Genomic DNA, 115343 nt, shown 5'->3' with positions numbered 1-115343 from the left:
TTTAGCATATTCTAACTGCCCGAATACACCATAGTAAGTAATTACTTCTTCGTAATCTCTATCGATGCGTTGTCTGTGACTATTATTAGGGTTGAAAACCATACCCCAAGGGCTAATTCCACCGTAATCATTATCAATTGTATAAGGTTCTCCAATAAAACCATTATATTCCCATGGTCTGTTAGGATCGTTAGCAAAGTTTATAGGTCCGTCAAATAACTCAACTGCACCTCTAAAGTGAATACCGTTGTACGTTCTTACGTCAGCTCCAACGTTTAAAGTTAAGTTTTCATTTAATTTATTCTCATAGTTTGATACTAATCCAAACCAGTTGTGGTTATTAAATGACCCTCTTGCATATGATGTTCTTGGTGTTCCGTCACTTGTATAAGAAGCAAAAGCACCTCTACCTAATGAACCGTATAATACTGTAGACAATGAAGATTCATCATTAATCTTCCAGTCCCAAGATAAGTTAGCCACTGGTTTGTGGTAAATATTACGTCCTCCTGGATATAAACCAGTGTTTCCTAGTGTATTTGGACTGTTTACTCCTTCAAAGTTCCAATCATTAAATCTAATACCGTTATCTAAGAAGTCTCCAACATCTCCTCTACCCGCTGCAGCATGCCATTGTGGTGCTCCAGTAATCATAAAGTTAAATGTATTATTTTCATTTGGTTGATAACCAACTGAGAAAAAGTAAGTCTGACCTTGACCATGAGTATTATCTACATATCCATCTCCTTGCCAGTGAGCAAACATTCCCGTAAAAGACCATCCTTTTTCGCTTACTCCAGTTGAATAAGAAACTGTAGATTTAGTATATCCATTATTCCCTACCATTTGACGAATATAACCACCTTCTTTATGATCAATAGTTTTTGTTACAATATTCACAGTACCTCCTACAGAAGAAATTGCTAATTTAGATGATCCTAAACCACGCTGTACCTGAACTGCATTAGAAACATCTAATACTCCAGACCAGTTAGACCAGAACATTCTTCCATCCTCCATACTATTAATTGGTTGTCCATTTAATAAGAAAGCTGTATTTGTTTGATCAAAACCACGTAAAAACATTTGACCATCTCCAAATCCTCCACCCTTAATATTCTGAACAGAAGGTGTAGATTTTAATACTTCTGGCAAATCCCACGCTCCTGCTTTTGCTTGAATTTCAGCAGCTTTAATAGTCGATACCGCTACTGGTGTTTTTCTATCCTCAGCTAAATCAATAACTCCTGTTCCTGTAACTACAATTTCATCTAAAACATTAGAAGGTTCCAACTCAATAGTTCCTAAATTCTTGTTAGCAGCTGTATATGCTACTTCCTTATTATTGTACCCAATAAAAGATACTACAATAGTTCCTGAATTTGAATTTACATTAATTGTAAATTTTCCATCAAAATCTGAAGCAACTCCATTAGAAGTTCCTTTTACCACAACACTAGCACTTGGTAATGGTTCTCCCATTTCATCAACTACTGTTCCTGTAAGTTTAGTTTGACTTAAAACTGTAGCTGTTACAAAGAACAATGCTACTAGTAAAACATTTTTAAAATTTTTCATTGTTTAATTTAATTGTTATTAAATGCGGAAGCAAAGGTCTTGCTTTTATACTTTGCTAATATTAACTTAATGTTAAGTTTTTTAACATTGAATTAACAAGCTAAATAAAAAAAATGAGATTTATTACAAGAACTATTAATTTTTTAATAATTTTTTGGCAAGTTCTTTTCCTAATTCTACACCGAATTGATCATATGAATATATATTCCATATAATTCCTTGTGTAAAAATTTTATGTTCGTAAATAGCAATTAACTGACCTAACGATTTTGGCGTTAACTTTTTAAATAAAATTGTATTGCTTGGTCGGTTACCTTTAAACAACTTATATGGAAGCAATCTACTTATATCTTCCTTTTTATTATTTAGCTTTAATTCTAAATGTACTTCTTCTTTTGTTTTTCCAAATGTAAGGGCTTCCATTTGAGCAAAATAATTAGCCATTAGTTTCTGATGGTGATCAGTTAAACCATGTAAAGACTCTTTATATCCAATAAAATCAGATGGAATTAACTTAGTACCTTGATGTACCAATTGCATAAAAGCATGTTGCATATTCACGCCTGTACTACCCCAAATAATTGTCCCTGTTTGGTAATTTATCTCTTTACCATTTCTATCAACACCTTTTCCATTACTTTCCATAGCAGCTTGTTGTAAATAGGCTGGTAATTTTGATAAATACTCGCTATAAGGTAAAACAAGCTCAGTTTCAGAATTAAAGAAGTTGTTATACCAAATACTCAGTAAAGCTAGAATAACTGGAATGTTCTTATCAAAATCTGCTGATTTAAAATGAATATCTATTTCTTCAGCTCCATTTAATAACTCTTTAAAATTATCAAAACCTATTGACAAACTAATTGACAAACCTACTGATGACCATAAAGAGAATCGACCACCTACCCAGTTCCACATTGGGAAAATATTTTTCTTGTCAATTCCAAAATTGATGACTTTTTCTGCATTAGAAGATACTGCTACAAAGTGTTTAGACACATCAAAAACTGTTGCTGAGTTTAAAAACCAATTTCTAATCGTATTAGCATTTGTAATGGTTTCTTGAGTTGTAAATGTTTTTGATACAATTACAAATAATGTTGTTTCTGGATTCAATTTTTTTAATACCTCCGAAACATGATCTCCATCTACATTAGATACAAAATGAGTATTTAGTTTATTTTTATAAAATTGCAAAGCCTCTACAACCATATCTGGACCCAGATCTGATCCACCTACTCCTATATTAACTATATCAGTAATTGACTTTCCTGTAAACCCCTTCCATTTTCCTGAAATTACTTTGTTGCTGAAAGATTTTACTTTTCGTAAAGCTGATTGTATTTGCGGTTTTACATCTTTCCCATCTACATATACAGGATCTTCGGAAGTATTTCTTAAAGCTGTGTGTAAAACTGCTCGATCTTCAATTGCATTAATTTTATCTCCAGAAAAATATTTTTCAATGGCATCTTTTAAATCAACCTCATTCGCTAATTCAAGTAATAAATCAACTGCTTGTTGATTTATTAAGTTTTTAGAATAATCAAATACCAAACCTGAATACTCAATTGAAAAATCAGCTTTTCTATTCTTATTTTTTCTAAATAAATCTTTTAAATCAAAGTCTTTTGCTTCATTAAAATGGTTGCTAAGTTTTTTCCAAGCTGAAGTTGTAGTTGGATTGATATTTTTTAAAGGCATAATTTAATGTGTAGCTAATATTTCTTTTTCAACAAAAACAGGAATCTCCTTTTTAGGTAATTGAATGCTATCTAACTGCTCTTTAAATGACTTTATAAACTCCAAATATTTGGGTTTAATTTTTGGATCTAAAGGTTCAGCTGCAGGTAGTTTTTCTCTAAACGGATCCACTTGTCTTCCGTTTTTCCAGAAACGATAACAAACATGAGGCCCACTGGTACTTCCTGTCATTCCAACCCAACCAATAATATCACCCTGTTTTACATAATCTCCCACTCTTACGTTTCGACGTTTCATATGTAAATATTGAGTACTGTATGTACTATTATGCTTAACTTTTACATAATTTCCATTACCGCCTCTACGAGTAGATTCTACAACTGTTCCACTAGCTGTCGACATAATTTCTGTTCCATATCTTGCTGCAAAATCAGTTCCTCTATGAGCTTTTATCCTATTTCCGTAATGTTTTATTCTTCTTCGTAAATTGTATCTCGAAGAAACTCTATACTGAAATTTAATAGGCGATTTTAAAAAAGCTCTACGCAACATATTCCCTTCTTCATCATAATATTCTGGAATTCCTTTTATAGAATCTCCAACAAATTTATAAGCATGCAAATCTTTTCCTTTATGATTAAAAACTGCTGCTTTAATTTCACCATACCCTACAAAAACAGTATCGTTAATATATTTCTCTTCATAAATTAATTTAAAGTTATCTCCTTTTTGAAGCCTTAATGGGTCAAGAGTCCAGGCATAAATATCTGCAACATTTATTGCCATAGTTGGTTTCAACCCTAAACTATCCATGGTTGTGGATATATTTGAATAAATTTTACCCGCTATTTCTTTTTCAACCGTTTTAATTTTCTTCTTAACCTTGTATGCTGATATCAACGAATCTTTAAAATTGATTACAGTAGCATCAACTTTATTATGTTTATAAATAAACACTTGAGCTTTTTCTATTGAATCTTTTGATGCTAAAATGGTATAAGCTTTACCTGAACGCACACGTCTTACATCGAAAGTATCTTTAATTTTTGTTGCTATCTCATTAATTTTAGGATACATCACATGATGACGATCTAAAATAACCCCAAAGCTTTCTCCGTTTTTTATAGTATCGTTAATTACTTTGTAATCATCTAAATTATACCCAAAAACATAAACAGGCTTTGGTTTTTCTACTTTTACAATAGTTGTTACTGGATCTTTTTTTTCTTCTTTACAAGAAAAAATTATAAATGAAACGAGAAAAAGGAGGATGTATTTTTTCAAAAAAAGCTGTTTAAAATTGAGTGCGTCTGCAAAAATACAAATAAAAACTATTGCATTTAGCACTTTAACAATATGTAAACAACTAGTAAAACTACCTATTAACTATAATCTCAAATGGGTTTGCCAAACCTTTATAAGCTTCTAGTTCAGCACGTAGAGAACCTACAGATAAAGAAGCCTTCATTTTAATTGGAATTTTATTATCATCAGCAGTAATCCAAACCGTAACACTTTCTTGCGCTTTAAATACTCTTCCTGCTTGAACCATCGGTCTAAATTTCTGAGTCTTTATTTTCCCAAATTTAGTATCCAACATCTCATATCCTAAAAAACGTAATTTGAATGGGTAGCTTTTATTATCAAAAAACATATCAACATTAATTTCCTCCCCTTTCTTCATGCTTTTCGTATTATAACTTCTTAAAAAGTAAAATGTCGAAATCATATCTTGAGGTCCGTTAACAGAAATCAGTGTGTCTTTCTTTTTTCTAAAATCCTGAACATAAGCAGTATTTTTTTCTTGATCAAAAGTTATATGTTTATGCTTTTTATATCCGCCTTCATTTATCTTTCTTTTAAACAAATATGGCTTTCCTGTTTCAATATCAAAATAAGATTGATAATCATCTTTTACTTTAAAAAACCATTTAATCATTCCAGTAGTCCAACCTTTACCTGTTGCGTGTAATACCTTTTTACCGTTTAAATCTTCTTCTTTTAACGACAAAGTAGCATTACCTGCTTTTAAAAAACCACTATAACTCATTTTAAATTTGAGCCACTCTCCATCTTTAAAAGGAGTTGTTTTTTCTTGAGCAAACAAGTTAATTGTTAAAAACAAAAGTGCTGAAAGTAATATTCTTTTCTTCATAATATCCAAACTTATGAAAATAGATAGACAATTACCATTCCAAAATAAAAAAAGAGGTTATTTCTAACCTCTTTCTTATCAATATTATAAAAACTAAAATGTTCCCCAGTTTTTAAGTTCATCTTCACTCCATAAATATGGGAAGAATATTCTTCGTTGATATTTTGGATGCATATATTTTCGCCAATTACTTCCTCCAGTAGCTTCTAAATCTTTATCGCCACCTCCTAAATATTTACCTGCTGCATTGTAATGTGCCATAACCCATTTTACATTAACTGTGTAATCGTAATGACGCATTGCTTCAATCAATTCAGTGTTTTTCTGGACCTCATCTGGTAATTCTTGGAATTTCTTAGATAAATTACATTCGTTATAATCTTCCATAAAATCGATAAAATCACCCATATACTTTTTCTCAAAAAGTTTGATTAAGATTGATTTCTCTCCTGTTTTATGGTTTACACCAGCTGCTTGCCAATACAAATGATCGTATGCGTTTTTAAATGACGAACTCCTGTCAATAGTATCACGATAACGTGCATCGATTAGATTGATTAATTCAGTTGATGCAAATTCTATCTTTCTATATTGAGCAGATTGAAATCCACTTGCAGGCGCTAATGTATTACGGAATTTTAAATACTGTTCTACATCCATTCCGTCTTGCATAACAGTAAAGGAACTGCAAAGCATATCAAAATATCGACTAATACGCATTAAATGCTTAGAGAACTTCTCTGCAGTAATCGCTTCTTTTGAAAGAGAAATTTGATCAATTTCCCACAGTATCATTTTAAACAACAATTCGTTTACTTGATGATACATAATAAAGACCATCTCGTCTTTTTCAGTTGTTCTTGGAATCTGTAAACCTAATAGCGCATCTGTCTGTATATAATCCCAATAAGTTATAGGTGTGCTATGCAGTAATCCTTCTAACATCGTTTCTAAAGGAACACCTAATTTTTCGTATTTATTTTCTATTGCTTTTAAAAGCTCGTCTTTATTCATTTTTTTATTTTATATAAACATTATTAATAAATTAATCACCATTCTCATAAGTTAAAAACTTACGAAAATGGTGATTTAATGTTTCTATAATTATCCATTAGAACTATAATGTTCCTCTTTTAGCTTGCTCTCTTTCTATAGATTCAAACAATGCTTTAAAATTTCCTGCTCCGAAACCACGAGCTCCCATTCTTTGAATAATTTCAAAGAATAAAGTTGGTCTATCTTCTACAGGTTTTGTAAAAATTTGTAATAAATATCCTTCTTCATCTGCATCAATCATAATACCCAAAGCTTTAAGTTTTTCGATATCTTCTCTTAACTCGTGATCAAACTCTTCTAATCTACCTGGAACAGCTCTATAATATTCTTCTGGTGGCGTAGATAAAAACTCTACTCCATTCGCGCGTAATTGAGTTACTGTTTTTAAAATATCATCAGTTGCAACTGCAATGTGTTGAACTCCTGCTCCTTCATAAAAATCTAAATATTCTTCAATTTGAGAACGTTTTGCTGCTTTTGCTGGCTCGTTAATTGGAAACTTAATTCTACCATTTCCGTTAGACATTACCTTACTCATTAACGCCGAATATTCAGTATGAATTTGCTTATCATCAAAAGATAAGAAGTTTTCGAATCCCATTACATCTTCATACCATTTTACCCAAACATCCATTTGATTCCAACCAACATTACCAACCATATGATCGATATATTTTAACCCTGCTGCTGGTGGATTGTATTCAGATTCCCATTTTTCGAAACCTGGTAAAAATGCTCCGTTGTAATTTTTACGCTCTACAAACATATGTACAGTTTCCCCATACGTATAGATTCCTGCTCTTACAACCTCTCCGTGCTCATCTTTTTCAACAGTAGGTTCCATATACGATTTTGCTCCACGAGAAGTAGTTTCTTTATAAGCTTGTCTTGCATCTTCTACCCAAAGTGCTACAATTTTAACACCGTCTCCATGCTTTACAATATGGTCGTTAATTGGAGATTTACTACTTAATGGAGTAGTTAGCATTAACTTGATTTTATCTTGTGTTAAAACATAACTTACTGAATCTGTAGCTCCAGTTTCTAATCCACGATAAGCGTGCGATTGAAATCCGAATGCTGTTTTATAAAAATGTGCTGCTTGTTTAGCATTACCTACGTAAAATTCAACGTAATCTGTTCCTAAAAGTGGTAAGAAGTCTTGTGCTCCTTCAAATATTTTTTCTAAACCGTAGTTTACTGATTTTATCTCTTTACTCATGATGTTGTTTTGTTGATATTGTTATTCTAACCAAGATTTATAATAATCTTCGTCTGCAATTTTCATTGCTTCTTCTGTAACTTGTAATGGCTTAAAAGTATCTACCATTACTGCTAATTCTTCTGTAACTGTCTCTCCGATACTTCTTTCTGTTGCTCCTGGATGTGGTCCATGTGGAATTCCTGCTGGATGCAACGAAATATGACCCGCATCAATGTCGTTTCTACTCATAAAATCTCCATCTACATAATATAAAACCTCGTCGGAATCTATATTACTATGATTATATGGCGCAGGAATTGAGTTTGGATGATAATCATATAAACGCGGTACAAAACTGCAAATTACAAATGCATTAGTTTCAAAAGTTTGATGTACTGGTGGCGGTTGATGAATACGACCTGTTATTGGCTCAAAATCATGAATTGAAAATGCATACGGAAAATTATATCCGTCGTAACCAACTACATCGAAAGGATGTGATGCGTAGACCATTTCTATAATCTCTCCTTGCTTTTTTACTTTAATTAAAAAGTCTCCTAACTCATTATACGTTTCTAATTCTTCTGGTCTTCGTAAATCACGCTCACAAAATGGTGAATGCTCTAATAACTGACCAAACCAGTTTCTATATCGTTTTGGTGTGTAAACTGGCGAATACGATTCAACAATAAAAAGTCTGTTATTCTCATCATCGAAATCTAACTTATAGATAATTCCACGAGGAATTACTAAATAATCTCCGTATTTAAAATCAAGATTACCTAAATGTGTACGTAATTTCCCTGTTCCTTTATGGATGAAAATTACCTCGTCTGCATCAGTATTTTTATAAAAATAATCTTTGGTAGATTTTTTAGGAGCTGATAAAATTATATTACAATCTGAGTTTGTTAAAACTACTTTTCTACTTTCTAAATAATCGTTTTCTGGCGGAACTTGAAATCCTCTAAAACGATATGATTGTATATTATTAGCTTTGGCTATTTTTGGAGCAACAGAATATTGTTTACGAATTTCTTTAACCATTGTTGGTCTATGCTCGTGGTAAGAATTGGTTGACATTCCGTCAAAACCAATAGTTCCAAACAATTGTTCGTAATATAAACTTCCGTCTTCTTTACGAAATTGGGTATGTCTTTTTGGTGGTATTTTCCCTAACTTATGATAAAAAGGCATTTTGTTAATGTTTTAAGTTTAAAAATAATGTGCAATAACTAATTTTATTGCATCTCTTTTATTATTGGACATTAACCAATCTATTCAGGGTTTCTTTTATTTAAGAATTTTAATAAAATTAAAAGGTCTAAAAACATTTTAGAGCAGTTTAGTTGTGTGCTTTACAAATATACAGAAAAGTAAATGAGTTTTCTAACTCTCAGGGGCTAATTCTACCTCTAAACCATCCAGTTCGGGTGTCATTTGAATTTGACATCCTAAGCGGCTATTATCTTCTACATAAAAAGCTTCAGCTAACATAGCGTCTTCATCATCGCCCATTTCAGGTAATTCATGATCAGATTTTACGTAACATTGGCAAGATGCACACATTGCCATACCACCGCAAATACCAATAGTACCTTCAGGAGCTAACTCGTATGAACGAACAACTTCCATTAAGTTCATTGCCATGTCTGTTGGTGCTTGAATTTCGTGTGTTACTCCATCACGATCTGTGATTTTTACAGTAATGTCTTGTTCCATCTTACAAATTCATTTTTTTACGCAAAGTTTTTGCTCGTTTATCTTCTCCGTCATGTGTCCAACCAGGTGAATTGAAAATATAATTCAATTTATCACTCAACTTATCAGCACGTTTTACATCTTTCCAAATCGCAGCATATTCATGCGTTGCTACCTTTACAGGATTGTATGTTTCTATATTAACTGTTAGCCCATAAACAGGATGATCTACATCTTTTAATTCTTTAGAAAAAGTTCCAAATAGTCGATCCCAGATAATTAAAATCCCTGCATGATTGCAATCTAAATATCGAATATTAGATGCGTGATGCACTCTGTGATGCGATGGTGTGTTAAATATAAATTCAATAGGTTTTGGTAATTTATCAACCAACTCGGTATGCACAAAAAACTGATAAATTAAACTGATTCCCATCATAGTAAACATCATTAAAGGGTCGAAACCCAGTAACGGAATCCACATCCAAAAGAAAAACTTATGAATACGCTCTCCAACTCCTTGACGTAAAGCGGTTCCTAAATTCATGTGTACTGATGAATGGTGTGGTACGTGACCCGCCCAAAACAAACGCACTTCATGATTTAATCGATGAAACCAATAATAGGCAAAATCATCAGCAAACAATAATAAAACCCATGCCCACCATTGACGATTTACAATTTCTTTTAACGGACTCAATTCATACAAATAGAAAAAAGCTACAAATGCTAATATCTTTGGAATAAACTCTACAATTGCAGAAAATACCATCATTAATAAGGAAACACCTGTATCCTTACTATTATATTTTTCTTTCGAAATTTTATACTCTACTAACATAGATATAAAAAATACTGGCAAGGCAAAATACAAGAGTTTATCTTGCGATAATTGTTGTATGTAATCTAGTAAAGTCAATTATTTTATAGTTTTAGCGTATAAATTTAAGGTTTCTTTTACAAAATTGGTTTTCCCAAGAACATATGAACCTCTATCATTTTTATATTTTGAGGCTAATTCTACTTTTAATTTTTCGTACTCTTTTGCTCTGTTTGGATTCTCAATTAAATAATCTCTAAACTTTAATTGATTATACATCGTATTTTCTTTTGGGCACATGTGGATATGAAAAATTTGTTCTTTCTCCCCTTCTAAATTGTATCCTTTTCCAAAAGACATATATGCTTCTATATCTTCTCTTGCTGGCACTTCAAAGTATACATAGCCTAACTTTGTAAACTCCTCAATTAATTGCTTATTAAACAATGATTCTTTGGGAATCTCAATAAATAAATCAATGTAGTTTTTAGCCTTTATGTTTGGAATTGAAGTACTACCAAAATGTTCTATTTTATTGATAAATCTAGCATCAATATTTTTTAAAATACGCTTTTTTTCAGATTTAAAAATACTTCTCCAATCAGAATTATGATTAGATAACTCAATTGGAAATAAAGTATTCCACTCATCTTTTGTTAAATCGTATAATGTCTTTTTCATTACAGTAAACTACTCAATCTTTTTAACTACTGCTTTTGGCGCTTCTTTTTTAGTACCGTCAAACCCTGTAACTCCACCTACAGTTGTATATTTCATTACATATTTTTTATCTGGAAAAATACGTTGAAAAGCACTTTGACACATTAAAGTAGCTTCATGAAAACCACATAAAATCAACTTTAATTTTCCAGGATATGTATTTACATCTCCAATCGCATAAATACCAGGAATGTTTGTTTGATAATCTAAAGCGTTATTTACTTTAATAGCATTTTTCTCTATTTCTAATCCCCAATCGGCAATCGGACCTAACTTAGGCGACAATCCGAATAATGGAATAAAGTGATCGCAAGCTAAAGTAAACTCTTCTTTATCTTTTTGCGCAACTACAACTCCTTCAATATGATTTTCTCCAACAACTCCTTTTACTTCAGCTGGAGTTATCAAATTAATTTTTCCTTCGTTTTTTAATTTTTGAACTTGATCAACAGAATCTAAATGACCTCTAAATTCATTTCTTCTATGTATTAATGTTACAGATTTTGCAACGTCAGTCAAGAAAATAGACCAGTCTAAAGCAGAATCTCCACCACCAGCAATTACTACATCTTTATTACGATATAATTCTGGTTCACGAATCATATACTCAACTCCTTTATCTTCAAAATTAGCGATGTTAGGAATTGGCGGTTTACGAGGTTCAAAACTTCCTAATCCTCCAGCAATAGCTACTACAGGTGCTTGGTGTTTTGTTCCTTTATTAGTGGTTACAATAAAGTTTCCATCTTCTTGTTTTTCGATAGTATCAGCACGTTCACCCAAAGTAAATCCAGGTTCGAACTGTTTAATTTGTTCCATTAATTTATCGGTTAAATCACCTGCTAAAATTTCTGGATATGCCGGAATATCGAATATTGGTTTTTTAGGATATATTTCTGAGCATTGCCCACCTGGTTGTGGTAACGCATCAATTAAATGACACTTTAACTTTAATAATCCTGCTTCAAAAACGGTGAATAAACCAGTAGGTCCTGCACCGATAATGAGTATATCTGTCTTAATCATTTTAAAATACTAAAATCAAGTAAAATTAATTCTTATACCTTCTTTAAAAACTGATTTTTATCAGTTAAGCTACATTAATTACTTCTTCAATTACTGGTGCATATTTTTTAATGGTTGCTTCAACTCCGTTTTTTAACGTCATTTGATTTACAGAACAACCACTACAAGCTCCTTCTAATTGAACTTTTACTTTATTATTTTCTATAGATAATAACTTAATATTTCCTCCGTCACTCACTAAGAAAGGACGAATTTCTTCTAAAGCTTTTTCTACATTATTTTTTATTTCTGTTGCTGTCATAATCTTAGATTATTTTGTGCTACAACCACTCATTGTAGTTATACGTACTACTTCTGTTGGTGGTAAGTTTGCATTTCTTTTTAATAATTCAGAAACCATTTCTTTAGTTACATCAGTAAACGCTTTTTCTAAAGGCGTATCATTTTGTAAAGCTACAGGATGCCCTGCATCACCTGCTTCACGAATACTTTGTACTAAAGGAATTTCTCCTAAGAAACTAGTTTTAATATCTTCTGCTAAATTCTTAGCGCCTCCTTCACCAAAAATATAATATTTATTATCTGGTAATTCTGCAGGTGTAAAATACGCCATGTTTTCAACGATACCTAACACTGGTACATTAATACTTTCTTGTTGAAACATTGCCACTCCTTTTTTAGCATCTGCTAAAGCTATGTTTTGTGGTGTACTTACAACAACCGCTCCATTAATTGGTACAGCTTGTACAATTGATAAATGCACATCTCCTGTTCCTGGAGGTAAATCGATTAATAAGAAATCTAACTCTCCCCAATCAGCATCGAAAATTAACTGGTTTAATGCTTTCGAAGCCATTGGTCCACGCCAAATTACTGCTTGACTAGGATCTGTAAAAAATCCTAAAGACAATAATTTAACTCCGTAACTTTCTACCGGCTTCATTTTAGAACGTCCATTTACGTTTACCGCTAATGGTTTTTCACTTTCTACATTAAACATTAAGTGTTGAGATGGTCCATACACATCAGCATCTAAAACACCAACTTTGAATCCCATTTTTGCTAAAGACACTGCCATGTTAGAAGTAATGGTAGATTTACCTACGCCTCCTTTACCAGATGCTACCGCAATTATGTTTTGAATATTAGGAATTTCTTTCCCTCTAATTTGATTTGGATTCTCTTTTTGTTGAACCTCAACTTTTACATTCACTTTCACATCAATCTTTTGACCAACATGTTCGTGAATCGCCTTCATGATTTCTACTTCTACTTTCTTTTTTGCTTGTAAAGATGGATTCGAAATTGTTACATCAACAATAACTTCCTCACCAAAAGCAACTACATTTTTTATGTTTTCGTTTTCTACTAAACTTTTACCTTCTCCTGGTGCAGTTATTGTTTCTAACGCCTTGTATATATCTTGTTTCTTAAAACTCATTAGAGTGTTTAATTAAATTAATTCTAAATTGCAAAGATACATTTTAGCCCTCAGAAAATAAAGCGTTTAGATAGGCATTATTTATTGCAACATAAAGGCTATTTATTTTTAGTATTTTCGCAAAACTATGGACATTATTAACCAAATAAACACTTTTGCATACCCTATTGCAATCCCTTTATTTATTCTTTTAATTTTAATTGAAGTTTACCTTGGATGGAAAGACAGAAAACAAAGTCATGAATTAAAAGACTCGAGTGTAAACATAGCTTCAGGTTTGATATTTTTTGTAATTTCTTTACTTACTAAATCATTAAAATTAATCTTGTTTTTTTATGTCTATGATCATTTTAGATTATTTACCATTAGTTATGAAAATTGGACATCTTGGATAGTTCTTTTCTTTTTAGATGACTTTACTTTTTATTGGGGGCATAGAATAGCGCATACAGTTTCGTTTTACTGGGCTAGTCATGTAGTACATCATTCTTCTGAACGATTTAATTTCTCTACAGCATTACGAAAAACTTGGACATATGATGTAACTGGACATTTTTTATTTTGGATTTGGTTACCAATATTAGGGTTTCATCCACTACAGTTATTCGCAGTAAAAACACTAAATTTTATTTATCAATATTGGATACATACCGAAAAAGTAAATAAACTCCCTAAATGGTTTGAGTTTGTTTTTAATACGCCTTCGCATCACAGAGTACATCATGGTTCTGATTTAAAATATCTGGATAAAAATCATGCTGGTGTTTTAATTGTCTGGGATCGCATGTTTGGCACTTTTCAGCAAGAAGAAGAAACTCCAACTTATGGATTAACTTCCAATATTAAAACTCACAATATATTTAATGTAGAGTTTCATGAATGGAGAAATATGTTAACAAGAGTTTTTAAAAGTGGTAGCTTTATAAATGGAATTAAATATTTAGTTAAACCTCCAGGATGGAGTCATGACAAAAGTACTTTAACTACTAAGGAATTGAGAAATAAAATTGCAAATGGAGAATAAATTTAAAGCTCCTTAGAAGGATCCCAAAAAACAGTTTCTAAATCTTGTATTTGATTATCAATTACAACAATTCCCTCGCTTTCTAATAATTGTTGCATTAAATTAGTTCCATCAAAATGATGTTTGCCCGTTAAAACTCCTTTTCTATTTACTACTCGATGTGCAGGAACATCTTTAGTGCTAGAGTTATTCATTGCCCAACCAACCATTCTTGCAGAACGAGCTGCCCCTAAATATTTGGCAATAGCTCCGTAACTTGTAACCCTACCATGAGGAATTAAACGAGCCACAGCGTATGACTTTTCAAAAAAATTATCCGACTTATTTTCCATCAATTAAAAATACAGTTTTATGATGGAATAAACAGCCACAATTCCTGTAATTATTCCGATAAGTAAATTAAAGTATTTAGCATAAGTAATAATTTTATCTTCTACTTTTTTTGCTAAAAAAACATAACTGCTTAAAATAGCAAAAGTTCCCAAAACAGTTCCTATACCAAATAAAGAAGTGCATGCAAAACCAGACATTGCCCAACCATGCATTACAAATGATGAATGTGTAATTGCAAAAAAAGGAATTGCAAACATGTTTATAGATGATAATGACAAACCAAAAAGAAATCCGTTTTTAACAGGCTTTATTTCTTGCGTTTTTTGACTAGATAATCCTTTGTAAATAAAAAGTATTGAAAGAATTGAAAAAATTACAATCCCTAAATTTTGAATCCAGTGAATTAATTGAGGTTGTTTTTCTAAAAATTCTGAAATCTTTATCGCTAAAAAGACTTGAATTAATACAATTGTTGAAACTCCAATTATAAATTGTCTTGCTATTTTTTTATTGTTCTCTATGTAAATTTTACTCGCAGTAATATTTAACATACTTGGTGGAGTATAACCTATAAAGGAAGTTACAAATCCTAAAACCAAATGAGATAAAATCATTTTCGAGTACTTTAATTATTTACTCTATGTATGGCGAGAACATTACGCCACCCTTTCAAAAAAATACAGTTAATAATTTAATTTGAAACGAATATAAGTAATCGGTTTCCCAATTTCTAAATATTGTTTTTCGTAAAAAGTTTGTGTAGAAGTTACTTCTTCTGGAGCCCCTTCATTCTTATACACATTATGATTTGCGTGTAAAATTTCATGACCTTCTCCATGTAACAAACCTAAAGTATAACCGTGCATAAATTCGCTATCGGTTTTTAAGTTCATTATTCCTCCTTCTTTTAAAATAGTATGATATCTTTTTAAGAAAGTAGCGTTGGTCATTCTATGTTTTGTACGCTGGTATTTTATTTGCGGATCTGGGAAAGTAATCCAGATTTCATCCACTTCATTTTCAGCAAAAATATAATCTACCAATTCTATTTGAGTTCTAATAAAGGCTACATTTTGCATATCGTTTTCGATAGCAGTTTTAGCTCCACGCCAAAAACGGGCACCTTTAATATCTATTCCAATAAAATTTTTATTTGGATTTTTTTCTGCTAATGCAATGGTATATTCACCTTTACCACAACCCAATTCTAAAACAATAGGATTGTCGTTTTTAAAAAAGGTGTTCCATTTTCCTTTTAAAGAAAAATCACTAGTAACTTCTTCTCTAGATGGTTGAAGTACATTAGCAAACGTTTCATTCTCTTTGAAACGTTTTAATTTGTTTTTGCTTCCCAATGTGGTAGGTATTAAGCTCTATCTTCAGTTCCTTCTTTCAAGAAGATAGCACTTTGTTGCATCCAATAAGCAAATAATACTATTAAGACTAATAAGAAAATCCAGTTAACAGCATTTGAAGTCCACCATCCAGCATCTCCTTTTGCCACATCTAAACGTAACCATTTAAATGGTGTTAAAATGAATTCAAAAAAACTTCCTATTAATCTAAAAATATTTAATCCTAACATAACTTGATTATCTTTACGTTTGCAAAAATATAAAAAGAAACCATGTTAGCCAATTTTTTCGGTAAATCTAAACCAGTAAATTTTATAGTGCTATTTGCACTTTTTTTAGGCTATTTTACCTTGAGTACTTTTTCTAAAGAATTTTCGCTTGAAATTCTAAAAGAATTACTTTGGTTTATTGTTGTTTTTTCTGTTTTCAACTTCATTATTGCGAAAAACAAAATAACATTCGACAATTCATATGCCTTTTTATTTTTTGTGATACTTATTGGTTTTTTTACTGAAACAATAAATATTAACAATACATTTTACGCCAACTTAACTGTGCTTTTATTTCTTAGAAAAGTATATAGTTTACAAACCTCTAAAAACACATTACACAAAATATTTGATGGTGGGTTATGGCTTGGAATTTCTTTTTTAATTGAACCTTTAACAGCGCTTTTCGGTTTGCTTTTATTTGCTTCTATATACTTACATCAGCGTTTTACCTACCAAACACTTCTTACACCTCTAATAGGATTTTTCTCTCCTGTTTTTTTATATTTTACATATTGTTTTTGGTACGACAAAACAGAGGATTTCAACAAACTTTTTAATTGGAGTATTGATTATAATTTTGAATTATATCTAAACAACAAATATTTACTTCCAATGATTTTTATTGGATTTTTCACAATATTTGCTTTGTTTTTAAAAACACCTAAAACTTTAGCTGTTAAAAATAAATTTAGAAAAAACTGGATTTTAATTTTAATTCACTTGGTATCAGCTACTATTTTAGTAGGACTGTTTAATGAAAGAAAAATTAGTGAATTACTATTCTTATTCTTTCCTACAGCAGTTGTTTTAACCAACGGATTAGAAATGATAAAAAAGAAATTAATAGTAGATATTATCTTAATACTATTTTTGGTGCTATCTTTTACTAGCTTTTTCTTGTAGTTACATTTTAGCCCCGAATGCTAAATCGCCTGCATCACCTAAACCAGGAATAATATATCCTTTATCATTTAAATCTTTATCTATATCTGCAATCCATAAATCGGTATCTTCAGGAAAGTGTTCTTTGATATAATCTATACCCTCAGCTGAACCTATAACCGAAACTATTTGAATATTTTTAGGTGTTCCGTATTTTTTTATCGCTTCATAAACCGCTACTAACGATCTCCCTGTTGCTAACATCGGATCTACCAACAATAATGTTTTCCCATCAATTGAAGGGGAAGCAAAATACTCAACAACTATCTCAAATTCTTCATCATTATTTGGGTGATGACGGTAAGCTGATATAAAAGCATTTTCTGCATCATCAAAATAATTCAACAAACCGTTATGTAAAGGTAAACCTGCTCTAAGAATAGAACATAAAACCACATCATTTACTGGTAAGTTTGTTGGCTTAACTCCTAATGGAGTTTCTACCTCCTTGTTTTTAAAAGAAAGTTCTTTACTTAATTCATAACTTAAAACCTCTCCGATTCGCTCAATATTTCTACGAAAACGCATCGAGTCTTTTTGAATATTTACATCTCTAATTTCAGCTAAAAACTTGTTAAGGATTGAATTTTCTTTTGCTAAATGATGAATTCTCATGATAGGTTGATTTTTGGCGAAATTACAAAAAAGAAAAACTCCATCTATTCTGATGGAGTTTTGTTATTTAAAAAAGTTTGTACGAGAATTTTAGTCCTATCGCCAAATACAAATTTGTTAAACTTTTCTGATTTCCTAAATCAAAGTCTTTAGCAATTCCAAGTCCAGTATGAAAATTAAACAACCAATTACCACCTAAAGATCGTTGTAACCCCCAGTGAAATTCACTTGCTAAAACGTTATTTGCTGTAAATAAATATGGATCGTTATCAAATCTCGACGTAATATACTTTGTTTGAAACGCTAAATAATTACTAGAATTATTAGTAACATTCTTCCCTTTTTTAAAACGCTTTTTAAAATTGTAATTATATTTTACTTCTGATTTAAAATAAGCGGAAGGAGATCTATTTAAGTCCCATCTAACTTCGTAAGAGCTTCTTACATTTGCAGATGCTCCGACACCAGCACTTAAATCAATTGTCCATTCTTTTGCTATCGGTACTTCGTAAGACAAACCTAAACCTGCAAAATTAAAATCAGTCTTAAACATTGATTGTAATTCTGGTTCTTCTTGCGAAAAAGCAGAAAATGATAATGTGAAAATCGTAACAAATAATAGTAGTAATTTCTTTTTCATAGCTTAATATTTAGTTTTAAAATTTAAGCTACAGTTCAACAATTTTTATGCCATTATTACTTTACAAAAGCTCTCAATATTTTAATCGTTTCGTCTTTATCTTCTAGATAACTCATGTGTCCATTTGGTAGCTCTACTAAAGGTGTATTTGTTCTTTTAGCTTCATCAATAATTGATTCGTAATTTAATACTGGGTCCTTTTTTCCAAGAACTATTAATCTTTTTTCAATTGATTTTAATACAACTTCTTTGTTACCTCGTAAACGCATTCCTTCATTCGCAGCTATATAACCTCTAACGGATACTTTTAAAGCTTCGTTTTTTACTTGCTCTATCTCTTCAATTAATTCTAATCGTTTATTCTCTGAGAATAAATTCGTAATTGACATTTTTATTAAAGGCTCGTGATTTTTCTGAGCCATATCACAAGCTCTTTTTCTAAGTTCCTTTCGTTCTTCATTATCAGCTTGAGCGGTAGAATTTAGCAAGCATAAACCTTTTACATTTTTAAGATATTTCTCTGCAAATGCTAAAGCAACGTAGCCTCCCATAGAATGCCCAATAAAAATTGACCGACGAATCCTCAAGCTGTTTAAAACCTCTTTTACAGCTTCGGCCATATCATCCATAGAATGTACATATCCTATACATTCTGTATTTCCATGACCTAATAAATCGATACAAATCACACGATTTCTTTTAGATAGCTCAAAAACAATATCCTTCCACATTGTGGAGTTTTCTAAAAACCCATGTAGTAAAACTATAGCACTTCCCTTTCCAACATCTGAATACGCTATTTTACTATTTTTATAATTGATAAAGTTTTGCATCTTACAAAAATATGTATCTTTCGCTAGTTTTTACTCTAAATTCATGTTAACCTCTCCGTTTTCTTATCTATCTAAAAAAGCTGAAAAAAGTTTTACTTTTCTTATTCTTTTTACAACTATTGTGGTTGGTTGTTTTATGATTTATTTCGATAGTTTTCTGACAAATGACATTTGTAAAAACGGAATCATTTCTTTCGAGCTAGCAAGTGATGTTGAAGACTCGAAAGCTATCTTAAATTCTTGGGATTTAAAATCAAAAATTAGCGCTGGACTCAGTTTAGGTTTAGACTATCTATTTATGTTATTATATCCTTCTTTAATTGCGGTATTAATCCATAAATTAAATCAAAAATTATGGAGTAATCATCCTTTTTATAAAGTGGGAGTATACATCATTTTTGCACAGTTTTTCACAGCCTTATTTGATGCGATAGAAAATGTTGGATTAATACAATTACTTTTAGGTAATATCGATCAATTTTGGACATCGACAGCCTATTATTTTGCATCGATAAAATTTGTTTTAATAATTACCGGAATAGCATACATTTTTATAAATTTCTGCTATTTTCTAATTCAAAAATTCATTAAAAATGAATAAAACTAAAGATATATTCATCACAGGATTTGCTCTTTTTTCTATGTTCTTTGGGGCAGGAAATTTAATACTACCTCCATTTTTAGGTAAAAATGCTGGATATAGTTGGTCTTTAGTAACTTTAGGGTTCTTTCTTACCGCTGTAATTATACCTATTTTAGGAATATTAGCACATGCTAGATTACAAGGAACCATGTATGATTTTGGTAAAAAGGTTTCGCCAATATTTAGTACTACTTATTGCTTAATTGTTTATGTTATTTCTATAGCTTTACCAGCACCTAGAACTGCTTCGGTTACCCATGAAATGGCCATTCAACCTTATTTTGATGTTAGTTCTTTAGTAACTAGCACACTCTATTTTATGCTCGTATTTATTTTTGTAATGAACAGAACTAAAGTTTTGAGTTTATTAGGCCGCTTTTTAACTCCACTTATCATTATCATTCTATTAGCTATTATTTTTATTGGAATGTTTTCTGCTACCGAAACAATAACTCCATCAATTTTTAAAACGCCGTTTATTGACGGAATACTAGAAGGATATCAAACCTTTGATGCTATTGGAGCTGTTGTTGTTGGAGGAGTTTTAGTAATTTCAATGAACTTTAATAAATCAACCTCTTTCGAACAGAAAAAAGAACTCATAACCAAAGCCGGATTTATCGCTGGTTTAGGGTTACTTATTATTTACACAGGGTTAATCTATAACGGAGCATTATTTAGCTCTACTTTTACTGAAAAAGCAACAAGAACGGATGTTTTATCTAGCTTAAGCACACAAACTCTTGGAAATATCGGCACTGTTTTTTTAAGTATTTTAGTTGCCTTAGCCTGCTTTACTACTGCAGTAGGTATTATAACTGGAACCGCTGATTATTTTAAAGGGTTACTTAAAAACTCAAAAAATGCTTATTTAGTAACTGCTATTGTTGGTTGTGTTTTAGGTGTAGTTATGGGACAATTCGACGTGCATTATATTATTAATATTGCCTTACCTGCTCTAATGTTTATTTACCCAATAACTATTGTTTTAATATTACTAAATGTTATTCCTAAAAAATGGGCTTCTGCACTAGTTTTTAAAGCAGTTATTTTAATTACTTTTATTTTTAGTATCCCTGACTTTTTAGGGTTTATTGTTTCTAAAGAAAGTTTAACTGGAATTAAAGATTTAATCCCATTAGCTAACTATCATTTAGGATGGGTTTTGCCAGCTATTTTGAGTTTTATTATTGCTAATTTAATTCAAAAAAATAGCAGTTTAACTAAAAGCTAAACTGCTATTTTTATACCCTTAATAAAAGGTTACCCTTTATTTTTCTGCTTTCAATAATTCAGTAGCAGCTAATTTACCAAAAGCATTTGCCGCTAATGGGCTTGCTCCAGTAATTAATTTTCTATCTATATGTACAGTTGCATCAGCCTCTTCATTAATAATAGTAACTCCTAAATCGTTTAATTTTTCGCCATATTTCCAAGGCATGCTCCCAGGCATATAACCAATCATTGGAGTTTGCTCATCTACTGCATCAGGAAAAGCGGCTATTTTATATCCTTTATAAATAAAATCTTCTTTGTTTCCATCTATATTCCCAGCTAATAAAGCTGCTGGACCGTGGCAAATAGCAAGTGTATACATATCACTATTATGCGACCATTGCAACACCTTATTTACATCTTTATTATCTGGTAAACCTAACATTGCACCATGACCTCCAGGAATAAAAATTGCTGCATAATTATTAATGCTGTCATTCATTGTGGTATTCACGAAATCCTTTAAACTTCTTGGTTTTTCAAATTTATTTTTGAATTCTTTAAAAATAGCTTTTACATTTTTATCTTCTTCTGGTATTGCCCACATTTCTATTGCTGCTGATTTACCTGTTGGTGTAACAACCTCAACATCAAAACCTGCATTTTTTAAATGCAGTACTGGCAACAACATTTCTACAGGATGGTTTCCTGTTGAAAACTTCTTACCGTTTGCCATGGTCATATTTCTTTCTTCAGTACAAATCATCAATACTTTTTGGTTTCCTGTGTGTTTATTTTCATAAACAGTGTTGTCAAAATCTGTAGTTGGAGATGTTGCTAATTTTAAAGCTAACGGAGAAGGAATATATGCTCCATCTTCTACTTGAGTTGGTTTAGCCGCAAAATAAATGGCTATAAATGCAATTACTAATAATGTTACGAACCCTAATACTATTTTTTTAATCATAATTTTTTATATAAAAGTTACTAATTCTTTCATTGGTTTTCTAACTTTTACCAAGTTTACTAACCAATCTTTATCTGCATTTCTATACCCTAAAGGTAGTAATAAAGTGCTACGTAATCCTTTTTCTCGTAACCCTAAAATTTTATCTAATGCAGTTGGATCAAAACCTTCCATGGGTGTACTGTCAACTCCTTCATAAGCTGCTTGTGTAATTGCTGCCATAAAAGCAATATAGGTTTGACGAGCTGCATGTTCAAAATTCACCTCAGCATCACGTGGTGGATACCCTGCCAATAACTTTTGTCGGTAATTTTCCCAGCCTTCATTTTTAAATCCACGAATCTCGTTTGTTAAATTGAACATGTTATTTATTCGGTCTTCTGTGTAGTTATCCCAAGCTGCGAAAACCAATAAATGAGAACAATCTGTTACTTGTGGTTGATTCCAAGCAATTTCTCTAATACTTGCTTTAGTTTCATCATTAGTTACTACAAAAACCTCAAAAGGTTGCAATCCACTTGAGGTTGGTGCTAACCTTATAGCTTCTAAAATATTATCTATTTTCTTTTCTGGAACTACTTTGCCATTCATAGCCTTAGTAGCATAACGTTCATTTAATTTATCTAAAAAACTCATTTGTTTATTTTTGAAAGTACAAATTTAGTCTTCAGATTACTCTAAAAAATTGATGTATGGTAAGAAATTACTCGTTTGCTATTTCTTTTCGAATTCTACTTAAACTTTCATTTGTAATTCCCAAATAAGAGGCGATGTGATAATTTTTTACATTTTGCTCTATATTAGGATAGGTTTTTATAAAATTTAGATAACGTTGTTTCGCTGAAAATGTTAAGTTCTCTAGAATTCTTCTTTGAAAAGCTGCAAATGCAGATTCTAAATTTTTAATATGAAAGTTACTGATTTTAGGAATTTCATTACATAAGTCGTCAAAATCTTCTTTTGATATTTTATATAAAACAGATTCTTTTATACACTCTATATAAGATACTGATTTGGTTTTTTCTTTTCCAAATAGCGCAATGTAGTCACTTATCCACCATCCATTAATTGCAAATTGAAGCGTATGTTCTTTTCCTGAAGAATCTATAAAATAAGTTCGTAAACAACCCTCTTCTATAAAATGTAAATCTTTAACCTTCTCATCTGCTTTTAAAAGAAATTCTCCTTTCTTCAAAGTTTTTCTTTTTAGCTTATTTAAAATAAGCTGTTCTTCTTTTTTAGTAAATAAAGTTCCCTTAAAAACTTGAAGTAAAATTTCGCTCACTTAGTTTCGTTTAATTCTTTAAATATACTCAATTCATAAAAGTTTAAATCATTATAAATGTCTAATTGAAAAAATAATGGTTTAAGAATCTATTAACATCTAAAAATCAAAAGATTGCGTATTTTTAACGAAATCAGTCAATCATGAAAGCTTTATATTATTTAATCATTCTACTTTTTACTGTTCAATTTCAATTAGCTGCACAAGAAAAAGAGCAAGCAATTAAAGATGTTAAACAAGCAGCTTATAATTATATTGATACTTTTTATAAAGCCGACACTACTTTAGCCTACAATAGTGTTCATAAAAACGTTAGAAAAGTTGGGTGGTGGTTCGACAAAAAGAAAGGGAAATTTTCTGACAAATCTGAAATGCCTTTTGATAAATTAATTGCTTTGGCAAAACGTTGGAATGCAAAAGGAAATAGAGCCAATGAAAAATCAATTAGAGAAGTAACTGTTTTAGAAGTTTCGGATAAAATTGCTGTAGCAAAAGTTACTGCAGTATGGGGAATTGATTATTTAAATATGGTAAAAACTAAAGACGGATGGAAGTCCATCAATATTATTTGGCAATCCAAACCAAGATTCTCCCTAAAAGATTAATAAAAAAATACCCTAACAAATTTGTTAGGGTATTTATATTTTGAAATAGGAAATGAATTAAAATCTATAACCTAAGTTAATTCCTACTCTTGGTACAATGCTTCTTGAATTAGAAGAAAACATATTTCTACCTAAACCTCCGTAAACACCAACAACAAATCCACCAGATGAAACGTATTTAGAACCTATTGCGATTCCTAAAGCACCATCAGTATACTCTACATCATCTTTTTCTCCAGTGTTAATTCCTAAGAAAACTTCTCCGAAATAATTCCAAGTTCCATTATTAGTAAAGTAGTGACGGAAATAAGGAGTAATCATGCGTTCTTCATTGTATTTAAAATCAGCAGATTTTTTCTCAAAATTAAATAACGCTGAAACACCTACAGATGAACTTTCGCTAGTATAGTACTCGTAAGAAAATTCCATTGTTTTAAACGCTAATGCATCTAATAAATCAACCTTAACTTCTTGTTGCGCTTGAGTAAATGAGCTGATAAAAACTACAGCTACTAAAAGTATTTTTTTCATGTAAAATTTTTTAATCGATTATAACTTGAGTTCAATATCAATTATAGTACCACAAAACTACATTAATTGTAAAATGTGATACAAACAAAAGTAACTTTTTCTTTTAATTTTATGAGCAATTACAATCGGTATTACAGTTTGTCTTTTTTTTAGTTTTAAAAACAAATTTCTTCACTAAAAAAACAACTGCTAAAACGACTACTGTATATGTAATAACCTCTTGCATTATTTTAAAAATTGATATGCTATAAACGCCGATAAATATGCTAAAGCTCCCATACCTACCAACTGTATTACTGGCCATTTCCAGCTTTTTGTTTCACGTTTTACAATGGCTAATGTTGCCATACATTGCATTGCAAAAGCATAAAATAATAACAATGAAATACCTGTTGCAAAATTAAATCGCTTCTCTCCTGTAACTGGGTTAATTTCTGATGCCATTTTTTCTTTTATGGTTGATGTATCTTCATCATTATTTTCTACACTATAAATAGTAGCTAGTGTACCAATAAAAACTTCGCGAGCAGCAAATGATGCTATTAAACCAATTCCTATTTTCCAATCATAGCCTAAAGGTTTTACTACTGGTTCAATAGTTTTTCCTGCTATTCCAATATACGATTTTTCTAATTTAGCTGAAGCTACTTTTTGTGCCAATTCATTTTCAGATAATCCTTGGTTTGCAACATTCTCAACCACATTTCTTTCAGCATCTTTAAATGATGATGGTCCGTGTGATGCTAAAAACCATAATACAATAGAAATAGCTAATATGATTTTTCCCGCTCCAAAAACAAATGCTTTCGTTTTTTCTAAAACATCTAAAAGCACATTTTTTACTGACGGCACCTTATAGTTTGGCATCTCGATTACAAAAAACGAATTGCTTTTTATTTTTAAAGTTTTATGTAAAATATAAGCGGCTATTATAGCTGCTAAAAATCCTAAAACATATAATCCTAATAACGTTATTCCTTGTAAATTTAAGAATCCGAATACCTTAGTATCTGGAATTATCAATGCTATTAAAATTGCATATACTGGCAATCGTGCAGAACATGTAGTAAATGGAGTTACTAAAATTGTAATTAATCGTTCTTTCCAACTAGATATGGTTCTTGTCGCCATAATTGCAGGAATAGCACAAGCGGTACCTGAAATTAACGGAATTACACTTTTACCACTCATTCCGAAACGACGCATAATCTTATCCATTAAAAACACCACTCTACTCATATAACCCGTTTCTTCTAAAATGGCTATAAACAAGAATAAAATTGCAATTTGTGGAATAAAGATTACAACTCCACCAATTCCTGGAATAATTCCATCCGTTAGTAAATCGGTAAACATTCCTGCTGGAAGGTTGTTTTTTGTATACATCGAAATATCAGCAAAAAAACCATCAATAAAATCCATTGGAGTTGATGCCCAATCGAAAATTGATTGAAAAATCAATAATAATAATCCAAAGAAAATAATGTAACCAAATATTTTATGGGTAAAAACTTTATCTAATTTACTACGTAAATCCGTTGCTTTTGATTTATCAAGCTTATAAGTTTTCTTTAAAATTGAATTTATTTTCTGATATCTATATATCGTTTCTTTATGCTGATATTTCTTCTGTTGAGAAACATCGTGACCAAAAAAATGTATTGCTGTTTTTTCCTCTTCAGAAAGCAATATTGTATGCTGTTTGGTTAACAGCATCCATAATTCATACATTGAAAATTTATCACTTACCTTAGATAGTTCTTCAAAATAGCTTTTATCAATTTTTTTAGAGATTTCCTTAAAATTTGTAACGGTTTTTATTGAAGCATAATTAGAAATTTCAGCTTTTAATTCATCTATTCCTTCATTATTTCTTGCCGACATTAAAACTACTTTCGTTTGTAGTTCTTTTTCAAGTTCTTCAATATCAATCGAAATTCCTTTTCGCTGCAATTGATCAGCCATATTTAAGGCTAAAATTGTTGGTGTTTCTAAATCTTGAATCTGAGAAAACAACAATAAATTTCTCTTTAAATTCTCAATATCTGCAACAATAACAATTACATCTGGTTGCTCATCTTTTTGAGCACTCATTAATGTTTTTAAAACAATACTTTCGTCTATCGATGTTGGATTGATACTATAAGTGCCAGGTAAGTCGGTAATAATCGCAGTTTGATTATTTGATAATTTACATACCCCTTGTTTTTTATCTACGGTTACTCCAGGATAGTTACCAACCTTTTGATTTAATCCTGTTAATTGATTAAATAATGAAGTTTTTCCTGTATTCGGATTTCCAATTAAAGCAACTTTAATACGTTTACTCATCAGTTAAGTTTAGAAATTATAATTTGACAAGCGGTTTCTTTTCTAATTGCTAAATGACTACCGTTTACACAAATATACATTGGGTCTTTTAACGGAGCAACTTGTAGTAACTCTACTTCTGTTCCTGGTAAACACCCCATTTCTAACAATTTTAAAGGAATATTATCTAAGCTTTCTTCAGATATAATTCCTTTTTCTCCGACGTGTAATGTTGCAATTGTGTTCAAAAAACAAGTATGATTTAGCTTGCAAATATACTAAAATAGAATCGTTCTAAACAATATAACCCAATCATTCTCTAGTTTTCATTTATGCGTTGTTGGCTGCCTATGAAATCTTATATTTGCTGTATGACTTTCGAACAAATCATAGGGCAAGAACATATTAAAAAACACTTACAGCAATCTGCTGAAAATAACCGAATTCCTCATGCGCAACTTTTTATTGGAAAAGAGGGATGTGGTACTTTACCAATGGCGATTGCTTATGCTCAATATTTATTATGTAATTCTTCAACAAATGCTGAAGCTTGCAATATAAAATGTAATAAACTACAACACCCCGATTTACATTTTGCTTTTCCTGTTACTACGAACGATAATGTAAAAAGACATCCGGTAAGTAATTTGTTTTTAAACGATTGGAGAACTTTTATTGATGAACAGCCTTACGGAAGTTTATTTAATTGGCTACAACATATTGGTGTAGAAAATAAACAAGGGCAAATAGGTGTTGATGAAGCTGAAGATATTGTTAAAAAATTACAGTTAAAATCTTACGAAGGTGGCTTTAAAGTGATGATTATTTGGATGGCTGAAAAAATGAACATCGCAGCATCTAATAAACTATTAAAACTTATTGAAGAGCCTCCTAGTAAAACCATATTTTTATTAGTTACTGAAGATGAAGGTCAAATTATAAATACTATAAAATCTAGATGTCAAGCATTACATTTCCCTTCGTTAAGTGATAGTGATATTGCTACAACTTTAGTTAAAAACGAAAGTATTTCTGAGAATGAAGCTGTAAAAATTGCCCATCAATCTGAAGGAAACTACAACAAAGCACTTCATATTTTAAATAACAATTCTAACGATTTAATTTTCGAAGAATGGTTTATTACTTGGATTCGTGCAGCTTTTAAAGCTAAGGGTAATGCAGCTGTTATTCAAGATTTAATAGAGTGGTCTGATGCTATTGCTAAGTCGGGGCGAGAAACTCAAAAACAATTTTTACAATATTGTTTGCAGTTCTTTAGACAAGCTTTATTACTAAACTACGGAACTCCAGATTTAGTTTTCTTAGAAACTAAAACCAAAAATTTTAAATTAGAAAAATTTGCTCCTTTTGTTCATAGTGGTAACATTTTAACGATTGAAAAAGAAGTAAATGACGCTCAATATCATATTGAACGAAACGGGAATGCTAAAATTATTTTATTAGATTTATCTATTAAACTAACTCGTCTTTTACATAGTAAAGAAGAAAAAATTCAATCATAATTATGAAAACAAAACTTATACTTTTCGCCTTTATTTTCGGAATGCTTTTTGCTGCCTGTAAACAAGAAAAAAAATCGTTGAATGATTTTATGATTGGTAATTGGCAAACTGAATATATAAAAATTGAAATGCCAACAGTTAATAAAACTGACAGCACCTCTGTTTTCGAAGATGATTTTAGCAAACCTAATGTTGGTAGAGCGCAATCAACTTATAAAAACGACGGAACATTCTCTGCTTGGTTTAAACAACCAGATGGTAAAAAAGTTGGTGAGACTAGCGGAACATGGAAAACAAATGGAGATAGTTTATATGTAGATTATCCATATCTTGGTAAACAAGTACAAGCTTGGTACTCAATTAAGAAAACTGACGAAGGTTTTTCTGGAAAAGTAATTTACGACTGGGATAATGATGGTGAGTTTGACGACACATTAATAATGAAAACAAAAAGATTAGAGTAAAAGAAATTGCTAAACTTTAACAATATATCGCTACGAATTAGAATCTTTTTATCAATGATACTTTTGGTATTATTGGCATCTATTTTAATTGTAACAGTTACCATTTATCAATATGGTGAACAGACTGACGAGTATAATATTCAACGTTTTAACAGAAAAGAAAGTGCCACAAAGCACGATATAGAAATTGAGCTAAAACGTAAAACCACTTACCCTGTTACCACTAATAATTTAGCTAAAATTTTTCAAGATAGAATTTATGACATTGCTTATGTGCATAAACTTACCGTGTCTATCTATGACATGAATGGTCATCTTTTAAAATCATCTATTCCTTATAATTTTGATAAAAAAGAAGGTACCGATTTAATTCCTGAAGTAATTACTGAGCTTGCTAACAATTCTAATCATAAAATACTAAAAAGTAGAACTGAAAAAGGAATTACTTATCAATCTTCTTATACTTATATAAACGATACTCGATTTAAACGAATAGGAATATTAGAACTACAAATAGCACAAGACAACGAAGAGCAAAAACAAGAGCTTAGAGAGTTTATTTCTCGTTTACTTTTAGTATATCTTTTAATGTTTATCATCGCTATTGCTTTAGCCTACTTTTTATCAAGTTATATTACCAGATCTATCCAGACTATTTCTGAGAAAATTAAAGAAACACGCTTAAACAAGCGTAACGAAAAGATTACATTAAACTCGGCTAGTTCAGAAATAAACTCTTTGGTAGATTCATATAATAATATGATTGATCAACTTGAAGATAGTGCTGTTAGATTAGCAAAAAGTGAGCGTGAACAAGCTTGGCGAGAAATGGCAAAACAAGTAGCACATGAAATTAAGAATCCGCTAACACCAATGCGTCTTTCTGTTCAGAGTTTTGAAAGAAGGTTTGACCCTAAAGATCCAGACATCAAAGAAAAAATGTCTGAATATAGCGACACTCTTATTCAGCAAATAGATGTAATGAGTTCTATCGCTTCTGCCTTTTCTGATTTTGCTAAAATGCCTACACAACGTAGAGAAAAACTAGATGTTGTTGATGTTGTAAAACACTCTTTAGATATTTTTACTGAAGATTATATTCATTACATACCACAAGAATCAGAAATACACGCTAATTTAGACAAAACTCAATTAGTTAGAATCTTAACGAATCTTGTTAAAAATGCTACTCAAGCAATTAAAAAGGATGAAAGCAATCCTAAGATTGAAGTAAAAGTAGCCTCAGAAGGAAATAACGTTAAAATTACTGTTTCTGATAACGGAAAAGGAATTACAAATAAAAATAAAGAATTAATTTTCGAACCTAAATTCACCACTAAAACAAGTGGAATGGGATTAGGCTTACCAATGATAAAAAATATAATTGAAGCGTATGATGGTTCTATCAGCTTTACTTCTACCGAAGGAATTGGAACTGTTTTTACCGTAATTTTACCAAAAACTTAGTCAAATGAATTTTGAAAATATTTTAGTTGATATTGCTAACGGATTAGCAAAAATCACAATCAACAGACCTAAAAAACTAAATGCATTAAACTCAGCTACTATTGCTGAATTAAGTTCAGCTTTTAAAACTTTAGAGGACGATAGAAACGTGAAAGTAATTATCATCACAGGTAGTGGTGAAAAAGCTTTCGTAGCTGGTGCAGATATTTCTGAGTTTGCGAATTTCTCTGTAGAAGAGGGTGGTAAATTAGCAAGATTAGGACAAGAATCTTTATTTGATTTAGTAGAAAATTTATCAACTCCAGTTATTGCAGCTGTTAACGGTTTTGCCTTAGGTGGAGGTTTAGAACTAGCAATGGCTAGTCATTTTAGAATTGCTTCTGATAATGCAAAAATGGGCTTGCCAGAAGTTTCTTTAGGTGTAATTCCTGGTTACGGAGGTACGCAGCGACTACCTCAGTTAGTTGGCAAAGGAAAAGCTATGGAATTAATCATGACAGCTGGAATGATCTCAGCAGATGAAGCTAAAGATTGTGGCTTAGTAAATCACGTTGTTGCGCAAGAAGAACTAATGCCTTTAGCTGAGAAATTAGCTTCAAAAATTATGAGAAACTCATCTGTTGCAATTAGCGCCGCTATTAGAGCAGTAAATGATAATTTTAAAGATGGTGTAAATGGTTATGAAACAGAAATAACTGAATTTGGAGACAGTTTTGGTACCGAAGATTTTAAAGAAGGTACTACAGCTTTCTTAGAAAAAAGAAAACCAGAATTTCCAGGAACGTAATTGAAAACTCAAATTAAAATATTATTAATATTAAACTTGGTAGTTTGCTGTTCGATTTTCGGGCAAAGGAGTACTAAAGCTTCTGTTTTATTAGACTCTATTTCTAGTAAAGTTAGTTACAAAGCTAACCCACTAGAAATTATTAAGCTGTCAAAAAAACTATTAAAAGCTGGTGAAAAAGAAAGAGATACTTTTTTAATTTTACGAGCACTTCATCACTTAGGTAGAAGAAGTCAATTTGCTAACGAGAATTATAAATCTATTAAATATTTTAATAGAGAACTTTTATTTTTCACCAATAATCTACTATCACAGAAAGTAAAAAATGAGCTTAAAGGAACTGAAATAGCGCCAGTAGAAATCTATGCTCAATTAGGTAATAATTTTTCTAATTTAGGGGATAAAAAAAAAGCATTAGAATATTTTAATCTTTCAAAAAATATAGCCGAGAAAGAAGAACTACCATTTTACAAAGCTGTAATCCCGGTTTTAATAGGTGAAATTAAAGTTAGCATAAAAGAATATGATCAAGCTATTAAATACTATAAGCTTGGCTTAAAAAGGCTAGAATCATCTAAAGTTATAAATGAAAAAACCAAAAAATTTAATAGTTCAATAACCGTTAGAAATTTAGCTCATACATATCTTCTTAAAAATGAAATTGACTCGGCAAAATTTACTTTAAATTATGGTATTAACAAGGGCTATCATACAAATACAAAAAACAGTGAGTTAATTTATTCTATTGTTAAAGCTGAAATTTTAATTTTTGAAAACAAATTAAATGAAGCATTAGAGCAATATAAAACTATTGAAAACAAATCCAACATCTTAGACCCTGCCAAAGGGATATTATATTATTACAATGGATATGCTAAATGTCTAGCTAAACTTGGAAAATATAAAATGGCAATAGATCTAATGAAGAAAGGAATTCTTATTAGATTAAAAGAAGCAAAAGATTTTAGTTTATCTGAAGATTATAAACAATTAGCTAAATATTATAAAGCTGATGGTAATCTTGAAAAATCAAATACATATTTTGAAAAATATGTATTAAGTCAAACAGCTTTAGAAAGAAACAAACGCGATGTAATTAAAGAATTTCACGATAATGAATTACAGAGTTTAAACTCTCAAAAAGAACAACAACAAAAAATTACTAGTTTATTAATTATTGGAGGTACAGTAGTTATAATTCTATTGCTCTTATATTTATTCATCTTATCAAAAAGAAAAAAGAAAAACACAAAAAAATTCGAAGAATTATTACGTAAAATAGAATCTTTAGAACAACAACAAAAATTGGTAGATACTAAAGATGATGTTTTAGAAGAAAAATCTACATTAGACATTAACAAAGAAACATTTGATGAAATTTTAACTGGTTTACAAAAAATTGAAGAACAACACTATTATCTAAAACAAGAATGTAATTCTTATAACGTAGCTAAGAAAATTAAAACAAACACTTCTTATTTATCTAAAGTGATAAATGCACATCACCAAAAGAATTTTAATACATACATTAATGATTTAAGAATCAATTATGCTATTTTAAAATTAAAAGAAGATACTCGATTTAGATCATATTCAATTCAATCTATTTCTGAAGATATTGGTTATAAAAGTCCTGATTCTTTTACAAAATACTTTAAAAGAAGAACTGGTTTATTACCATCAGTTTATATTAAAAAACTGAACTTAATTACTTAGTTTTTAAATTAAAACAATCATTACAAACCCTAAATTTACGAATTTAGGGTTTCTTGTTTTTTAAATTAGACATCTTCTTCTAATTATATCTAAAACACTAAAAAACAATCAACTACATACAATTGTCGACGCCCTATTTTCCTAAAACTGGGTTTACTTCCCTTGTAATATATCTTTTTAAATTAAATATTTGTTTCAGAAATCAAAACGAACATAAATTCTTTTAACCATGAAAAAAACAACTAAAACAATATTAACAATGATTCTTTTTTTATGTCTTGGTGGGTTATTTGGATATACCGTTACTTCATCAATAAAAGGTACAGATAGATCTAAAAAAATCACAGAAGTATTAAAAGATAATTGCAATTGCAAAGAAGTAAATCAAATTATTTATGCCAAAGGAGTTCAATTTGGATCGAACGGATTAAGTACCGAAAAGGGCGAGTATCAATTAGTAGATTGTAAATTCTCTTCTGCTAAAAAAGAAGCACAAAAAATTCAAGATTTATTATTATCAAAAATAAAAGGCTTTAATAAAGTTGATTTATTAGAGCTCGAGTTTATAAACGGAGATGACTCAGAAACAATTATTATTAAAAACGGAAAAATTCAATAAAAACTAAAAACATGATATCAGTTATTATTAAAGTAATTATAGAAAGTGCAGAATTAGTAGGTAATATTATAGGAACAATACTGTAATTAAAAATCAAAAAAAGCATCTAAAATTTTAGATGCTTTTTTTATACTTAAGGGAAAAACAATTAATAAGGGGTTTATTTATTGTCAGAAAACAAATATATATTAATTTCAACAATCACCAAATATTATTGCATTTTTCTTATTAAATAAATTTAATCATTAGGTTTATTTTATCAAAACACCTATTTACTTCCATTCCATTCATTTTTAAACTGACTTAAAAAGGCTTCCATAAATTGATGTCTCTCTTCTGCAATTTCTTTTCCTGCTTTAGTATTCATTTTATCTTTTAACAGTAATAATTTTTCATAAAAGTGATTAATCGTTGGAGATGTAGACTTTTTATACTCTTCTTTTGTCATATGTAAATTGGGAGGTATTTCTGGGTTATGTAACTCACGGTTTTTAAATCCTCCATAATTAAAACAACGTGCAATACCTATAGCTCCAATCGCGTCTAATCGATCAGCATCTTGAACAGCATCTAATTCTGGGGATGAAAACTTTTGCTCAAAATTCCCTCCTTTAAAAGATATGTTTTTAATGATGTTCTCAACATGTACAATTACATCTTCAACTACATTTTCTTTTTCTAAAAATGTTCTAGCTTTTTTTGGCCCTACTGTTTCATCTCCGTTATAAAATTTACTATCGGCTATATCATGTAGTAAAGCACCTAAAGCAACTACAAAATCATCAACATTTTCATTTTTAGCTATTAACAAAGAGTTTTTGTACACTCTTTCAACATGAAAATAATCATGTCCTCCTTCTGCTCCTTTTAATGTTTCTTTTACAAACTCTATTGTGTTTTGTATAATCTGTTCTTTATTCATATTTCAAAAATAAAAATCCTGCACTAATAAGCACAGGATTTTAATATTATTATAAACTCTTATTTAAGCTACAACTGATGCTTTAACTAAATTATTTTCCACTAAATATTCAGCTATTTGAATCGTATTTGTAGCTGCTCCTTTTCGCAAATTATCAGAAACAATAAACATATTTAAAGCATTTTCTCTTGATAAATCTCTACGAATTCTACCAACAAAAACATCATCTTTTCCTTCTGAATAAAAAGGCATAGGATATTCGTTGTTTTCAGTATTATCTTGAACTGTTACTCCATCTGTTTCAGATAAAATATTGCGTACTTCATCAACAGTAAAGTGATTATCAAACTCAATATTTACAGCCTCTGAATGACCTCCTACTACAGGAATACGAACACAAGTTGCTGTAATTGCAATACTTGGATCGCTTAAAATCTTATGCGTTTCACGTACTAACTTTAATTCCTCCTTAGTATAACCAGCTTCTTCAAAAACATCACAATGCGGTAATGCATTTTTATGAATTTGATACGGGTAAGCATTCTCTCCGTCTACCCCATTAGCTTCGTTTTCTAACTGACGAACTGCTTTTACTCCTGTACCAGTAATAGATTGATACGTAGAAATAACCAAACGATTAATTTCATATTTTTTATGCAACGGAGCTAATGCCAACACCATTTGTATAGTAGAACAATTAGGATTAGCTATAATTTTATCTTCTTCCGTTAACTCAGATGCATTAATTTCTGGAACAATTAACTTTTTACTTGGATCCATTCTCCAAGCAGAAGAATTATCAATAACTGTAGTTCCAATTTCAACAAATTTAGGAGCCCATTCTAACGAGGTATTTCCTCCTGCTGAAAACAAAGCGATATCTGGCTTCATTTCAACCGCAGTTGCTAAACCAACAACAGTATAATCGGTTCCTTTAAATTCAATTTTATTTCCTACCGAACGTTCTGATGCAACAGGAATTAATTCTGTTACAGGAAAATTACGTTCTGCTAATATTTGTAACATTACATTACCTACCATACCGGTAGCGCCTACAACTGCTACTCTCATTTTTTGTTTTTTTTGTGTTGAAGTACAAAGGTTTAAAAAATTTGAATTGGTTGTATCTCTTTTCATTAAAATTTTTAGTTAAAGTTAAAAAAACATCACATTTTATCTAAAAAGTAATATTCTAAACACTAAAAATCAAAAAAATAGTACATTTGCATCGATTTTAAAAAATCGCAACATATTTTGTTTAACTAAAAAAGTATAGCATGCAACTGTACAACAAGTTAAGCGCTGAAGAACGCGCTAAATTAATAGACGAAGCGGGAAAAGACCGTTTAACAATTTCTTTCTATCAATATTTCAAGATAGAAAATCCAACTTTATTTAGAAATAAATTATTCCTTGAATGGGATGCCTTAGATGTTTTAGGAAGGACTTATGTTTCTTATGAAGGAATCAATGCTCAAATATCTGTTCCTTCTGAAAATTTCTTAGCGCTAAAAGATCAATTAGATGCTATTACTTTTTTAAAAGATATCCGATTAAATGTAGCTGTTGAGCAAGACAATAAATCTTTTTTAAAGTTAAAGGTTAAAGTTCGTAACAAAATAGTTGCTGATGGTTTAAATGACGATACGTTTGATGTAACTAATAAAGGTGTGCATTTAAACGCAAAAGAATTTAACGAGATGTTAGCGAACCCAAATACGGTTTGTGTTGATATGCGTAATCATTACGAAAGTGAAATAGGTCATTTTGATGGCGCAGTAACACCAGATGTTGATACTTTTCGTGATTCTTTAGATATTATTGAAGAAGATTTAAAAGACCATAAAGAGGATAAAAACTTATTAATGTATTGTACAGGTGGTATTCGTTGCGAAAAAGCATCTGCATATTACAAGCACAAAGGATTTAAAAACGTTTTCCAGTTAGAGGGCGGAATTATAGAATATACTCGTCAGGTTAAATCTGAAGGAATTGAAAATAAGTTCATCGGTAAAAACTTTGTTTTTGATCACCGAAGAGCTGAACGAATTACTGACGATGTAATTTCTAATTGTCACCAATGTGGAAAAGCTTGTGATGAGCATACAAATTGTGCAAATGAAGGTTGCCATTTATTATTTATCCAATGTGATGAATGTTCAGAAAAAATGGAAAATACATGTTCTACTGAATGTCAAGAAATAATTCAATTACCTTTCGAAGATCAAAAAGCATTACGTAAAGGAAAACATGCAAGTAATAAGATCTTTAAAAAAGGACGTTCTGAAAAGTTAAAATTTAAAAATTAACTATATAAATAACTATTTAAAAGCTCTCTTTCGAGAGCTTTTTTTGTTTAAAAACTGTAATTTTAGCTAAAATCAATAAAATATGTCTGGCGTAAAAAATTTACAAACGTTAATTAAAGAAATGAAACCATATTTAAATAATGGCGAATATGTTTTTACTACAGTTAGTCATTTAAAAGATATTAACCCAGAAGATATTATTGGGCAATTCAAAGAAAAAGAAGGAATAACATTGATTTTAGAGCGTAAAAAAGCAGACCAGCTAAACCTTACTTATAATTTCATTGCTTCATGGATTACCTTAGAAATTCATTCAGCATTAGATGCAGTAGGATTAACTGCTGCTTTCTCATCTTCACTTACGAAACATAATATTAGCTGTAATGTTATCGCTGGTTTTTATCATGACCACATTTTTGTTGATAAAAAAGATGAGACTAAAGCTTTACAAGTTTTAATCAACTTATCTAATAATTTTTAAAGTTAAAATGGAATTACAACCACCATATCGTAAAATTATTCATGTTGATATGGATGCATTCTATGCATCGGTTGAGCAATTAGACAATCCTGGTTTAATTGGTAAAGCTGTTGCTGTTGGTGGAAGTGAAATTAGAGGAGTTGTATCCGCAGCGAGTTATGAAGCTCGTAAATTCGGTGTAAGATCTGCTATGAGTGGTGTTCTAGCTAAAAGAAAATGTCCGCATTTAATTTTTGTTCCACCTAGATATGATCGTTACAAAGAGATTTCATCAAAAATTAGAAAAATATTTTATGATTATACCGATTTAGTTGAACCACTATCTTTAGATGAAGCTTATTTAGATGTAACGGAAAATAAGAAAGGAAATACTTCAGCTAGTATGATTGCTCAAGAAATTCGTCAACGTATTTGGGAGGAATTAAAATTAAGGGCATCAGCAGGAATATCTATTAATAAATTTATAGCTAAAGTAGCATCTGATATTAATAAGCCAAATGGACAAAAAACCATAAACCCTGAAGATGTTATTCCTTTTTTAGAAGAACTTCCTGTTAATAAATTTTATGGTGTTGGTAAAGTAACTGCTGCTAAAATGCATAACCTTGGCATCTTTACCGGATTGGATTTAAAAAAGAAATCTTTAGAAGAACTTTCGGTTTTATTTGGAAAATCAGGTGTCCATTATTTTAATATTGTTCGAGGAATTCATAATAGTAAAGTAAAACCTAATCGTGTTCGCAAATCTATTGCTGCCGAACGCACCTTTAATGAAAACTTATCATCAGAAGTTTTTATGTTAGATCGTTTAGATAAAATAGCCGAAGAGTTAGAGCGAAGAATGAAAAAATCGAATACGAAAGGTAAAACGGTTACTTTAAAAATTAAATACAGCGATTTTACACAACAAACTCGTAGTAAAACAACCAATCATTATATTCAGCTAAAAAAGGAATTCTATCCTGTTGTTAAAGAACTATTATATCAAGAAAAACTTAAAAACTCTGTACGTTTATTAGGCATTTCTTTTAGTAATTTAAATACCGAGAAAAAAGATCCTATATGGGTACAATTAAAGTTTGATTTTTAAACTATCGGTAGTTTTAAAGACACTTTTGTCCCGTTTGGCTTTCCGTTTTCATCAAACAAATCTATATACTCTAAAGAATAAGTATTTATAAATTCATTTGAAAAATTCTTCAGCCTTTCTTTGGTTAAATCAATTCCTATCGACTTTCTATTTAAAGACTTACTGCTTTTTATTTTAAAAGCAGCATCTCTACCGATACCATTATCTATAATATTAATTTCGATAAATTCTTTTGAAAATTTTTCAATGGTTAAATCTACCTTCTTTTCTCCTTTCTTTGATGACAATCCGTGCCAAATAGCGTTTTCTAGAAAAGGTTGTAATACTAATGGCGGTATTTTAATTCTCTCTAAATTTAAATCATCTCCAACCTTTTCATTATATGCTATTTCATTAGAAAACCTGATATTTTCGATACTCATGTAAAGATTCATTGTTTTCAATTCTTCAGAAAGAGCAACTTCTTTTACTGTTGTAGATTCTAGAATATTACGGATTAATTTAGAAAACTTATTTAAATAGTAAACAGCATTTTTCTGCTCATTATTTATGATATAAAGTTTGATTGAATTTAAAGCATTAAATACAAAGTGTGGATTCATTTGAATTCTTAGTGCTTCTTGTTCTAATAGTAAAATCTGTTTATCATTTTTTAATAAACGTTGTCTGTAGATTGAATATAATAAAACTCCAAATAAAGCAATAGAAACCAACGAAATAATTAAGATGTTTCTATTTCTTAATAATTTAAGTTTTGATATTTCATTCTCTCGTGCTAAACTTTTTATTTTATTATTGTTTACTTCGCTATCATATTTACTAATCAAACTATTTACATAACGAATGGTTTTAGCATTAAATGTTTTATTTTTAACTTCAATTGATTTCTTAAAAAAGTCTAAGGACTCCTTATAATTTTCTTCCTTTTCATTTAATTCAGATAAATGATCATATGATAATACTAAACTTGAGGGAATATTATTGTCTATCCCTATTTTTAGTGCTTTATCTAAATAACCTCTAGATTCTTTTAATCTATTTAATTTTAAAAGCGACCATCCTAAAGTGTTATAAACTTCAGATAAATAGTATCTATTACCTATCTCTTCTGCAGATTCAATAACTTCTGTAATATATTCGTAAGCTTCATTATACTTTTGCTGTTTAATCAAAATATCACTAATACTATTGTGGCATATTACTTTACCAAGCTTATCATTATTTAATCTGTTATATTCTAAAGATTTTTGATAATTTTCTAATGCTAAGTCTAAATCCCCAATATTCTTATGAGCATATCCAATATTTTGGTGGTTAATTGCTAAACCTCTACGGTCTTCTAGTTGTTTTTGAAGAGCAATTGATTCACTAAACTTTTCTAAGGCTCTTTCATATTGACCTAGCGTTAAATATATATTACCAATACTATTAATGGTAATACTATTACTAATCTTTATATCGTTAGTAGGATTTTCTACTTTTAAAATAATATCTAATGCTGATTGATGGTAATTTAAAGCTCCTCTTATTTTATCTTGTCTTCTACAGACTACTCCTAATTGATTTAAAGTTACAATTTCAGCTTCTATACTTTTTATCTCCTTAGATAAATTTAAAGCTTCCTTATATTTTTCAACAGATTTATTATACTCCGTTACATTTCTATGAGAACGTCCTTGAACATTTCTTGCAAAAATCTCCCCTATTACATAGTTGTTTTTTTGACTTTCTTTTAAAAGTTTTTCTATTTGATCTTCTTTAAAACGGACTCTTTTAAAATGCTTTTGAAGTTTAAAATAACTTGACTCTTTTTTTTCAATTGCTGAGACAATTAAACTATCTACATTCTTTTTCTGAGAAAAACTTAATGTTGAAATTAAAAATAATAATATGGAAGTGTAAATAAATTTCATTTTAAAACTTTTCTAAGAAATCAGATTTTCTTTGACGTGATACAGGTATTTTATGGTTGTCTTCTAAAATCACATACCCATCAGACTTTAAGAACTCTTTTATTTTATTTAAATTTATGACAAATGAATTATGGATTCTAAAAAAATGCTCATCAGGAAGTAATTCGTTTATTTCTTTCAACTTTTTAGTAACCACAATTTTTTTATTTAATGTTGTGTGAATTGAGCAATAATTACCGTCTGATTCTACAAATAAAATTTCTGATTGATCTAAGAAAATAAGTTTTCCATCAGTGTTAATAGTTATTTTTCGTCTATTAAATTTCTGAGTAAAGCTGGATAGTATTTTTTCAAATTTCTCATTACTATTATTCTTATTATTATGGTTTTTAATCCTATTAATAGTAGCTTCCAGATCGTCTGTATCAATAGGCTTTAATAAATAATCAATTGCTTCATTTTTTAAAGCTTTAATTGCGTACTCATTATATGCTGTTGTAATAACTACCGCGAAATCCCTTTTATTTAATTTCTCTAATAATTGAAAACCATCCATAGTTGGCATTTCAATATCTAAAAAAAGACAATCAATTGAACTCTCGTTAATATGTTTTATTGCTTTGTCTGCTTCTGTAAACGTGTTTATGATTTCAATATCTTTATCAAAGTTTGATAATTCCCAAGAAAGACTTTGTATAGCCTTTGGCTCATCATCAACAATAATTGCTCTTAACATTTTGTAGGGATTTTCACCAAATGTAACTGATATAAGTGTAAAATTAAAATACCATATCTGTCTTTTACCCTATAATCGAGCTCCTCTTTTACTTAAAAAAAAAGAATACCTACCATTTATACATAAAATCAAACCATTTACACAAAAACAGATTTTTAAAATATTTTTTACCCCCATATTTGCAGTATAATACACAAGGGGATCATATTGGTAAATTGGGGGATTAATCAATAATGACAAAATTTAAAAGACATCGTTATATAACGATGTCTTTTTATTTATAGTAAAGTTACTTCTACTCTTTAATTTACCATTTATACAAAAAACACTACCAACTATACATAAACATTTTTACCAAGTCTTTATTTATTACATATTTGTATCATAATACACAAGGGGATCATATTGATGAATTGGGGGATTAATCAATAATGACAAAATCAAAAAAAGCATTACATAACGTAATGCTTTTTTTATGCAACAATTTAAATTAAAAACTTTTTGATATACAAAAAGCTCAAACGTTAAACGTTTGAGCTTTTAATTTATCTAATCAATTAGTTTCTTAAGCCTCGAATGGAGTTACTGAAACGTATGATTTGTTGTCTCTTTTCTTTCTGAATTCAACTACACCATCAACTTTAGCATGTAAAGTATGATCTTTCCCCATGTAAACGTTTTCACCTGGGTTGTGAGTTGTTCCTCTTTGACGAACGATAATGTTACCTGCAATTGCAGCTTGTCCTCCAAAAATCTTTACTCCTAGTCGTTTCGATTCTGATTCTCTACCATTCTTCGAACTACCGACACCTTTTTTATGAGCCATCTCTCTAAGTTTTTAAAGTTAATTATTTGCTTAACGCTTCAATTAATTCAGCTTTCTTTAAAGAAGTGTATCCTTTAATACCAGCTTCTTTAGCTGCAGCTTTTAATTCTGCAACAGTCATTGAACTTAAATCAGTCGCTTCTGCTTTTGGTTCAGCTTTAGGAGCTTCTTTCTTAGCAGCTGCCTTTTTAGTACCTGAAACAGAAATTCCTTCAATTTGAATTTCAGTTAAATACTGTCTATGTCCATTTTTCTTTTTGTAACCTTTTCTTCTTTTCTTCTTGAAAACGATTACTTTATCACCTTTTAAGTGACCTAATACCTTTGCAGTTACTCCTGCACCTGCTATAGCTGGGGCGCCAATAGTTACATTACCTTTATCTTCAACAAGCATTACATTATCAAAAGTTACTTTTGATCCTTCTGCCTCTTGTAAACGGTGTACGTATACTTTTTGGTCTTTTGCTACTTTAAATTGCTGCCCTGCTATCTCTACGATTGCGTACATACTTTTTGTTTTGCGTTATACTTTATACACTTTCTTAGTGAAAATGCGGATGCAAATATACGAGTTTTTCAACAACAAACAACCTACAGTTCAGAAAATTACTTACTCTCTTATAAATTTTAAATATTTTTTCACTCATAAACGTAACGAAAGAGTTAATTTCACGTCAGATATATCAAAATCAGTTAAAAACTAAAAAATTTATTAATGAAAAAAAGTGTTTTATCTCTTGCTTCAGCTATGTTATTTGCATTTTCTGCAAATGCACAAAAAGTGGAGTTTGAAGAGTACGATTTAAGTAATGGAATGCATGTTATTTTGCATCAAGACAATTCAGCTCCCGTAGTTACTGTTGGGGTAATGTACCATGTTGGTTCAAAAGATGAAGTTGAAGGGAAAACAGGAATGGCTCATTTTTACGAGCATTTATTATTTACTGGAACCAAAAATATTGGTCGTGGTGAATGGAGTAAAATTGTAGCTGCTAACGGTGGTGCTGGAAATGCAAACACAACTTGGGATAGAACTTACTATTACGAAACTTTCCCTTCAAATAATTTAGAACTAGGATTATGGATGGAATCTGAGCGTTTATTACATCCTACTATCGACCAAAAAGCAGTAGACACTCAAAATGAAGTTGTAAAAGAAGAAAAACGTCAACGAATGGATAATGCTCCTTATGGGAAAATTATTTATGGTGATGTATACCGTCATATTTTTGACAAGCACAACTACAAAAATTCTTTAATAGGTTCTATGAAGGATTTAGATGGTGCTACTTTAGAGGAATTCAAAGCTTTTTACGATAAATGGTATATGCCAAACAATGCTGTTTTAGTTATTGCGGGTGATTTTGAGACAAAAAACACCAAGAAGTTAATCAAAAATTACTTTGAATCAATTCCTGCTAGAACACTTCCAAAGCGTGAAACTACTGTTGAACCAGAAAGAACTAAAGAAAAAAGAGTAAAAGAATATGATTCTAATATTCAATTACCAGCTATTTTATTAGCTCACAAAACACCTGCTATGAAAGAGCGTGATGCTAAGGTATTAGACGTAATTTCAACTATTTTAAGTAACGGAAAAAGTTCTAGATTATACAAAAAGTTAGTAGACGATAAGAAAAAAGCTTTACAGGTTTTTTCTTTTGCTAGAAACTTAGAAGATTATAGTGTTTATAATATTGGAGCAATTCCTTTAGGTAAGACATCATTAGAAGACTTAATAAAAGAAATGGATGAAGAAATTTTAAAACTTCAAACCGAATTAATTTCTGATAAAGACTTGCAGAAAGTTCGTAACAAGTTCGAAAATAATTTTGTTGCATCTAATTCTAATGTACAAGGTATCGCTAATTCTTTAGCTAGAAACTATATGTTAATAGGAAACACTAATAACATTAATAAAGAATTAGAAATCGTAAATTCTATTACTAAAGAAGAAATTAGAGCCGTAGCTAAAAAGTATTTAGCAAAAGACCGAAGAATCGTAATTGAATATTTACCAGAATCAAAAAAGAAATAATCATCTAAACTGAATTTAATGAAAACGAAAATATTATCAATCGTTACAATATTATTTCTATCATTTACTGTTTCAGCACAGATTGATAGAACAAAACAACCTAAACCAGGACCTGCTCCAAAAATAAACTTAGGAACTCCTGAAAAATTTACTTTAAAAAACGGGTTACAAGTTTTAGTTGTTGAAAATCATAAACTACCTAGAGTAACAGCTACTTTATCTATCGACAATCCACCAATGTCTTTTGGTAACAAAAAAGGAGTTGAAAATCTATTAAGCGGTATGTTAGGTACTGGTTCTAAAAATACTCCTAAAGCAAAATTTGATCAAGAAGTTGACTTCTTAGGTGCTAATATTTCTTTTTGGAATGAAGGTGCAAGAACTAGCTCATTATCAAAGTACTTTCCTAAAGTTTTAGGTTTAATGGCTGATGCTGCTTTTAATCCTGTTTTTGAGCAAGGTGAGTTTGACAAACAAATGAAACAATCTCTTGACGGAATAAAAAGCAATGCTAAAAATGTAAAAGCTATTGCTAGAAGAGTAGAAAACGCTCTTACTTATGGTAAAAATCATCCTTATGGTGAGTTTACTTCTGAAGAAACTTTAAAAAATGTAACATTACAAGACGTAAAAGACCTATATAACAAAACTTACAAGCCAAATAATGCATATTTAGTTATTATCGGTGATGTAAATTTTAAAGAGGTTAAAACTCAAGTTGAATCTTTATTTGGTAACTGGGCTAAAGGAAACTTAGTTACTCAAACATTACCAAAAGTAGAGAACCCTACAACTACAGAAATCGATTTTATTAATATGCCTAACGCTGTTCAATCTGAATTAGCAATTATAAATGCTGTTGATTTAAAAATGGGTGATAAAGATTATTACGCAGCTTTATTAGCCAACCAAATTCTTGGTGGTGGTGGTACAGGTAGACTGTATAAAAATTTACGTGAAGATAAAGGGTACACTTATGGTGCTTACTCAGGGATTGGAGCTGATAGATATGCTTCTCGATTTAAAACTTCTGCTTCAGTAAGAAACATGGTTACCGATAGTGCTATGGTTGAAGCAATGAAAGAAATCAACAAATTACGCTACAAAAAAGCAACACAAGAAGAATTAGATGTTGCAAAGGCTAAATACATTGGTTCTTTTGTAAGAAATGTTGAAAAACCAAGAACAGTAGCAAACTATGCTTTAAATATTTTAACTAATAAATTATCTAAAGATTACTACAAGAACTACCTTAAAAATATTAATGCAGTTACTTTAGAAGACGTTCAAAACGCAGCTCTTAAATATTTTAGAGGTGATAAATCTCGTATTATAATTACTGGTAAAGGAATTGATGTTTTAAAGAACTTAGAAAAAACAGCTGATTATAAAATCAACTATTTTGATGCCAATGGTAATCCAACTACGAAGCCTGAAATGAGCTTACCGATCCCTGATGGAACTACCGCATCAACAGTAGTTGACAGCTATTTTAAAGCTATTGGAGGCAAAGATAAAGTAACTGCTGTAAAATCGGTAATGATTTCTTCTGATGCTAAAGTGCAAGGAATGCAATTAAATTTAGTTCAAAAAAACGCAGCACCTAATAAATCTTTAGTATTAGTTTCTATGGCAGGAAATGTAATGCAAAAGATGGTTTTTGACGGAACTAAAGGCTACCAAGAAGCACGAGGTCAGAAAAAAGAAGTAACTGGTAAAGAATTAGAGGAAGCTAAAAAACAAGCTGCTCCTTTTACTGATTTAGCCTATAAAGAAGGTAAGCTAGAAAGAATTGAACCTGTAGATGGAAAAAATGCCTACGTAATTAAGCATGGTAAATCTGAAATCTTTTACGACTTAACTTCTGGATTAAAAATAAAAGAAGTAAAAACCGTTAAAGGGCCTCAAGGAGAAATGAAAGTCCCTACTTTATATTCTGATTATAAAGAAGTGAACGGAATTAAATTCCCACATAAAATGTCTCAAAAAATGGGACCTATGAATTTAGAGTTCATTGTAAAAGAAATAAAAGTAAACGAAGGTGTATCTGATGCTGATTTTCAGTAGATAGAATATCTTTTCAAATTACTAAAGAGTCAAAGCATATGCTTTGGCTCTTTTTATTTTGCTTTATTTACTAACCAAACTCCAAATAAAATTATCCCGCCTGCCAATAACTGTATAATACTCAGTTTTTCTCCATCAATTATTCCCCAAATAACTGCTACAATAGGTATTAAATAAGTTACAGAAGACGCAAAAATCGGTGAGGAAATATGAACTAAATCATTAAATATCACCTTCGCAATCGCAGTTCCTAAAACCGATAAAATGATTATATACAATAACGCAGGTTTGGTTTCTGAATTCAATTCAAACTCAGTAAAAAAACCTGTATAACCTAATATTATTAATACTGGAATTATTACTAATAAAAAATGACCCACAGTAATGGTAAGTCCATCTAAATCATGTAAATGTTTCTTTATAATATTTACATTAAACGCATAACCAACCGAAGATATGATTGGCAATAAAGCATACCAATAATTCTGATCTGGGTTTAAATCTGCTCCTTTTACAATTAAAACAAGTGTTCCAATCAATCCTACTAAAATTCCTGTAAACTGACTTTTCTTAAAAGTAAAACCAAATACTAAAGCTCCAATAATAAAAGTATTAAAAGGTGTTAGTGAGTTTAAGATTGATGCTATTGAGCTGTCAATTCCTTTAATCGCGTAAGCAAAGAGAAAAGCAGGAAAAAAAGTTCCTACTAAAGCACTTACGAGGACATGTTTCCAATGTCTCTTTTTTATTTTTTGTAGACTTTTATATCCAACAATAAGTATAAATATAGCAGCAAAAAAAGTTCGTAAAGCAGCTACCTGTATTGGAGATATACTTATTAGTGCCTTTTTCATTAAAATAAAAGAGCTTCCCCAAACTAGCGAAAGCACTATTAAATACAACCATTTTCGTTGTTGATTACTCATTCTCAATCTATTTAAGTACAAAAGTCGGGTATTTCTATTTATAAATTTGATTTTATTAATAACTTTGCCAAATAACCCAATAATTTTAAATGATGAAAATTCAAAAAATAATATTCGCTTTAGCTTTTGTAAGTATTTTAGCTGTTGGTTGTAAAAACGACGCTAAAAAAGAAGAAGCGACTAAAGAACAAAAAACTGAAGTTGCTGCAAATGCAAAAGAACTTTCTTTAAACATTTCTGGAATGACTTGTGAGATAGGATGTGCTAAGAAAATTGCTTCAGATTTAAATAAAAAAGAAGGTGTTTTAGAAGCTAATGTTGTTTTTAAAGATAGCATTGCAACTATAAAATACGACTCTAACATTACAAACAAAGCAGATTTAATTGCTTTTGTTGAAGGTATTGGTAGCGGAGATATGTACAAAGCTGCTGAAGGAACTAAAAAAGTTTGCGAGAAAGATTGCAAAAAAGATTGTGGGGCAAAAACAGATGCTGAAGCTAAAGCTTGTAAAACAAACTGTAAAATGGCTTGTTGCTCAGAAAAAACTGAAGACAAAAAAGCTTGTGAAGAAGATTGCAAAAAAGAATGCTGCGCAGAAACTAAAAAAGCATAATTCAAGTTTTAATATAAAAATCAAGCTCCTTAATTAAGGAGCTTTTTTTATGCGTTTATCCTATCTTTGTAAAAACTTTTCTTCTGATGAAAAAACACTTTCCTCTCATAGTAAAAATTTCTTTAATTTCTGTTTATCTTATATTTTTAGCAGGATCTGTTGTTCGCATGACAGGATCGGGAATGGGGTGTCCTGATTGGCCAAAATGCTTTGGTTATTATATCCCTCCAACATCCGAAGAGCAAATTACTTGGCAACCAAATACTGAGTATGAAGAAGGAATGATTATAGTTAAAGATGAAGCTTTATTTGTTGCTGAAAACGATTTAAAAACATCTGAAGAATTCAATTCTAATAATTGGACAAAATACACCAAACACAGCTATGCTAAATTCAATAAATTTCATACTTGGACAGAATATATCAATCGATTAAGTTCTGCTTTAGCTGGAATTCCGTTTTTGTTTTTAATTTTTGTTTCTATTAAGTTTTGGAGAGAGAAGAAACTAATAACATTCTTATCTTTTGGAGCATTCTTTTTAATGCTTTTTGAAGCTTGGCTAGGTAAAACAGTAGTTGATTCTAACTTAAAACCAACCATTATTACCATTCATATGGTAGCGGGCTTAGTTATTGTTGCCTTATTGTTATGGCTGTTATTTATAGTTTCTGATCGTAAAAAAGCAACTTATAAATTCAATTCACTGTTTAGTAAACTCGTAATTATATCGGCTGTTTTTTCGTTAATTCAAATTGCAATGGGTACTCAGGTTCGTCAATTTATTGATGAGCAAGTAAAATTATTTGGTTTCGACAACAAACAGTTTAGTTTATTAGAACCTAATTTTAAATTCTATTTTCATCGCTCATTTACTATTGCGATAGTCTTAATTAACCTTGGTATATTCTATTTAAACCAGGTTAAGAATTTAGGATACAAACTAGTAAATTGGATTGTTTTCTTAATCTTTTTAGAAACAATTACCGGTATTTTAATGTACTATGCTGAATTCCCTTTAGGAACGCAAGCTATTCATTTACTTTCGGGTGCTGTATTGTTTGGATTACAGTTTTATTTATGGTTACAGAGTAGAAAGGTTAATTAATCTTTCCATTCCAAAGTTTCCATCATTTGAATCATGTCTTTTTTAATGTATTCAACTGCTGGTAAAATAGAATCATAATTAGGTTTGGTATAAAAAAACAATGAACCTTTTAAAAAATGCTTAGCACTATCGGTAACATGAAACTGTATTTGTGAAGCTGCATTACCAGATATTTCACACATTTTTCCGTAAACTTTTCTGTCATCATTTTTAAAATCACGCCAAGAAATATGATCCGCTTTTACTGTGTGTTCTAATACGAGTTTCTCCGCTTCAATTAATAACTCACGAAGGTTATTGTTTATAGGTCGATACGTAATATCAACCGAAGCTTTTAATTTAGGGTACTGAATTTTCAACCAGTTTTTTGGTAAGCTTTTTATCGATGTGTTTTTAGCAACATCAAAACGATAGGGTCTGCTTTCATTTAACTTATTATACCCTAACTCTGGATATTCTAAACTTAAATATCCTTTTGGTTTTGGTAAGGTTTCTTCACCACAACTTATTAATAACATTGCTGATATCAGCAATAAAAACTTACGCATTTCGTGTTGCTTTTACTTGTTTTATACGTTTTTTATCTAACGCCTCAATAGTAAACGTATAATTACTAAAGTTTATTTTCTCTCCTTTTTTAGGAAACTTCCCCGATACTTCTAAAATAAAACCAGCTAAGGTTTCACTTTCTCCTTTAGCATCTTCAAATTTCTCTTCGTCGTCATCTTCTAAAACACGACAAAAATCTTTAATTGTTATTTTTCCTTCAAAAATATAATTGTTTTCATCTAGCTTAGAATAGGTTAAATCATCATCATCAAACTCATCATTTATATCGCCTACAATTTCTTCAATAACATCCTCTAAAGTTACAATTCCGCTTGTCCCACCATATTCATCAACCACAATTGCCAAATGTTTTTTCTTTTCTTGAAATTCACTTAACAAATCGTCTAACTTTTTGTTTTCAGGTACAAAAAATGGTTCTCTTAATAAATTTTGCCATTTATATGTTTTCTTACCCAAGTGCTCTAATAAATCTTTCGCATATAAAACACCGATGATATTATCGATATTTTCATGATACACTGGGTTTCTAGAATATCCGTTTTTAAGAATTGTTTTTAAAACCTCATCGTAATTTGTATCATCTGCTATCGCACAAACATCTGTTCGAGGTTTCATGATTTGCACTGTTTCGGTATTTCCGAAATTTACAATTCCTTCTAAAATTTTTTGCTCTTCTTTCGTTGTAGCATTCTCAGAAGTAAGCTCTAAAGCTTGTGATAAACGCTCTACTGATAAATTACCATTTTTGCTCCCTAATCTATTTTCAACAATACTTGTTAGCTTAATTAACGGGGTACTTAGCGGTGTTAAAATTGTATTTAAAACTTGAATTGGTTTTGCCATAAGACCAGCAAACTGAATCGGTTTTCGACTAGCATATACTTTTGGTAAAACTTCACCAAATAATAGAATTAAAAAAGTAACAACAACAACTTCAACAAAGAATTTTACTCCTCCAGATAAACCTCTAAAAAACACTTCGCCTAATGAAGCAAAGAGTAATACAATAAGAATATTAATAAAGTTATTGGTGATTAAAATAGTACCTAATAATTTCTTCGGACTTTCAAGAAGTTTAACAACTGTACTCTTACCCTTTGATGCTGATGAAAGTTCATCTAGCTTTGTTTGTGATATCGAAAAAAAAGCAACTTCGGTTCCTGAAACCAATGCAGAACATATTAATAACACAAGCAACAGTATGCAATTAGCACTTGTTATCCAATCTATACTTGATATTAAAAAAAATAATGGTTCGGGTTCTGGATCCAATTTTTAAAATTTAATTAAACTAAAATGGCAAATCATCGTCCTCTTTAGGAGCTACATTGGGTGTAGTTATATTTTGATTTTCCTGAACAGGATTTGTATTCGCTGGAGCTTGATTCAATTCTTTCTTAGTTGATAAAAACGTCATTTCTTGCACCTGTATTTCGGTAGTATAACGTTTTTGACCATCCACTTCGTATTGACGTGTTTTTATACGTCCTTCGCAATACACCTTATCTCCTTTAACCAAATACTTTTCGCAAATTTCAGCAAGCTTATTACGCACTACAATATTATGCCATTCTACATTGGTAACCTTTTCTCCTGTTTGACGATTCGTATAAGTTTCGTTTGTAGCTATAGGGAAACGTCCAACAGAGTTACCTCCTTCAAAATAATGCATTTTCACCTCATCACCTAGATGCCCTATTAAAATAACTTTATTAATTGTTCCTGCCATAGCTTATTGAATTTGTATTGAATCAAATATACAAAATTTACTTTTTCGTGTTTAAATATTGATTCAAAAAATTATCTATTAAAATAGGTACTGGATATTGTTTAACATCTTTCCAAGAAATAGTTTTTTTAGCAACTTTTGAAGTCTTTACAATCCAAAATTTCGTGTATAAATGCTGGTGAGAAAGTTTATGGACAACATCTTTTGTGTTGAATAAAGACAAGGTTGTTTCTTTAGGAAAAACACTTACAAAACCTTCTTGATTAACCAATTCTTCTTCTGATATTGATTGTTGAGTTTCAACTAACGGAAATTGATATAACCCTTGCCAAATTCCTTTACCAATTCTTTCTTCAAATATTGTTTGATTATCATCAGTAACCACTACTAAAAAATTAAAATATCTTTTTTTAATCTTTATTTTTTTCTCTTTAACCGGCAATTCTTTTATCAACTTCTTTTCTAAAGCTACACAACTACTTGAAAACGGACAAGTATCACACAACGGGTTCTGAGGTTTGCAATGTAACGCTCCAAAATCCATAATTGCTTGATTATAGGTTCCTGGTTGAGAACTATCAATTAATGTTTGTGCTAACTCTTTAAATTCTTTAATTCCTTTACTGGAATTAATAGGAGTATTAATACCAAAATAACGAGACAATACACGATAAACATTTCCGTCCACCACTGCAACTGGCTCATCAAAACAAACCGATGCAATCGCTGAAGCTGTATAATCTCCAATTCCCTTTAACTTTAATAACTCTTTATAATTATTTGGAAAAACTCCATTAAGTTCATCAGCTACATATTTAGCAGTAAAATGTAGGTTTCTAGCCCTAGAATAATAGCCTAATCCTTGCCATAATTTTAACACCAAACTTTCATCAGATTTTGCCAAATCAAATACTGTTTTATAGGCTTCAGTAAACTTGATAAAATATGGTAAACCTTGCGCTACACGTGTTTGTTGTAACATAATTTCGCTTAACCAAACCAAGTAAGGGTCTTTAGTTTTACGCCAAGGCAAATCTCTTTTGTTATTTAAATACCAGTAAATTAGTTGGTTAGCAAAAATCATTTATGTAAATTGAGCTAGCGAAAATACTGCATTTTATTTAGATATTTTTATTCTTATTATTTTCGGAATAGATTAATTATCATATATTTGCACCCTCATTTTTAAAAATAAATTCAAAATATATATAGAATGACAAAAGCAGATATCGTATCTAAGATTTCAGATAAGAGTGGAATTGAAAAAGCAGATGTTTTAGCAACAGTTGAAGCATTTATGGACGAGGTGAAAGATGCATTAGAGAGTGGAGATAATGTATATTTAAGAGGTTTTGGTAGCTTTATTATCAAAACTAGAGCAGAAAAAACTGGTAGAAATATTTCTAAAAACACTACCATTAAAATACCTGCACACAACATCCCAGCATTTAAACCATCTAAGGTTTTTACAGAAGGTGTTAAAACAAAAGTATCAGTAAAGTAATTAACGTATTAACCAAAAATCTTTTTACAAAGATTTTATAAAACATTTTAACTATGCCAAGTGGTAAGAAAAGAAAGAGAGCAAAGATCTCTACGCACAAAAGAAAGAAAAGAGCAAGAGCAAATCGTCATAAGAAAAAGTAAGCTAACGCTTACTTTTTCGTTGCTTTTATAGCTACGTTCATTGACATTAAGGTTTTAACACCTTAAGATGGTATAAAAATTATACCTGTTTACAAATTTAATCCGTCTTCGTACATTTTACGTTGGCACAAAACCATGTTCAGAATGAAAACAGAATTAATAATTCGTTCAAATTCTTCTGATATTGATTTCGCCTTACTAAGAGATGGTAGACTTACTGAATTAAACAAAGAAACAAGCGACAACAAGTTTTCGGTCGGAGATATTTTTCTAGCTAAAATAGGAAAAGTAATGACTGGCTTAAACGCCGCTTTTGTAAATGTTGGATATCCTAAAGATGGTTTTTTACACTATCATGATTTAGGACCACAAGTACAATCTTTAAATAAATTCATTAAGAAAGTAAGCACGGGTAATTATAAAGAATTCACTTTAAAAAACTTTCGTCCTGAAAATGATATTAATAAGGATGGGAAAATTAATGATGTACTAAAATCAGGTCAAAATTTATTAGTACAAATTGTAAAAGAACCTATATCTACCAAAGGTCCGCGTATTAGTTCGGAACTATCAATAGCTGGTAGATTTTTAGTTTTAGTTCCTTTTTCAAATAGAGTATCTGTATCACAAAAAATTGCGGATCCAAAAGAAAAAGAACGTTTAAAAAAATTAGCAAAAAGTATCAAACCAAAAGGGTTTGGACTTATTTTACGTACTGTTGCTCAAGGAAAAAAAGTAGCAGAACTAGATAAAGATTTACAAAACTCACTAGATCGTTGGGAAACATTATGCAACAGTATTGCAAACCAAAATACCCCAACAAAAATATTAGGTGAGTTAAACAGAGCATCTTCTATATTAAGAGATGTGATGAACGATTCTTTTACAAGTATTGTAACCAATGATGAAACCTTAATGATTGAAATTAAAGAGTATTTAGAAGAAATATCTCCAGGAAAAGAGAGTATTGTAAAACTTCACAAATCTGATACTCCTATTTTTGAGAAATATGGTATTGAACGTCAAATAAAAACATCGTTTGGTAAAACAGTTTCTATGAGCAAAGGTGCTTATTTAGTTATTGAACACACCGAAGCACTACATGTTATAGATGTTAACAGTGGTAACCGCTCTAACAAGGCTTTAAGCCAAGAAGAAACTGCGTTAGAAGTCAATTTAATTTCAGCTACAGAAATAGCTCGTCAATTACAGTTACGAGATATGGGCGGAATTATTGTTGTTGACTTTATTGATATGAAAACCTCTGAAAACAGACAGAAATTATATCAGCATTTAAAAGATGCCATGTCTTTAGACCGTACAAAACATAAAATTTTACCTCCGAGTAAATTTGGTTTAGTACAAATTACAAGACAACGTGTACGACCTGAATTAGAAATAAAAACACGTGAACCAAACCCAAATAAAAACGGAGAGGTTGAAGCTCCTATTGTTTTAGTAGAAAAAATAGAAGCAGAATTAGAACGCCTAATTAACAACGATAAAAATTATAAAGAGATTACGTTAAATGTACATCCTTTTATCGCTGCTTATTTAACAAAAGGTGTTAACTCTATTCGTTTTAAATGGTTTGTACAACACAAAAAGTGGATTAAAATATTACCTCGAGATGCTTACCAATACTTACAATATAAATTCTTTTTAAAAAAGAAGAAAACAGTTAAGTAGGGCAATCTTATTATGAAATAAAAATCCCGTATCATATTTGATACGGGATTTTTTATGCTTAAAACCAAAAACCAAGATTAAATAACCAGTATTTTTCAGAATGATCTGGCGACCAGCTATACTTTAATTCTACAGGTCCTAAAAAAGTTTCTACGCTATAACCAACTGCATATCCTGATTTGGTGTTTTTAAACAAACTTCCTTCTTCAAACACATCTTCTTCAGTGCGCGCATAATTTGCAATAATGGTTGCATAATGCTTATCAAAAACCTGATATCTAAAATTAAATTCCGATTTTAAAAAAGATTGGTCATTTAAAGCTCCTGTATCGTATCCATAAAAAGGCACAAAATTATTAATGTAATTTTGGTTGTACCCTCCTAAACGATAATCAAACATCTGTGACGCTTTTTTACCTAAAGTATATCCTGCTTCTGATGTGTATTGAAAAGTTAACTTATCGTAAAAGGTTGTTGTAAAACCTAACTTACCTCCTATTTGGGAGAATTGATGAAATTCTTCGCTTCCTTGCGCTAAATTAGATAACTCATTATTTCTATCTGACCAAACAAACCATTTAAAACCTATATCTGCGTAAAAACCTTCTGTTGGAAACATTTCTTTATTATAAGTGTCTAACTTTAAAAAAGAATAAAGATTTACATAATTACTATTATCAAAAAGTGTTTCTTGTCCATTCATTAAAATATTTTCTGAACTTACTTTTATGTATTTCTGTTCTAATCCAAAACCTAAAGCAAACTTTTTATCCATCGTTGTTTGCAAGTAAAATGCATTACTAAAATCAGCATATCTAATATTAATTAAATTACTATCAAACAAAAAGTCGCTATTAAAAACATTAAATCTTGATTTAAAACCGTAACTCGGCATCAATCCATTGTCAATAAAATACTGAAAATCGTATCTTATTTTATCTCCAATACCTATATCTAAAGACAGTTCATCATTTTGAAAAAGTACTTTCTTATGATTGTAATTTACTAACACTGCCGATTTATATAGCAAATCGTAGTGTAAACCAAAACGCAAATAAGACTTAATCTTATCTTCTTTTACAACTAATTCTATCTTTTTTCCTGTAAAAAACTTTTCGAAATGATAATCAATTCTTTTAAAGTTTTTAGACGCTGTTAATGTGTTAATTTTTTTAGAGACATCTTTATACGAAACACTATCACCTTGTCTTAATTGTAACTTACCTAGAATATAATTATCTGTATAATTTTTATTCCCTTTAATAACAATTCTATCAACTAAAAACTTATCGTTTTTTAAGTTTAAAACGGGTCTCTTTTTTTTGTTTGGTTGAAGTTTAGCAATGCTATCGAAAACTACTTTAAATGTTTTTGCTACCTTAACTCCTTCTGCTAAAATTTCATCTTTTTTATCGAAAGAAATCACACTGTATTCAACAATATCTGGTCGAACATAAATGTTTAATAATCGAATTTGTTCGTCAGATTTTTTATACATCTGAAAATTTACAATCTGCATTAATAATGATGCTACAGAAGCTAGTTCTTCTCTTCTTAATAATTGACCTTGCACACTAACGCCAATTATTAAATCCATTCCTTTTTGCTTCATTACATCTACAGGGAAATTATTTACTACTCCTCCGTCGACCATTAATTTTCCGTCAATTTCAACAGGATTTAACAACGATGGAAACGCCGCACTTGCTCTTAAAGCTAAGGGCAACGAGCCTCTTTCTAAAACTTCCTCTGCACCTGTTTCTATATTCGTAGCTACACAATAAAATGGTACAGGTAATTTAGAAAAATTGTTGATTTCATCTACAGGAGCTAACAATTCGGTTAAAAAATTTAAAACGTTCTGTCCTTTTGACAAACCTAAAGGTAATCCTATATCTCCTTCTTTAATGGGTAATGTAACTGCGTATTTTTCTCCGTGTTCTTTTTGAAAAAGTGGTTTTTCTCTTCGTGGAATTTTATCTTGCAACACCTCCATAAAATCGGTGTCCTTAATAATTTTCTCAATTTGATTTGCTGAATAACCCGCCGAATACAAACCACCAATAATAGCACCCATACTCGTACCACCAACATAATCTATTTGAACTCCTGCTTTTTCTAATTCTTTTAAAACACCAATATGTGCAAATCCTTTCGCTCCACCACCACTTAAAACCAATCCAACTTTAGGTTGATTTTGTGCCAACAGTAACACTGGAAAAAACAATAGGATTAGCAATTTTTTCATTCTTTATCTTTTTGATAATATTGATATACTTTCTGGGCTCTAGACAACCCAACAACTTCTTTTAATTCTTCTAAAGTAGCTTCTTTTATTCGTTTAGCCGATTTAAATTTACGTAATAAATTGGTTATGGTTTGTTTTCCTACATCTGGTATCTGCTCTAACTCAGATTGTATGGCGCTTTTACTTCGTTTATTTCTATGAAAGGTAATTCCGAAACGGTGAGCTTCGTTACGTAAATATTGAATAATTTTTAAACTCTCCGATTTCTTATCTAAATACAACGGAACGGAATCTCCTGGGTAATAAATTTCTTCTAATCGTTTCGCAATTCCGATGATAGCAATTTTGCCTCGCAAACCTAAAACATCTAAGCTTTTTAATGCGGATGATAACTGTCCTTTTCCTCCATCAATTACAATTAATTGTGGCAATGGTTGGTTTTCTTCTAACAATCTCTTGTAACGTCTAAAAACCACCTCTTCCATAGATGCGAAATCATCTGGACCTTCTACCGTTTTTATATTGTAGTGGCGGTATTCCTTTTTACTTGGTTTACCGTCTTTAAACACCACACAAGCAGCCACTGGATGTGTTCCTTGAATATTCGAATTATCAAAACACTCAATATGTCTTGGCTCAACACTCAATCGCAAATCTTTTTTCATTTGCCCCATGATACGCTTTACATGACGATCTGGGTCTACAATTTTAATCTGTTTAAACTGTTCCATGCGATAATATTTCGCATTCCGCTCCGATAATTCTACAATTCGTTTTTTATCTCCTAATTTAGGAACAGTCACCTTAATATTTTCTCCTAAATCAACTTTAAAAGGCGTATAAACTTCTCTAGATAAAGAATTAAATCTATTGCGAGTTTCTATTATAAAAAGCTCTAGTAATTCTTTATCAGTTTCATCTAATTTCTTTTTTATTTCAGTGGTGTATGATTGGACAATTGATCCGTTCATCACCTTAAAAAAGTTCGCATATCCGTGTGTTTCATCAGAAATAACAGAAAACACATCCACGTTATTAATCGATGGATTTACAATCGTCGATTTTGCTTGATAGTTTTGTAAAGAAGCTAATTTATCTTTGATGTTTTGCGCCTCTTCAAACTTCATTTCAGCAGCAAAATCAAGCATCATTTGTTGTAAACGCTCTAAACTCTCTTTAAAGTTACCTTTTATAATATTTCGAATAGCTCTAATGTCCTCTAAATAATTATCTTCATGTTGAAAACCTTCGCAAGGACCTTTACAGTTTCCTAAATGGTACTCTAAACAAACTTTGTATTTCCCTGCATCAATCTTTTCCTGGCTTAAATCGTAATTACAAGTACGTAGCGGATATAGTTCTTTTATTAAATCTAAAAGCGCATGTACCGTTTTCATATTAGTATATGGACCAAAATATTCTGAACCATCTTTAATCACTCTTCGTGTAGAAAATACTCGAGGAAAACGTTCTTTTTTTATACAAATCCACGGATACGATTTATCATCTTTTAATAAAATATTATAACGCGGTTTGTATTTTTTTATCAGGTTATTCTCTAATAATAAAGCATCGGTTTCTGTATCGACAACTACATGCTCTATCCGAACAATTTTTTTGACTAAAATTCGAGTTTTACCGTTCTCGTGATTCTTCGTGAAATAGGATGAAACTCGTTTTTTTAAATTCTTTGCTTTACCAACGTAAATAATTACATCTTCCTTATCAAAATATTGATAAACACCTGGTGAGTTAGGTAATGTTTTTATTTGAAGTTCTAATGGAGTTGGCATACAACGAAAATACAATTTTATACAGATATTTAAACGGCGATACGTACTTTTACATCAATATTTATTTAATCTCGAATGCAAGAGTCAATTCAATTTTATAACGAAGAAATAAATCAGCTAAACAAAAAGTTTAACACACTTAAAAAGCAGTTGTTAACAACACGTATGTTACGCCTTTTAGCTTTTTTAGCGATTGCTTTTACTACATACTTAGCTTTTACAAAGTCATCTTTTTTCTTTATTGGTAGTTTACTAAGTATTATTGCTTTTGTATTTTTAATACTAAAACATGGATATCTAAAAAAACAGAAAAAGCTTACCGAAATTAAGCTTCGCATTAATAAAACTGAAATTGAGGTTTTAAAAGGTAATTTTTCTCATTTAGAAGAAACAGGAAAAGAGTTTATAAATCCTGAACACTATTTTAGTAATGATATTGATTTATTTGGTAGAGGATCTTTTTTCCAATACCTAAACAGAACAGCAACTTTCGAGGGAAAAAAATTAGCAGCAAATACCTTAACAAGTAATCATCTTGAAGATCTTGAACAAAAACAAGAGGTTATAAAAGAGCTTTCTCTAAAAGTAAAATGGCGTCAACATTATACCGCTATTGCTAGTTTAATTAAAACAAAAACCAGTATAACTAGTATTGTAAGTTGGATACATTCTTACCAACAAAGGCTTCCTTCTTTTCTTCCTCTATTTTCTTATATTTTTTCTTTAGTATCTATCTTACTTATTGGACTACTGAGTTTTCAACTCGTTTCTTTTTCATTGGTGCTAGTATGGTTTTTTATCGGCTTAGGAATTACTGGTGCTTTTTTCAAAAAAACTCAAAAATTATATACCGAAACTAGTAATGCTAAAGAAACATTTAGTCAATATTACCAATTACTAGAATTAATAGAAAACGAAGATTTTACTAATCCAATATTAAAAGAGAAACAGCAAAAAATTCAGTTAGAACAAAAAAAAGCATCTGCTATTTTTAAAGAGTTTTCTAAAAAATTAGATGCATTCGATCAACGTAATAATGTAATAATAGCTGTGGCTGGAAATGGACTTTTTTTATGGGATATTCGAAATGCTGTGATTATTGAAAAGTGGATTACTACCTATAAAAATACCGTAGAAGAATGGTTTGCTGTGGTTTCTTATTTTGATGCACAAAACTCATTTGCAAACTTTACTTTTAATAAACCGCAATATATATATCCAACTATTCAAAAAGAAAAATCAACTATAAAAGCTACAAATTTAGGGCATCCTTTATTAGATCCTTTAAAAAGAATTGATAATAATTTTAGTATCGATAATGAAGAGTTTTTTATTGTAACAGGAGCTAATATGGCTGGAAAAAGTACGTTTTTAAGAACCGTTTCTTTGTCTATTGTAATGGCCAATTGCGGATTACCTGTTTGCGCAGATAAGTTCAACTACAGCCCAGTAAAATTAATTACTAGTATGCGAACCTCAGATTCATTAAACGATGATGAATCTTACTTTTATGCTGAATTAAAAAGATTAAAATTTATCGTTAACGAAATTAAAAATGAAAACTATTTTATCATTTTAGATGAAATTTTAAAAGGAACTAATAGCAAAGACAAAGCCATTGGATCTAAAAAGTTTGTTGAAAAATTAAACAGTTCTAACTCTAACGGAATTATTGCCACCCATGATGTAAGTTTATGTGAACTGGCTACCGAGTATTCAACCATTAAAAATTATTTTTTCGATGCAGAAATACTAAATGATGAATTACATTTCGATTATACAATGAAAAACGGTGTGTGTAAAAACATGAATGCTTCCTTTTTATTAAAAAAAATGGAAATAGTATAAATCTGTCATAGATTACTATAAAACTATGATAAATGACAGTAAATATTTGATTCATTAATCCATATCTTTACAGTATGAGTAAACTTATTGATAATTTTGGTAGACAAATCAGCTATGTTCGACTAGCTGTAACAGATCGTTGCAACCTTCGTTGTCAATACTGTATGCCTGCACAAGGAATTGATATTGTGCCTAGAAAAGAGCTTTTAACCTACAAAGAAATGTATCGTATTATTCGTGTACTTACCGAGTTAGGTGTAAACAAAGTTCGTTTAACAGGTGGCGAACCTTTTGCTCGTAAAGATTTTATGCCTTTTTTAGAAATGTTGTCGTATAACGATTTGTTAGATGCTATAAACATTACCACTAACGGAGCATTAGTTTCTAAGCATATTCATACTCTAGAAAAGCTTGATAAAATTAAAAACATCAATTTAAGTATTGACAGTTTACATGCCGATAAGTTTGCTAAAATTACGCGTCGTGATGTTTTTCCTGAAGTGTATAAAACCTTTGAATTATTAGAAAAAAGCTCATTGAATTTAAAACTGAATGTTGTAGTGCAGTCTGGTTTTAATACAGATGAAATTAATGATTTTGTTGCCTTAACAAAAGATAAAAACATTGCTGTTCGTTTTATTGAAGAAATGCCTTTTAACGGAAAAGGATTACGCGACACTAAAGAAAACTGGAATTACACTAAAATATTAGACAAAATAAAATCTAAGTATGATGTAAAAACAATTGTTTCAGAAAAATCATCTACATCACGTAATTTTTCTATCGATAGTCATCAAGGTACTGTAGGAATTATTCCTGCTTTTACTCGAACTATTTGTAACGATTGTAACCGAATTCGAATTACCTCAACCGGTACTTTTAAAAATTGTTTGTTTGACGATGGTGTTTTTAATCTACGTGATTTTATTCGTAACGGAGCCAGTAATGATGATTTAAAAGAACTCTTTTTATCGCTGATAAAAGAAAAACCCGAAAACGGATTTATTGCAGAAGCAAACCGCAAAAAAGGAAATGTAAGTGAAAGTATGAGTACAATTGGTGGTTAGTTATGATTTATAGTGTACTTTCTATCATAGTTGGGGTTATTAGTTTATATTTTGTTTTTAAACTCTATAAAGAAGATGATAACTTGTGGGATGTTTCAACATCCTTTAGTGGTTTAGTTGGTAGTATTATACTTATAATTGTTGGTTTTATTAGTTTATTTAAAGGATGGGGATGATTTCAGTAGAAGAAGCAAAACATATCATATTACAAAATACCGTAGATTTCGGAATTGAAGAAATTCCGTTTATACAATCAGTTGGTAGAGTATTAAAAGAAGATATTGTTGCCGATAGAGATTTCCCTCCTTTCAACCGTGTTGCGATGGATGGAATTGCAATTAATTATAGTTATTTTAAAAACGGGCAACGAAGTTTTACTATAGAAGGAATTCAGCCAGCAGGAAGTCCACAATTATCAATGCAAAATTCGGGAAACTGCACTGAAGTAATGACTGGAGCAGTCTTACCAAATAATTGTGATACAGTAATTCGTTATGAAGACGTAACCATCGAAAACGGAATTGCAACTATTACTGTTGATAATATTAACGATGGTCAAAACATCCATGAGAAAGGAAAAGACAAACAGCAAGGTGATCTTTTAATTTCTAAAAACACGATTGTTTCTCCTGCTGAAATCGGTGTGATTGCAACTGTTGGTAAATCAATTATAAAAGTAGCAAAACAACCTAAAGTGATGATTGTCTCTACTGGTGATGAACTAGTAGATGTAAACGAAACTCCGTTAGACCATCAAATCAGGCGTTCGAATGTATACACGCTAGTTTCTTTATTAGGAAGTTTGAATATCCCGTCAGAAACCGCACATATTACTGACAATAAAGCTATTTTAAAAGAAAAAATTGATAACTACTTACAAGAATACGACTTGCTATTATTTAGCGGGGCGGTAAGTAAAGGAAAGTTCGATTTTTTACCTGAAGTGCTAGATGAGTTAGGTGTAGAAAAACTATTTCATAAAGTAACACAACGCCCTGGAAAACCATTCTGGATGGGACGTACAGATGCTTTAAACATGAATAGTAGTTCCAAAAACAAAACTCTTGTTTTTGCTTTTCCTGGGAATCCTGTATCAACTTTTGTGAATTGTGTTGCTTATTTTTACTCTTGGTATTATAAATCAATTGGGGGTCAAAAAAATAAACAAAGCGCTATTCTTACAGAAGATGTAAATTTTAAACCCAACTTAACTTACTTTTTACAAGTCAAGTTAGAAAACAAAGAAGGTCAGCTGTTTGCTACTCCAGTTAAAGGAAATGGATCAGGAGATTTAGTTAGTTTAACCGAAGCAGATGGTTTTATCGAATTACCAAAAACTGAAAATATAGAATTTAAAAAAGGAAGTGTTTATCCTTTAATTAGATATAAATAATGAGCAATTTTACCCACATAAACGAGCAAAATCAACCTAAAATGGTAAATGTTTCTGATAAAAAAATCACGAAACGAACTGCTATTGCAAAAGCAACCATGTATTTGGGTACAGAAATTATTTCTCATTTTAATAACGAGGAATTAATCACTAAAAAAGGACCTGTTTTTCAAACAGCTATTATTGCTGGGATTCAAGCTGTAAAAAAAACATCAGATATTATTCCCATGTGTCATCCGTTATTAATTAACGGAGTAGATATAGATATTAACATTATAGACACTGAAAACATTAACGTGTTTTGTAAAGTTACTATCGAAGGAAAAACAGGGGTAGAAATGGAAGCTTTAACAGGGGCTTCAGCTACTTGTTTAACCATTTATGATATGTGTAAAGCAATCAGTCAAGAAATGGTAATTAAAGAAGTAAAATTAATAGAAAAAACTGGTGGAAAATCAGACATTAAAAATGGATAAAATAGCAATTATTGGTGCAGGAAAATTAGGATGTGCTATAGCTGATGGACTTTTAGAAAGTGGATTGCATCAATCTAATTTAAGCTTGTCTAGAAGAAAAACGGCAGCACTTAAAAAATATGCTGAAGCGGGGGTTTTAGTTACTTCAAATAATAACGAAGCAGTTAAAAATGCTACAGTTATTTTATTATGTGTAAAACCTCAAAAAACTGCTCAGGTTTTAAAAGATTTAGCTTCTGAAATTACAAACCAAACAATAATTTCAACCGTTACTGGAATCTCTTTATTAGAATTAAAATCTATTATAAATAAAAACCTTCCTTTGTTTAGAGCAATGCCAAATACTGCAGCTGCAATTAAACAATCTATGACCTGTATTTCTACAGTTGATAGTACTGAAACACAAAGAAACACGGTAGAAACTATTTTCAAAAACTTAGGAGAAACTGTTTTTATTGACGACGAATTAATGGCTTCTGCTACTGTTTTGGCAGCAAGTGGAATTGCTTTTGCTTTACGTTACTTAAGAGCTGCAATGCAAGGCGGTATCGAAATTGGTTTTAATTCTGAATTAGCGCAAAAAATAACTGCGCAAACCATTAAAGGTGCTGCCGAATTAATTTTGCAAAACGGAAATCATCCAGAAAGTGAAATTGACAAGGTAACAACGCCACAAGGAATTACGATTACAGGTTTAAATAAAATGGAACAAGAGGGATTTAGTTCTTCTGTTACTCATGGTATATTGGCTTCTCAAAATAAAATTGAAAACTTATAAATGGCACATCAAAAACACACAAATATCACTAAAAAACATAACGATAATTTCGCAGTAAACGAAGTCGCTATTTTAGGTGCTAAATGTGGAATTATTGAAGATTTAATTAAGGAAGTTTCATCAAAATTATCAAACTATAATTTGGGTTATTTTGATGCTTCTCATGCTAAAGATATTGATAAAAACAATGTAACTAAATATACTTTTCATCATGAAGGTAACTTGCAAATAGATACCACATCATTAATAAATAAGTTTGAGCAACGATTACAATTTATTGATCACGATTTTGTATTTGTAAACGGGAACCATTATCAAGGAGCAAAACAGATTTTAATTTTAGACCCAGAAAAAGAGGCTTCAATAAAAAAGAGATTAGATCAAATAACTAATATTCAATTTATTATAAAATTGAATCCAAACATTGTTTATTTTGATTGTTTATTGGAGAAATTTCCAAATATTGAAAATATTACTTCTTATACAATTGATGAGGTAGACAAAATTACCTCTCATATAAATCTTTTAATTCAAGAACACATTCCACCAGTAAAGGGATTGGTTTTGGTTGGTGGGAAAAGTACTCGAATGGGAAGCGATAAATCTCAATTAGATTACCATGGAAAACCTCAAAAAAAACACGTAAAAGAACTATTAAAATCTAATAGTTTAGAAACCTTTTATTCAGTTCAATCGAACTCAAATAAAGAAGACGAAATTCACGATACTTTTCTAAATCTTGGTCCGTTTGGAGGTATTTGTTCTGCTTTTCAAAAAAATCCAAATACAGCTTGGTTAGTTTTAGCTACAGATGTTCCTTTTGTAAACAGTGAGCTTATTCAACTTTTATTACAAAAAAGAAATCCGAGTAAAGTAGCAACAGCTATTAAAGGAATCGGCAAAGAATTTCCAGAACCTTTAATTACCATTTACGAACCAAAAGCATACACTAAATTACTACAATATTTAGCTCAAGGATATTCTTGCCCTCGTAAAATGTTGATTAATTCTGAAGTAGAAATTATTGAAGTTGATGATGCTTTAATTAGAAATATTAATACTCCAGAAGAATTCGAAATTGCTAAAAAGGAAATTAATGGGTAAAAAACTTCACATATTTTGTTCAAAAGAAGCACAAACTATTTTTCAAGAATCTGATATTGAAGGAGGCTCTTTATTGTTTAAAGAAAACTTGTTAGAAGGACCTATAATTTCGGACGTTTTTTCTGATGAGTTTTGGTCGAAACGTTACGAATATTTCGAAAATACGTATCAGGTTTCAAGAATTGATTATTTTGATAATGCTATAAAATCAATTGTTCAGTTAGAGGATCTTGATGAATATAAGGAAGTAGTTTTGTGGTTAGATTACACAAATGTTTCTCAAGTAAATTTAATGGCTATAGGTAGCCACTTATCTAAATGTTTTTCAAAAGACACACAGTTCTTTTTAGTATGTTCAGGTAAACATAAAGGAAGAGATGAGCTACAAAAATTAACTGATTATAATTCTAAAGAATTTGAAATACTATATTCTTATAAAGTAAAACTCACTTTACCAAACCTTGAATATTTACAACAATGTTGGGAAGCTTATTCAGTAAAAAATAACACGTTTGACTACAGTCTTTTTTCAAACAAGTTTAGATATTTACAACAGGCTATTAATGGTTAGCTAATCTTATTTAAATAAAAGTAAAAAGACATTTATCTCTCTATAAAAAAATAACTCTATGGATACTTATACTATTGCAACTTTTCTTATTTTATTATCTGCTGTTTTTGGATATATAAATGTTAAGTTTTTAAAATTACCAAACACCATTGGTTTAATGCTAATTACTATTCTATATACCTTAGGCGTATTGGCATTAAGTTATTTTGATAATACTTTATTAAATGCCGAAATTGAATTCATTAAGCAAATTGATTTTAGAACTGTTTTATTAGATGAAATGTTAAGCTTCTTACTATTTGCAGGAGCCTTACACACCAATTTCCAACAGTTAAAAGTACAACGTTGGCCTATTTTAGTTTTTGCAACTATTGGCGTTTTAACCTCTACTTTTTTAATTGGAGGCACTATGTATTATGTGTTACAATTATTAGGAATGAATATTGAATTCATTTATTGTTTGTTATTCGGAGCATTAATTTCTCCAACCGATCCTATTGCTGTTTTAGGAATTTTGAAAAAAGCAGGAGCTCCTAAAAAACTAGAAACTAAAATTGTAGGAGAATCATTATTCAATGATGGTGTTGGTGTAGTTGTTTTCTTAACTATATTTCAAGTAGCTTCTTCAGGAAATTTTAATCCTGCTGATGTAGCAACTTTATTCGGTCAAGAGGTAATAGGCGGTATTATTCTTGGCTTAATACTTGGTTACCTTGCCTTTAAAATGATAAAATCTATTGATGATTTTGAAATAGAAGTTATCATTACCATTGCATTAGTTATGGTAGGAAGTTTAATTGCGCGCAAACTTCATTTATCGGCTCCATTAGCTATGGTAACTGCTGGTTTAATGCTAGGAAATGATACTTCTAGAAACAACTCAATGTCTGAAACTACCGAAATGTATGTAGATAAATTTTGGGAATTGGTTGATGTACTGTTAAACGCAATTCTTTTCGTACTAATCGGTATGGAAATGCTGGTATTAGTATTTGAAGGTAAATATATACTTGCAGGGTTATTAGCAATACCAATCACATTATTATGTCGTTATGTTTCTTTACTATTACCTATAAATTTCTTTAAAAAGAAACTCGATTTTGTTCCTAATACTAATTTAATGATGACTTGGGGAGGTTTACGAGGTGGTATATCTATTGCATTAGCACTTGGTTTATCACAAGATATGCACCGAGAAATGTTTTTAGTAATTACTTATATCGTTGTAATATTTTCTATTCTAGTACAAGGATTAACTATTGAACCTTTGTTAGAAAAACTCGAATTAAAATCAGACAAACCTACTAACTCACATCATTAAAAATTAAATAAAAAAACCTCAACAAATTGTTGAGGTTTTTTGTACTCGAGGCGGGAATCGAACCCGCACTCTCGAAAGAATTGGATTTTGAATCCAACGTGTCTACCAGTTCCACCACTCGAGCAGTTTAATAGACTGCGAATTTATTAAATATTTTAATGATTTCATTTAAAAATATCTTTTAAACTCTCAAAATAGTTTTACTTTTGTTGCCAACAACAACAATAACTAAATATCATAACACTAAATGGCTACAAATCAATTGAGTCCAAAGTTTTTTGCATGTTCACAAAGTATTGAATTAGCAGAAGAAATTGCTAAAAATTATGGCTTTGAATTAGGAAAAGTAATCACCACTCATTTTAGCGACGGAGAATTTCAACCAGCTTTCGAAGAATCAGTAAGAGGACGTAGAGTTTTTATTATAGGATCTACATTTCCATCTACAGATAATTTAATGGAAATGTTATTAATGTGCGATGCAGCAAAACGCGCATCTGCAAGACATATTACAGCTGTAATGCCTTATTTTGGCTGGGCTCGTCAAGATAGAAAAGATAAACCTCGGGTAGCAATTGGTGCAAAATTAGTAGCAAAATTACTAGAAGCTGCTGGAGCTACAAGAATCATGACTATGGATTTACATGCAGATCAAATTCAAGGGTTCTTCGAAAAGCCAGTAGATCATTTATTTGCTTCTACCATTTTTCTTCCATATGTAAAAAGTTTAGGATTAGATAACCTTACAATTGCTTCGCCAGATATGGGAGGCTCAAAAAGAGCTTATGCCTATTCTAAATATTTAGAAAGTGATGTAGTAATTTGTTACAAGCAACGTCAAAAAGCCAATGTAATTTCTCATATGGAGTTGATTGGTGAGGTTGAAGGTAAGAATGTAATTCTTGTTGATGATATGATTGACACCGGAGGAACACTTACCAAAGCAGCTGATTTAATGATGGAACGCGGTGCAAAAAGTGTTCGTGCAATATGTACACATCCTATACTTTCTGGTAATGCTTATGACCGTATTCAAAACTCAAAACTAGAAGAGCTAATTGTTTCAGACACAATTCCTTTAAAAAAGAATATATCTAAAATAAAAGTTGTAACTTGCGCGCCCTTATTCGCTGATGTGATGCGTAAAGTTCAAGACAACACATCCATTAGTGGACAATTTTTAATGTAAATAAATTTAATAAACAAAAAAGTAATGAAATCAATTACAATCAACGGATCTCAAAGAGAAAGCGTAGGTAAAAAAGCAACAAAAGCCTTACGTAATGCTGGAAAGGTTCCTTGCGTATTATACGGAGGAGACAAGCCTGTTCATTTTTCAGCGGAAGCAAAATCGTTCAAGCCATTAGTATTTACTCCAGACGTATTTACTGCTACGATTGAATTAGATGGTACAACTTACAATGCTGTATTACAAGATATCCAATTTCACCCAGTAAACGATAGTATTTTACACGTAGATTTCTACCAGTTATTCGACGATAAAGCGGTAACTATGGAAATTCCTGTAAAATTAACTGGAACTTCTCCAGGGGTTTTAAATGGTGGTTCTTTACGTTTTACTAACCGTAAATTAAAAGTAAAAGCTTTACCTGCTAAATTACCTGACTTTATTAGCGCAGATATTTCTGGTTTAAAAATTGGAAACAAATTATTTATTACTGAGTTAGCTAACGATGATTATTCATTTTTACACCCAGATAATACAGTTGTTGTTCAAGTAAGAACTTCTCGTAACGCTGTTAAAGAAGAAGAAACTGAAGAAGAAGCTGCAGCAGAATAAATTTTGCACACATAAATTACAAAAAGCGTTACCATTGTGTAACGCTTTTTTTATTTTTGAGGCATGATTTTTAACTCTTTTTTGAAAAGACTATTTAACTTTTCTAAAACACAATCAATAAGTATAGAAGAAGATCCGATGAAGAAATTTTTAATCGTAGGTTTAGGTAATATTGGTGAAAAGTATCACAATACACGTCATAATATAGGTTTTAAAATAGTAGATGCCTTTGTAAAAGAGCATGATGCTAGCTTCGAAACTGAAAAACTAGGAGATATTGCTAGATTAAGAATTAAAGGGAAAACTGTTATTGTATTAAAACCTAGCACTTATATGAACTTAAGTGGTAAGGCTATACAGTATTGGATGAAACAAGAAAACATCAAAGTAGAAAACCTATTGGTAATTACTGATGATTTAAATATTGATTTCGGAAAGCTTCGTATTAAAGGCAAAGGTAGCTCTGGCGGACATAACGGATTAAAAGATATTCAAGAAAAATTTAATACTGGTGCATATCCTCGTTTTCGTTTTGGAGTAGGTGCTGATTATGGTAGAGGTCGTCAAGTAGACTATGTTTTAGGGCAATGGAGCAAAGAAGAAGAAAGCGAAATGATTGAGCGTATTCCTACATCAGTAAAAGCAGTTACTTCTTTTATAACTGCCGGATTATCTAATACCATGAATGAGTTTAATGGCAAGTAGTAGCTTACTTTATCCCTAACATTTTATTAAACGTTCTTACCTCACATTTATAGAATTTCTTGATAGCTTTTAATAAATTTTCCATTGTACACTTAATTGGTTATACTTATTAGTAGTTTAAAAAGTGTATTTGTTACACGAAGATTAATTATCACTAGCAAACCACTCAGCAAAACTAGTTTCGGTTTCTTGTAATTTAATTGCGTGTAATTGAATATTCACTGGTAATCTATTCTTAATTTTTTGAGCAAAATCAATCACCATCATTTCACTTGTTGGTTGGTAATCTACCAAAATAACATGATGTCCACGATCTTTTAATTCTTTTGCTAACTCTACATGAGGCGTATTTTTATTAAACACGGTAGCATGGTCAAAAACATCAACAATCTCTTCTTTTACAATCCTTTTAAGATCGCTAAAGTCAATCACCATTCCATATTTTACGTTGGACGTATCCGTAATTGGCTGTCCCATAACGGTAACAGATAGTTTGTAACTATGTCCGTGAACATTTTTACATTTTCCGTCATAACCGTATAGTGCATGACCAGTTTCGAAAGTAAACTGTTTTGTGATTCTAATCTTGCTCACTATCTTTTAAATTTTTTGTTACTTCTGTGCTTATTATAAAAATATACAATTGCTACACCAGCTGCTAATATTGCAAATAAATAATCTCCACCCATAATCTTTAAATTTGTTTTTATTCGCCGAATGTACGAATTTGTTTTACAACTTTTGTTAATAACCAAACAAAGGCTACCGAAATAACAATTCCTATTAATATTGATAATACCGGATGATGGTATATCCATTTTCCAACCTCATAGCCTGCTTTATAAGCGTTAGAATCCTTCATTTCTTGAATTAAAAACATCTTTTATTTTTTAAATTTTGACAATGCGTTTTTTGTAAATTCTGATAACACTAATTTTCCAGAAGTTTCTGCTCTTTCTATCAATAAACTTCCCCAGTGCTCTGTATCTTTCCATAAAGCTTTCTTCATTTCAACTAAGGCTTCTGGATTATAAGACGCTAATTTTTCTGATAAAATTTCTACTTCTTTATCCAACTCATTTTTAGTTTCAAAAACACGAGCGTATAATCCTTTTTCTTTTGCCCAATACGCATTTTTCCAATTAGATGCATCTAATGTTAACTCTGCTAATCCACCCACTCCTATTTTGCGCTCTACTGCAGGAGCAATTACAAACGGACCAATGCCTATTGTAAATTCAGAAAGTTTAATTGATGCGTGTTCTGTTGCCAATACATAATCGCAAGCTGCTGCTAAACCTACTCCGCCACCAACAGTTTTACCCTGTACTCTACCAATGATTAATTTAGAGCATTTACGCATCGCATTAATTACGTTCGCAAACCCAGAAAAGAAAGCTTTACCTCTTTCTAAATCATTGATTGCAACTAATTCATCAAACGAAGCACCAGCACAAAAAGCTCTTTCTCCTTCTGATTTTAATACAATTACAGAAACCTCATCATTATTTGATAACGCATCGAATTCATTTGCTAAACGAGCTAATAATTCACTTGGAAAGGAATTACTAGCAGGATGTCCAAATTCTACTGTAGCAATGTTATTTTGAATATTGGTATATAAACTTCCGTTTTGTCGGGTTGTAGTCATTTCTAATTATTTTATTCTCAAAATTACACTTTTTGAGAGCGAGATAAAAACTTGTTTCTAAATTTAAAAATCAGCGGAACACCTCTCGCTATTATCCAACCGTAAAAAGCAATCCAAACAGCATATAGTTTATAATTTAATGAATCGAAAAACAACAATAACGGAATAAAAACTAAGGCTGTAGATACTAATAATACGTTACGTAAATATTTCATTTCTCCTAAACCTTTAAACATTCCGTCGTAAATAAATGCGATGGAGCAAATAGGTTGCATTAATAGAATAATCCAAAAAGTATTATAAAACTGTACTAGTACTTCTTGTTCCTTGGTGAAAATTGTCCCAATAAAGTTATAAAAAACCAATCCGATGAGCGCCAAAAAACTTCCAAAGACTAATCCGTATATGATTAAATTATTTCCTAATTTAATTAATGTTTTATATGCTTTGGCTCCTAATAATTTACCTGATAAAATATTTCCTGCAGATGAATAGCCATCTATCATAAAAGCTCCCATCAACCATAAATTAAGTCCGATTGTATAAGCCGCGATATACTCTTTACCATAACCAGTAGCATACGAAGTCGCAAAATACAAGGCTACATTTAAAGCAATGGTTCTTACAAATAGATTTAAAATCATATTTATAAACCTCGGAATTTCCTTATTAAATGGTAATTGAAACTTTAAAGATATTTTCGTTTTAGTCAACAATAAATACAATGCTATAACTGCCATCGTAATTTGTGCTATTACACTTGCATACGCAGCTCCTTGAATATTCATTGCAGGGATATAACCTTCAATTCCGTATACCAAAATAATATCTAAAACAATATTTACAATAGTACCGATAATAGCAATAATCATTGGATATACTGTGTTTTGTAACCCTCTAAAAACTCCAAAAATTGCAATCACAAAAAGCGTGAATGGAAAACCAAAAACTCTAATCTTATAATATTCTACCGAGTACTCTAAAATGGTTCCTGATGCATTATAAAACTCAAAAATTTCTTTTGAAAACGGATAGCTTATTCCTAAAATAAACAAGCTTGTAGTAACTACTAACACAATTGCTTGTGCTGGTAAGTTTTTAACTTCATCTAACTTATTAGCTCCTAAATATTGAGAAATAATAGACGATATTCCACTCCTTGTTTGTCCAAACACCCAAATTAACATCGATAAAAAAGCACCTACAATACCAATTGCAGCGATACTCTCTGTAGCATTATTATCAATATTGCCAATTATAGCTAGATCGGTTGTAGAAAGTAATGGTTCGGCAACTCCTGCAATTAAAGCTGGTATTGCTAATTTATTAATACGTTTAAAACTAATATCTTGATTCATATTCTAAGAACAAAGGAACAGTTATTCTTTTATTTCCTAAAGTAAAACACTAAAATTATCTGTTTTAAATATTATTTATCTTTGCAACTTCATAGTGTATTTAAAAACACTGTGATTAAAAAAAAATTATGAAACATATATTAGTTCCTATTGGTTCTACCGAAAACTCAATAAACACCTTACAATACGCTATTAATTTTGCTGAAGCTACAAATGTAAAAGTGTTTGTAATGCGTGCCTATAAGGTTTTAACAAAAGCTGGTGCCTTTGTTAATGCTGACGATACCATGCAGCGTGAAACAAATTTATATTTAAGAGCTATGATTAATTCTGTTGATAGAAAAAATGTAGCCATTAAAATGATTACTGCAAAAGGTGATGTTTTAGAAAGTATTACTGCTATTGATAGAGAATTAGGAATGGACTTAATTATTATGGGTCCAAAAAGTAATTCGATAAAAGAAGAAGTGTTTTTAGGAAACACTTCGGGTAGCGTTTTAAAACAAACCAACATTCCTATGTTAATTGTTCCTGATGGCTATCAATTTTCTCCAATAAAATCAGTACTTACTGCTTTTAAATCGGGAATTATGAACAAGGAAAATGTATTGAATCCTTTAAATAAAATCTTAAAAACTTTTAACGCTTCTTCTAATTTATTATTGGTAAAGACACCTAATTATACCGAAGAAGATTTAGTTTTAGATTCTAATTTAGGAGAGATAAAAAACGAATTAACTGTAACTGAAAACGCTACAACTTTTCAAGGTGTTTTAGAACATTTTCAATCTCATAATCCTGATTTATTATGTGTGTTTAGACGTAACCGTGGATTCTTTCAAAAGCTTTGGGAAAAAAATACGATTCTAAAAAAAGAATTTCATTGTAATATTCCGCTACTAGTTTTAAGAGGAAAGTTATAAAGTATTTTAAAAGAGATTTCGTTTGAAATCTCTTTTATTTTTTAACCAACATTCGTTTAATTTCATTCAGCTTCATTAAAGCTTCAATTGGTGTAAGCGTATCTATATTAGTAGTTAATATTTCTTCTCTTATATCTTCTAGTAAAGGATCATCTAACTGAAAAAAGCTCATTTGCATTTCTTCATGCTGCGTTTCTTTCAATACTTCCTTTACTTCTTTTTGCGAATGAGAATCTTCTAACTGCTTTAAAATTTTCTGAGCTCTATGAATTACCATGTTCGGCATTCCTGCTAATTTAGCTACGTGAATACCAAAACTATGGTTACTACCACCTGCAACCAATTTACGTAAGAAAATAATACTGTCTTTTAATTCTTTTACCGATACATTGAAATTCTTAATACGTTCAAACGTAGTAGTCATTTCATTTAGCTCATGGTAATGTGTAGCAAATAATGTTTTTGCTTTTGATGGGTGCTCGTGTAAATACTCTGAAATAGCCCAAGCAATTGAAATTCCGTCATAAGTAGAGGTTCCACGACCAATTTCATCTAACAACACTAAACTGCGTTCAGAAATATTATTTAAGATAGAAGCTGTTTCATTCATTTCTACCATAAACGTAGATTCTCCCATCGAAATATTATCACTAGCTCCTACTCTTGTAAAAATCTTATCTACAATACCAATACGTGCATTTTGTGCTGGTACATAACTTCCCATTTGCGCCAATAAAACTATTAATGCTGTTTGACGTAAAATGGCAGATTTACCCGACATATTTGGTCCGGTAATCATAATTATTTGTTGTTGATTACGATTTAAAACTACATCGTTTGCAATATACTCTTCACCAATCGCTAATTGTTTTTCTATTACTGGATGGCGACCATTCTTTATTTCAATATCTGTGCTTTCGTCCATCATCGGACGCACATAATTGTTATCCATTGCCAATGTAGCAAACGATAATAATCCGTCTATTTTAGCAATATTTTGAGCATTTTGCTGTACAGGTTGCACAAAATCAATAATAAACTGCACTAATTTTGCAAAAATCTCCGTTTCTAATTGCTGGATTTTCTCTTCAGCCCCTAAGATTTTAGCTTCATATTCCTTCAATTCTTCCGTAATATAACGCTCTGCATTTACTAAAGTTTGCTTACGAATCCATTCTTCTGGAACATTGTCTTTGTATTTATTTCTAACTTCAATATAGTATCCAAAAACATTGTTAAAAGCTATTTTTAAGCTTGCTATTCCTGTTCGCTCCGTTTCACGAGCCAACATATTATCTAAATATTCTTTACCTGAATTAGAAATACTTCGTAACTCATCCAGCTCTTTAGAAACACCATTTGCAATCGCGTTTCCTTTATTTATGTTTATTGGTGCTTCTTCAAATACACTCTCGGTAATTTTATCAATTAACAACTTACAGTCGTGTAATTGTTTTCCGATTTCTTTAACCGTTTTGTTTTTACTTTTCTCAGCAGCTTCTTTTATCGGTAAAATGGCTTTTAACGAATTCTTTAAAAGAATCACTTCTCTTGGCGAAACTTTACCCGTTGCAACTTTAGATATCAATCGTTCGATATCAGAAATTTGTTTTAACTGATAGGTTACTGTTTCGTGAAAATCATCGTTATCAATTAAAAACTTCACCAACTCATGGCGTTGTTTAATCTGATTTATATCTTTTAATGGAAGCGCTAACCAACGTTTTAACAAGCGTCCTCCCATCGGAGAAATTGTTTTATCAATAACGTTTAATAACGAAACTGAGTTTACTGAATTACCTCCGTATAACTCCAGATTTTTAACAGTAAAACGATCCATCCACACATAATTATCTTCAGCAATTCTGCTTATTGATTGGATGTGATCTATTTTATTATGTTGTGTTTCTGACAGATAATACATTACTGCTCCACCAGCAATAACTCCGTATTCTAACTCTTCAACACCAAATCCTTTTAAATTTTTAACCTTAAAATGATTGCTTAATAATTCATTTCCATATTCTTTTTGAAAAATCCAATCTTCTAAGTAAAAAGTATGAAAACGATTTGTAAACAACTCTAAAAATCGTTGCTTGTTTTTCTTTTCTACTAAAACTTCACTAGGTGAAAAATTCTGTAATAATTTATCAATGTATTCTTCGTTTCCTTGTGCGATTAAAAACTCACCTGTAGAAACATCTAAAAAAGAAACTCCTAATAACTTCTTCCCAAAATGTACTGCTGCTAAAAAATTATTGGATTTCGATTGTAAAACTTCGTCATTTAAAGCAACCCCTGGAGTTACCAATTCGGTAACACCACGTTTTACAATCTTCTTGGTCATTTTCGGATCTTCTAATTGATCGCAAATAGCCACACGAAGTCCCGACTTAACTAGCTTAGGTAAATAGGTGTTTAACGAATGATGCGGAAAACCCGCCAAAGCAGTTTCACTTTCGCTACCAGCACCTCTTTTGGTTAAAATTATTCCTAAAACTTCGGATGCTTTTACTGCATCTTTCCCAAAGGTTTCGTAAAAATCTCCCACTCTAAAAAGTAACATTGCATCCGGATATTTTGCTTTAATTCCGTTGTATTGTTGCATTAGCGGAGTTACCTTTTTTGCCTTTGTTTTTGCCAAGTTTTTAGATTTTTTCAATTAGTTTTGCGAAGATAAATATTCGATTTGAAAGTTAACATTTTTTATGAGAAAACTAAAGAATAGCGAGTTAGGTAGAAAAACAGTTGAGGAATTTAAACAAACTAAAAAAACACCCATTATTGTGGTGCTCGACAATATCCGTAGTTTAAATAATATTGGTTCTGTTTTTAGAACTTCGGATGCTTTTTTAATCGAAAAAATTTATTTGTGCGGTATTACTGCAATGCCTCCAAACAAAGAAATTCATAAAACTGCTTTAGGGTCTACTGAATCAGTTGAATGGGAATATATAGAAGATACGTTAACTTTAGTTAATCAATTAAAAAGTGATGGTGTTTTTGTAGCTTCAATAGAACAAGCAGAAAATAGTACCATGCTGAATGATTTTACGCCTTTATCAAATAAAAAGTACGCTGTTGTAATGGGAAATGAGATAAAAGGAGTTCAGCAAGAAGTGGTTTCTGCTTCTGATGCTTGTATTGAAATACCTCAATTAGGAACCAAGCATTCGTTAAATATATCAGTAAGTTGTGGAGTTGTACTTTGGGATTTATTTGCCAAAATTACCTTATAAAGGTTAATTACTATCAATAATTGAAAAACAACCTTAAAAAGTTTGTTAATTTCTTGGCTTTCTCCCATAAACACTATACATTAGAGACTTATTTTAATCCCCCACAAAAATTGTTTAATTAAAACCCTATAATTATGGAAAACAAGAATTTACAAGAAGTGGAAATGATTTTAAACCCTGGTGGTGATACTGGTGGTATTGGTGGTGGTAGCGATACTGGTGGCACCGGAGGTACAGGTGGCGGTACTGGTGGCGGTCAAGGTGGCGATGGAAAATCTTAACTATAAAAAACAACACCTTACTCATTTAAAGTAAGGTGTTTTTAGTTTTATGAATAAAATTTCCTTCTTTTTTCTTCTTTTCTTAATAACATCTATTTCATTTTCTCAATCTAAAGATGTTGATTCTGTTTCTTATTATTTAAAAAAAGCAGATAAAATTTATGGAAGTAAAAAACTTCCTTTGCTTAAAAAAGCTGTTTTTTTTGCAGATAAATCTAATCTTGATTCTTTAATAAAAGACACTAATATTAAATTAGGTGTAGAAAGTTTTTATAATAAAGCTCTCGAAAACTTAAAGTTTTCTAATAAAAATATTACTAAACTTTACATAAAAAATAAAGATTCTTCTTTACTAGCTAAAAAACTACATTTCAAAGCTCTTGAAAATAAAATTTTATTAAATATTGACAGCGCTTATTTTTATTACTACCAATCTATTAATATTTCTAAAAAAATTAAAGACTCTTTAGCTATAGGTAGACGATTATTAAGTGTAGGTTTTTTGCAAAAAGATGCACAAGATTACTTAGGTTCTGAAATTAGTTTTATAGAAGCTTTAAAATACCTTGACCCTATCAAATCTAACATGTATTTAGAAAGGGTTTATAATGGTCTAGGATTAGTTTCTGAAGAAATAAACCAGCCTAAAGAAGCTTTAAAGTATTATAAAAAATCTCTAAAATATAATACCATAAATAAAAATAATTTAGGGTACCTATATATAATTAACAATTTAGGTTTATTATATCAAAATCAAAAGGATTATAAAAAATCAATTCTCTACTTTAAAAAAGGATTATTTCAAGATAGTATTAAAAAAAAATACTTTTCTCAATATGCCATGCTATTAGAAAATCTAGCTTTTAGTAATTATAAATTAAATAAAAAAGATAGTGTATTACATCAATATAGTCATGTTCTAAATATTAGGAAAAAACTAAAAGAGTTTGGAAAACTTTCAGCTACTCTTATTAATATTTCAAATTATTACAAAGATTTAAAACAAAATAAAAAAGCTATTTTCTATTCCGATGAAGCGTTAAAATACGCTAAGCAAACCCATAACAACAAAAAATGGTTAGAGGCATTAGAAAATCTTTCTCAACTAACTAAAGGAGAAAAATCGAAACAATACTTACGAGAATATATTACTTTAAACGATAGTCTCTTTCAAAAAGAACGTCAATTAAAAAATCAGTTTGCTAAAATTAGATACGAAACTGATAAAAAAGAAAAAGAAAACACGGTTTTAAAAACCGATAACGAAAAAAAACAAGCAGAAATAGCTTATGAAAAACAACAGAAATTAATTGGTTGGTTAGTAGCTGCAAGTGGCATTTCTTTATTCGTTTTAAGTATTATGTTTTTTGTACAACGAAGAAGAAAATTACTATTTCAAGCTCAGTTACAAAGAGTACAAGCAAGAGAACATGAACGACAACAAATTGCAAAATCCTTACACGATGAAGTTGCAGGAGACTTACGATTATTACATCAAAAATTAGAAAAATCAAACTTATTAGAAGAAGCACAAAAGCTAGATACAGTTAAAGACAATGTACGTAATTTATCGCATCAGTTAAGTAGTGTTAGTTTTGACAAGGTTTCTTTTAAAGACCAAATTATTAATCTAGTCAGTGATTATTTTGAACTTGATTTTAGAATAACGGTTACAGGTTTACAAGAATACGAGTGGCAAACTATTAATGATGCTATTAAGCGTTTACTATATTTAAGTACTCGAGAAAGTATACAAAACAGTAAAAAATATGCCGAGGCAAGTAAACTAACTATAGATTTTACCCTAGAAAAAAAATATGTACATTTGAATATTACTGATAATGGCATCGGTTTTGATACTAATATCAGTAAAAAAGGAATTGGTTTACAGAACCTACAAGAACGTGTTGAAGAGTTAAACGGAACTCTACAAATTGATAGCGAAGTAGGTAACGGAACCAAAACTAATATTCAAATACCCTTAAATGCCTGAACAAACTAAAATACTTCTAGTTGATGACCATCAATTAATTATTGAAGGTATTCTTTCGTTTTTAAAAGACATTGACAATTTAGAAATTGAGACTGTAAATTCTTGCGATGAAGCTTTTTCAAAAATAAAAACGAGTGCTCTCGACAATCCTTTCCATATTGTTTTTACCGATTTAAGTTTTGATAATAATAATGATAATGTTGTTTTAGATGGAGGTGAAGCTTTAATTAAAGCCATTCAAAAAGAAGAAATTGATATTAAAACTGGTGTAATTACAGGACATTCAGAAATTAACAGGGTGTTTAATGTAATTAATAACTTAAATCCTTCTGCTTATATTTTAAAAGGTAATTGTAGTACAGACGAATTAACCTTTGCAATTCAAAAAATGTTAAAGGGTGAAGTGTATTACACGCACGAAATTCATCAAAAACTATTAAAAAGAGCTTTGGTAGAAATCCAAATGGATGAAGTAGCTATTCAAATTTTAAAAGAGCTACCTAAACATGCTAAAATTTCTAACTTAGAAGGTTCGGTTAAAAAAAGAGATGGTTCTTTAGTTAAAGTACGTGCTATAGAAAGCAAGCTAGCTAAACTTCGTACCGATTTACAAGCCAACAATAATACTGACTTAGTATTGAAAGCCAAAGAATTAGGAATTATAGATTAACTTTTGCGGAAATCCACACTTTTTTCTGCGGAAATCCCATTTTATAGTATTAAACATCATTATATCTTTGCCTCAGAATTCAATCACTCTTGGGGAAAATTCTGAAAAAAGAAGAGATATAAAATAAACCTTTCGGGCATATGCTTGAAAGGTTTATTTATTTTACACAAAAATACTCTTCACGGAAATCCACACTTTTTTCAGCGGATATCCCCTTTTTAAACCTAAAGCTCTAACATATATTTGTAGTATCAATTTTCGTTCTACAATGAAAAAGGATATTTAAGGGGAAAAATTAACCTTCTAGAAATTTCTAGAAGGTTTTTTTATTTATAACATTTTATAAATTCGGAAAATCACACTTTTTTCAGCGGAAATCCCCTTTTTAAATCTAAACTTCTAACATACATTTGTAATGTTCTTTTGAACAAAACATTAAGGGGAATTTAAAAACGTAAAAAAATGGGGAAATTTTTACTTACAAAAACTACTAAGGGGATTAATAGTTTTTTTTCAGCATTAGCTGAGTATGGAAAAGGAGCTAGTTATGCTTTAAGACACTAAGCAAACTAACCAACAAAAATGTAAACCTTCTAGAAAATCTAGAAGGTTTTTTATTATTTAACAATAAATTTACAATATAGTATCTTTATAAAAACACTTAATTCTCCTTTTATCTTACGAAAAAACCTATAAGGAGTTGATTTTCTTTATAAAACTCAAGAAAACCGAAAATTTATAATCAATAAAATGTTCTTTTTACTGAGTTTAAATCATCAAAAATGAGCTTAATTTATTAAAAACACAGTAATCTACACATATTATTACAGCTCTCGTTTTTCTTAAGATAACACATAATATTTCTTTGCAATATTCTTTATCTAATATACTTTTGTACCGTTCATTTTGAACAAAAAAACAAGGGATTTAAAAAGAGGAAAATGGGGAAATTATTACTACAAAAGACAACGGGAATTTTAAATAAATTTTCAACTACTTTATCAGAGTTTGGAAAAGGAGCTAGTTATGCTTTAAGACACTAAGCAAAACTAACCAACAAAATGTAAACCTTCTAGAAAATCTAGAAGGTTTTTTTATTCTCATAAGTATAAATTGTAAATTGCTGTTTTAACCTTTCATCACAATTTAAATGGCTAAATATATTGTTGCGTTAGACCAAGGTACAACGAGTTCTCGTTCGGTAATTATTAATGAGTCTGGAGAAATTGTTGCTATGAATCAGCAAGAGTTTCAACAAATATTTCCAAAATCTGGTTGGGTAGAACATAATGCTTTAGAAATCTTGGAAACTCAGCTTTTTACCTTAAAAAAGGTAATTCAACAAGCCAATATTAAAGCTACAGAAATTGTAGGAATCGGAATTACCAATCAGCGAGAAACAACTGTTGTTTGGAATAAAAAAACAGGAAAACCAATCTATAACGCTATTGTTTGGCAAGATAAGCGTACCGCTAATATTTGTGAACATCTTAAAGGAAAAGGATTAGAAAATCATATTCGTAAAACTACAGGTTTGGTTATCGATAGTTATTTTTCTGCAACTAAAATCAATTGGATTTTAAACAATGTAGATGGCGCAAAAACTGAAGCAGAAAAGGGGAATTTACTTTTTGGAACTATAGACACCTGGTTGTTATGGAACTTAACTAATGGTGCTGTACATGCAACCGATTATAGTAATGCTTCTCGCACAATGCTATACGACATCAAAAACTTAACATGGAGTGAAACTTTATTAAAAGAATTAGAAATTCCATTATCTATGCTTCCCGAAGTTAAACCATCCTCGCATCATTTTGGAAATTACGAATTAGATGGAGTTCAAATTCCTATTGCAGGAATTGCTGGCGATCAACAAGCAGCTTTATTCGGTCAAGCTTGTTTTAACAAAGGTGAAGCTAAAAACACCTATGGTACAGGGTGTTTTATGTTGATGAATACTGGTGAAGAGCTCGAATATTCTAAAAACGGATTGTTAACCACCATCGCTTGGGGAATAGATAATAAGGTATATTATGCTTTAGAAGGAAGTGTTTTTGTTGCTGGGTCTGCAATTCAATGGTTACGAGACGGATTACAAATTATAAACGATGCTAAAGAAAGTGAAGCTTTAGCTGAAAGTATAAAAGAAGAAAACCCTGTATATATAGTTCCTGCTTTTGCTGGTTTAGGTGCACCCTATTGGGATATGTATGCTCGCGGTGCTGTATTTGGTTTAACTCGCGATACAGGTAAAAATCATTTAATCAAAGCAACCTTAGATTCGTTAGCTTATCAAACCAAAGACATTTTAGATGTAATGCAAAAAGATAGCGAAGTAGCATTGACATCTTTAAAAGTTGATGGTGGTGCTTGTGCTAATAGTTATTTAATGCAATTTCAAGCAGATATTTTAAATACTGAAGTAGAGCGTCCAGAAATTATTGAAACAACTATAATGGGTGCTGCATATTTAGCAGGAATTTGTGTTGGTTTATGGAAACAAGATGATATTCTAGATAGACGTAAAATTAGTAATACCTTCTCTCCTACTTTTTCAAACGAAAAAAGAGAAAAATTATATGCCAAATGGCAAAAAGCTGTTGAACGCACTAAAGATTGGATTGATTAAATATTAAGATATGGCTAAGTTTTACGATAAAATAACCAATAGAATTCAGAAGTTTATAGAAGCTCAAAAAGTGTTTTTTGTGGCTACTTCACCTAAAGACGGACGCATTAATTTATCTCCAAAAGGCATGGACTCTTTTCGAGTATTAAATGAAAATCGTGTTGCTTGGTTAAGTGTTACAGGAAGTGGTAACGAAACCTCAGCACATTTATTAGACGACAACAGAATAACTATTATGTTTTGTGCTTTTGAAGACGCTCCTAATATTCTACGTTTATATGGAAAAGCCACTGAAATATTACCTGAAAATCCTGAGTGGGACAATTTAATTTCTCAATTTCCATCTTTATCTGGAACGCGACAAATTTTTGATGTAGCAGTTGAGAGTATTCAAACCTCCTGTGGAATGTCTATCCCTTTTTACGAGTATCAAGGTGAACGAAATGAATTACTAGATTGGGCAGAAGAAAAAGGGCCTAAGAATATTGAGCAATATTGGAAAGATAGAAATCAAACCAGTATTGATGGTTTGAATACTAAATTTAAAGAATAATGAGAAAAATATTAGGGTTTGTTTTTTTATTAATTGCTTGTTTTCTAACAATATATTCTCTCCGTGCGATTTACCTCAATCCAAACATATTTTTAACAGCTAAACAGTTAATCAATGGTTATTTTGGTAAATACACTTTAGTTATTTTTTTTTTAATGGAGGTTATTTTGTCTTAATTTTCTTATTGTTTAAACTTGGTTTTAAATGGACAAGGTTATTAAACAAAACAATAGAAACATAACTAAGTTATTGGAGAATTCTCAAACCCTGATAAAAATCATATTTTAAACTAATAGCTAGACTTATTTTTGAAGTAAAATATAAGGTAATGGTACAGTTGGTTAATATCCCCTTAGTTTCTTGGACAAACGGAACAATTATGATAGCAATCTTTGGTTTTGTTTGTTTAGGGTTGATCGCTACTCTTTTAATTCTTGTTAATAGCGGTAAGAAAAAAAAGTAATATTGGTTTTTAATAGTAGATTAAAAAAAGAGTTCCGTTTAAAAACGGAACTCTTTTTCTTTTTTATTTAAAGGCATTTAACCCAGTAACATCCAATCCTGTAATTAGTAAGTGGATGTCATGTGTTCCTTCGTAAGTAATTACACTTTCTAAATTCATAGAATGGCGCATAATAGAATATTCTCCAGAAATACCCATACCACCTAACATTTGTCTAGCTTCTCTAGCAATTTTTATTGCCATATCTACATTATTACGTTTAGCCATAGATATTTGAGCAGAAGTTGCTTTTCCTTCATTTCTAAGTACTCCTAATCGCCATGCTAATAATTGAGCTTTGGTAATTTCAGTAATCATTTCAGCTAATTTCTTTTGTTGTAGTTGAAACTGACCTATTGGCTTACCAAACTGCATTCTTTCTTTCGAATATCTTAAAGCAGTATCATAACAATCCATTGCAGCACCTATCGCTCCCCATGCAATACCATATCTAGCAGAATCTAAACAACCTAATGGAGCTCCTAATCCTGATTTATTAGGTAATAAATTTTCTTTCGGAACTTTTACATTATCAAAAATCAATTCTCCAGTAGAAGATGCTCTTAACGACCATTTGTTATGCGTTTCTGGAGTCGAAAAACCTTCCATTCCACGCTCAACAATCAATCCGTGAATTCTTCCTTCTTCATTCTTTGCCCAAACAACTGCTACTTGTGCAAAAGGTGCGTTAGAAATCCACATTTTAGCTCCATTTAAAAGATAGTGGTCTCCCATATCTTTAAACTTCGTTTCCATTCCTCCAGGGTTCGATCCGTGGTTAGGCTCCGTTAAACCAAAACATCCCATCCATTCACCAGAAGCTAATTTTGGTAAATATTTATTACGTTGCGCTTCATTTCCGTATTTCCAAATAGGATACATTACTAAAGACGATTGTACGGAAGCCGTACTACGAACACCCGAATCACCACGTTCTATTTCTTGCATAATTAAACCATAAGAAATTTGATCTAATCCAGCTCCTCCATATTCTTCAGGAATATAAGGTCCAAAAGCTCCAATTTCTGCTAAACCACCAATAATTTGTGTTGGAAATTCAGCACGTTGTGCATACTCTTCTATAATTGGCGACACATCTCGCTTTACCCACTCTCTTGAGGCATCACGAACTAATTTATGTTCTTCATTTAACAAATCATCTATTTGATAATAATCCGGCGCTTGAAATAAATCGGGTTTCATAAGTTTCTTATATAATTTAGTTTTTGTTTTAAGGGTAATTAAATACACCTGTTTTTAATTAAAAGTGTATTGTCTCAAAAATAGGTAAAAAAATGGTTTTTACTATAGGTTTATGTATGTTTGTATTAGATGAGGTTTACATTAGGACAAGAAGAGCGATTAAAAAGCAAAAAATTAATCGGAAAGTTATATGAAGAAGGAAAATCTATAAAAGTTTTTCCTTTACGAATGGTGTATGTGCCAGCGAAACAGGAAATGAAATTTCCTGTACAAGTTGGTGTTTCTGTGCCTAAACGAAATTTTAAAAAAGCAGCAGATCGTAATCGCATAAAACGCTTATTACGAGAAGTATATCGAAAAGAAAAACAAGTTGTTTACGATGGGGTTAAAGAACCATATGTGTTTATGATTTCTTATATTGCAAAGGATGAATGGAAATATGCCGATTTAGAGCATAAAATGAAGAAATTATTAACGCTTTTTTTAGCAGAAACTTCTAAGGATGAAAAATAGAAAAATACTTTTTGTTGGATCCCTCGTTATTATCTCGCTCCTATTCTCGTTTCAATCTCGATTTTTTGAAATCGCCAAACAAATTGAGATTTACAACAACTTATTTAAAGAGTTAAACATTAATTATATTGATGAAATTAACCCTGGTGAGCTTACTAATAAAGCAATTAAAAACACCTTAAAAAACTTAGATCCTTATACTAATTTTTACAATGAGCAAGCAGTTGAAGACGCTCGTATTCGTAGAGAAGGAGAATATGGTGGTATCGGTATTTCTTCATTTTATATAAAAAAAGGAATTGTAATCGCAGAAGTTTATAAAGGTTTTTCAGCTGATAAAGCTGGCTTAAAAGCTGGTGACCTTATTACTACTGTAAATGGTCAAGAATTAGCTGAGCTTGAGAAAAGTCAATACTCTCAAATGGTAAAAGGAACTCCCAATAAGAAAATTTCTTTAGTTATTGATAGGAATGGGAAAACTCAAAACATTAATTTAACCTTAGATAAGGTTGTTGTAAATCCTGTGCCTTTTTACGATATGATTGATGATGAAACAGGGTATATTATTTTAACTCGTTTTACCAGCCGAAAAGCAACCGAAGGAGTTTCTAAAGCATTTAAAGAATTGAAAGAAAAAGGAATGAAAAAACTGGTATTCGATTTACGTAGCAATCCAGGAGGTTCTTTATTCGATGCTGTAAATATTACCAATTTATTTATTCCTAAAGGGCTAAAAGTTGTTGATACTAGAGGAAAGATTAAAAAAAATAGTAGAACTTATAAAACAAATAGAGAACCTTTAGATACCGAAATACCAGTAGTAGTATTAATTGATGGACGCTCAGCTTCTGCTTCCGAAATTGTTTCTGGTGCACTACAAGACTACGACCGTGCTGTGGTAATGGGTGAACGATCATTTGGAAAAGGTTTAGTACAGCGTTACTTTGAATTGAATTATGGTACGCAAATGAAAGCTACAATTTCTAAATACTATACACCTAGTGGACGATGTATTCAAGAATTAGATTATGCAAATCGTGATTTAAAAACAGGAAAAGTTCCTAAATTTTCTGATGGTGAAGTAAATCTATTTACAACTCAAAATGGACGCACAGTATATGATGGTGGTGGTGTAACTCCTGATGTAAAAATGGATTTCTCTAAAAAAACGGATGAAACAAAATCGTTATTAAAATCAAAAGCTATTTTTAATTTTGTTACAGATTTTGCGAATCAAACCTCAAGAATATCTAGTGAAGGTTTCGCGTTTACTCCATCAAACTTTAATAATTTTAAAAACTACCTTTTAACAAAGGATACTGCTTTTGTAACTAAAGAAGAAAAATTATTTAAGAAAGCTTATAAATCAGTAAAAAACAACAATGAAATTACTACTGATTTCAACTCAATTCTTCAAAAATTGAAAGAAGAAAAAGTAACTAAAATAGCTTTGAATGAAGATGTTGTTTCAAAAGAAATAGAAAACGAAATTGTAAAACGATACAATTATAAAGAGGGGATGTATAAGCATCAGTTAAAAAATGATAAAACCATTAAAAAAGCTGTTGATTTATTAAAAAACCAAAAAGAATACCGCAGCATTTTAACCAAATAACATCAACTACATAATTTGTATCTTTGACCTTTAAAAAACATATGTCAAAACCTAACCATAAAGAACGTACCAGAGCACAAGAATCTACAAATGCCATTGAGCGTTTATACATTTCTATGCGACACTTATTTAGTCGTGGATTTTATAAACCAATGGGAGTATCTGGTGAAACATTAAGAAAATCATTATTATCATTACGCCCAGAGATCTATGGATCGATTGCTGAAGATAAAACAGAATTAAACGGATTAGTTTACGTAATCGAACGTTTACCAGAAGGAATAGAAGAATGTCAGTTTATTAATTTAACTGCCGATGAAGGATTTAGAAATTCTAAATTCGAAGTAATTATTCCTCCTAAAAGAAGACGTAATTGTTATCGTATTGATAAAGATCAAATGAATATTGAAATTACGCGTGGGCGATCAGAAATTTATGATATTCTTACCCACCTTACTTTCTTATTTATTGAATCTCATAAAATTAAAGAACGTGTAGTTATTAACAACGGTAAAGGTTTTATTCGTGAGTGGTTGCATTTAGAAGACATTGTTTTATATAATAAAACACTTACTGATGAAGAAAAAGATGTTATTGTAGTTCACCTAGGTAATATTTTAGGAAGAACTTATGATGAAGTTTACGATGCTTACAATACATTCTCAACAGAAGACAACCCAAATCGTTTCTTCCATCTAATTTACTGGTTAGGTAAACTCGCCATTAATGAAGCTTTATTTGATGAAAAGCGTTCTATAAAGTTTAGTTCTGTATTAAACGAAGAAATAGGACATCACTTTTATGGTGAACTTTGGGCAAATAATATTAAAAAGAACTTATTAGAAAACGATTTATTAGAGCGTCCAATTCATATTATTAGTGCAAACATGCATAGTGTTTTAAACTCTATTTATGCACCAAACGCACTACCAAAAGAGGCTAAAAAACATAAAGGTTTTGAACTGTTCGAAGTGTTAAGTAATTCTAACAGTCAACCATTACAAAAGGCTGTTAAAAACTACGCTTCAGAAAACGGGTTGATCTATTTAAAAGATACTTCAGGTACCAATATCAATGTACAAATTATTGATACTGAAAAAATAGATATGAACACTACTCCTTTCGAAAAGAAAAATTCTATTGGAGAGAAACCTGTTATTGTAGTAATGGATTATGCTTTTGGTGAGCAAGCTTACGAAACAATGGATGAACTTTTAAAACCATATAAAACAGGAGGGAAATCTATACACTTAGATGTTGTTTCTGTATCAATTATGGGTAAAGCTGGTATTTTAGAAGGTGGTAAAGGAGATATTATGATTCCTTCTTCACATATTTTTGAAGGTACTGCAGATAACTATCCATTTAACAACGAACTAACTAAAGAAGATTTAGAAGGTTTCGGAGTACAATCTTTTGACGGTGCTATGGTTAGTGTGCTAGGTACTTCTTTACAAAATAAAGATTTATTAAAGTTCTTTCACGATTCAACATGGAATGTTATCGGTTTAGAAATGGAAGGAGCTCATTACCAAAAAGCAATTCAGTCTAATTCTAAAATTAGAGGAAACGTGCGTGAAGATATAAAAGTACGTTATGCGTATTATGCTTCGGATAACCCGCTAGAAACGGGTGCTACACTTGCTTCTGGAGGTTTAGGAATGAGTGGTGTAACACCAACTTATGCTATTACTCAGAAAATATTAGAACAAATATTTTAATCGCTGATAAACAGCAAAAAATAAACTTAAAACAAAGACTTCTTTTAATTTAAAAAGAGGTCTTTGTTCTTTAAAATAAGAAATGGTATTGTTCTATATTTGCACACAACAACACAACAACACACAAAATGAATATTTTAATTTTAGGTTCAGGTGGTAGAGAACACGCCTTTACTAAAAAGCTTTCTGAAAGCACTAAAATCAACAAACTTTTTGTAGCACCTGGTAACGCAGGAACCAATGAAATAGCTACAAATCTTAATCTAAGTCCAACCAATTTTCCTCAAGTAAAAGAAGCCGTTTTACAACACAATATAAACATGGTTGTGGTAGGGCCTGAAGCTCCTTTAGTAGAAGGTGTACATGATTTCTTTTTAGCTGATAATGAGTTGAAAAACATTCCTGTAATAGGCCCTAAAAAAGACGGAGCTTTATTAGAAGGAAGTAAAGACTTTTCGAAACAGTTTATGATAAAACATAACATACCTACTGCAAAATATCAATCATTTACTTCAGCTACTTTAAACGAAGGAAAAAGTTTCTTAGAAACATTAGAGCCTCCTTTTGTTTTAAAAGCAGATGGATTAGCAGCTGGTAAAGGTGTTTTGATTTTAAACGATTTAGAAGAAGCTAAATCTGAGTTAGAAGAAATGCTTTCGAATCAAAAATTTGGAGCAGCATCCTCTACTGTAGTTATTGAAGAGTTTTTAAAAGGTATTGAGCTTTCTGTTTTCGTTTTAACTGACGGAAAGAATTATAAAATATTACCTTCTGCCAAAGATTACAAACGTATTGGCGAAGGAGATACTGGTTTAAATACAGGCGGAATGGGAGCAATTTCTCCAGTTCCTTTTGCTACAGATGATTTCTTACAAAAAGTAGAAGAACTAGTTGTAAAACCTACTGTAAATGGCTTACAGAAAGACGGAATTGACTATCGTGGATTTATTTTTATCGGATTAATGAATGATAATGGAAATCCATCGGTAGTTGAATACAATGTTCGTATGGGTGACCCTGAAACGGAAGTTGTTTTACCAAGAATTCAATCTGATTTAGTAGATTTATTCGAAGGAGTAGCAAATCAAAATTTACACGAAAAATCTTATGAGGTAACACCACAAACAGCAACTACTGTAATGTTAGTTTCTGGCGGATATCCTGAAGCCTACGAAAAAGGAAAAGAAATTACCGGTTTTAATGCAGTAGAAGATTCAATAGTTTTTCATGCAGGTACTGCTATAAAAGACGATAAAGTTGTTACTAATGGTGGTCGTGTAATGGCAATTACATCTTTTGGAAATTCAATCGAAGAAGCGCTAGAAAAATCATATAAAAGCATCGATAAAATAACCTTTGATAAAATAAATTATCGAAAAGATATTGGATTCGATTTAAAGTAAGTCCTACTTAAAACATAACCGGATTTTCATAAAGTCTTGCAAAAACAAGACATTACACCTTAATTTGTTAATAAAAATAGGGTTAACCCTACCTCATTAGGGTTAACCCTTAGATGTCAATTAGGGTTATTGGGTATTGCATAATTATTCATTCTACTATAGTTTAGCTATATCATGCATGATTAATTATTTAACTTAAAAATTTTTATTATGAAAAAACTATTTTTTAAAATGATAGCTATGAGTTTATTTTTAGCAATCGTTTCTTGTCAATCAAATGATGATCTTAATGACTTAAAAGCTGAAGAAATGAGTATAACTCAGTTTTTCGATAAAGTTTCATCTATGGAGTTACAAACCTCAAAAAAGAATGTTATTTATATTGAATATTCCTATGACAAAGAGAATGAAACTATAGAATATTTACAATCAAAAGAAAAAGAATTTCCATACCCTATTTATTTATCTGGAAAAACTGCTAAGGCCGAAGGTTATACTGTTTCATGTGAAATGGGAGGCACTGGTAGTGATAATTGGAGTGAAGATTGTTCTTCAGCGTGGAAATGTGGAAAACTGGCAAAAAAATGTTTAGATGCTGGTGGATGTGCTACTGTATGTGCTGCTCAAATGGCTTATCTACCAGATTCAAAGGAGTTTATAATTTTAGATTCAACAGAGTTTATAAATTTTGAAGAATAGATTAAACTTATTATATTACGTTGGGTTAAGTTATTCTAACTTAACCCTTCTTATTAATTTTATTTTACATCTCTTTTTCTAAAGTAAACGAGAATTCTGATCCTTTACCAAAATCACTCTTTAAAAGGATTGTTTCATTGTGAGCTTCGATAATATGTTTTACAATCGACAAACCTAAACCAGAACCTCCTTGTTCTCGAGAACGACTCTGATCTACTCTATAAAAACGTTCAAATAAACGAGAAACATGTTCTTGTTTTATCCCTTCACCATCATCAGCTACTTTAATAATAAATTTATTTGGGTTGTAAGACTCTATACTTACCGTAGTTGTTCCACCTACTTTACCATATTTTATAGAATTTACAACTAAGTTGATTAGTACTTGTTCTATTCTCTCTACATCTCCTTTTACAAAATAAGGGAACTCATAAATACGATCGAAAACCAAATTAATATTTCGTTTTTTAGCTTTCATTTCAAATAAATCGAACACATTTTGTATCAATTCTAAGATGTTAAATGTTTCGATATTCATTTTCATTCCCTCTGTTTCTAATTTAGCAATCATGTCTAAATCTTTAATAATAGAGGTTAATCTTTCTACTCCTTTATTTGCTCTGTTAAGGTATTTTGTTCTTATTTCTTCATCTTCAGCAGCGCCCTCTATTAAAGTTAAAATATAACCTTGTACGGTAAATAATGGTGTTTTTAATTCGTGGGCTACATTTCCTAAAAAATCTCTACGAAAAGAATCTCGTTGAGTTAATAAAGCTATTTCTTCACTTTTTCCTTGTACGTATTCTTGTACACTTTTGGTTAGTGCTTCAATATCTGTTGTTACTTTTTTTCTTTCTAAATCATTAACATCTAAAATAGAAATGTCTTCGTACAACTTTTTAACACGTTGATAAATAAAATATTCTGCTCTGTATTGTATAACAAAAAAAGATACCACAAACATTGCTACCCCAAAAACCAGTACAGTACCTACACCTAATAAATTAACTAAAAAAAGGTAAGAAAGTAAAGCGATTATAACAGATAACGAGGTAGAATAAAATGCCGACCAAAGTGCATACCTGTATGTTTTTTTTATTTTTTTCACTTATTAAATATATTAATATAAAAAAATAGATTGCTGTTGAGCAATCTACATTTTTAGTTTTTTATTTTTCAGAATCTTCTAAAACAAACTTGTACCCTACTCCTTTTACGGTTTTAAAAAAATCGTCTCCAATTTTTTCACGTAACTTACGAATATGTACATCTATTGTTCTACCTCCAACTACTACTTCGTTACCCCAAACACTATCTAAAATAACTTCTCTTTTAAATACTTTTCCTGGTTTAGAAGTTAATAACGAAAATAGTTCGAACTCTTTTCTTGGTAATGCTATTTTTTTATCTCCTTTAAAAACAACATATTCATCTCTATTAATAACGATATCACCTATTTTGGTGGTAGCATCTCCTTTTTCTTCTGTTTTTAAACGACGTAATAACGATTTTACTTTACTAACCAATACTTTTGGTTTTACTGGTTTGGTAATATAATCATCGGCACCAGCATCGAAACCTGCAACTTGCGAATAATCTTCACCACGAGCAGTTAAAAAAGAAATAATTACATCTTCTAACGACTTAATATTTCTAATTTTTTCGCATGCTTCGATACCATCCATCTCTGGCATCATAATGTCTAATAAAATCAAATGAGGTTGTACCTTTTTAGCTTTCTTAACAGCTTCTATTCCGTTCTCAGCTGTAAATACTTGATATCCTTCTGATTTTAAATTATAACCTACGATTTCTAAAATATCTGGTTCATCATCTACAAGTAAAATTTTAACATCGCTAGTATTCATAGTTTGTTTTTATATTGTGTTACCCAAAAGTAACGATTAATTTACAAATGTTGTACAGTCTTATTTAACTTAACGTTCTTTTAATCTTTAATAAACATTGGCTTTAAAATTTAGAAATTTTAACTCTTTTTGTATCTTTATACAAATTGTTTTCTATGAAACTTATTCCTTCTTTTGGTGAAATATCATCCAAAACTAAAGATGCTTTTAAACGTTTTCCTGTAACTATTTCATGGGCAATACTAGGAACTTTGTTTACTATATATACTGTTGAATCTGGTGATTTTGATGACATTTTTTACGGTAAAATAATTCTAACATTCATACTCGGAATTAGTTGGTTTATCGCAGCACGTTTTTTTGAGGAACAATTTAAAACCAGTAAAGAGTGGTTTATGGTTATTCCTTTTGTGTTTATGTTGGCATTTTATTTTCATTTACCTAGCGATAAAACACGTTTTAATAATGAATTTATTATTCGTTTTATTCTTTATTTTATCAGTGGGCATTTAATGGTGTTTGTAGCTCCTTTTATTTTAAAATGGAATAAATCGGCTTATTTTAATTACCTAAAATCGGTTTTTGTTGCTATTGTACGAAGCTTGTTTTTCTCTTTAATTCTGTATTTAGGAATCGTTTTAGCACTACTTGCTGTAAAACATTTATTTAATGTTGATATTAAAGGAGAGCGCTTTTTTCAGATATTTATTATCTGTTTAGGTATTGTAAATACTTGGATTTACTTGTCTGATTTCCCAAAAGATATTCACTCGCAAATAGCGATAGATTATACCAAAGCTTTAGAAGTATTGGTAAAGTATATTTTAATTCCACTAGTAATTTTATACCTCATCATTTTATATGCTTACAGTTTAAAAATTGTAATTAACTGGAACTTACCTAAAGGATGGGTTTCGTACTTAGTAATTGCGCTATCGTTTCTTGGGTTTATCATTCAAATACTAATAAACCCGATTCAGAAAACATCAGATTCGCGTCCTATAAAAAGATTCCATCCTTGGTTTTACTATTTATTATTGCCTTTAATAGGATTGCTATTTGTAGCTATTTTTAAGAGAGTAAACGAATACGGAATTACCGAAAACCGTTATTTTGTATTGGTTTTAGCTTTGTGGATTTTAGCCATGACACTGTATATGTTGTTTAGTAAACATAAAAGAATACGCGTTTTTCCGTTAAGTTTAGCTGCAATTGCATTAGTAGTTTCATTAGGGTTTTGGGGCGCATTTTCGGTGTCTACCAAAAGTCAGGTTTCGAGATTCGAAAAAGTATACAACGATATTAAAAATACTGATTTTACTACCACTTATCAGAAGAAAGACCAATTACGATCTATTATTAATTACTTAAATAAAAAAGAGGCAATAGATAAAGTAGCACCTGTTTTAGGTTACAAACCGTCAACAGCATTTAATACTAAAAGCAGTTGGCAGTTACAAAGTAAATTAATGGATACGTTGGCTATTAAAGTTACCGATAAACCAGCAGATAAGTATCGAAACTACCATTATAGTATTAATGAGTTTAATATGCTAATAGATATAAAAGGTTATGATTTGTTGAAAAATATTTATCTAGGAAACAGTGGTAATAAAAAAGAAAAAACAATTGATAAATATCGCTTTTCGTTACAAGAAGAATCGAATATAATTGCAATTTGGAAAGAAGATGAGCTTATTGGTAATATTAACTGCTCTGAGTTAATTAATAAACTTAAACAACAAGATAAAAACTATAATATTGATAGTTCGTTAATGACTTTAGAAAAAGAAATAGCTTCATTAAAAGTAAAGATGCTGTTTAAAAGTATTTCTATGCCTAACCCAAACAAAGAAGACAAAAACTATATGGTTAATGCTAACACCTATATTTTAATTAAAGAAAATGCTGAATAAAACCAACATACAAAACATCTTATTTTTAGATATAGAAACGGTACCTGAGATAGAATTATTTGAAGATTTATCTGAGGAAAAGCAAGAACTATATGCCTTAAAAACACAATACCAACGTAAAGATGAAGTTTCTGCTGAAGATTTTTACCATCGCGCGGGTATTTGGGCAGAGTTTGGTAAAATAATCTGTATTTCTGTTGGGTATTTTATAGAAAGAGACGGTATAAACCAATTACGAGTTACTTCTTTTTATGGCGATAATGAAACTAAAATTTTAACCGATTTTAAAGAATTAATCGACAAGCATTTTAATTTAAACAAACACCTACTATGTGCGCATAATGGTAAAGAATTTGACTTTCCGTACATAGCACGTAGAATGATTATTAACCGAGTAGATTTACCTAAAAAACTAAACTTATTTGGTAAAAAACCATGGGAAATACCACATTTAGATACGATGGACTTGTGGAAATTTGGCGATTATAAACATTTTACTTCATTAAAATTATTAACCTCTATTTTAGGCATACCCTCACCCAAACAAGATATTGATGGTAGCGAAGTAGCCAATGTGTATTATAAAGAAAAAAACCTGCCTCGTATTGTTGAATATTGCGAACGCGATACTGTAGCGGTTGCGCAGTTGTTACTACGTTTTTTAAACAAACCTTTGTTAGATGATAAAAACATTGTAACCATTTAAGTAAAATACTTTTTGTTTAGTTGACGATAATTATTACATTTAACTCAGAAAATTGCTAAAGAAATAGTCCCCTATTCCTTTTTATTTTTTAACCTGTTGATGATATTTTTCTTTACGGATGCTCGTAAAGTAATGTTATGCACTATAATTAATTTAGTGTAAAAATTTTATCTTAATAAAACTAATTTTAAAGAATGTTAAAAAATTTCTTTCAGCTTAATGAACCAAACACAGAAATAACTTCTCAAGAAGATTTTGAAGGTCAACTTGCTATAAGTAAACACTTAACAAACATTCTTTATCGTCCTGATGTTTTTAAATCAAATTTTGAAAATACTAAATTAAAAATACTTAATACCAGTTTCACTAACGTTAGCTTTACAAAAACTGAGTTATCAAAAGTTTATTTTGATAAATGTAATTTTAAAGATTGTTTATTCATTGGTACAAATATTATTGATTGTGAATTCCATAATTGCACTTTCCAGAACGTTAATACACATAAAATAAAAATAAATAATACGTACATAAACCCTAGCTGTTTTGAAAAAAATCTTAATGACTTTAATAAAGCTAATATTTGCACACATCTTTTTCAACAGTTATTAAATAATTCAAAAGATTATGAGCAATCAAAATTTGCTAGAAATGCTCAATATAATTTTGAGAAATGGAAAACCCGTAATATTTACAAACAGTGTTTTTTGGATAATGAACCAAAAGTATCTTTTTGGAAATTTTTAAGAGATTATCCAATTAATTGGATTTTTAAATGGACTTTTGGCTTTGGGTTAAGGTTACGAAATTTTATAATAACATTTTCTATTCTATTTTCATTCTTTTTTTATCAAAACAGCAATAATTGGAGTTCTTATAAATTTGTAAATAAAAGTAGAAAAATTGAAGGTTTTAGTATAGATTCAACAAATTTCACTTCTAACCTATATTATACACTAGAAGCAACTACTAAGCTTGTTGATTCACAATTACAACCAACTTCATCTATTGGAATGAATTGGTTACTTGTTCAAAGTATTTTAGGTTTTGTTCTTTTAAGTGCATTAGTCACAATAATTATAAATCGATTTGTAAAATGAATAATTATAGCATAGCAATATTCGGGAGCTCATTAAGAGCAGATTTTGATAAATACAGCGATAGGGATTTATTAATCGTAGCTGATGATTTTGAGACTTTAGAAAAATTAAAAGATGATTATTCTAAAGATGATTGGTCAATATCATATTACACTTACTCAAAACTTAAATATTTATCAGACAATGGAAGTTTATTTATCAAACATTTACAAAATGAATCCAAAATAATTGTCGATAAAAAATACAGGTTAAATAAAATTCTAAACGAGTTTAATCCAAAAATCGATTATAAAAAAGATATTAAAGATTGTGAAAATTATTTTGATATTATTAAAGTTATACCTGAAACTAATTTAGGTTTTGCTTGGTTTTGTGATAGTCTTTATGTAGGATTAAGGAATTATTTAGTGTTTAAAAATGCAGAAGTTGGAATTTTTGAATTTTCTTATATAAAACTTCTAAACGGACTTAAAGAGCAAGGAAAAATAAATCAATTTGACATTGAAATATTAAGAGAATTAAGAGTTGTAAAAAGAAGCTATAGAGAAGAAATTCTTGATGAATTGCCATCATTAAGTTTTATTCAAACGCTTATTCCAATTGTCAAAACTATCGGAATAATAGAGACTGTAAAAATTGTAGATTCTCTGACATTTCAGAATATTGTAGATAAAGATATCATCAGTAAAAAATTCAACCCTTATCAAAGATTAAGGTTAGTAGAAGGATATTATTGCTCTCAAGAGTTAAATATTCCAAAACTGAAAAAAATCATTAGTAATCCGCAGTTTTATGCTTGTAAAATGAAAGACAATGATTTTACTATGAATTTAATTTCGGAAATAAAAAAACGCCACACAACAACGTGTATAAAAAATAGCGAATTAAGTGCTAAAACAAAAGTATAATCATAAAATAAAAGCCAGTAATAAATCGAAACAATAGTGTATAAAACCGCTAATTTTCATATACAAAACCGTTATAACAAAAATATTATTCCCCTTCTAACTTCATAGAAAGCTCAAACCAACGTTCTTCTTTGGTTTCTAGGCTTTCTATGGTTTCTTGTAGTTCTTTAGATTTATCGTTAATTTCTTCGGGAGAAAATTCGGCATTCATAAATTTTGTTTCGATATCGGTTTTCTTTTTTTGTAATCTTTCAATATCTTTTTCTAATAAACCCCACTCACGTTTCTCATTATAGCTTAAAACACCTTTTTTAACTGTTTTAACAACGACTTTAACTTCTTTCTTTAGTTCTTTTACTTCTTTAGGTTTAGAGTCTTCGTAAGCTCTAAAATCAGAGTAATTACCAGGAAAGTTATCTATTTTTCCTTCACCTCTAAACACAAATAAGTTGTCTACAATTTTATCCATAAAATAACGGTCGTGAGAAACCACCATTAAATTCCCAGGATAATCCAATAAAAAGTTTTCTAATACATTTAGCGTTACCACATCTAAATCGTTGGTAGGCTCATCTAAAATTAAAAAGTTAGGGTTTTGTATTAACACCGCACACAAATACAAACGCTTTTGCTCACCACCACTTAATTTTTCAACAAAATCGTGTTGCTTTTTTCTGTCAAACAAAAAACGTTCTAGTAACTGACCTGCAGATATTTTACGTCCTTTAGTTAAGGGTATATATTCACCAAACTCTTTAATAACTTCAATTACCTTCTGCCCTTCTTTTATTTGAATCCCTTTTTGAGTATAGTATCCAAACTTTACGGTTTCACCAACAATAACTTTACCGCCATCTAATTCAATAGCACCCGTTAACATATTTAAAAATGACGATTTACCGGTTCCGTTTTTACCGATGATACCAATACGTTCTCCACGTTTAAAAACGTAATCAAATCCATCTAAAATTACTTTATCGTCGAATGATTTACGCATTTTATGAAGCTCGATAATCTTACTTCCCAAACGCTCCATGTTAATTTCTAACTGAACCTCATGATCGTTACGACGTTTATGCGCTTTCTCTTTTATTTGATGAAAATCATCAATACGAGATTTCGATTTGGTGGTACGTGCCTTTGGCTGACGACGCATCCAATCCAACTCTTTTTTAAATAGGCTTTTCGCCTTCCCTAAATTAGTTGCTTCTAAAGCTAAACGCTCTTCTTTATTTTGTAAGTAATACGAGTAGTTTCCTTTGTATTTATATAGTTTACCGTTATCTAATTCGATAATTTCATTACACACACGTTCTAAGAAGTAACGGTCGTGTGTAACCATAAATAAGGTGATTTTTTCTTTCGCAAAAAAAGCTTCTAACCACTCAATCATTTCTAAATCTAAATGATTGGTTGGCTCATCTAAAATTAATAAATCTGGTTTTTTAATTAGTACAATCGCTAAAGCCAAACGCTTTTTTTGTCCACCAGAAAGCTTTCCTACTTTTAACTGTAGGTTGTCTAATTTTAATTTAGATAATATTTGTTTGTATTGGGTTTCAAAATCCCAAGCATTGTGTTGCTCCATCAATTCAAAAGCTTCTTGATACCCTTCTGCATCGTCAGGATTTTGTAATGCTTTTTCATATTGCTGTATAACAGACAAAACCTTATTGTCGGTAGAAAAAATAGTTTCTTCAATCGTTAAATCAGGGTTTAAGTTATCTGCCTGAGATAAATAAGCAATATCAATTCCTTTTCTACTCACTACCTGACCAGTATCTGACTCATCTACGCCAGCAACAATATTCAAAATAGATGTTTTACCGCTACCATTTTTAGCAACAAAAGCAATCTTTTGGTCTTTATTAATTCCGAAAGATATATCGTCGAATAATACTTTTTCTCCGTATGCTTTTGATATGTTTTCTACTGATAGGTAATTCATCTACTAAAATTTTATGCAAAGAAACAAAAAACCCGAGCAATTGCTCGGGTTTAATTTATTTAATCGCAAGGCTATAGCTAAAGGATTCATTCTTTAAAACTTGCCTTGAAATAAAAATACTCTTTACTTCTTCATTAATTTAGTTGTTAATGATTTTTGACCATCATTTACTTCTAAAATATAGATTCCTGAATTTAAGTTTGTAACATTTATGTTAGATGATTCTAAACGACCTGCTTGAACAACTCTACCAATTGTATTTACAATTTTATAAGTCATGTTATCAGCTTTAGAAGCTAATTTAACTTGTACAAAGTTTGTTGCTGGATTAGGATATGCCATTAAATCTAAAGACCTTTCGTTTCCTAAAGCTTCACCATTAGAATTTCCTATAGATGATATATTAAAACCAGCACTAGATGTTGCTACAATATTAACTGTATAATCTTCAACCTCTCCATCTGCGAAAGTTTCACAAGCAGTTTGAGCTGCATTATACTTCATAGATACACGCATTCTAGTGTTTCCTAAAACTGCTCCTGACGGAACAGCAACTGTTGCTGTTAAATTGTTTGCACTTGATGACGACCCAGAAACTACTTTCTCTGAACTATCAAATGTTCCGTTTTGGTTAAAATCAATCCAAACAGCCCAATGCTCTGTATAAGCTGTACTTCTAAATCCTGCACTCACTATCATTTGATTTGAACTACCTTGAGTTAAGGTTGCTACTTTAGATGTGAAATCTTCATATCCTCCATTATCTCCTGTTGCATTGGTCATTCCTCCTAATTCAACATTATCAATCCATTCATAAGACGATCTGTTTCCTTTTGAAGCACAATAAGATAATGCTGTTGATAATGTTGTAGCATTTACTGTATTACTTGAAGCTGATTCATTACCTGCTGCATCTTTTGCCTTTACTGAGAAAGTATAAGCTGTTGCTGCTGTTAAACCTGATACATTATAACCTGTTGTAGCTACTGTACCTAATTTAGTAGCTCCTTGGTAAACATCGTATCCTGTTACTCCTACATTATCAGTAGAAGCACTCCAATTTAATGTTAACGTTGTTTGTGTTATACTTGATGCTACTAAACTTGTTGGTGTTGTTGGTGCTTGCGTATCAGCCACAACTGCTCCAGATTCAACTGTAATTACATCTATTGCCGCATCAGATCTATATGAAGATGCCGTTGTTAAATGAAATCTTACTTTTACTTTTTTAGCTGCTAATGATACCTCAGCATCTTTCCAAGAATTTCCTTGATCTCCAGATTTATTCCATACACTTGTCCAAGTTGAAGACCCTTCTTCCTGAACCTCTAATTTTAAAGTTCCCATACTACTTCCGTACATATGGTACTTAAATTTCATCTTTGGTGTATCTACTCCTGATAAATCAAAACAAGGACTGTTAAAAATCGCTGTTTTTGTTGGGTAGTTAGGATTTGACGATTCTGTGTACATATAATATGTTCCTGCTGCTGCTGCTGAAGGTCCTGTTGAGCTTGAAGGTGTTCCACTTGCATCTCTAGACCAGTCGAAATTATCAGAACTATCTTGAGTCCATGCACCTATTCCGCTTTCAAATCCTTCATTGTATGGGAAAGAACTTACTGTTGAAGAACAATCCATACTTACAGCCTTAGTTGTAACATTTACTGCTGAACTAGCCGCTGATTCATTTCCTGCAGCATCTTTTGCTTTTACTGTAAATGTATATGCTGTACTTGCAGATAATCCTGTTACATTATATGATGTAGTAGTAGGTGTTCCTATTTTAGTTGTTCCTTGATACACATCATATCCACTAACTCCCACATTATCAGTTGAAGCGTTCCAATTTAATGTTAATGTAGTTGCTTCTATATTAGATACTGCTAAACTGCCTGGTACAGTTGGTGCTTGTGTGTCTGCAACAGTATTTGCTATAAAAGTTCCTGTAAACACACCTCTACCATAAGTAGATGCGATAATTTTATTTTGTGTATTTGTTCCATTTACATTCCAATAATCTAATGAAGTTACACTAACATCACTCATCCCATTATAAGATTGTGACCAAGTAGGAGTAGCTGCATTAAAGTTTGATGTAGACCAAACACCTAATTGAGTCGCAACGATAGCTTCGTTTCTATCTAATGGGTTTTGTAAGAAATCTCTTACCGGGATATTAGGTAAGTTTCCTTCTTTATTTACCCAATTAGTTCCGCCATCTGTAGTAGCCCATACACTGATAACTCCATAGTTGTGCATTGTTACAAAAATATCGTTTTCTGTAGCTCCAAATCTAACTGAAGAAATAGATCCTACAAAAGGTGTAGTAATACTAGCAAATGTAGCACTTGAATTACCTACACTTGAAAGCTTTAAAAACTTACCATTAGCTAAACCTACAAACCATCGGTTTGCTGTAAATGGTGAAGCTCTAAATGCTGTTGGTTTTGCATCTAATAATGAATTTGTTAATGTTCCATTGCTGTTTGAAGCTACATTAATACTCATAATAGCATTGCTAGATGAAGTAGATTTGTTTGTTAATAATCTATTAGCATTACTATCATAACCCATTTGATTTACGAAATCTCCTGTGTTTTGATCACTCGATAATGTAGTTGCACCACCTTGTCTTCTTCCTTGTCCGTTCCATGGTAAACTAAATCTGTAAATCACATTATTTACATAAGTAGCAATCATATATTGACCATCTTTATCAACAAACGTATAAAAACCGTCACCATCACTTAATTCCGTAGAACTATTAATTCCAGCTGAAGCATTTCTAAAAGCTTGTGTTCCGTTATCTTGCGCTCCTGCACTAAAAATACCATTAGTATCTCCTGAACCATCTGGTCCTATACCTGCTTTTACAAACTGAGTAACGTTATACCCTTTGTTTCTTACACTAATTGAACTTCCTGCATTTCCAGAATAGTAAATACCTCCATCGTTACCAAATAACATTTTAGTAGAAGAGTTATTACCAAACGCTATAGAATGTTGATCTGCATGTACATTGTTAGAAACACCAAATCCACCATACCAGTGAGATAATTGACTCCATGAGCTACCTCCATTGGTGGTTTTAAATAAATCGATACCTCCTACATATACTGTATTATCATTACTTGGATCTGCTTCGATTACTAAATCGTAAAAAGCTTGTCCACGACAAAAATCATTTGCAGCAATCCCAGTATCAGCATCATTTGGTAGGCTTACTGTTGATACCGAAGAGAATCCGTTCGTTGTTTTAAAAATACGTACTGGCGCAGCTGTTGTAGTACCTTGTGCTAAAACATATAACTTATTAGCATCAGAAGCAGATGGTTCTATCTCTACTCTATTCGATTCTGTTAGTGGAGAAGCTCCAGCTTCTGCCCAAGTAGAACCGTTTGTAGAACTAAATACTCTTCCTCCACCTTGTCCTAAAGCAGAATTAATAGTACCCATCCAGATTTTATTATCTGCTCCTACCTCTAAATCATTTGGAATATAGTAGTAGTTGTTACCGTTGAAATCATAACGCATTCCTACAGTTTCAATTCTACTCCAATTCGCACCACCATCAGTTGAACGATATAAACCAGCAGATTGTAATCCTAACCAGTTTCTTGGAGAAGAAGAAGCCCCATATACATGTGCTCCTACAGCAACAAATAACTCTGTAGAAGTACCATTATCCCAAGCTAAAACATCGTTTACATAATGAATTCCTGATAAGAATACATTCGTAGCATTATGATTAATGGTTCCTCCTCCAGCAGCTGGAATGTTTACTGCTGTCCATGTGGTACCTCCGTCAGTTGTTTTATATACTCCATTACCTACAACATCTCCAGCTGTATATTGTTCTCCCGTACCCACATACCAAGTATTAGAGTTTCTAGGATCTACAGTTATAGATGTTACCGATAAATTTCCTGGTACATTTTGTACTCTTTGCCATTGAGAATTTGAATTACTGATGTCATTATTTACCCATAATCCTCCACTAACTCCTCCAGCATACACTCGATTGTTAGTAGCATCATTTGGATCGAACATAATTACTCTAGTTCTACCTCCAACATTGTTAGGTCCTCTCTCTTCCCAAGCATTATTACTATCACCTGGCGTTCTTTGAGATTGCCTCATATTAACAAGGTCCTGACGAAGCTTCGTTACATTACCTTGTTCAAGCTCTCCAGTTGCAGGATTCATGGTTAATTCTGCCATTTGCTCGAAATACCTGTTTGGAGGTAAACCGTTAAGTTTTCTTGTTTTTTTATCCCATTTTAAAGTTTCCTTAAACGGGCTATTTTTTAAAAACTCTGCGTGATTTTGTCTTCTGTTTTCAATCTCTTTTTTTTCTTTAAAAGATTGATACTCTTTGTAACCTATTGTTGAAGCTACAACCAAAGACAAACCACCAATTAAAAATTTGAAATTACTTTTCATTTTGAAGGGTTTTTTGGTTAATTATATAAATAAAAAACTCGAGTAATATTTCTAAAACTCGAGTTCTCTTTATTATCTCTAATATTTATATTAAATATTATTTCTTCATTAATTTAGTAGTTAATGATTTTTGACCATCACTTACTTGTAAAATATACATTCCTGTATTTAAGTTTGTTACATCTAAATTAGAAGATTCTAAACGACCAGCTTGTACAACTCTACCAATTGTATTCACAATTTTATAAGTCATGTTATCAGCTTTAGAAGCTAACTTAACTTGTACAAAATCTGTTGCTGGGTTAGGATATGCTAATAAGTCTAAGTTTTTCTCGTTTCCTAATCTTTCAGCATTTACTGGACCATCTACTCTAGAGCTACTAGCTACAATGTTTACAGTATAATCTTCTACTTCACCATCATTAAAAGTTTCACAAGCAGTTTGAGCTGAGTTATACTTCATAGATACACGCATTCTTGTTTGCCCTAATGTAGCTCCTGATGGAACCGCAACAGTAGCTGTTAAGTTATTTGCGCTAGAAGAAGAACCTGAAACCACTTTTTCTGAACTATCAAAAGTTCCGTTTTGGTTAAAGTCAATCCATACAGCCCAGTGCTCAGTATATGCAGAGCTCTTAAATCCTGCACTTACAATCATTTGGTTTGAACTTCCTTGAGCAATTGTAGCTACTTTAGAAGTAAAATCTTCATAACCACCATTATCTCCAGTTGCATTTTTCATTCCTCCTAATTCTACATTGTCAATCCACTCATAAGAAGAACGATTTCCTTGAGAAGAACAGTAAGAAATTTGATTTGCCAATGTAGTTACATTAACTGTATTACTTGCAGAAGAAACATTACCTGCAGCATCTTTTGCTCTTACTGAGAAAGTATAAGCTGTAGCAGCTGTTAATCCTGTAATATTTGTTGAAGTATTAGCTGTTGAACCTAATTTAGTAGATCCTCTATAAACATCATATTCTGTTACTGCTACATTATCTGTAGAAGCTGACCAGTTTAAAGTTAATGTAGTTTGAGTTACACTAGAAGCAGCTAAACTAGTTGGTGCAGTTGGCGCTTGAGTATCGGCAACAGCTCCTTGTACATTTACTGTATAATCTTCAACTTCTCCATCGAAGTTAGTTCCACATGATGTTGGGTTTGCATTGTATTTTGCAGCAACTCTCATTCTTGTAGCACCTACTTTAGCATTTGCAGGAACAGCAACTGCTTTTGTTGGTAATGCTCCGTTAGATACGTTACTTACGTTTCCTAAGTCAATAGTTTCTCCACTATCAGCAAAGTCACCATCTTGGTTCCAGTCAATCCATGCAATTGCATCTACTCTGTAGTTTCCATCAGTATTAACATTTACTGTAAGGTTTACAGATGAAGACTGAGATACTGTAGTGCTTAAATTTGTAAAATCTTCGTAACCTTTATCTTTAGCTGTACCATCAGCTTTATCAATAGATCCGAAACGTACTCTTGTTACTCCAGTAGCATAAGATGTATTACCGCTAGAAGCACAATAAGTAATTGTTACCTCTGGTGTTGTAAAATTAGATGAAGCACTATAACTAGAGTTCCCTGAAGAACACTTAGAACGTACTTGCACTTCGTATTGAGTTGAAGCTGATAATCCACTTAAAGAAGATGATGTACCAGAAACTGCATTTGTTGTCCAAGATGAAGAACCTACTTGACGGTGTCTTACATCATAAGTAGCGTTTTCAACCGCTGTCCAAGAAACTGAAGCTCCTGAAGAAGTTACTCCTGAAACAGAAACTCCTGTTGGAACCGTTGCATTACATACTGCTGGCGTACCAGTTTTATCAGATAAAGCTAAAGCACGACGCGCACCACCAGCTACTAAATAAGTATGCATTCTATTTTTTTGTCCTAAAGTAAATAAGTTCATACAAGAATCATCTGAGTAATCCATGTAGTTTTGTACCATATCTTCTGATCCACAAGAAACATGTCCTGTTGCACAACCATAGTTAGCTGCATCAGATTCTGGAGTATCAGATACGAAATCATCAGTTCCACAAGCACCATCTCCCCAAATATGACGTAAACCTAAGTAGTGACCTATTTCGTGAGTAGTTGTTCTACCTCCGTCAAAAGGAGCTGCAGCTGTACCATTAGTACCAAAATATTGATCCGCCATTACAACACCATCTGTAGATGCGTCGGTATCCCAAGGAAATTGAGCGTATCCTAAGATTGTTCTTCCTCCACTACTTAAAGCATCAACAATCCACATATTTAAATACTCAGATGTATTCCATGGATTAACACCTCCTTGAGAAGATTTTTTCATAGAATCGTCTGTAGCCCAAGTAGACTTACTTACTTGTTTTCTAGTAATTCCTGTAGTAGCATTTCCATTAGGATCAACCTGCGCTAAATAAAATTCAATTTTTGTATCAGCAGCTTGAGACCACTTATTTGTTCTATCAGCATTTGTTCTACGGAAATCTGCATTTAAAACATCTAATTGAGATTGAATTTGTGCAGTACTAATATTATTTGAAGAGTTAGTATATAATACGTGTACAACAACTGGAATTTGATATACATCTCCTGAAATTTTAGCATGGTTTTTAGACATTTCCTCAACTTTTCTTTGAGTAAATGCTTCCATGTCATTCATACGTTTTGCAATGCTAGGATTTTTAGCCATTTTTTGCTCTATAAGCTCGGCTGCATTACAATCACGTTTAACTTGTTTTGATTTCTGTTGAGAAAAGGCAACAGTACCCATAAATAAGCACGCTAGTGCTAAAGTAATTTTGTTTTTCATTCCTGAAGGGTTAATTGATTAAAAAAACTTTAATAAACAGAATCAAAATTGACAATTCCTCAATAAAAACTCTATTTATTCCAATAAATAAGTGACAAATATATAAAAAAACACAATTATTGATAATTTTTTTACTAAAAAATTACTTTAAATCAAACACATAGCGTGTTTTCTGTAGAGTTAAACACGCTTTGAACCATTTAAAATTCTTTCATAAAAAAGAATAATTGTACTTTTAATAAAAATTTCTGAATGCTTAAGGTAAAAAATTTGTGTATTTCTTTTTTCAAAAAGAATATCTTAAATAACATTGTTCAAAACATATCATTTAAAGTAAATAAAAATGAAATTCTTGGAATTGTTGGTGAGAGTGGTAGTGGGAAATCTATTAGCTCATTGGCTATTTTAGGGTTATTACCAAAAACAGCTGTTCTTAAAGGCAAAATTATTTACAATGATGTAGATCTATTACAGTTTTCAGAAAATAGCTTTCAAAAAATAAGAGGTAAAGAAATCGCTATGATTTTTCAAGAACCAATGAGTTCTTTAAATCCAACTATTACTTGTGGAAATCAAGTTGCTGAAATTTTACAACAGCATACACATTTATCTAATAATGAAATTAAAGAAGAGGTTATCTCTCTTTTCGAAAAAGTAAAACTCCCAAGAACTGAAACCCTTTTTAACTCATACCCTCACCAAATAAGTGGTGGGCAAAAACAACGAGTTATGATAGCAATGGCTATTGCTTGTAAACCTAAATTATTAATTGCCGATGAACCTACCACTGCATTAGATGTTACTGTACAAAAAGAAATCATAACGCTTTTAAAAGAACTACAACAAGAGTACAAAATGGGAATTATTTTTATTTCTCATGATTTAGCTTTGGTTTCTGAAATTGCTGACAATGTAGTGGTTATGCAAAAAGGAAGAATCGTTGAACAAGGAGCATCTAAAAATGTTTTCTTGTCTCCTGAAAAAAATTATACTCAAGCTTTAATTAATTCTAAACCCAATGCAAATCATCGATACAAAACATTACCTACAGTAGATGATTTTGTTCATGATTCAGTTGATCGAACTATATATACTAATGAAGAACGAAAAAAATTTCATCAAAAAATATACAATACCCCTCCTCTACTAGAAATCATTAATCTAAACAAGAATTTCATTAGCAATTCTTCATGGTTTTCAAAAACTAATATTGTTCAAGCAGTAAACAATGTTTCTTTTAAGATTTACAAAGGAGAAACTTTAGGATTAGTTGGCGAAAGCGGTTGCGGAAAAACAACGTTAAGTAGAACTATTTTACAGTTAGAAAAAGCATCTTCGGGACAAATCATTTATGAGGGAACAGATATTACAAAACTATCAAAATCTGAATTTAAAAGATTACGAAAAGATATTCAAATCATATTTCAAGATCCGTTTTCTTCTTTAAATCCTCGCATCACAGCTGGAGATTCAATTTTAGAACCAATGAAAGTTCATAAGGTTTTAAATTCAACTAAAGAACGAAAAGAATATGTATACGATTTATTAGAAAAAGTAGGGTTAAATCGCAATCATTATGATAGATATCCTCATGAGTTCTCGGGGGGACAACGTCAACGAATAGGAATTGCACGTACCATTGCTTTACAACCTAAATTAATTATTTGCGATGAATCTGTTTCTGCTTTAGATGTTTCGGTTCAAGCTCAAGTGTTAAATTTATTGAATCAATTAAAATCAGAATTTAATTTTACTTATATATTTATTTCCCATGATTTATCAGTAGTAAAATATATGGCAGACCAATTAGTTGTAATGAATAAAGGTAAGATTGAAGAAATAGCAGACGCTGATGAAATTTACGAAAATCCAAAAACACAGTATACCAAAACATTAATTGAAGCCATTCCTAAAGGATTGTAACTTTTTTCAATACTTTATTAGTGGTATATTGCACCGTTAAAAACGAAAAGAAAGAATATGAAGATTATAGTACCAATGGCAGGAATTGGGTCGCGTTTAAGACCTCATACATTAACAACTCCGAAGCCATTAACTGTTATAGCAGGTAAACCAATTGTACAACGTTTAGTTGAAGATATTACATCGGTTGTTAACCAACCTATCGAAGAAATTGCTTTTATTATTGGTCCTTCAGCTAAAGGTTTTCCAGCTGACACAAAAGATAAATTAATAGCAATTGCAGAAAGTTTAGGTGCTAAAGGTTCTGTTTTTGTTCAAGAAGAAGCCTTAGGAACTGCGCATGCAATTTATTGTGCTAAAGATGCATTAAGCGGACCTTGTGTTGTTGCTTTTGCAGATACTTTATTTAAAGCAGATTTCACTTTAGATGCGAATGCAGATGGGGCTATTTGGGTAAAACAAGTAGAAGATCCAAGCGCTTTTGGTGTTGTAAAATTAAAAGATGGTGTTATTACTGATTTTGTTGAAAAACCAAAAGAATTTGTTTCTGACTTAGCGATTATCGGTATTTACTATTTTAAAGATGGTGATAAAGTAAAACAAGAAATAAAGCACTTAATTGATAATGATATTCGTCCTTCAGGAGAATTTCAATTAACAGAAGTGTTAGAATCTTTAAAGCAACAAGGTGCTCAATTTGTTCCCGGTAAAGTAGATGCTTGGATGGACTGTGGTAAAAAAGACCCAACTGTAGATACCAACAAACAAGTTTTAGGTTTTGAACAGGCTGATGGCAACAATTTAGTATCTAACGACGTTGTATTAGAAAACTCAGAAATTATTCAACCTTGTTATATTGGTAAAAATGTAGTTTTAAAAGATACTAAAATTGGGCCTTATGTTTCTATTGGTGAAAACAGTGTTGTTGAAAATTCAACAATTGTAAATTCTTTAATTCAAACAAATGTGCATATATCTAATGCAAATTTAGATAATGCAATGATTGGTAACCATGCTAAATATAACGCAATTTATACCTCGGTAAGTATAGGTGATTATACAGAACTTACATAAAACAACTAGAAGAAAGAAACTAGAGAAAAGAAACAAGACAACTATTCATTTTTTGAATAAAATTGTTTTCTCTTTTCTCTTTTTTCTTCTCTCTTTTACTTCTTTTTCACAAGATAGTATTCCTGCTTTGGTTAATCCTCTTGAAAAGAATAACATAAAATTTCAAGAGAACTTTTTTAAAGCCTTATCTCAAAAAGCAATCTTTAATTATCAAAAAGCAATTCAATATTTAGAAGAGTGTAATGAACTAGTAGCCAATAACAAAGCTGTTTTATTCGAACTTTCTAAAAACTATTCAAAGCTTAATAGAAATACTGAAGCTATAGAATATATTAATCTTGCTTTAAATAAAGATGCTGAAAACCTGTGGTTATTGGAGCATAAAGTTGATATTTTAAAAAAAACCGCTTTTTTTGAGGAAGCAATTAAAACACAAGAAAAAATTGCTGCTAAACACCCAAAGAAAAAGCAACTTTTAGTGTTTTTACATTTACAAAATAGCGATATTATTGCTGCTAAAAAAGTACTCTCTGAGTTAGAAGAAGCTCAATTATTAAACTCAAGATTACGAAGAATACAAGATAAACTTTATAACAAGCAACCTAAAACTGATACTAAAAAAAATAACATTGTTAATACTGATGTGTTTTCTAGTTTTAAAAAAGAAAAGTCGTTCAATAATTTAAAGGCTTTATTAGATAAGTTATCTATCGATAATCATACTGATTTTTTAAAGTATAGCGAACAAGGATTAGCGTTGTTTCCTGCACAACCATTTGTTTATTTGATGAATGGAAAAGCATTAAATAATAAGAATCAGTTTAAAAAAGCGATTGAAAGTTTACAAAACGGCATTGATTTTGTGATTGACAACAACGAAATCGAAGCAAAATTTTATTTAGAGATTGCAAAAGCTTATCAAGGTTTAAATGACATTAAAAAATCTAATTCATTTAAAAATAAAGCTGCGAAAATTTTAAAATAAAAAGTCTTTATTATTAATTCATTTATGAAATATTTTACACTACTTATTGTGTTATTTATTGGATTTACCTCTTGTAATTCAACTAAAAAAATTGCAAAAAACTCATCTGTAATTAGAGAGATGTCGGCGCGTAAAGTTGCCAAAAAACATGTAGCTGCTAATTTCGACGAAAAAACGATTGATGCTCGTTTAAAAGTAAACTATAAAGATAGTAAAGAAAATGTTGGTTTTTCTGTACGAATGAAAATTAAAAAAGACGAGGTAATTTGGTTAAAAGGAACCAAATTTATTACAGTTTTCAAGGCAAAAATTACACCCACTAAAGTTCAATTTTATTCTCCATATAAAAAGAATTATTTCGACGGTGATTTTTCTATGCTTAAAAAGTTATTAGGCGCTGATATTAACTTCCAGCAATTACAAAGTATGTTGTTGGGTCAATCATTATTAAACGTTAGATCTGAGAAACAAGAAGTGGAGATTAATGATAAGTCTTATCAACTTTCGCCAAAAAGTCAACCTAATTTGTTTGATATCTTCTTTTATATAAATCCGTCTCATTACAAATTAGACAAACAATTATTGGTTAATACAATTAAAAATCAGCGTTTAGATATTAATTACCCAAAGTATTTGATTAAAAACAAAGAACTTTTTCCAGAAAAAATTAATATTAACGCAAAACAAAACAATAAGTTTACTAATATTGACATTACAACGCGTTCGGTTGAGTTTAACACCAAATTAAATACTGATTTTAGACTCCCAAGCGGCTATAAAGAAATTAAACTATAATGAAGTCTTCTTTTTTTTACATCTCTTTCTTATGCCTATTTTTTATAGGGTTTTCTTCTTTTGGTCAAAACCGAAAAGAATTAGAGAACAAACGTAAAAAGCTTAAAAAAGAAATTGTTCAGGTTAATAATCTATTAATTAAAGCAAAGAAGAAAAAAAGTAATGCTTTAGATGATTTAAAAGATTTAAATCAGAAAATAAATGTTAGAGAGCGCTTAATTGAAACGATTGAATTAGAAGCAAAATCTTTAGCTAAAGAAATAAAAACGAACGAAAATCAACTTAAAGAATATAACAATCAGCTTAAAAAATTAAAAAAAGAATATGCTGATATGGTTGTAAAAACACATAAAAGCAAATCGCAACAAAGTAAAACCATGTTTTTACTTTCTTCTAAAAGTTTTTATCAGGCATATAAACGCTTAAAGTACATGCAACAGTACAGCGATTATAGAAAAAAACAAGGCGAAGAAATTATTGTAAAAGCCAAAGAAGTTGAACAATTAAACGATTCGTTAACACAAAGAAAAAAAGCAAAAGAAATTCTAATTTCTGATGAAAAAGATCAGAAAGATAAAATAGAGTCTGATAAGAAGAGTAAAGAAAGTTTAGTTTCTAAAATTAAGAGACAAGAACGAAAATATAAAGGTGATTTAAAAAAGAAAATACGTGAAGAAAAACGTATTGCTGCCAGAATAGATAAATTAATTAGAGATGCCATTGCGCGTGCTAATAAAGGTAAAAAAAGAACTTCTACAAAGAAGTCTTCAGGACTGATATTAAACAAAGCTGAAGAAGCACTTCGTGCTAATTTTGAGCAAAACAAAGGGAAATTACCCTGGCCTGTTAATGGACTTATTACTAGAAAATTCGGAATACAACCGCATCCTACTTTTTCAGGGATTAAAATTAATAGTGCTGGTTTGCATATCGTAACCAAACCAAATACCGATGCGCAAAGTATATTTAACGGTAAAGTATTGGCGTTACAAACACAATCTGGTGGAAAAAAATCAGTATTAGTACAACACGGAAGCTATATTTCTTCTTACAATAATCTAGAAAATGTGTATGTTAAAAAAGGTGATATTGTAAAAACGGGTGATAAAGTAGGAAAGGTATTTACCGATAAAGTTTCTGGAAAAACAAAACTGTTTTTTGTCCTGTTTAAAAACACTACCAAATTAAATCCATCCCAATGGATACGTAATAACTAAAAAACATGAAAAACGCTGCTAATTTTGTTATCGTTACTATAGCTATAGTAGCCATATTAGTTATTGGAAAAGGAATATTAATTCCGTTTATTTTCGCATTAATTTTTTGGTTTTTAACACGAGAAATTAGGAAAAGTATTTATAAGCTTCCTTTCGCAAAAAAGTACATTCCTTTTTGGTTAAGTAATGTGTTTGTTTTTTCGTTAATTATTTTAGGTTTCGGTTTTATTTCAGAAATTATTACCAACAGTATTTCCGATTTAACGACTTCTTACACCAAATACGAACCTAATGTTGAGGCAATTATCAAAAAATTAAATGGTTATTTTCATATTGATATTATTACTTCTTTAAAATCAGTAGTTGGTAATTTTAATTATGGATCTGTATTAGGAAGCATTGCTAACGGTATTAGTGGCTTGCTTGGTGATACATTTATGATTGTTATCTATGCTTTATTTATTTTCTTAGAAGAAGCTAGTTTAAAAAAGAAATTAAAAAAGATATTTTTTAAAGAAGGAGGGAACACTCAAGTAATTTTAAATAAAATTGAAAACTCAATTTCTAGTTATTTAAGACTAAAAACCTATGTAAGTTTACTAACAGGGATTTTAAGCTATATCGTTTTAGTGCTAGTTGGGGTAGATAGTGCTCCTTTTTGGGCCTTTTTAATCTTTTTACTGAACTATATTCCTACTGTAGGCTCTTTAGTAGCAACCGTATTTCCAGCAATTTTTAGTTTGATACAATTTGGTGAGTTTACACCTTTTTTAATTGTGCTAATTGCAGTAGGTAGCGTGCAAGTAATTGTAGGTAATTTAATAGAGCCTAAAGTGTTTGGAAAATCATTAAATCTAAGTCCGTTGGTTACCATACTTTCATTAGCTATCTGGGGTAAAATATGGGGAATTACAGGAATGATACTTTCTGTACCTATTACCGTAATTATGATTATTATCTTTTCTCAGTTCGAAAAAACAAAATCAGTTGCCATATTACTATCCGAAAATGGTGATTTAGATAAGATTTAAGCCATTATTCTCCTACAAACAACGCTTTTAACTCAGTAGCGTCTTTCGGGTCTAATTTACTTGCTAAAACTAAGCTTAACTGTTTTCTACGTAAAGCTCCGTCGTAACGTTTTTTCTCTAATTCAGTTTCTGGTTTAATTTGAGCAATTGGTACTGGTTTACCAGTTTCGTCAACGGCAACAAACGTATAAATACCTTCGTTTACCTTGGTTTTTTCACCAGATTGACGGTCTTCAATCCAAACATCAACATAAACTTCCATAGATGATTTAAAAGCACGTGAAACTTTTGCTTCAACTGTAACAACACTTCCTACAGGAACCGATTTTGTAAATGCAACGTGATTTACCGATGCAGTAACCACAATTCGTCTAGAATGACGACGTGCAGCAATACTACAAGCTCTATCCATACGAGCTAATAACTCTCCTCCAAAAAGATTGTCTAAATAGTTTGTTTCTCCTGGTAAAACAAGGTCGGTAAGTACAGTTAATGATTCTTTAGGTGCTTTAGCTCTCATCAATTAAATTTTGATGCAAAGATATAGCATAAAGCTAAAAAATAAAGAAATTAAAGGATGATTATTTAACTAACAACCAAGCATCTTCGCTAACTGTTTGTTGAATTTGTTCTAACTCTTTACGAGCCTCTTCTTTAGTACTAAAAGAAGTAAAACTAACTTGCGTTAACCCAAAGTTGTTTTTACCAATTATTTTGGCATCGTAACCTTGCTCTTGCAACTCCGCTAATTTTTTCTCAGCGTTTTCAACTTCTTGAAAAGCTCCTGCGATAATATGAAAGTTTTTAACTGCTTCTTTTGTTACATTTAAATTAATTGTTGGTAACGGATTGTCAATAACAAAAGTAGCCGATTGTATTTTCTTTTGTACCGCTTCTTCTTGGTTGGCTAACAACTCTTTTTGTTGTTGATTCTGAAAACCATTCCAACCAACATAAGCAACTCCAACTAAAACAGCAGCAACAGCAGCTCTTTTAAAGAATACAGGAATTGTACTTTCTTTTTCTTCCGAAACAATAGGCAATGGTTTCACTTCGCCTTTAAATCTTTTTACAGCAGGACTTTCTACCTCAGTTAAACCATAAGATTCTGCTAAGAAATTACTAGAAGCATTTGGTTCAAAAACAATTTGTTGCTCTTCGTTTAGTGATAAACTTCCAACAGAATCAACTTCAATCGATTTTGTTTCAAGTTCTTTAGTCCAAGTAGCAACTTCTTCTGCTATGAAATTAGTTGCCTCCTCAAAAGAAATATTTTTATTTGAAGCTATGTAATTTGCCAACAAACCATCATTATGCTTTAAATACGCATTAAAAGTAATTTGCTTTTTTGGTGGGTAAAATGTGTGTGTAAAGTTATTCACTTTAGCACCAATTTTATTGGTTACAAATCCCCCAAAATTAGGAACAATTACGCAATCGTATCGGTATAATAAATCGTTAATGTAGTTGGCTAATGTCATAGTAACAAAAATAGAAAAATAAACGAGTTATTACTAAAGATACTCACAATTTTATTAACAGTTTTTTGTATATTGAAAATCAAATTATTACCAGATGAATTCAGAAAAGCTCTTGGCAATACTAAAACTTCAAGCTACTAAAAACGTTGGAGATATTATTGCTAAAAAGTTAATCGCTGCCACTGGTGATGTTGAACAAGTGTTTAAAGAATCTAAAAACACACTACATAAAATTAACGGAATTGGTACACATGTTACCGATAGTTTATTTGCTAATGAAAATTTAAAAAGGGCAGAGGAGGAGCTACACTATATTCAACAAAAAAATATTGGTTTTTCTTATTTTTTAGAAGATGATTATCCTCAAAATTTAAAACATTGTATTGATGCTCCAATCCTATTTTTTAAAGAGGGAAACATAGACCTCAGCAATCAAAAAATTATCTCGGTTGTTGGTACTCGGAATATTACTTCATACGGTCGTGATTTCTGTAATCAACTTATTGAGGATTTAAAAGATTACAATCCTATTATTGTTAGTGGTTTTGCTTACGGTGTAGATATTTGTGCTCATAAAGCAGCCATAAAAAACAACCTGCAAACCACTGGAGTTCTAGCGCATGGGTTTGAAACTATCTACCCAAAAACACATAAAAAATATATTAGCGAAGTACACAAAAATGGTGGGTTCATTACCGAGTTTTGGCATGACGAACAACCTATGCGCGAAAATTTTTTAAAACGAAATCGCATAGTAGCAGGTTTATCTAAAGCAACTATTATTATTGAGTCTGCTAAAAAAGGAGGTTCTTTAGTTACTGCTGATATTGCTAATTCTTACAATCGAGATGTGTTCGCTTT

General features: G+C 30.7%; 108 protein-coding genes and 1 tRNA gene (2 of these 109 running past the window's edge). 56 read left to right on the top strand and 53 right to left on the bottom strand.

All coding sequences use genetic code 11. From position 1 onward, the window contains the following. The 13 genes from H3Z83_RS10065 to H3Z83_RS10005 all read right to left on the bottom strand — a co-directional run. Nucleotides 1-1578: the 5' portion of a TonB-dependent receptor gene (locus tag H3Z83_RS10065; RefSeq protein WP_182125360.1), read on the bottom strand. Its footprint begins 999 nt before the window's first position; 1578 of the gene's 2577 nt are visible here — the first part of the coding sequence; it begins with the start codon at nt 1576-1578; the stop codon falls past the left edge of the window. 135 nt (nt 1579-1713) lie between these two features. Beyond that, a complete protein-coding gene (gene pgi, locus H3Z83_RS10060) occupies nt 1714-3282 on the bottom strand; it encodes a glucose-6-phosphate isomerase (protein ID WP_182125359.1) in 1569 nt (522 codons plus the stop codon). A 3-nt stretch (nt 3283-3285) separates the two neighbouring features. After that, nucleotides 3286-4566 carry a M23 family metallopeptidase gene (locus H3Z83_RS10055; RefSeq protein ID WP_182125358.1) on the bottom strand — a complete coding sequence of 427 codons (1281 nt, stop codon included), beginning with the start codon at nt 4564-4566 and terminating at the stop codon, nt 3286-3288. A 91-nt stretch (nt 4567-4657) separates the two neighbouring features. Further along, nucleotides 4658-5437, bottom strand: coding sequence for a DUF3108 domain-containing protein (locus H3Z83_RS10050; RefSeq protein ID WP_182125357.1), 780 nt, complete (start codon nt 5435-5437; stop codon nt 4658-4660). A 93-nt stretch (nt 5438-5530) separates the two neighbouring features. Then, on the bottom strand, nt 5531-6451 hold the full coding sequence (locus tag H3Z83_RS10045) for a tryptophan 2,3-dioxygenase family protein (RefSeq protein ID WP_182125356.1): 921 nt from the start codon (nt 6449-6451) through the stop codon (nt 5531-5533). Between the two features lie 103 nt (nt 6452-6554). After that, nucleotides 6555-7715, bottom strand: coding sequence for a 4-hydroxyphenylpyruvate dioxygenase (gene hppD / locus H3Z83_RS10040; protein WP_182125355.1), 1161 nt, complete (start codon nt 7713-7715; stop codon nt 6555-6557). Nucleotides 7716-7736: 21 nt separating this feature from the next. Then, nucleotides 7737-8894 carry a homogentisate 1,2-dioxygenase gene (locus tag H3Z83_RS10035; protein WP_182125354.1) on the bottom strand — a complete coding sequence of 386 codons (1158 nt, stop codon included), beginning with the start codon at nt 8892-8894 and terminating at the stop codon, nt 7737-7739. Between the two features lie 192 nt (nt 8895-9086). Continuing rightward, nucleotides 9087-9419, bottom strand: a complete 333-nt coding sequence (locus H3Z83_RS10030; protein WP_182125353.1) for a 2Fe-2S iron-sulfur cluster-binding family protein — start codon at nt 9417-9419, stop codon at nt 9087-9089. Between the two features lies 1 nt (nt 9420). After that, nucleotides 9421-10317, bottom strand: coding sequence for a sterol desaturase family protein (locus tag H3Z83_RS10025; protein ID WP_246337528.1), 897 nt, complete (start codon nt 10315-10317; stop codon nt 9421-9423). After that, nucleotides 10318-10899, bottom strand: a complete 582-nt coding sequence (locus H3Z83_RS10020; RefSeq protein ID WP_182125352.1) for a GrpB family protein — start codon at nt 10897-10899, stop codon at nt 10318-10320. A gap of 9 nt (nt 10900-10908) precedes the next feature. Continuing rightward, complete coding sequence (locus tag H3Z83_RS10015) at nt 10909-11964, bottom strand: NAD(P)/FAD-dependent oxidoreductase (RefSeq protein WP_182125351.1); 1056 nt, start codon at nt 11962-11964, stop codon at nt 10909-10911. A 64-nt stretch (nt 11965-12028) separates the two neighbouring features. Then, nucleotides 12029-12265, bottom strand: coding sequence for a NifU family protein (locus H3Z83_RS10010; RefSeq protein WP_182125350.1), 237 nt, complete (start codon nt 12263-12265; stop codon nt 12029-12031). A gap of 9 nt (nt 12266-12274) precedes the next feature. Continuing rightward, nucleotides 12275-13405 (bottom strand): Mrp/NBP35 family ATP-binding protein, encoded by a 1131-nt coding sequence (locus H3Z83_RS10005; RefSeq protein ID WP_182125349.1) that lies wholly within the window; start codon nt 13403-13405, stop codon nt 12275-12277. Between the two features lie 127 nt (nt 13406-13532). On the opposite strand from H3Z83_RS10005, the gene H3Z83_RS10000 reads away from it, so the two are divergent. Then, the gene (locus H3Z83_RS10000; RefSeq protein WP_182125348.1) at nt 13533-14429 is read left to right on the top strand and encodes a sterol desaturase family protein; all 897 of its coding nucleotides are present in this window, start codon (nt 13533-13535) and stop codon (nt 14427-14429) included. Between the two features lie 2 nt (nt 14430-14431). Here the strand turns inward: H3Z83_RS10000 and H3Z83_RS09995 are convergent, their stop codons facing one another. The 4 genes from H3Z83_RS09995 to H3Z83_RS09980 all read right to left on the bottom strand — a co-directional run bounded on the left by H3Z83_RS09995 (nt 14432) and on the right by H3Z83_RS09980 (nt 16347). Continuing rightward, a complete protein-coding gene (locus tag H3Z83_RS09995) occupies nt 14432-14761 on the bottom strand; it encodes an MGMT family protein (RefSeq protein WP_182125347.1) in 330 nt (109 codons plus the stop codon). A gap of 3 nt (nt 14762-14764) precedes the next feature. Next, nucleotides 14765-15376, bottom strand: coding sequence for a hypothetical protein (locus tag H3Z83_RS09990; protein ID WP_182125346.1), 612 nt, complete (start codon nt 15374-15376; stop codon nt 14765-14767). A gap of 69 nt (nt 15377-15445) precedes the next feature. Continuing rightward, complete coding sequence (gene trmB / locus H3Z83_RS09985) at nt 15446-16117, bottom strand: tRNA (guanosine(46)-N7)-methyltransferase TrmB (RefSeq protein WP_182125345.1); 672 nt, start codon at nt 16115-16117, stop codon at nt 15446-15448. Between the two features lie 11 nt (nt 16118-16128). After that, on the bottom strand, nt 16129-16347 hold the full coding sequence (locus H3Z83_RS09980) for a DUF6341 family protein (protein WP_182125344.1): 219 nt from the start codon (nt 16345-16347) through the stop codon (nt 16129-16131). Nucleotides 16348-16389: 42 nt separating this feature from the next. On the opposite strand from H3Z83_RS09980, the gene H3Z83_RS09975 reads away from it, so the two are divergent. Then, nucleotides 16390-17292, top strand: coding sequence for a DUF6427 family protein (locus H3Z83_RS09975; RefSeq protein ID WP_182125343.1), 903 nt, complete (start codon nt 16390-16392; stop codon nt 17290-17292). Here the strand turns inward: H3Z83_RS09975 and upp are convergent, their stop codons facing one another. From upp to H3Z83_RS09960, 3 genes are all read right to left on the bottom strand, one after another. Next, a complete protein-coding gene (gene upp, locus H3Z83_RS09970; RefSeq protein WP_182125342.1) occupies nt 17293-17946 on the bottom strand; it encodes a uracil phosphoribosyltransferase in 654 nt (217 codons plus the stop codon). A gap of 67 nt (nt 17947-18013) precedes the next feature. After that, on the bottom strand, nt 18014-18586 hold the full coding sequence (locus H3Z83_RS09965) for a hypothetical protein (RefSeq protein WP_182125341.1): 573 nt from the start codon (nt 18584-18586) through the stop codon (nt 18014-18016). A gap of 56 nt (nt 18587-18642) precedes the next feature. Next, complete coding sequence (locus H3Z83_RS09960; RefSeq protein ID WP_182125340.1) at nt 18643-19419, bottom strand: alpha/beta fold hydrolase; 777 nt, start codon at nt 19417-19419, stop codon at nt 18643-18645. A gap of 43 nt (nt 19420-19462) precedes the next feature. On the opposite strand from H3Z83_RS09960, the gene H3Z83_RS09955 reads away from it, so the two are divergent. Both H3Z83_RS09955 and brnQ read left to right on the top strand, forming a co-directional pair. Further along, the gene (locus H3Z83_RS09955) at nt 19463-20020 is read left to right on the top strand and encodes a hypothetical protein (RefSeq protein WP_182125339.1); all 558 of its coding nucleotides are present in this window, start codon (nt 19463-19465) and stop codon (nt 20018-20020) included. Then, nucleotides 20013-21296: a branched-chain amino acid transport system II carrier protein gene (brnQ, locus tag H3Z83_RS09950; RefSeq protein WP_182125338.1), complete on the top strand. Its 1284-nt coding sequence runs from the start codon at nt 20013-20015 to the stop codon at nt 21294-21296. Before H3Z83_RS09955 ends, brnQ begins: the two co-directional genes overlap by 8 nt. Before the next feature lie 36 nt (nt 21297-21332). Here brnQ and hchA read toward each other — a convergent pair whose 3' ends face one another. The 3 genes from hchA to H3Z83_RS09935 all read right to left on the bottom strand — a co-directional run bounded on the left by hchA (nt 21333) and on the right by H3Z83_RS09935 (nt 23529). After that, nucleotides 21333-22244 carry a glyoxalase III HchA gene (gene hchA, locus H3Z83_RS09945; RefSeq protein WP_182125337.1) on the bottom strand — a complete coding sequence of 304 codons (912 nt, stop codon included), beginning with the start codon at nt 22242-22244 and terminating at the stop codon, nt 21333-21335. A 6-nt stretch (nt 22245-22250) separates the two neighbouring features. Beyond that, nucleotides 22251-22880 carry an NAD(P)H-dependent oxidoreductase gene (locus H3Z83_RS09940; protein ID WP_182125336.1) on the bottom strand — a complete coding sequence of 210 codons (630 nt, stop codon included), beginning with the start codon at nt 22878-22880 and terminating at the stop codon, nt 22251-22253. 67 nt (nt 22881-22947) lie between these two features. Further along, on the bottom strand, nt 22948-23529 hold the full coding sequence (locus H3Z83_RS09935; RefSeq protein ID WP_182125335.1) for a Crp/Fnr family transcriptional regulator: 582 nt from the start codon (nt 23527-23529) through the stop codon (nt 22948-22950). Between the two features lie 143 nt (nt 23530-23672). Here H3Z83_RS09935 and H3Z83_RS09930 point away from each other — a divergent pair, with 143 nt between their 5' ends. Then, entirely contained in the window at nt 23673-24134 is a 462-nt protein-coding gene (locus H3Z83_RS09930) for a nuclear transport factor 2 family protein (protein WP_182125334.1), read from the top strand. 57 nt (nt 24135-24191) lie between these two features. Here the strand turns inward: H3Z83_RS09930 and H3Z83_RS09925 are convergent, their stop codons facing one another. From H3Z83_RS09925 to H3Z83_RS09915, 3 genes are all read right to left on the bottom strand, one after another. Next, nucleotides 24192-24665 (bottom strand): DUF3575 domain-containing protein, encoded by a 474-nt coding sequence (locus tag H3Z83_RS09925; protein WP_182125333.1) that lies wholly within the window; start codon nt 24663-24665, stop codon nt 24192-24194. A 225-nt stretch (nt 24666-24890) separates the two neighbouring features. Continuing rightward, nucleotides 24891-26996 carry a ferrous iron transport protein B gene (gene feoB / locus H3Z83_RS09920; RefSeq protein WP_182125332.1) on the bottom strand — a complete coding sequence of 702 codons (2106 nt, stop codon included), beginning with the start codon at nt 26994-26996 and terminating at the stop codon, nt 24891-24893. Then, nucleotides 26996-27223, bottom strand: coding sequence for a FeoA family protein (locus H3Z83_RS09915; RefSeq protein ID WP_182125331.1), 228 nt, complete (start codon nt 27221-27223; stop codon nt 26996-26998). The genes feoB and H3Z83_RS09915 overlap by 1 nt, the downstream gene beginning before the upstream one ends. A gap of 123 nt (nt 27224-27346) precedes the next feature. Between H3Z83_RS09915 and H3Z83_RS09910 the strand changes: the two genes are divergently transcribed. From H3Z83_RS09910 to H3Z83_RS09885, 6 genes are all read left to right on the top strand, one after another. Then, nucleotides 27347-28498, top strand: coding sequence for a DNA polymerase III subunit (locus H3Z83_RS09910; RefSeq protein WP_182125330.1), 1152 nt, complete (start codon nt 27347-27349; stop codon nt 28496-28498). Nucleotides 28499-28500: 2 nt separating this feature from the next. Beyond that, on the top strand, nt 28501-28962 hold the full coding sequence (locus H3Z83_RS09905; protein ID WP_182125329.1) for a hypothetical protein: 462 nt from the start codon (nt 28501-28503) through the stop codon (nt 28960-28962). A gap of 54 nt (nt 28963-29016) precedes the next feature. After that, nucleotides 29017-30429, top strand: a complete 1413-nt coding sequence (locus H3Z83_RS09900) for a sensor histidine kinase (protein WP_182125328.1) — start codon at nt 29017-29019, stop codon at nt 30427-30429. A gap of 4 nt (nt 30430-30433) precedes the next feature. Next, complete coding sequence (locus tag H3Z83_RS09895; protein ID WP_182125327.1) at nt 30434-31216, top strand: enoyl-CoA hydratase/isomerase family protein; 783 nt, start codon at nt 30434-30436, stop codon at nt 31214-31216. Continuing rightward, nucleotides 31217-32932, top strand: a complete 1716-nt coding sequence (locus H3Z83_RS09890; protein ID WP_182125326.1) for a helix-turn-helix domain-containing protein — start codon at nt 31217-31219, stop codon at nt 32930-32932. A 229-nt stretch (nt 32933-33161) separates the two neighbouring features. Then, on the top strand, nt 33162-33551 hold the full coding sequence (locus tag H3Z83_RS09885; protein WP_182125325.1) for a hypothetical protein: 390 nt from the start codon (nt 33162-33164) through the stop codon (nt 33549-33551). Nucleotides 33552-33819: 268 nt separating this feature from the next. Here the strand turns inward: H3Z83_RS09885 and H3Z83_RS09880 are convergent, their stop codons facing one another. Both H3Z83_RS09880 and H3Z83_RS09875 read right to left on the bottom strand, forming a co-directional pair. Next, the gene (locus tag H3Z83_RS09880; RefSeq protein WP_182125324.1) at nt 33820-34473 is read right to left on the bottom strand and encodes an HD domain-containing protein; all 654 of its coding nucleotides are present in this window, start codon (nt 34471-34473) and stop codon (nt 33820-33822) included. A 63-nt stretch (nt 34474-34536) separates the two neighbouring features. Further along, nucleotides 34537-35544, bottom strand: coding sequence for an aspartate-semialdehyde dehydrogenase (locus H3Z83_RS09875; RefSeq protein WP_182125436.1), 1008 nt, complete (start codon nt 35542-35544; stop codon nt 34537-34539). 206 nt (nt 35545-35750) lie between these two features. Here H3Z83_RS09875 and trhO point away from each other — a divergent pair, with 206 nt between their 5' ends. From trhO to dinB, 3 genes are all read left to right on the top strand, one after another. Next, the gene (gene trhO / locus H3Z83_RS09870; RefSeq protein WP_182125323.1) at nt 35751-36782 is read left to right on the top strand and encodes an oxygen-dependent tRNA uridine(34) hydroxylase TrhO; all 1032 of its coding nucleotides are present in this window, start codon (nt 35751-35753) and stop codon (nt 36780-36782) included. An 82-nt stretch (nt 36783-36864) separates the two neighbouring features. After that, nucleotides 36865-37263 carry an ACT domain-containing protein gene (locus H3Z83_RS09865; protein WP_182125322.1) on the top strand — a complete coding sequence of 133 codons (399 nt, stop codon included), beginning with the start codon at nt 36865-36867 and terminating at the stop codon, nt 37261-37263. A 7-nt stretch (nt 37264-37270) separates the two neighbouring features. Then, nucleotides 37271-38353, top strand: a complete 1083-nt coding sequence (gene dinB, locus H3Z83_RS09860) for a DNA polymerase IV (protein WP_182125321.1) — start codon at nt 37271-37273, stop codon at nt 38351-38353. On the opposite strand, the gene H3Z83_RS09855 is transcribed toward dinB, so the two are convergent. From H3Z83_RS09855 to rplU, 4 genes are all read right to left on the bottom strand, one after another. Next, nucleotides 38350-40266 carry a tetratricopeptide repeat-containing sensor histidine kinase gene (locus tag H3Z83_RS09855; protein WP_182125320.1) on the bottom strand — a complete coding sequence of 639 codons (1917 nt, stop codon included), beginning with the start codon at nt 40264-40266 and terminating at the stop codon, nt 38350-38352. The genes dinB and H3Z83_RS09855 overlap by 4 nt on opposite strands. Before the next feature lies 1 nt (nt 40267). Further along, entirely contained in the window at nt 40268-41002 is a 735-nt protein-coding gene (locus H3Z83_RS09850; protein ID WP_182125319.1) for a LytR/AlgR family response regulator transcription factor, read from the bottom strand. A gap of 565 nt (nt 41003-41567) precedes the next feature. After that, on the bottom strand, nt 41568-41828 hold the full coding sequence (gene rpmA, locus H3Z83_RS09845; protein ID WP_182125318.1) for a 50S ribosomal protein L27: 261 nt from the start codon (nt 41826-41828) through the stop codon (nt 41568-41570). Between the two features lie 22 nt (nt 41829-41850). Continuing rightward, entirely contained in the window at nt 41851-42336 is a 486-nt protein-coding gene (gene rplU, locus H3Z83_RS09840) for a 50S ribosomal protein L21 (RefSeq protein ID WP_182125317.1), read from the bottom strand. Nucleotides 42337-42543: 207 nt separating this feature from the next. On the opposite strand from rplU, the gene H3Z83_RS09835 reads away from it, so the two are divergent. Both H3Z83_RS09835 and H3Z83_RS09830 read left to right on the top strand, forming a co-directional pair. After that, entirely contained in the window at nt 42544-43866 is a 1323-nt protein-coding gene (locus H3Z83_RS09835) for a M16 family metallopeptidase (RefSeq protein WP_182125316.1), read from the top strand. An 18-nt stretch (nt 43867-43884) separates the two neighbouring features. Continuing rightward, nucleotides 43885-45933 carry a M16 family metallopeptidase gene (locus H3Z83_RS09830; protein WP_182125315.1) on the top strand — a complete coding sequence of 683 codons (2049 nt, stop codon included), beginning with the start codon at nt 43885-43887 and terminating at the stop codon, nt 45931-45933. Nucleotides 45934-45986: 53 nt separating this feature from the next. Here the strand turns inward: H3Z83_RS09830 and H3Z83_RS09825 are convergent, their stop codons facing one another. Further along, nucleotides 45987-46859 (bottom strand): DMT family transporter, encoded by an 873-nt coding sequence (locus H3Z83_RS09825; RefSeq protein ID WP_182125314.1) that lies wholly within the window; start codon nt 46857-46859, stop codon nt 45987-45989. 89 nt (nt 46860-46948) lie between these two features. On the opposite strand from H3Z83_RS09825, the gene H3Z83_RS09820 reads away from it, so the two are divergent. Together H3Z83_RS09820 and H3Z83_RS09815 are read left to right on the top strand one after the other, a co-directional pair. Next, nucleotides 46949-47473 (top strand): cation transporter, encoded by a 525-nt coding sequence (locus H3Z83_RS09820; RefSeq protein WP_246337526.1) that lies wholly within the window; start codon nt 46949-46951, stop codon nt 47471-47473. A gap of 86 nt (nt 47474-47559) precedes the next feature. Next, nucleotides 47560-48579, top strand: a complete 1020-nt coding sequence (locus H3Z83_RS09815; RefSeq protein ID WP_182125313.1) for a COX15/CtaA family protein — start codon at nt 47560-47562, stop codon at nt 48577-48579. On the opposite strand, the gene gldD is transcribed toward H3Z83_RS09815, so the two are convergent. From gldD to mutY, 4 genes are read right to left on the bottom strand one after another with little or no spacing between them, the layout of a single operon-like run. Next, a complete protein-coding gene (gldD, locus tag H3Z83_RS09810) occupies nt 48576-49127 on the bottom strand; it encodes a gliding motility lipoprotein GldD (RefSeq protein WP_182125312.1) in 552 nt (183 codons plus the stop codon). The two genes, H3Z83_RS09815 and gldD, sit on opposite strands and share 4 nt — an antisense overlap. Beyond that, on the bottom strand, nt 49120-50421 hold the full coding sequence (gene gldE / locus H3Z83_RS09805) for a gliding motility-associated protein GldE (RefSeq protein WP_182125311.1): 1302 nt from the start codon (nt 50419-50421) through the stop codon (nt 49120-49122). Before gldE ends, gldD begins: the two co-directional genes overlap by 8 nt. 19 nt (nt 50422-50440) lie before the next feature. Next, nucleotides 50441-50878 carry a single-stranded DNA-binding protein gene (locus H3Z83_RS09800; protein WP_182125310.1) on the bottom strand — a complete coding sequence of 146 codons (438 nt, stop codon included), beginning with the start codon at nt 50876-50878 and terminating at the stop codon, nt 50441-50443. A gap of 37 nt (nt 50879-50915) precedes the next feature. Next, nucleotides 50916-51962: an A/G-specific adenine glycosylase gene (mutY, locus tag H3Z83_RS09795; RefSeq protein ID WP_182125309.1), complete on the bottom strand. Its 1047-nt coding sequence runs from the start codon at nt 51960-51962 to the stop codon at nt 50916-50918. A gap of 129 nt (nt 51963-52091) precedes the next feature. On the opposite strand from mutY, the gene H3Z83_RS09790 reads away from it, so the two are divergent. Then, nucleotides 52092-52382, top strand: a complete 291-nt coding sequence (locus tag H3Z83_RS09790) for an HU family DNA-binding protein (protein ID WP_068702156.1) — start codon at nt 52092-52094, stop codon at nt 52380-52382. 287 nt (nt 52383-52669) lie between these two features. Further along, nucleotides 52670-54214: an Rne/Rng family ribonuclease gene (locus tag H3Z83_RS09785; RefSeq protein ID WP_182125308.1), complete on the top strand. Its 1545-nt coding sequence runs from the start codon at nt 52670-52672 to the stop codon at nt 54212-54214. 58 nt (nt 54215-54272) lie between these two features. On the opposite strand, the gene H3Z83_RS09780 is transcribed toward H3Z83_RS09785, so the two are convergent. Together H3Z83_RS09780 and uvrC are read right to left on the bottom strand one after the other, a co-directional pair. Continuing rightward, nucleotides 54273-56462, bottom strand: coding sequence for a patatin-like phospholipase family protein (locus H3Z83_RS09780; protein ID WP_182125307.1), 2190 nt, complete (start codon nt 56460-56462; stop codon nt 54273-54275). Continuing rightward, complete coding sequence (gene uvrC / locus H3Z83_RS09775; protein ID WP_182125306.1) at nt 56459-58255, bottom strand: excinuclease ABC subunit UvrC; 1797 nt, start codon at nt 58253-58255, stop codon at nt 56459-56461. The genes H3Z83_RS09780 and uvrC overlap by 4 nt, the downstream gene beginning before the upstream one ends. Nucleotides 58256-58330: 75 nt before the next feature. Between uvrC and H3Z83_RS09770 the strand changes: the two genes are divergently transcribed. The 9 genes from H3Z83_RS09770 (at nt 58331) to H3Z83_RS09730 (ending at nt 66813) form a co-directional block, all read left to right on the top strand. Continuing rightward, on the top strand, nt 58331-60103 hold the full coding sequence (locus H3Z83_RS09770; protein ID WP_182125305.1) for a MutS-related protein: 1773 nt from the start codon (nt 58331-58333) through the stop codon (nt 60101-60103). Between the two features lie 74 nt (nt 60104-60177). Further along, nucleotides 60178-61170 (top strand): GTP 3',8-cyclase MoaA, encoded by a 993-nt coding sequence (gene moaA, locus H3Z83_RS09765; protein WP_182125304.1) that lies wholly within the window; start codon nt 60178-60180, stop codon nt 61168-61170. A gap of 2 nt (nt 61171-61172) precedes the next feature. Then, nucleotides 61173-61346, top strand: coding sequence for a hypothetical protein (locus H3Z83_RS09760; RefSeq protein ID WP_182125303.1), 174 nt, complete (start codon nt 61173-61175; stop codon nt 61344-61346). Further along, on the top strand, nt 61343-62563 hold the full coding sequence (locus tag H3Z83_RS09755) for a molybdopterin molybdotransferase MoeA (RefSeq protein WP_182125302.1): 1221 nt from the start codon (nt 61343-61345) through the stop codon (nt 62561-62563). Before H3Z83_RS09760 ends, H3Z83_RS09755 begins: the two co-directional genes overlap by 4 nt. After that, entirely contained in the window at nt 62563-63039 is a 477-nt protein-coding gene (gene moaC, locus H3Z83_RS09750; protein WP_182125301.1) for a cyclic pyranopterin monophosphate synthase MoaC, read from the top strand. Before H3Z83_RS09755 ends, moaC begins: the two co-directional genes overlap by 1 nt. Next, a complete protein-coding gene (gene proC / locus H3Z83_RS09745; RefSeq protein WP_182125300.1) occupies nt 63032-63817 on the top strand; it encodes a pyrroline-5-carboxylate reductase in 786 nt (261 codons plus the stop codon). The genes moaC and proC overlap by 8 nt, the downstream gene beginning before the upstream one ends. Then, nucleotides 63818-64921, top strand: coding sequence for an NTP transferase domain-containing protein (locus H3Z83_RS09740; RefSeq protein ID WP_182125299.1), 1104 nt, complete (start codon nt 63818-63820; stop codon nt 64919-64921). It begins immediately after the preceding gene. Beyond that, on the top strand, nt 64914-65492 hold the full coding sequence (locus H3Z83_RS09735; RefSeq protein WP_182125298.1) for a DUF1835 domain-containing protein: 579 nt from the start codon (nt 64914-64916) through the stop codon (nt 65490-65492). Before H3Z83_RS09740 ends, H3Z83_RS09735 begins: the two co-directional genes overlap by 8 nt. Before the next feature lie 58 nt (nt 65493-65550). Then, entirely contained in the window at nt 65551-66813 is a 1263-nt protein-coding gene (locus H3Z83_RS09730) for a cation:proton antiporter (RefSeq protein WP_182125297.1), read from the top strand. A gap of 42 nt (nt 66814-66855) precedes the next feature. On the opposite strand, the gene H3Z83_RS09725 is transcribed toward H3Z83_RS09730, so the two are convergent. Beyond that, a tRNA-Leu gene (locus tag H3Z83_RS09725) sits at nt 66856-66937 on the bottom strand. A gap of 123 nt (nt 66938-67060) precedes the next feature. Here H3Z83_RS09725 and H3Z83_RS09720 point away from each other — a divergent pair. The 3 genes from H3Z83_RS09720 to pth all read left to right on the top strand — a co-directional run bounded on the left by H3Z83_RS09720 (nt 67061) and on the right by pth (nt 69319). Further along, nucleotides 67061-68002, top strand: a complete 942-nt coding sequence (locus H3Z83_RS09720) for a ribose-phosphate pyrophosphokinase (protein ID WP_182125296.1) — start codon at nt 67061-67063, stop codon at nt 68000-68002. Nucleotides 68003-68026: 24 nt separating this feature from the next. Further along, the gene (locus tag H3Z83_RS09715) at nt 68027-68614 is read left to right on the top strand and encodes a 50S ribosomal protein L25/general stress protein Ctc (RefSeq protein WP_182125295.1); all 588 of its coding nucleotides are present in this window, start codon (nt 68027-68029) and stop codon (nt 68612-68614) included. Between the two features lie 138 nt (nt 68615-68752). After that, nucleotides 68753-69319 carry an aminoacyl-tRNA hydrolase gene (gene pth / locus H3Z83_RS09710; RefSeq protein WP_246337525.1) on the top strand — a complete coding sequence of 189 codons (567 nt, stop codon included), beginning with the start codon at nt 68753-68755 and terminating at the stop codon, nt 69317-69319. 144 nt (nt 69320-69463) lie between these two features. Here pth and H3Z83_RS09705 read toward each other — a convergent pair whose 3' ends face one another. The 4 genes from H3Z83_RS09705 to H3Z83_RS09690 form a co-directional block, all read right to left on the bottom strand. Continuing rightward, nucleotides 69464-69913 carry a 6-pyruvoyl trahydropterin synthase family protein gene (locus tag H3Z83_RS09705; RefSeq protein WP_182125293.1) on the bottom strand — a complete coding sequence of 150 codons (450 nt, stop codon included), beginning with the start codon at nt 69911-69913 and terminating at the stop codon, nt 69464-69466. 112 nt (nt 69914-70025) lie between these two features. Then, nucleotides 70026-70199, bottom strand: coding sequence for a hypothetical protein (locus H3Z83_RS09700; protein ID WP_182125292.1), 174 nt, complete (start codon nt 70197-70199; stop codon nt 70026-70028). Between the two features lie 3 nt (nt 70200-70202). Beyond that, complete coding sequence (locus H3Z83_RS09695; protein ID WP_182125291.1) at nt 70203-70970, bottom strand: enoyl-CoA hydratase/isomerase family protein; 768 nt, start codon at nt 70968-70970, stop codon at nt 70203-70205. A gap of 23 nt (nt 70971-70993) precedes the next feature. Then, nucleotides 70994-72328: an MATE family efflux transporter gene (locus H3Z83_RS09690; protein ID WP_182125290.1), complete on the bottom strand. Its 1335-nt coding sequence runs from the start codon at nt 72326-72328 to the stop codon at nt 70994-70996. Between the two features lie 128 nt (nt 72329-72456). On the opposite strand from H3Z83_RS09690, the gene H3Z83_RS09685 reads away from it, so the two are divergent. Beyond that, nucleotides 72457-73251 carry a universal stress protein gene (locus H3Z83_RS09685; protein ID WP_182125289.1) on the top strand — a complete coding sequence of 265 codons (795 nt, stop codon included), beginning with the start codon at nt 72457-72459 and terminating at the stop codon, nt 73249-73251. A 34-nt stretch (nt 73252-73285) separates the two neighbouring features. Here the strand turns inward: H3Z83_RS09685 and mutS are convergent, their stop codons facing one another. Then, nucleotides 73286-75895 carry a DNA mismatch repair protein MutS gene (gene mutS, locus H3Z83_RS09680; protein WP_182125288.1) on the bottom strand — a complete coding sequence of 870 codons (2610 nt, stop codon included), beginning with the start codon at nt 75893-75895 and terminating at the stop codon, nt 73286-73288. A 64-nt stretch (nt 75896-75959) separates the two neighbouring features. On the opposite strand from mutS, the gene H3Z83_RS09675 reads away from it, so the two are divergent. The 7 genes from H3Z83_RS09675 (at nt 75960) to H3Z83_RS12985 (ending at nt 83082) form a co-directional block, all read left to right on the top strand. After that, entirely contained in the window at nt 75960-76490 is a 531-nt protein-coding gene (locus H3Z83_RS09675) for an RNA methyltransferase (RefSeq protein ID WP_182125287.1), read from the top strand. 134 nt (nt 76491-76624) lie between these two features. Then, nucleotides 76625-76771: a hypothetical protein gene (locus H3Z83_RS09670; protein WP_182125286.1), complete on the top strand. Its 147-nt coding sequence runs from the start codon at nt 76625-76627 to the stop codon at nt 76769-76771. A 49-nt stretch (nt 76772-76820) separates the two neighbouring features. Beyond that, nucleotides 76821-78764: a tetratricopeptide repeat-containing sensor histidine kinase gene (locus H3Z83_RS09665; protein WP_182125285.1), complete on the top strand. Its 1944-nt coding sequence runs from the start codon at nt 76821-76823 to the stop codon at nt 78762-78764. Then, nucleotides 78757-79434 (top strand): response regulator transcription factor, encoded by a 678-nt coding sequence (locus tag H3Z83_RS09660; protein WP_182125284.1) that lies wholly within the window; start codon nt 78757-78759, stop codon nt 79432-79434. The genes H3Z83_RS09665 and H3Z83_RS09660 overlap by 8 nt, the downstream gene beginning before the upstream one ends. 1150 nt (nt 79435-80584) lie before the next feature. Continuing rightward, on the top strand, nt 80585-82066 hold the full coding sequence (gene glpK / locus H3Z83_RS09655; RefSeq protein WP_182125283.1) for a glycerol kinase GlpK: 1482 nt from the start codon (nt 80585-80587) through the stop codon (nt 82064-82066). Between the two features lie 10 nt (nt 82067-82076). Next, a complete protein-coding gene (locus H3Z83_RS09650) occupies nt 82077-82619 on the top strand; it encodes a pyridoxamine 5'-phosphate oxidase family protein (protein ID WP_182125282.1) in 543 nt (180 codons plus the stop codon). Between the two features lie 328 nt (nt 82620-82947). Beyond that, nucleotides 82948-83082 (top strand): hypothetical protein, encoded by a 135-nt coding sequence (locus H3Z83_RS12985; protein WP_262889562.1) that lies wholly within the window; start codon nt 82948-82950, stop codon nt 83080-83082. A gap of 63 nt (nt 83083-83145) precedes the next feature. Here the strand turns inward: H3Z83_RS12985 and H3Z83_RS09645 are convergent, their stop codons facing one another. Continuing rightward, complete coding sequence (locus H3Z83_RS09645) at nt 83146-84324, bottom strand: acyl-CoA dehydrogenase family protein (RefSeq protein WP_182125281.1); 1179 nt, start codon at nt 84322-84324, stop codon at nt 83146-83148. Nucleotides 84325-84453: 129 nt separating this feature from the next. Between H3Z83_RS09645 and rnpA the strand changes: the two genes are divergently transcribed. The 5 genes from rnpA to H3Z83_RS09620 all read left to right on the top strand — a co-directional run bounded on the left by rnpA (nt 84454) and on the right by H3Z83_RS09620 (nt 90275). Beyond that, a complete protein-coding gene (gene rnpA, locus H3Z83_RS09640; protein WP_182125280.1) occupies nt 84454-84837 on the top strand; it encodes a ribonuclease P protein component in 384 nt (127 codons plus the stop codon). Beyond that, on the top strand, nt 84827-86452 hold the full coding sequence (locus tag H3Z83_RS09635) for a S41 family peptidase (protein WP_182125279.1): 1626 nt from the start codon (nt 84827-84829) through the stop codon (nt 86450-86452). Before rnpA ends, H3Z83_RS09635 begins: the two co-directional genes overlap by 11 nt. Nucleotides 86453-86493: 41 nt before the next feature. Beyond that, complete coding sequence (locus H3Z83_RS09630; RefSeq protein WP_182125278.1) at nt 86494-88173, top strand: DUF6909 family protein; 1680 nt, start codon at nt 86494-86496, stop codon at nt 88171-88173. Nucleotides 88174-88301: 128 nt separating this feature from the next. After that, on the top strand, nt 88302-89576 hold the full coding sequence (purD, locus tag H3Z83_RS09625; RefSeq protein ID WP_182125277.1) for a phosphoribosylamine--glycine ligase: 1275 nt from the start codon (nt 88302-88304) through the stop codon (nt 89574-89576). A 210-nt stretch (nt 89577-89786) separates the two neighbouring features. Then, a complete protein-coding gene (locus H3Z83_RS09620) occupies nt 89787-90275 on the top strand; it encodes a hypothetical protein (protein WP_182125276.1) in 489 nt (162 codons plus the stop codon). 64 nt (nt 90276-90339) lie between these two features. Here the strand turns inward: H3Z83_RS09620 and H3Z83_RS09615 are convergent, their stop codons facing one another. Both H3Z83_RS09615 and H3Z83_RS09610 read right to left on the bottom strand, forming a co-directional pair. Then, the gene (locus tag H3Z83_RS09615) at nt 90340-91383 is read right to left on the bottom strand and encodes a sensor histidine kinase (protein WP_182125275.1); all 1044 of its coding nucleotides are present in this window, start codon (nt 91381-91383) and stop codon (nt 90340-90342) included. Between the two features lie 61 nt (nt 91384-91444). Next, nucleotides 91445-92143 carry a response regulator transcription factor gene (locus H3Z83_RS09610; protein ID WP_182125274.1) on the bottom strand — a complete coding sequence of 233 codons (699 nt, stop codon included), beginning with the start codon at nt 92141-92143 and terminating at the stop codon, nt 91445-91447. 155 nt (nt 92144-92298) lie between these two features. Here H3Z83_RS09610 and H3Z83_RS09605 point away from each other — a divergent pair, with 155 nt between their 5' ends. The 4 genes from H3Z83_RS09605 (at nt 92299) to H3Z83_RS09590 (ending at nt 96770) form a co-directional block, all read left to right on the top strand. Beyond that, nucleotides 92299-94059, top strand: a complete 1761-nt coding sequence (locus H3Z83_RS09605) for a DUF4153 domain-containing protein (protein ID WP_182125273.1) — start codon at nt 92299-92301, stop codon at nt 94057-94059. Beyond that, entirely contained in the window at nt 94049-94765 is a 717-nt protein-coding gene (locus H3Z83_RS09600) for a 3'-5' exonuclease (protein ID WP_182125272.1), read from the top strand. The genes H3Z83_RS09605 and H3Z83_RS09600 overlap by 11 nt, the downstream gene beginning before the upstream one ends. A 194-nt stretch (nt 94766-94959) precedes the next feature. Beyond that, nucleotides 94960-95862 carry a pentapeptide repeat-containing protein gene (locus tag H3Z83_RS09595; protein WP_182125271.1) on the top strand — a complete coding sequence of 301 codons (903 nt, stop codon included), beginning with the start codon at nt 94960-94962 and terminating at the stop codon, nt 95860-95862. Next, entirely contained in the window at nt 95859-96770 is a 912-nt protein-coding gene (locus H3Z83_RS09590) for a nucleotidyltransferase domain-containing protein (RefSeq protein ID WP_182125270.1), read from the top strand. The genes H3Z83_RS09595 and H3Z83_RS09590 overlap by 4 nt, the downstream gene beginning before the upstream one ends. 85 nt (nt 96771-96855) lie before the next feature. Here the strand turns inward: H3Z83_RS09590 and H3Z83_RS09585 are convergent, their stop codons facing one another. The 3 genes from H3Z83_RS09585 to H3Z83_RS09575 all read right to left on the bottom strand — a co-directional run bounded on the left by H3Z83_RS09585 (nt 96856) and on the right by H3Z83_RS09575 (nt 105976). Then, a complete protein-coding gene (locus tag H3Z83_RS09585; protein ID WP_182125269.1) occupies nt 96856-98718 on the bottom strand; it encodes an ABC-F family ATP-binding cassette domain-containing protein in 1863 nt (620 codons plus the stop codon). A gap of 123 nt (nt 98719-98841) precedes the next feature. Next, a complete protein-coding gene (locus H3Z83_RS09580; RefSeq protein WP_182125268.1) occupies nt 98842-103164 on the bottom strand; it encodes a GEVED domain-containing protein in 4323 nt (1440 codons plus the stop codon). A gap of 97 nt (nt 103165-103261) precedes the next feature. Further along, on the bottom strand, nt 103262-105976 hold the full coding sequence (locus tag H3Z83_RS09575) for a GEVED domain-containing protein (RefSeq protein ID WP_182125267.1): 2715 nt from the start codon (nt 105974-105976) through the stop codon (nt 103262-103264). A gap of 252 nt (nt 105977-106228) precedes the next feature. On the opposite strand from H3Z83_RS09575, the gene H3Z83_RS09570 reads away from it, so the two are divergent. The 6 genes from H3Z83_RS09570 to H3Z83_RS09545 are packed head-to-tail and all read left to right on the top strand — an operon-like array spanning nt 106229 to nt 113001. Then, nucleotides 106229-107899, top strand: coding sequence for an ABC transporter ATP-binding protein (locus tag H3Z83_RS09570; protein WP_182125266.1), 1671 nt, complete (start codon nt 106229-106231; stop codon nt 107897-107899). 57 nt (nt 107900-107956) lie between these two features. Continuing rightward, on the top strand, nt 107957-108973 hold the full coding sequence (locus tag H3Z83_RS09565; protein WP_182125265.1) for a sugar phosphate nucleotidyltransferase: 1017 nt from the start codon (nt 107957-107959) through the stop codon (nt 108971-108973). 52 nt (nt 108974-109025) lie between these two features. After that, nucleotides 109026-109958, top strand: a complete 933-nt coding sequence (locus tag H3Z83_RS09560) for a tetratricopeptide repeat protein (protein WP_182125264.1) — start codon at nt 109026-109028, stop codon at nt 109956-109958. 24 nt (nt 109959-109982) lie between these two features. Further along, the gene (locus tag H3Z83_RS09555) at nt 109983-110753 is read left to right on the top strand and encodes a DUF4292 domain-containing protein (RefSeq protein WP_182125263.1); all 771 of its coding nucleotides are present in this window, start codon (nt 109983-109985) and stop codon (nt 110751-110753) included. Then, nucleotides 110753-111970, top strand: a complete 1218-nt coding sequence (locus H3Z83_RS09550) for a murein hydrolase activator EnvC family protein (RefSeq protein ID WP_182125262.1) — start codon at nt 110753-110755, stop codon at nt 111968-111970. Before H3Z83_RS09555 ends, H3Z83_RS09550 begins: the two co-directional genes overlap by 1 nt. 5 nt (nt 111971-111975) lie before the next feature. Then, nucleotides 111976-113001 (top strand): AI-2E family transporter, encoded by a 1026-nt coding sequence (locus tag H3Z83_RS09545; protein WP_182125261.1) that lies wholly within the window; start codon nt 111976-111978, stop codon nt 112999-113001. Nucleotides 113002-113005: 4 nt separating this feature from the next. Here H3Z83_RS09545 and H3Z83_RS09540 read toward each other — a convergent pair whose 3' ends face one another. Both H3Z83_RS09540 and H3Z83_RS09535 read right to left on the bottom strand, forming a co-directional pair. After that, entirely contained in the window at nt 113006-113521 is a 516-nt protein-coding gene (locus H3Z83_RS09540; protein ID WP_182125260.1) for an acyl-CoA thioesterase, read from the bottom strand. A gap of 61 nt (nt 113522-113582) precedes the next feature. Further along, nucleotides 113583-114482, bottom strand: a complete 900-nt coding sequence (locus H3Z83_RS09535; protein WP_182125259.1) for an HU domain-containing protein — start codon at nt 114480-114482, stop codon at nt 113583-113585. A gap of 94 nt (nt 114483-114576) precedes the next feature. Here H3Z83_RS09535 and dprA point away from each other — a divergent pair, with 94 nt between their 5' ends. Further along, a protein-coding gene (gene dprA, locus H3Z83_RS09530; RefSeq protein ID WP_182125258.1) for a DNA-processing protein DprA crosses the window boundary here: on the top strand, nt 114577-115343 show its 5' portion. Its footprint extends 331 nt past the window's final position; the window shows 767 of its 1098 coding nt (coding positions 1-767); it begins with the start codon at nt 114577-114579; the stop codon falls past the right edge of the window.

The sequence above is a fragment of the Tenacibaculum pelagium genome (genome assembly GCF_014062345.1).
Taxonomy (GTDB): Bacteria; Bacteroidota; Bacteroidia; order Flavobacteriales; family Flavobacteriaceae; genus Polaribacter; species Polaribacter pelagius.
The sequence above is the reverse complement of the archived record's forward strand: the minus strand, read 5'-3'. Positions and strand labels throughout refer to the sequence as shown.

Coding starts and splice junctions, on each gene's coding strand:
- rnpA (WP_182125280.1), top strand. CDS start 84,454: ATGAGGTTTACATTAGGACAAGAAGAGCGATTAAAAAGCAAAAAATTA.
- H3Z83_RS09975 (WP_182125343.1), top strand. CDS start 16,390: ATGTTAGCCAATTTTTTCGGTAAATCTAAACCAGTAAATTTTATAGTG.
- brnQ (WP_182125338.1), top strand. CDS start 20,013: ATGAATAAAACTAAAGATATATTCATCACAGGATTTGCTCTTTTTTCT.
- H3Z83_RS09755 (WP_182125302.1), top strand. CDS start 61,343: ATGATTTCAGTAGAAGAAGCAAAACATATCATATTACAAAATACCGTA.
- pgi (WP_182125359.1), bottom strand. CDS start 3,282: ATGCCTTTAAAAAATATCAATCCAACTACAACTTCAGCTTGGAAAAAA.
- H3Z83_RS09670 (WP_182125286.1), top strand. CDS start 76,625: ATGGAAAACAAGAATTTACAAGAAGTGGAAATGATTTTAAACCCTGGT.
- H3Z83_RS09930 (WP_182125334.1), top strand. CDS start 23,673: ATGAAAGCTTTATATTATTTAATCATTCTACTTTTTACTGTTCAATTT.
- H3Z83_RS09815 (WP_182125313.1), top strand. CDS start 47,560: ATGAAAAAACACTTTCCTCTCATAGTAAAAATTTCTTTAATTTCTGTT.
- H3Z83_RS09545 (WP_182125261.1), top strand. CDS start 111,976: ATGAAAAACGCTGCTAATTTTGTTATCGTTACTATAGCTATAGTAGCC.
- trhO (WP_182125323.1), top strand. CDS start 35,751: ATGCAACTGTACAACAAGTTAAGCGCTGAAGAACGCGCTAAATTAATA.
- H3Z83_RS09885 (WP_182125325.1), top strand. CDS start 33,162: ATGAAAAAAACAACTAAAACAATATTAACAATGATTCTTTTTTTATGT.
- H3Z83_RS09980 (WP_182125344.1), bottom strand. CDS start 16,347: ATGTTAGGATTAAATATTTTTAGATTAATAGGAAGTTTTTTTGAATTC.
- pth (WP_246337525.1), top strand. CDS start 68,753: ATGAAGAAATTTTTAATCGTAGGTTTAGGTAATATTGGTGAAAAGTAT.
- H3Z83_RS09850 (WP_182125319.1), bottom strand. CDS start 41,002: ATGTTAAGAGCAATTATTGTTGATGATGAGCCAAAGGCTATACAAAGT.
- H3Z83_RS09995 (WP_182125347.1), bottom strand. CDS start 14,761: ATGGAAAATAAGTCGGATAATTTTTTTGAAAAGTCATACGCTGTGGCT.
- H3Z83_RS10035 (WP_182125354.1), bottom strand. CDS start 8,894: ATGCCTTTTTATCATAAGTTAGGGAAAATACCACCAAAAAGACATACC.
- moaA (WP_182125304.1), top strand. CDS start 60,178: ATGAGTAAACTTATTGATAATTTTGGTAGACAAATCAGCTATGTTCGA.
- H3Z83_RS09570 (WP_182125266.1), top strand. CDS start 106,229: ATGCTTAAGGTAAAAAATTTGTGTATTTCTTTTTTCAAAAAGAATATC.
- H3Z83_RS09925 (WP_182125333.1), bottom strand. CDS start 24,665: ATGAAAAAAATACTTTTAGTAGCTGTAGTTTTTATCAGCTCATTTACT.
- H3Z83_RS09835 (WP_182125316.1), top strand. CDS start 42,544: ATGAAAAAAAGTGTTTTATCTCTTGCTTCAGCTATGTTATTTGCATTT.
- H3Z83_RS09820 (WP_246337526.1), top strand. CDS start 46,949: ATGATGAAAATTCAAAAAATAATATTCGCTTTAGCTTTTGTAAGTATT.
- H3Z83_RS09785 (WP_182125308.1), top strand. CDS start 52,670: ATGAAAACAGAATTAATAATTCGTTCAAATTCTTCTGATATTGATTTC.
- H3Z83_RS09855 (WP_182125320.1), bottom strand. CDS start 40,266: ATGAAATTTATTTACACTTCCATATTATTATTTTTAATTTCAACATTA.
- H3Z83_RS09695 (WP_182125291.1), bottom strand. CDS start 70,970: ATGACTACAACCCGACAAAACGGAAGTTTATATACCAATATTCAAAAT.
- H3Z83_RS09700 (WP_182125292.1), bottom strand. CDS start 70,199: ATGTTTTTAATTCAAGAAATGAAGGATTCTAACGCTTATAAAGCAGGC.
- H3Z83_RS09960 (WP_182125340.1), bottom strand. CDS start 19,419: ATGCAAAACTTTATCAATTATAAAAATAGTAAAATAGCGTATTCAGAT.
- H3Z83_RS09770 (WP_182125305.1), top strand. CDS start 58,331: ATGCAAGAGTCAATTCAATTTTATAACGAAGAAATAAATCAGCTAAAC.
- H3Z83_RS10015 (WP_182125351.1), bottom strand. CDS start 11,964: ATGATTAAGACAGATATACTCATTATCGGTGCAGGACCTACTGGTTTA.
- H3Z83_RS10030 (WP_182125353.1), bottom strand. CDS start 9,419: ATGGAACAAGACATTACTGTAAAAATCACAGATCGTGATGGAGTAACA.
- H3Z83_RS09590 (WP_182125270.1), top strand. CDS start 95,859: ATGAATAATTATAGCATAGCAATATTCGGGAGCTCATTAAGAGCAGAT.
- H3Z83_RS09800 (WP_182125310.1), bottom strand. CDS start 50,878: ATGGCAGGAACAATTAATAAAGTTATTTTAATAGGGCATCTAGGTGAT.
- moaC (WP_182125301.1), top strand. CDS start 62,563: ATGAGCAATTTTACCCACATAAACGAGCAAAATCAACCTAAAATGGTA.
- H3Z83_RS09595 (WP_182125271.1), top strand. CDS start 94,960: ATGTTAAAAAATTTCTTTCAGCTTAATGAACCAAACACAGAAATAACT.
- H3Z83_RS09715 (WP_182125295.1), top strand. CDS start 68,027: ATGAAATCAATTACAATCAACGGATCTCAAAGAGAAAGCGTAGGTAAA.
- hppD (WP_182125355.1), bottom strand. CDS start 7,715: ATGAGTAAAGAGATAAAATCAGTAAACTACGGTTTAGAAAAAATATTT.
- H3Z83_RS10045 (WP_182125356.1), bottom strand. CDS start 6,451: ATGAATAAAGACGAGCTTTTAAAAGCAATAGAAAATAAATACGAAAAA.
- H3Z83_RS09760 (WP_182125303.1), top strand. CDS start 61,173: ATGATTTATAGTGTACTTTCTATCATAGTTGGGGTTATTAGTTTATAT.
- H3Z83_RS09690 (WP_182125290.1), bottom strand. CDS start 72,328: ATGAATCAAGATATTAGTTTTAAACGTATTAATAAATTAGCAATACCA.
- H3Z83_RS09610 (WP_182125274.1), bottom strand. CDS start 92,143: ATGAATACTAGCGATGTTAAAATTTTACTTGTAGATGATGAACCAGAT.
- H3Z83_RS09965 (WP_182125341.1), bottom strand. CDS start 18,586: ATGAAAAAGAAATTACTACTATTATTTGTTACGATTTTCACATTATCA.
- H3Z83_RS09895 (WP_182125327.1), top strand. CDS start 30,434: ATGAATTTTGAAAATATTTTAGTTGATATTGCTAACGGATTAGCAAAA.
- H3Z83_RS09635 (WP_182125279.1), top strand. CDS start 84,827: ATGAAAAATAGAAAAATACTTTTTGTTGGATCCCTCGTTATTATCTCG.
- rpmA (WP_182125318.1), bottom strand. CDS start 41,828: ATGGCTCATAAAAAAGGTGTCGGTAGTTCGAAGAATGGTAGAGAATCA.
- H3Z83_RS10005 (WP_182125349.1), bottom strand. CDS start 13,405: ATGAGTTTTAAGAAACAAGATATATACAAGGCGTTAGAAACAATAACT.
- H3Z83_RS09665 (WP_182125285.1), top strand. CDS start 76,821: ATGAATAAAATTTCCTTCTTTTTTCTTCTTTTCTTAATAACATCTATT.
- H3Z83_RS09940 (WP_182125336.1), bottom strand. CDS start 22,880: ATGAGTTTTTTAGATAAATTAAATGAACGTTATGCTACTAAGGCTATG.
- H3Z83_RS09880 (WP_182125324.1), bottom strand. CDS start 34,473: ATGAATAAAGAACAGATTATACAAAACACAATAGAGTTTGTAAAAGAA.
- H3Z83_RS09580 (WP_182125268.1), bottom strand. CDS start 103,164: ATGAAAAGTAATTTCAAATTTTTAATTGGTGGTTTGTCTTTGGTTGTA.
- H3Z83_RS10000 (WP_182125348.1), top strand. CDS start 13,533: ATGGACATTATTAACCAAATAAACACTTTTGCATACCCTATTGCAATC.
- uvrC (WP_182125306.1), bottom strand. CDS start 58,255: ATGCCAACTCCATTAGAACTTCAAATAAAAACATTACCTAACTCACCA.
- H3Z83_RS09875 (WP_182125436.1), bottom strand. CDS start 35,544: ATGAGAGTAGCAGTTGTAGGCGCTACCGGTATGGTAGGTAATGTAATG.
- H3Z83_RS09955 (WP_182125339.1), top strand. CDS start 19,463: ATGTTAACCTCTCCGTTTTCTTATCTATCTAAAAAAGCTGAAAAAAGT.
- H3Z83_RS09740 (WP_182125299.1), top strand. CDS start 63,818: ATGGCACATCAAAAACACACAAATATCACTAAAAAACATAACGATAAT.
- rplU (WP_182125317.1), bottom strand. CDS start 42,336: ATGTACGCAATCGTAGAGATAGCAGGGCAGCAATTTAAAGTAGCAAAA.
- H3Z83_RS09660 (WP_182125284.1), top strand. CDS start 78,757: ATGCCTGAACAAACTAAAATACTTCTAGTTGATGACCATCAATTAATT.
- dinB (WP_182125321.1), top strand. CDS start 37,271: ATGGAATTACAACCACCATATCGTAAAATTATTCATGTTGATATGGAT.
- glpK (WP_182125283.1), top strand. CDS start 80,585: ATGGCTAAATATATTGTTGCGTTAGACCAAGGTACAACGAGTTCTCGT.
- H3Z83_RS09905 (WP_182125329.1), top strand. CDS start 28,501: ATGAAAACAAAACTTATACTTTTCGCCTTTATTTTCGGAATGCTTTTT.
- H3Z83_RS09730 (WP_182125297.1), top strand. CDS start 65,551: ATGGATACTTATACTATTGCAACTTTTCTTATTTTATTATCTGCTGTT.
- H3Z83_RS09540 (WP_182125260.1), bottom strand. CDS start 113,521: ATGAGAGCTAAAGCACCTAAAGAATCATTAACTGTACTTACCGACCTT.
- H3Z83_RS09720 (WP_182125296.1), top strand. CDS start 67,061: ATGGCTACAAATCAATTGAGTCCAAAGTTTTTTGCATGTTCACAAAGT.
- upp (WP_182125342.1), bottom strand. CDS start 17,946: ATGAGAATTCATCATTTAGCAAAAGAAAATTCAATCCTTAACAAGTTT.
- H3Z83_RS09735 (WP_182125298.1), top strand. CDS start 64,914: ATGGGTAAAAAACTTCACATATTTTGTTCAAAAGAAGCACAAACTATT.
- H3Z83_RS09600 (WP_182125272.1), top strand. CDS start 94,049: ATGCTGAATAAAACCAACATACAAAACATCTTATTTTTAGATATAGAA.
- mutY (WP_182125309.1), bottom strand. CDS start 51,962: ATGATTTTTGCTAACCAACTAATTTACTGGTATTTAAATAACAAAAGA.
- feoB (WP_182125332.1), bottom strand. CDS start 26,996: ATGAGTAAACGTATTAAAGTTGCTTTAATTGGAAATCCGAATACAGGA.
- H3Z83_RS09585 (WP_182125269.1), bottom strand. CDS start 98,718: ATGAATTACCTATCAGTAGAAAACATATCAAAAGCATACGGAGAAAAA.
- H3Z83_RS09780 (WP_182125307.1), bottom strand. CDS start 56,462: ATGAAAAAATTGCTAATCCTATTGTTTTTTCCAGTGTTACTGTTGGCA.
- H3Z83_RS09865 (WP_182125322.1), top strand. CDS start 36,865: ATGTCTGGCGTAAAAAATTTACAAACGTTAATTAAAGAAATGAAACCA.
- H3Z83_RS09910 (WP_182125330.1), top strand. CDS start 27,347: ATGACTTTCGAACAAATCATAGGGCAAGAACATATTAAAAAACACTTA.
- purD (WP_182125277.1), top strand. CDS start 88,302: ATGAATATTTTAATTTTAGGTTCAGGTGGTAGAGAACACGCCTTTACT.
- hchA (WP_182125337.1), bottom strand. CDS start 22,244: ATGATTAAAAAAATAGTATTAGGGTTCGTAACATTATTAGTAATTGCA.
- H3Z83_RS09900 (WP_182125328.1), top strand. CDS start 29,017: ATGATACTTTTGGTATTATTGGCATCTATTTTAATTGTAACAGTTACC.
- H3Z83_RS09990 (WP_182125346.1), bottom strand. CDS start 15,376: ATGATTTTATCTCATTTGGTTTTAGGATTTGTAACTTCCTTTATAGGT.
- H3Z83_RS09620 (WP_182125276.1), top strand. CDS start 89,787: ATGAAAAAACTATTTTTTAAAATGATAGCTATGAGTTTATTTTTAGCA.
- H3Z83_RS09575 (WP_182125267.1), bottom strand. CDS start 105,976: ATGAAAAACAAAATTACTTTAGCACTAGCGTGCTTATTTATGGGTACT.
- gldD (WP_182125312.1), bottom strand. CDS start 49,127: ATGCGTAAGTTTTTATTGCTGATATCAGCAATGTTATTAATAAGTTGT.
- H3Z83_RS09830 (WP_182125315.1), top strand. CDS start 43,885: ATGAAAACGAAAATATTATCAATCGTTACAATATTATTTCTATCATTT.
- H3Z83_RS09685 (WP_182125289.1), top strand. CDS start 72,457: ATGAAACATATATTAGTTCCTATTGGTTCTACCGAAAACTCAATAAAC.
- H3Z83_RS10010 (WP_182125350.1), bottom strand. CDS start 12,265: ATGACAGCAACAGAAATAAAAAATAATGTAGAAAAAGCTTTAGAAGAA.
- H3Z83_RS09790 (WP_068702156.1), top strand. CDS start 52,092: ATGACAAAAGCAGATATCGTATCTAAGATTTCAGATAAGAGTGGAATT.
- H3Z83_RS09630 (WP_182125278.1), top strand. CDS start 86,494: ATGTCAAAACCTAACCATAAAGAACGTACCAGAGCACAAGAATCTACA.
- H3Z83_RS12985 (WP_262889562.1), top strand. CDS start 82,948: ATGGTACAGTTGGTTAATATCCCCTTAGTTTCTTGGACAAACGGAACA.
- H3Z83_RS09535 (WP_182125259.1), bottom strand. CDS start 114,482: ATGACATTAGCCAACTACATTAACGATTTATTATACCGATACGATTGC.
- proC (WP_182125300.1), top strand. CDS start 63,032: ATGGATAAAATAGCAATTATTGGTGCAGGAAAATTAGGATGTGCTATA.
- H3Z83_RS09825 (WP_182125314.1), bottom strand. CDS start 46,859: ATGAGTAATCAACAACGAAAATGGTTGTATTTAATAGTGCTTTCGCTA.
- H3Z83_RS09565 (WP_182125265.1), top strand. CDS start 107,957: ATGAAGATTATAGTACCAATGGCAGGAATTGGGTCGCGTTTAAGACCT.
- H3Z83_RS10020 (WP_182125352.1), bottom strand. CDS start 10,899: ATGAAAAAGACATTATACGATTTAACAAAAGATGAGTGGAATACTTTA.
- H3Z83_RS09550 (WP_182125262.1), top strand. CDS start 110,753: ATGAAGTCTTCTTTTTTTTACATCTCTTTCTTATGCCTATTTTTTATA.
- H3Z83_RS09650 (WP_182125282.1), top strand. CDS start 82,077: ATGGCTAAGTTTTACGATAAAATAACCAATAGAATTCAGAAGTTTATA.
- H3Z83_RS09675 (WP_182125287.1), top strand. CDS start 75,960: ATGAGAAAACTAAAGAATAGCGAGTTAGGTAGAAAAACAGTTGAGGAA.
- H3Z83_RS09645 (WP_182125281.1), bottom strand. CDS start 84,324: ATGAAACCCGATTTATTTCAAGCGCCGGATTATTATCAAATAGATGAT.
- H3Z83_RS10050 (WP_182125357.1), bottom strand. CDS start 5,437: ATGAAGAAAAGAATATTACTTTCAGCACTTTTGTTTTTAACAATTAAC.
- H3Z83_RS09555 (WP_182125263.1), top strand. CDS start 109,983: ATGAAATATTTTACACTACTTATTGTGTTATTTATTGGATTTACCTCT.
- H3Z83_RS09605 (WP_182125273.1), top strand. CDS start 92,299: ATGAAACTTATTCCTTCTTTTGGTGAAATATCATCCAAAACTAAAGAT.